This is a genomic window from Microbacterium sp. DMC48 (assembly GCF_056313825.1).
This window is the reverse complement of the sequence record NZ_JBQUZN010000007.1, coordinates 1-97,066: the sequence shown is the minus strand read 5'-3', so window position 1 is coordinate 97,066 and position 97,066 is coordinate 1. Positions and strand designations below refer to the sequence as shown.

86 protein-coding genes and 3 tRNA genes are annotated in these 97,066 nt (G+C 70.4%); 57 read left to right on the top strand and 32 right to left on the bottom strand.

Annotated features, from left to right (window positions below; genetic code table 11):
- The 4 genes from ACT53O_RS14905 to ACT53O_RS14890 all read left to right on the top strand — a co-directional run.
- A partial coding sequence (locus ACT53O_RS14905; RefSeq protein ID WP_476153285.1) for an immunoglobulin-like domain-containing protein occupies positions 1-2,782 on the top strand: 2,782 nt, incomplete at its 5' end.
- 110 nt (positions 2,783-2,892) lie between these two features.
- The gene (locus ACT53O_RS14900; protein ID WP_083867979.1) at positions 2,893-4,359 is read left to right on the top strand and encodes an MFS transporter; all 1,467 of its coding nucleotides are present in this window, start codon (positions 2,893-2,895) and stop codon (positions 4,357-4,359) included.
- A gap of 53 nt (positions 4,360-4,412) precedes the next feature.
- Positions 4,413-5,561 carry an exonuclease SbcCD subunit D gene (locus tag ACT53O_RS14895; protein WP_112931775.1) on the top strand — a complete coding sequence of 383 codons (1,149 nt, stop codon included), beginning with the start codon at positions 4,413-4,415 and terminating at the stop codon, positions 5,559-5,561.
- Positions 5,558-8,644, top strand: a complete 3,087-nt coding sequence (locus tag ACT53O_RS14890; protein WP_135949859.1) for an AAA family ATPase — start codon at positions 5,558-5,560, stop codon at positions 8,642-8,644. The genes ACT53O_RS14895 and ACT53O_RS14890 overlap by 4 nt, the downstream gene beginning before the upstream one ends.
- A 1-nt stretch (position 8,645) precedes the next feature.
- Here ACT53O_RS14890 and ACT53O_RS14885 read toward each other — a convergent pair whose 3' ends face one another.
- Complete coding sequence (locus tag ACT53O_RS14885; protein ID WP_476153282.1) at positions 8,646-9,635, bottom strand: hypothetical protein; 990 nt, start codon at positions 9,633-9,635, stop codon at positions 8,646-8,648.
- Positions 9,636-9,867: 232 nt separating this feature from the next.
- On the opposite strand from ACT53O_RS14885, the gene ACT53O_RS14880 reads away from it, so the two are divergent.
- Positions 9,868-10,455 (top strand): 4'-phosphopantetheinyl transferase family protein, encoded by a 588-nt coding sequence (locus tag ACT53O_RS14880; protein ID WP_036318500.1) that lies wholly within the window; start codon positions 9,868-9,870, stop codon positions 10,453-10,455.
- A 14-nt stretch (positions 10,456-10,469) separates the two neighbouring features.
- On the opposite strand, the gene ACT53O_RS14875 is transcribed toward ACT53O_RS14880, so the two are convergent.
- On the bottom strand, positions 10,470-12,539 hold the full coding sequence (locus tag ACT53O_RS14875; RefSeq protein ID WP_476153279.1) for an NAD(+) synthase: 2,070 nt from the start codon (positions 12,537-12,539) through the stop codon (positions 10,470-10,472).
- Between the two features lie 75 nt (positions 12,540-12,614).
- Here ACT53O_RS14875 and ACT53O_RS14870 point away from each other — a divergent pair, with 75 nt between their 5' ends.
- The 3 genes from ACT53O_RS14870 to ACT53O_RS14860 all read left to right on the top strand — a co-directional run bounded on the left by ACT53O_RS14870 (position 12,615) and on the right by ACT53O_RS14860 (position 17,860).
- Complete coding sequence (locus tag ACT53O_RS14870; RefSeq protein ID WP_476153277.1) at positions 12,615-16,178, top strand: TM0106 family RecB-like putative nuclease; 3,564 nt, start codon at positions 12,615-12,617, stop codon at positions 16,176-16,178.
- 78 nt (positions 16,179-16,256) lie between these two features.
- Positions 16,257-16,556, top strand: a complete 300-nt coding sequence (locus ACT53O_RS14865) for a DUF3467 domain-containing protein (protein ID WP_036322021.1) — start codon at positions 16,257-16,259, stop codon at positions 16,554-16,556.
- Positions 16,557-16,858: 302 nt separating this feature from the next.
- On the top strand, positions 16,859-17,860 hold the full coding sequence (locus ACT53O_RS14860; protein WP_036287510.1) for a magnesium and cobalt transport protein CorA: 1,002 nt from the start codon (positions 16,859-16,861) through the stop codon (positions 17,858-17,860).
- Positions 17,861-17,873: 13 nt separating this feature from the next.
- Here ACT53O_RS14860 and upp read toward each other — a convergent pair whose 3' ends face one another.
- Positions 17,874-18,506 carry a uracil phosphoribosyltransferase gene (gene upp / locus ACT53O_RS14855; protein WP_294945074.1) on the bottom strand — a complete coding sequence of 211 codons (633 nt, stop codon included), beginning with the start codon at positions 18,504-18,506 and terminating at the stop codon, positions 17,874-17,876.
- 22 nt (positions 18,507-18,528) lie between these two features.
- Between upp and ACT53O_RS14850 the strand changes: the two genes are divergently transcribed.
- On the top strand, positions 18,529-18,996 hold the full coding sequence (locus ACT53O_RS14850) for a nucleoside deaminase (protein WP_061682450.1): 468 nt from the start codon (positions 18,529-18,531) through the stop codon (positions 18,994-18,996).
- A gap of 14 nt (positions 18,997-19,010) precedes the next feature.
- Here ACT53O_RS14850 and ACT53O_RS14845 read toward each other — a convergent pair whose 3' ends face one another.
- The 8 genes from ACT53O_RS14845 to ACT53O_RS14810 all read right to left on the bottom strand — a co-directional run bounded on the left by ACT53O_RS14845 (position 19,011) and on the right by ACT53O_RS14810 (position 27,461).
- Positions 19,011-20,123, bottom strand: coding sequence for an alpha/beta fold hydrolase (locus ACT53O_RS14845; protein WP_036321998.1), 1,113 nt, complete (start codon positions 20,121-20,123; stop codon positions 19,011-19,013).
- Between the two features lie 42 nt (positions 20,124-20,165).
- The gene (locus ACT53O_RS14840) at positions 20,166-20,909 is read right to left on the bottom strand and encodes an aspartate/glutamate racemase family protein (RefSeq protein WP_476153274.1); all 744 of its coding nucleotides are present in this window, start codon (positions 20,907-20,909) and stop codon (positions 20,166-20,168) included.
- On the bottom strand, positions 20,906-22,138 hold the full coding sequence (locus tag ACT53O_RS14835; protein WP_476153272.1) for an amidohydrolase family protein: 1,233 nt from the start codon (positions 22,136-22,138) through the stop codon (positions 20,906-20,908). Before ACT53O_RS14835 ends, ACT53O_RS14840 begins: the two co-directional genes overlap by 4 nt.
- A 74-nt stretch (positions 22,139-22,212) precedes the next feature.
- Positions 22,213-23,745, bottom strand: coding sequence for an ABC transporter substrate-binding protein (locus ACT53O_RS14830; protein WP_476153270.1), 1,533 nt, complete (start codon positions 23,743-23,745; stop codon positions 22,213-22,215).
- Entirely contained in the window at positions 23,742-24,590 is an 849-nt protein-coding gene (locus ACT53O_RS14825) for an ATP-binding cassette domain-containing protein (protein WP_476153268.1), read from the bottom strand. The genes ACT53O_RS14830 and ACT53O_RS14825 overlap by 4 nt, the downstream gene beginning before the upstream one ends.
- Positions 24,587-25,621, bottom strand: a complete 1,035-nt coding sequence (locus tag ACT53O_RS14820) for an ABC transporter ATP-binding protein (protein WP_476153266.1) — start codon at positions 25,619-25,621, stop codon at positions 24,587-24,589. The genes ACT53O_RS14825 and ACT53O_RS14820 overlap by 4 nt, the downstream gene beginning before the upstream one ends.
- A complete protein-coding gene (locus tag ACT53O_RS14815) occupies positions 25,618-26,538 on the bottom strand; it encodes an ABC transporter permease (protein ID WP_112931764.1) in 921 nt (306 codons plus the stop codon). Before ACT53O_RS14815 ends, ACT53O_RS14820 begins: the two co-directional genes overlap by 4 nt.
- Entirely contained in the window at positions 26,535-27,461 is a 927-nt protein-coding gene (locus ACT53O_RS14810; RefSeq protein ID WP_112931763.1) for an ABC transporter permease, read from the bottom strand. Before ACT53O_RS14810 ends, ACT53O_RS14815 begins: the two co-directional genes overlap by 4 nt.
- 244 nt (positions 27,462-27,705) lie before the next feature.
- Here ACT53O_RS14810 and ACT53O_RS14805 point away from each other — a divergent pair, with 244 nt between their 5' ends.
- From ACT53O_RS14805 to proC, 3 genes are all read left to right on the top strand, one after another.
- Entirely contained in the window at positions 27,706-28,701 is a 996-nt protein-coding gene (locus tag ACT53O_RS14805; protein ID WP_476153263.1) for an ornithine cyclodeaminase family protein, read from the top strand.
- Positions 28,702-28,711: 10 nt separating this feature from the next.
- Positions 28,712-29,392: a GntR family transcriptional regulator gene (locus tag ACT53O_RS14800; RefSeq protein ID WP_112931762.1), complete on the top strand. Its 681-nt coding sequence runs from the start codon at positions 28,712-28,714 to the stop codon at positions 29,390-29,392.
- 76 nt (positions 29,393-29,468) lie between these two features.
- Complete coding sequence (gene proC / locus ACT53O_RS14795) at positions 29,469-30,302, top strand: pyrroline-5-carboxylate reductase (protein WP_476153261.1); 834 nt, start codon at positions 29,469-29,471, stop codon at positions 30,300-30,302.
- Between the two features lie 99 nt (positions 30,303-30,401).
- Here the strand turns inward: proC and ACT53O_RS14790 are convergent, their stop codons facing one another.
- The 3 genes from ACT53O_RS14790 to ACT53O_RS14780 all read right to left on the bottom strand — a co-directional run bounded on the left by ACT53O_RS14790 (position 30,402) and on the right by ACT53O_RS14780 (position 33,732).
- Positions 30,402-31,397: a hypothetical protein gene (locus ACT53O_RS14790; protein ID WP_112931761.1), complete on the bottom strand. Its 996-nt coding sequence runs from the start codon at positions 31,395-31,397 to the stop codon at positions 30,402-30,404.
- A gap of 228 nt (positions 31,398-31,625) precedes the next feature.
- Positions 31,626-32,297 (bottom strand): potassium channel family protein, encoded by a 672-nt coding sequence (locus tag ACT53O_RS14785; RefSeq protein WP_036321973.1) that lies wholly within the window; start codon positions 32,295-32,297, stop codon positions 31,626-31,628.
- Positions 32,290-33,732, bottom strand: coding sequence for a TrkH family potassium uptake protein (locus ACT53O_RS14780; protein ID WP_476153258.1), 1,443 nt, complete (start codon positions 33,730-33,732; stop codon positions 32,290-32,292). Before ACT53O_RS14780 ends, ACT53O_RS14785 begins: the two co-directional genes overlap by 8 nt.
- 70 nt (positions 33,733-33,802) lie before the next feature.
- On the opposite strand from ACT53O_RS14780, the gene ACT53O_RS14775 reads away from it, so the two are divergent.
- From ACT53O_RS14775 to ACT53O_RS14755, 5 genes are all read left to right on the top strand, one after another.
- Entirely contained in the window at positions 33,803-34,210 is a 408-nt protein-coding gene (locus ACT53O_RS14775; RefSeq protein ID WP_112931760.1) for an ArsR/SmtB family transcription factor, read from the top strand.
- A 108-nt stretch (positions 34,211-34,318) separates the two neighbouring features.
- A complete protein-coding gene (locus ACT53O_RS14770) occupies positions 34,319-34,510 on the top strand; it encodes a helix-turn-helix domain-containing protein (protein ID WP_005049784.1) in 192 nt (63 codons plus the stop codon).
- Positions 34,511-34,592: 82 nt separating this feature from the next.
- The gene (locus ACT53O_RS14765; protein WP_003792170.1) at positions 34,593-34,691 is read left to right on the top strand and encodes a 30S ribosomal protein bS22; all 99 of its coding nucleotides are present in this window, start codon (positions 34,593-34,595) and stop codon (positions 34,689-34,691) included.
- A gap of 94 nt (positions 34,692-34,785) precedes the next feature.
- Entirely contained in the window at positions 34,786-35,055 is a 270-nt protein-coding gene (locus ACT53O_RS14760) for a glutaredoxin family protein (RefSeq protein WP_476153255.1), read from the top strand.
- Entirely contained in the window at positions 35,052-35,354 is a 303-nt protein-coding gene (locus ACT53O_RS14755; protein ID WP_036321684.1) for a Dabb family protein, read from the top strand. Before ACT53O_RS14760 ends, ACT53O_RS14755 begins: the two co-directional genes overlap by 4 nt.
- A gap of 24 nt (positions 35,355-35,378) precedes the next feature.
- Here the strand turns inward: ACT53O_RS14755 and ACT53O_RS14750 are convergent, their stop codons facing one another.
- The 3 genes from ACT53O_RS14750 to aspS all read right to left on the bottom strand — a co-directional run bounded on the left by ACT53O_RS14750 (position 35,379) and on the right by aspS (position 39,794).
- Complete coding sequence (locus ACT53O_RS14750; protein WP_476153253.1) at positions 35,379-37,097, bottom strand: AMP-binding protein; 1,719 nt, start codon at positions 37,095-37,097, stop codon at positions 35,379-35,381.
- Between the two features lie 87 nt (positions 37,098-37,184).
- Entirely contained in the window at positions 37,185-38,375 is a 1,191-nt protein-coding gene (locus ACT53O_RS14745; protein ID WP_476153251.1) for a mechanosensitive ion channel family protein, read from the bottom strand.
- A gap of 78 nt (positions 38,376-38,453) precedes the next feature.
- A complete protein-coding gene (gene aspS, locus ACT53O_RS14740) occupies positions 38,454-39,794 on the bottom strand; it encodes an aspartate--tRNA(Asn) ligase (RefSeq protein ID WP_476153249.1) in 1,341 nt (446 codons plus the stop codon).
- Between the two features lie 77 nt (positions 39,795-39,871).
- Between aspS and ACT53O_RS14735 the strand changes: the two genes are divergently transcribed.
- From ACT53O_RS14735 to ccsB, 6 genes are all read left to right on the top strand, one after another.
- Complete coding sequence (locus ACT53O_RS14735) at positions 39,872-40,528, top strand: DedA family protein (protein ID WP_039416486.1); 657 nt, start codon at positions 39,872-39,874, stop codon at positions 40,526-40,528.
- A gap of 66 nt (positions 40,529-40,594) precedes the next feature.
- Positions 40,595-41,224, top strand: coding sequence for a histidine phosphatase family protein (locus ACT53O_RS14730; protein WP_135949872.1), 630 nt, complete (start codon positions 40,595-40,597; stop codon positions 41,222-41,224).
- A complete protein-coding gene (locus tag ACT53O_RS14725; RefSeq protein ID WP_036317445.1) occupies positions 41,221-41,832 on the top strand; it encodes a TlpA family protein disulfide reductase in 612 nt (203 codons plus the stop codon). The genes ACT53O_RS14730 and ACT53O_RS14725 overlap by 4 nt, the downstream gene beginning before the upstream one ends.
- Positions 41,829-42,581, top strand: a complete 753-nt coding sequence (locus ACT53O_RS14720) for a cytochrome c biogenesis CcdA family protein (RefSeq protein WP_347417706.1) — start codon at positions 41,829-41,831, stop codon at positions 42,579-42,581. The genes ACT53O_RS14725 and ACT53O_RS14720 overlap by 4 nt, the downstream gene beginning before the upstream one ends.
- On the top strand, positions 42,562-44,331 hold the full coding sequence (resB, locus tag ACT53O_RS14715; RefSeq protein WP_347417705.1) for a cytochrome c biogenesis protein ResB: 1,770 nt from the start codon (positions 42,562-42,564) through the stop codon (positions 44,329-44,331). The genes ACT53O_RS14720 and resB overlap by 20 nt, the downstream gene beginning before the upstream one ends.
- Positions 44,332-44,370: 39 nt before the next feature.
- Entirely contained in the window at positions 44,371-45,447 is a 1,077-nt protein-coding gene (ccsB, locus tag ACT53O_RS14710; RefSeq protein ID WP_036317441.1) for a c-type cytochrome biogenesis protein CcsB, read from the top strand.
- Between the two features lie 124 nt (positions 45,448-45,571).
- Here the strand turns inward: ccsB and ACT53O_RS14705 are convergent, their stop codons facing one another.
- Both ACT53O_RS14705 and ACT53O_RS14700 read right to left on the bottom strand, forming a co-directional pair.
- Positions 45,572-47,545: a YhgE/Pip family protein gene (locus ACT53O_RS14705; protein ID WP_476153245.1), complete on the bottom strand. Its 1,974-nt coding sequence runs from the start codon at positions 47,543-47,545 to the stop codon at positions 45,572-45,574.
- Positions 47,542-50,433: an MMPL family transporter gene (locus ACT53O_RS14700; protein ID WP_476153243.1), complete on the bottom strand. Its 2,892-nt coding sequence runs from the start codon at positions 50,431-50,433 to the stop codon at positions 47,542-47,544. The genes ACT53O_RS14705 and ACT53O_RS14700 overlap by 4 nt, the downstream gene beginning before the upstream one ends.
- 169 nt (positions 50,434-50,602) lie before the next feature.
- On the opposite strand from ACT53O_RS14700, the gene ACT53O_RS14695 reads away from it, so the two are divergent.
- A complete protein-coding gene (locus tag ACT53O_RS14695) occupies positions 50,603-51,262 on the top strand; it encodes a TetR/AcrR family transcriptional regulator (RefSeq protein WP_036317438.1) in 660 nt (219 codons plus the stop codon).
- A gap of 15 nt (positions 51,263-51,277) precedes the next feature.
- Here ACT53O_RS14695 and ACT53O_RS14690 read toward each other — a convergent pair whose 3' ends face one another.
- Entirely contained in the window at positions 51,278-52,255 is a 978-nt protein-coding gene (locus ACT53O_RS14690; protein WP_476153241.1) for an o-succinylbenzoate synthase, read from the bottom strand.
- 54 nt (positions 52,256-52,309) lie between these two features.
- Here ACT53O_RS14690 and metH point away from each other — a divergent pair, with 54 nt between their 5' ends.
- Complete coding sequence (gene metH, locus ACT53O_RS14685) at positions 52,310-56,044, top strand: methionine synthase (RefSeq protein ID WP_476153239.1); 3,735 nt, start codon at positions 52,310-52,312, stop codon at positions 56,042-56,044.
- Positions 56,045-56,068: 24 nt separating this feature from the next.
- Here metH and ACT53O_RS14680 read toward each other — a convergent pair whose 3' ends face one another.
- The 6 genes from ACT53O_RS14680 to ACT53O_RS14655 all read right to left on the bottom strand — a co-directional run bounded on the left by ACT53O_RS14680 (position 56,069) and on the right by ACT53O_RS14655 (position 61,571).
- A complete protein-coding gene (locus ACT53O_RS14680) occupies positions 56,069-56,632 on the bottom strand; it encodes a hypothetical protein (RefSeq protein ID WP_294945018.1) in 564 nt (187 codons plus the stop codon).
- Between the two features lie 74 nt (positions 56,633-56,706).
- Entirely contained in the window at positions 56,707-57,114 is a 408-nt protein-coding gene (locus tag ACT53O_RS14675; RefSeq protein WP_083867937.1) for a glucose-6-phosphate dehydrogenase, read from the bottom strand.
- A gap of 79 nt (positions 57,115-57,193) precedes the next feature.
- Positions 57,194-57,547, bottom strand: coding sequence for a VOC family protein (locus ACT53O_RS14670; protein ID WP_112931744.1), 354 nt, complete (start codon positions 57,545-57,547; stop codon positions 57,194-57,196).
- Positions 57,547-58,035, bottom strand: a complete 489-nt coding sequence (locus tag ACT53O_RS14665) for a GNAT family N-acetyltransferase (protein WP_476153236.1) — start codon at positions 58,033-58,035, stop codon at positions 57,547-57,549. Before ACT53O_RS14665 ends, ACT53O_RS14670 begins: the two co-directional genes overlap by 1 nt.
- A 9-nt stretch (positions 58,036-58,044) precedes the next feature.
- Positions 58,045-60,975 (bottom strand): ATP-binding cassette domain-containing protein, encoded by a 2,931-nt coding sequence (locus ACT53O_RS14660; protein ID WP_476153234.1) that lies wholly within the window; start codon positions 60,973-60,975, stop codon positions 58,045-58,047.
- 44 nt (positions 60,976-61,019) lie between these two features.
- Positions 61,020-61,571, bottom strand: coding sequence for a hypothetical protein (locus tag ACT53O_RS14655; protein WP_476153232.1), 552 nt, complete (start codon positions 61,569-61,571; stop codon positions 61,020-61,022).
- Positions 61,572-61,640: 69 nt separating this feature from the next.
- On the opposite strand from ACT53O_RS14655, the gene ACT53O_RS14650 reads away from it, so the two are divergent.
- Genes ACT53O_RS14650 through ACT53O_RS14640 form a run of 3 tightly spaced genes read left to right on the top strand, consistent with a single transcriptional unit; the run spans position 61,641 to position 64,774 of the window.
- Positions 61,641-62,552: a 1,4-dihydroxy-2-naphthoyl-CoA synthase gene (locus tag ACT53O_RS14650; RefSeq protein WP_039416508.1), complete on the top strand. Its 912-nt coding sequence runs from the start codon at positions 61,641-61,643 to the stop codon at positions 62,550-62,552.
- A gap of 17 nt (positions 62,553-62,569) precedes the next feature.
- On the top strand, positions 62,570-63,736 hold the full coding sequence (locus ACT53O_RS14645) for an AMP-binding protein (RefSeq protein WP_476153230.1): 1,167 nt from the start codon (positions 62,570-62,572) through the stop codon (positions 63,734-63,736).
- Between the two features lie 54 nt (positions 63,737-63,790).
- On the top strand, positions 63,791-64,774 hold the full coding sequence (locus tag ACT53O_RS14640) for a 1,4-dihydroxy-2-naphthoate polyprenyltransferase (RefSeq protein ID WP_036317470.1): 984 nt from the start codon (positions 63,791-63,793) through the stop codon (positions 64,772-64,774).
- Positions 64,775-64,804: 30 nt separating this feature from the next.
- Here the strand turns inward: ACT53O_RS14640 and ACT53O_RS14635 are convergent, their stop codons facing one another.
- The gene (locus tag ACT53O_RS14635) at positions 64,805-65,083 is read right to left on the bottom strand and encodes a DUF4229 domain-containing protein (protein WP_036317471.1); all 279 of its coding nucleotides are present in this window, start codon (positions 65,081-65,083) and stop codon (positions 64,805-64,807) included.
- Between the two features lie 75 nt (positions 65,084-65,158).
- Between ACT53O_RS14635 and ACT53O_RS14630 the strand changes: the two genes are divergently transcribed.
- From ACT53O_RS14630 to ACT53O_RS14620, 3 genes are read left to right on the top strand one after another with little or no spacing between them, the layout of a single operon-like run.
- Positions 65,159-65,566 (top strand): PLD nuclease N-terminal domain-containing protein, encoded by a 408-nt coding sequence (locus ACT53O_RS14630; RefSeq protein WP_039416518.1) that lies wholly within the window; start codon positions 65,159-65,161, stop codon positions 65,564-65,566.
- Position 65,567: 1 nt separating this feature from the next.
- Positions 65,568-67,373 (top strand): 2-succinyl-5-enolpyruvyl-6-hydroxy-3-cyclohexene-1-carboxylic-acid synthase, encoded by a 1,806-nt coding sequence (gene menD / locus ACT53O_RS14625; RefSeq protein ID WP_476153227.1) that lies wholly within the window; start codon positions 65,568-65,570, stop codon positions 67,371-67,373.
- Positions 67,374-67,414: 41 nt separating this feature from the next.
- Positions 67,415-68,278: a polyphosphate kinase 2 family protein gene (locus ACT53O_RS14620; RefSeq protein WP_476153225.1), complete on the top strand. Its 864-nt coding sequence runs from the start codon at positions 67,415-67,417 to the stop codon at positions 68,276-68,278.
- 13 nt (positions 68,279-68,291) lie between these two features.
- On the opposite strand, the gene ACT53O_RS14615 is transcribed toward ACT53O_RS14620, so the two are convergent.
- Positions 68,292-69,554 (bottom strand): isochorismate synthase, encoded by a 1,263-nt coding sequence (locus tag ACT53O_RS14615; protein WP_476153223.1) that lies wholly within the window; start codon positions 69,552-69,554, stop codon positions 68,292-68,294.
- A gap of 71 nt (positions 69,555-69,625) precedes the next feature.
- On the opposite strand from ACT53O_RS14615, the gene ACT53O_RS14610 reads away from it, so the two are divergent.
- The 6 genes from ACT53O_RS14610 to ACT53O_RS14585 all read left to right on the top strand — a co-directional run bounded on the left by ACT53O_RS14610 (position 69,626) and on the right by ACT53O_RS14585 (position 75,689).
- Positions 69,626-70,183 (top strand): DUF402 domain-containing protein, encoded by a 558-nt coding sequence (locus tag ACT53O_RS14610; protein WP_476153221.1) that lies wholly within the window; start codon positions 69,626-69,628, stop codon positions 70,181-70,183.
- Positions 70,184-70,238: 55 nt separating this feature from the next.
- Positions 70,239-70,952, top strand: a complete 714-nt coding sequence (locus ACT53O_RS14605; protein ID WP_112931732.1) for a demethylmenaquinone methyltransferase — start codon at positions 70,239-70,241, stop codon at positions 70,950-70,952.
- Between the two features lie 137 nt (positions 70,953-71,089).
- Positions 71,090-72,151: a polyprenyl synthetase family protein gene (locus ACT53O_RS14600; protein ID WP_036317481.1), complete on the top strand. Its 1,062-nt coding sequence runs from the start codon at positions 71,090-71,092 to the stop codon at positions 72,149-72,151.
- A 64-nt stretch (positions 72,152-72,215) separates the two neighbouring features.
- The gene (locus tag ACT53O_RS14595; RefSeq protein ID WP_476153218.1) at positions 72,216-73,589 is read left to right on the top strand and encodes an FAD-dependent oxidoreductase; all 1,374 of its coding nucleotides are present in this window, start codon (positions 72,216-72,218) and stop codon (positions 73,587-73,589) included.
- Positions 73,590-73,784: 195 nt separating this feature from the next.
- Positions 73,785-74,612 (top strand): endonuclease domain-containing protein, encoded by an 828-nt coding sequence (locus ACT53O_RS14590; RefSeq protein ID WP_476153216.1) that lies wholly within the window; start codon positions 73,785-73,787, stop codon positions 74,610-74,612.
- A 120-nt stretch (positions 74,613-74,732) separates the two neighbouring features.
- On the top strand, positions 74,733-75,689 hold the full coding sequence (locus ACT53O_RS14585; RefSeq protein WP_476153215.1) for an alpha/beta hydrolase: 957 nt from the start codon (positions 74,733-74,735) through the stop codon (positions 75,687-75,689).
- A 10-nt stretch (positions 75,690-75,699) separates the two neighbouring features.
- Here the strand turns inward: ACT53O_RS14585 and ACT53O_RS14580 are convergent, their stop codons facing one another.
- Entirely contained in the window at positions 75,700-77,121 is a 1,422-nt protein-coding gene (locus tag ACT53O_RS14580) for a D-alanyl-D-alanine carboxypeptidase family protein (RefSeq protein WP_476153213.1), read from the bottom strand.
- Between the two features lie 244 nt (positions 77,122-77,365).
- Between ACT53O_RS14580 and ACT53O_RS14575 the strand changes: the two genes are divergently transcribed.
- The gene (locus tag ACT53O_RS14575; RefSeq protein WP_476153211.1) at positions 77,366-79,120 is read left to right on the top strand and encodes an AMP-dependent synthetase/ligase; all 1,755 of its coding nucleotides are present in this window, start codon (positions 77,366-77,368) and stop codon (positions 79,118-79,120) included.
- Positions 79,121-79,155: 35 nt separating this feature from the next.
- Positions 79,156-80,031, top strand: a complete 876-nt coding sequence (locus tag ACT53O_RS14570; RefSeq protein ID WP_476153209.1) for a DUF1295 domain-containing protein — start codon at positions 79,156-79,158, stop codon at positions 80,029-80,031.
- Between the two features lie 17 nt (positions 80,032-80,048).
- Here the strand turns inward: ACT53O_RS14570 and ACT53O_RS14565 are convergent, their stop codons facing one another.
- A complete protein-coding gene (locus ACT53O_RS14565) occupies positions 80,049-80,438 on the bottom strand; it encodes a L,D-transpeptidase (RefSeq protein ID WP_476153207.1) in 390 nt (129 codons plus the stop codon).
- 31 nt (positions 80,439-80,469) lie between these two features.
- On the opposite strand from ACT53O_RS14565, the gene ACT53O_RS14560 reads away from it, so the two are divergent.
- Entirely contained in the window at positions 80,470-80,745 is a 276-nt protein-coding gene (locus ACT53O_RS14560; protein WP_476153205.1) for a hypothetical protein, read from the top strand.
- A gap of 32 nt (positions 80,746-80,777) precedes the next feature.
- On the opposite strand, the gene ACT53O_RS14555 is transcribed toward ACT53O_RS14560, so the two are convergent.
- Positions 80,778-81,266 (bottom strand): YajQ family cyclic di-GMP-binding protein, encoded by a 489-nt coding sequence (locus ACT53O_RS14555; RefSeq protein ID WP_005049876.1) that lies wholly within the window; start codon positions 81,264-81,266, stop codon positions 80,778-80,780.
- 47 nt (positions 81,267-81,313) lie between these two features.
- Between ACT53O_RS14555 and ACT53O_RS14550 the strand changes: the two genes are divergently transcribed.
- The 4 genes from ACT53O_RS14550 (at position 81,314) to ACT53O_RS14535 (ending at position 84,043) form a co-directional block, all read left to right on the top strand.
- Complete coding sequence (locus ACT53O_RS14550; protein WP_476153203.1) at positions 81,314-82,180, top strand: phosphotransferase family protein; 867 nt, start codon at positions 81,314-81,316, stop codon at positions 82,178-82,180.
- Between the two features lie 38 nt (positions 82,181-82,218).
- Complete coding sequence (locus tag ACT53O_RS14545; protein WP_294978487.1) at positions 82,219-82,704, top strand: FBP domain-containing protein; 486 nt, start codon at positions 82,219-82,221, stop codon at positions 82,702-82,704.
- A gap of 100 nt (positions 82,705-82,804) precedes the next feature.
- Positions 82,805-82,886, top strand: a tRNA-Tyr gene (locus ACT53O_RS14540).
- Positions 82,887-83,011: 125 nt separating this feature from the next.
- The gene (locus ACT53O_RS14535) at positions 83,012-84,043 is read left to right on the top strand and encodes a hypothetical protein (RefSeq protein ID WP_476153201.1); all 1,032 of its coding nucleotides are present in this window, start codon (positions 83,012-83,014) and stop codon (positions 84,041-84,043) included.
- Between the two features lie 3 nt (positions 84,044-84,046).
- Here the strand turns inward: ACT53O_RS14535 and ACT53O_RS14530 are convergent, their stop codons facing one another.
- Positions 84,047-85,612 (bottom strand): phytoene desaturase family protein, encoded by a 1,566-nt coding sequence (locus ACT53O_RS14530; protein WP_476153199.1) that lies wholly within the window; start codon positions 85,610-85,612, stop codon positions 84,047-84,049.
- Positions 85,613-85,643: 31 nt separating this feature from the next.
- On the opposite strand from ACT53O_RS14530, the gene ACT53O_RS14525 reads away from it, so the two are divergent.
- The 13 genes from ACT53O_RS14525 to ACT53O_RS14465 all read left to right on the top strand — a co-directional run.
- Positions 85,644-86,435, top strand: coding sequence for an inositol monophosphatase family protein (locus ACT53O_RS14525; protein WP_476153197.1), 792 nt, complete (start codon positions 85,644-85,646; stop codon positions 86,433-86,435).
- Between the two features lie 178 nt (positions 86,436-86,613).
- Entirely contained in the window at positions 86,614-88,080 is a 1,467-nt protein-coding gene (locus ACT53O_RS14520; RefSeq protein ID WP_476153195.1) for a M23 family metallopeptidase, read from the top strand.
- A 63-nt stretch (positions 88,081-88,143) separates the two neighbouring features.
- Positions 88,144-88,215, top strand: a tRNA-Thr gene (locus tag ACT53O_RS14515).
- Positions 88,216-88,250: 35 nt separating this feature from the next.
- Positions 88,251-88,324: transfer RNA gene (locus ACT53O_RS14510), tRNA-Met, on the top strand.
- A 289-nt stretch (positions 88,325-88,613) separates the two neighbouring features.
- The gene (locus ACT53O_RS14505) at positions 88,614-89,117 is read left to right on the top strand and encodes a hypothetical protein (RefSeq protein ID WP_476153193.1); all 504 of its coding nucleotides are present in this window, start codon (positions 88,614-88,616) and stop codon (positions 89,115-89,117) included.
- Positions 89,118-89,837: 720 nt separating this feature from the next.
- On the top strand, positions 89,838-90,314 hold the full coding sequence (locus ACT53O_RS14500) for a hypothetical protein (protein ID WP_476153191.1): 477 nt from the start codon (positions 89,838-89,840) through the stop codon (positions 90,312-90,314).
- Positions 90,315-90,715: 401 nt separating this feature from the next.
- Positions 90,716-90,919 (top strand): hypothetical protein, encoded by a 204-nt coding sequence (locus ACT53O_RS14495; RefSeq protein WP_476153189.1) that lies wholly within the window; start codon positions 90,716-90,718, stop codon positions 90,917-90,919.
- Between the two features lie 101 nt (positions 90,920-91,020).
- Positions 91,021-92,748 carry an ABC transporter ATP-binding protein gene (locus ACT53O_RS14490; protein ID WP_476153187.1) on the top strand — a complete coding sequence of 576 codons (1,728 nt, stop codon included), beginning with the start codon at positions 91,021-91,023 and terminating at the stop codon, positions 92,746-92,748.
- A complete protein-coding gene (locus tag ACT53O_RS14485) occupies positions 92,745-94,781 on the top strand; it encodes an ABC transporter ATP-binding protein (RefSeq protein ID WP_476153186.1) in 2,037 nt (678 codons plus the stop codon). Before ACT53O_RS14490 ends, ACT53O_RS14485 begins: the two co-directional genes overlap by 4 nt.
- Positions 94,778-95,587 (top strand): sulfite exporter TauE/SafE family protein, encoded by an 810-nt coding sequence (locus ACT53O_RS14480; RefSeq protein ID WP_295775609.1) that lies wholly within the window; start codon positions 94,778-94,780, stop codon positions 95,585-95,587. Before ACT53O_RS14485 ends, ACT53O_RS14480 begins: the two co-directional genes overlap by 4 nt.
- 91 nt (positions 95,588-95,678) lie before the next feature.
- Positions 95,679-96,128: a MaoC family dehydratase N-terminal domain-containing protein gene (locus tag ACT53O_RS14475; RefSeq protein ID WP_112930795.1), complete on the top strand. Its 450-nt coding sequence runs from the start codon at positions 95,679-95,681 to the stop codon at positions 96,126-96,128.
- Positions 96,125-96,538 (top strand): MaoC/PaaZ C-terminal domain-containing protein, encoded by a 414-nt coding sequence (locus ACT53O_RS14470; protein WP_476153183.1) that lies wholly within the window; start codon positions 96,125-96,127, stop codon positions 96,536-96,538. The genes ACT53O_RS14475 and ACT53O_RS14470 overlap by 4 nt, the downstream gene beginning before the upstream one ends.
- On the top strand, positions 96,538-97,066 hold a 529-nt coding region (locus tag ACT53O_RS14465), incomplete at its 3' end, for an FAD-binding protein (protein WP_476153181.1). The genes ACT53O_RS14470 and ACT53O_RS14465, both read left to right, overlap by 1 nt.

The following is a 97,066-nucleotide window of genomic DNA, read 5'->3' as shown; positions in this document are numbered from 1 at the left end:
GACGCTGCTCGACGTGTCGGGCAACGGTCGCAATGCCACGCTCACCGGACTGACCGACGCCTCCTTCGCGGATGCCGCGGGCGACGCCGTGCTGCGCTTCCGCGCCGACGGCTACGCGTCGTTGCCGTCCGGCCTGATCACCGGATCGGACAACAACTTCACCGTCGAGTACACGGTGTCCACCCAGACCTCCGCCAACCACTTCGGATGGGTCATCGGCGACGGCGTCGGCCCGTGGAACACCACGCAGCTCGGCAACCACATCTTCCTCAGCCCGCGCTCGGCGCAGGGCGGCTACACCGACCAGGTGCTGGCGGCGATCCGCGTCAAGAACGGCAACAGCAACGGCGAGACGCGCATGCCGGCCGGCGGCGGCCTGAACCCGGGCTTCACGACCCTCACGATGGTCGGTTCCGGCAACACGCTGACGCTGTACCGCGACGGGCAGCAGATCTCGACCCTCACCCACTCGCTCTCGCTGAGCTCGATCATCCCGACGGGTGCGGTGATGGGTTACCTGGGCCGCTCGCTGTACCAGGGCGACCCGCTGCTGCGCGCGGACGTGTCGGACGTCAAGTTCTGGGACGTCGCGCTGACGTCCGGCGAGGTGTCGGCGAGCATGCCGACCGCCGAGCAGAAGAAGGCGACCACCGCGGCCCTGCTGCGCGGAGACGTGTTGGCACAGATGCTCGGCGCGAACTCCGCGCTGACGAACGTCACGTCGAATCTGACCCTGCCGGCGACGGTCAACGGCGTCGGCCTGACGTGGTCGTCGTCTGCGCCCTCGGTCGTCTCGACCTCGGGCGTGGTCTCGCGGGCGATCTCGTCCGACACGCCCGTGACGCTGACCGCGGTCAGCACGCTCGGCTCGACCATCACGTTCGACGTGACCGTCATCGCACCGACCGTCTCGGCCGACCTCGACGCGATCGTCCTCGCGAACCGCACCACCGAGAACCTGCCGCTGGCGACCACGGGTTCCGTCAACGGCGCGGCCATCACCTGGACCTCCTCCGACCCGTCTCTGGTGACGGCGACCGACGCGGGGTACACTGCGCCCGCCGTCGGGCTCGCCGACCCGTACCGCGGTGGTGGCATCGTCACCCGACCGGCGTACGGCGCCGGTGACCGTGAGGTGACCCTCACGGCGCACGCCGTCCTCAACGGCATGCACGATGAGCGCACCTTCACCGTCACGGTGGCCGAGCACGGTCGCACCGCGCCCGACGCGGGCTACGCCGCGGCCTACTTCAAGTCCGACAGCGACGAGAAGATCTACCAGGCGGCGACCAGCGGCAACGATTTCTTCACGTTCTCGCCGGTCAACGGCGGCAACCCGGTCATCACCTCGACGACCGACACGAAGGGCCTGCGCGACCCGTACATCCTGCGCTCGAAGGACGGCGACAAGTACTACATGGTCGCGACCGATCTGTGCATCGGGTGCGGCACCGGCTGGGGCCCCGCCCAATCCGCCGGCAGCCTCAAGATCGAGGTGTGGGAGTCGACGGACCTCGTGAACTGGAAGCGCACCAACGGCGAGGACAGCGGCATCACGGTCAACCAGCCCGCTGCGGGAATGACCTGGGCGCCGGAGGCGTACTGGGACGACGCGCTCCAGTCGTACGTCGTGTTCTTCGCGTCGCGGCTGTACTCCGACGCGAGCCACACGAACAACGACAAGCTGTATGCGCGGATGTTCGCTGTGCTCACGCGTGACTTCCGCACCTTCACGGCACCGCCGGCGAGCTGGCAGGACACGGGATACGCCCGTATCGACTCGACCGTCACCAAGATCGGGGACTACTACTACCGCTTCACGAAGAACGAGGAGGGTGGCGCTGCCGGCCCGCTCGAAGCAGGGAAGGACATCTTCCTCGAGCGCTCGAAGGTGCTGACGGCTCCGACCACGGTATCCAGCTGGACGGCCGACCCGTCGACCACCTGGCAGCTGCTGGACACGCACATGACCTCGCTCGAGACGGGTCAGGCCGGTGAAGGCCCTGAGATCGTCAAGCTCAACGCGGGCGACCCGAACAACGCCGGCGACGGCTACGTCTTCCTCGTGGACAACTACGGCGCCGGCGGCTACCGCGCGTTCGTGACCACCGGAGACGCGATCGCCTCCAGCACGCAGAGCGACCGCCTGTCGCAGCGTTCCGACTGGAACGTCCGCGCTCCGGGAGGTCTGCCGGAAAGCCCTCGTCACGGCGCCTTCGTGAGCGTTCCGCAGACGGTGCTGACCGCCATGCACGACTGGACCGGCGTGAGCGCGGTCGCATCGACCACGTCGCTGAGCGCGCAGGAGCGCACGGTCACCGCGCGCGTCGTCGCCGCCGATGGCGGAGACGTCGCCGGAACGGTCACGTTCACCGGCGAGACCGGCACCTCCTCGCTGGCGCGCGCCAGCGCGTGGTCGGCGCAGGTGCCCGTGTCGGGTGGTGTGGCGAGCGTGGTCGTCCCGGCCGGAATCCGCACCGTCACGGCACAGTACGACGGTTACCGCGATCAGCTCGTGCAGGTGTCGAGCTCTGACGCGGTGACGCTGGCCGACGTCGTCGTGACGCCGGACCCGGAGCCGTCGCCGGTTCCCACCGATGGGACGGGTCAGAGCGGCACGGGTCAGAGCGGTGCGGGTCAGAGCGACCCGGGCGCGGCTTCGCTGGCCACGACCGGACAGAGCCCGGCACTGGTCACGGCAGCAGGCATGCTCGCAGCGCTGCTGCTGGCGGCCGGAGCGGTTCTGCTGATCGCGCGCCGTCGTCGCACCCGCAACGGCTGAGTCCGCACTCCCCCCCCAGAACGGGCGGCTCGGAGATCGTCTCCGAGCCGCCCGTCCTCTGCGTCAGCTGTCGAGGACGGCCACGCGCCGGGGAGCGATAGCGTGGACGGATGACCAGTCCGGGTACCGCGAGCATCTCCCTCAACGGCGGGCAGCGCTGGCGCGCGTTCTGGGTCTGCGTGTCCGTCGCGGCGCTGACGATCCTCGATCTGAGCAAGGTGAACGTCGCGCTGCCCTCGATCGAGAAGGCGCTGGGTGCCGGGTCGACACAGCTGCAGATCGTCGTCTCCGGCTACGTGCTGATGTTCGGCCTCGCCCTCGTGCCCTTCGGGCGCCTCGGCGACCAGCGATCGCGCAAGGCCCTCTTCCTCGTCGGTCTGAGCCTGTTCCTCATCACCAGCGTCGTGTGCGCCCTCGCACCCACGATCGAGGTGCTGATCGCCGCCCGGCTCGTGCAGGGCCTCGCCGCCGGAATCCAGATGCCACAGGTGCTGGGGACCATTCAGCAGATCTTCGTCGGCAAGGAGCGCGGACGCGCGTTCGGACTGTTCGGAGCCACGATCGGCGTCGCCACCGCCATCGGCCCGACATTCGGGGGCCTCATGATCGCCGTCGGCGGGGTGCAGGACGGCTGGCGATGGATCTTCTGGATCAACGTGCCGCTGTGTGCGCTCGTGATCGCCGGAGTGCTCGGCCTGCTGCCGCGAACGCGCCGCGCGACCCCCGGGCGTCTGCAGCTGGACCCGGTGGGTCTCGTGCTGCTCGCGTTCACGATCGTGACCCTCATGTGGCCCTTCCTCTTCACGACGGGCGCGCCCACCGACGATCCCCGCCGGTGGTGGAGCCTCGTGCTCTTCGTCGTCTTCGTGACCGCGTTCACGTGGTGGGAGCGGCGGTACGCGGCATCCGGTCGTTCACCTCTCGTGCCGTTCTCCCTCTTCTCGATCTCGTCGTTCCGCAACGGCACCCTCGTCGTCACCACCTACTTCACCGCGATCCCGGCGATGTTCCTGCTGACCACGCTTTTCCTGCAGATCGGCATCGGCACCGAACCCGTCTTCGCCGGGATGGTCTCCATCGGCTTCGCCGTGGCCAGCGCCATCACCGCGTGGTTCGGCGGCTCGCTCGTCGGCAAACTCGGCCGCCCGCTCGTGGTGGGCGGACTGATCGTGGTGCTCGTCAGCGTCGTCGCGCTCGCCGTCGTCGCGTACACGGTGCCGGCCGGTGTCGTGGAGTACGCGATGGCGGGGGTCATGGTTCTCGCCGGCGCCGGCGCCGGCCTCGTGGTCGCACCGAACCAGACGCTCACGCTCGCCGAGATCCCCACGCGCGAGGGAGGGCTCGCCGGCTCGGTCGGCCAGCTGGGCCAGCGCGTCGGGACGGCGGTGGGCACCGCGATCGGGCTTTCGCTCTTCTACTCGACGGTCTACCGCGAGAAGGACGGCGCGACAGACTCCCTCGCGGTCTTCCACGACGCATACGCGTACGGAATGGTGGCCGTCGGCGTCTTCCTGGGCATCGCACTGCTGATTGGAGTCATCGACCTCGGCGCACGGCGCAGAGCCGCCCAGGACTGAGCCGGCCCGCGGGCCTTCCCCGCGATGTCGGCGGCTGCGCTTAGCGTGGTGCCATGCGCATCCTGCATACCTCCGACTGGCACATCGGGCGGACCTTCCACGGTCATTCGACGCTCGAGGCGCTCAGTGGCGTGCTCGAGACGCTCACCGATCAGGTCCGCGCCCACGCGGTCGACGTGGTCGTCGTGGCGGGCGACGTCTTCGATTCCGCGACGCCCGCGGCCGCCTGCTACACGCTGCTGTCCGAGACGCTGCGGGCCCTCGCCGATACCGGTGCGCAGGTGATCGTGACCAGCGGCAATCACGACTCCGCGGCGCGGCTCGGCTTCCAGGCGGCTCTGCTGCGCGACGGCATCCACGTGCGCACCGACCCGACGGCGATCGGCGAGCCGATCACTGTGTCGGACGAGCACGGGCCGGTGCACTTCTACGGCATCCCCTTCCTCGAACCCGCCCTCGTGCGTGCAGTGTGGCCCGGGGTGCGTACGCAGGCCGATGCGGTCGGCCGCGCGATGGACCTCGTCCGCGCTGATCATGCCTCCCGTGGGGGACGGACGGTGGCGATCGCGCACTGCTTCGCCGCCGGCGTGGAGCCGACTCCCCACCTCGAGCGCGACATCCAGCAGGGCGGACTCGACGTCGTCCCGCTGTCGGCCTTCGACGGTGTCGACTACGTCGCCCTCGGGCACATCCACGGCCGTCAGAAGCTCGCGGCGCATGTGCGCTACGCCGGTGCGCCGCTGCACTACAGCTTCGGTGAAGGGCACAAGCCCCGCGGGTCGTGGCTCCTCGATCTGGATGCCGAGGGAGCCGCCGCGGCGGTCTGGCTCGAGCTGCCGGTGCCTCGACGCCTCGTCACCCTGCGCGGACCCTTCGAGGAGATCTTGGCCGACCCCGGCTCCGACGACGCCCGCGACGCATGGGTCAGCGTCGAGTACACCGATGATCTTCCGGTGCGCGATCCGCTGCGTCGGCTGCAGCAGCGCTTTCCGCACTGCGCAAAGGTCGTGCACGTGCCGGACGTCGCACGCCACAGCGATGGGCGGGGCTACACCGATCGTGTCCGGGCCGCACGCAGCGACCTCGAGCTGTTCGATGCGTTCCTGTCACATGTGCGTGACGGCGAGGGGCTGACGGAGCGAGAGCGCGAGGTGCTGCGTGACGTCCTCGAGGAGCGCGTCGTCGTCGAGGCGTTGGCATGAAGCTCCACCGTTTGGAGCTCACCGGCTTCGGGCCCTTCCGTGACACGCAGGTCGTCGACTTCGACGCGTTCGATGCCGACGGACTCTTCCTGATCTCCGGGCGCACCGGCACCGGCAAATCGAGCATTCTCGACGGGGTCAGCTTCGCCCTGTATGGCAGCGTGCCTCGCTATGACGGCGGGGAGAAGCGTCTGCGCAGCGACCACGCGGATCTCTCCGACCCGACCGAGGTGCGATTGGAGTTCACCGTCGGCGCGCGACGCTGGCGCGTGACGCGGGCGCCGGAATACGACCGCCCCGCCAAGCGCGGGGGCGGATTGACGACGGAGCCGCCGCGGGCGGAGCTGGAGGAGCTGGTCGAGGGAAGATGGGTCGGGCGCGCGGCGAAACCGCGCACGGTCGGCGAGGCTCTCGGCGAGATCCTCGGTCTGAACGCGCAGCAGTTCCAGCAGGTGATCCTTCTGGCGCAGAACAAGTTCTCGCGGTTTCTGCTCGCCTCCGGTGAGGAGCGCCAGGGCCTGCTGCGCACGCTCTTCGGTACGCGTCGATTCGAGCAGTACCGTGATGAGCTCGATAGCCGGCGCCGAGAGGCGGAGACGGCTCTGGCCGCTGTCGACTCGCGTGCGCGCACGCTCGTCGAGGAGGGCGAGAGGCTGGCCCGAGCTCACGATCTCGACACCCGCGAGGCGCAGGACGGCGCCGACGACCTCGCCGACGAGCACGCGGGCGGATCAGAGCTTGCGGCGCGCCCCGACCCGCGGCGCGCGGATCCCGCGCCGGCGCCCGTGGCGACCCGTCGCGAGGATCTCGCGCGGGCGCACCGCCGCGCGCGGTACCGCGTCGAACAGGCGGAGTTCGCGCGCACGGCGACCGAGGAGCGTTTCGCCGCCGCGGCCGCCGCGCACGCCGCGGTCGTGGCCGCCGCGGCGCGCGCGCAGGAGCGACAGACGCTGCGCCACCGCCTCGGTGAACTCGAGGCCCGCGCCGACGAGATCGCACGTGCGCGCCGCCGGCTGGATGGCGGGCGTGCCGCCGCGGTGCTGCGCGCCCCTCTCGACTCTCTCGAGCGTGCCGAGCGCGCTGCGGCGGCGGCGGCGCACGACGCCGACACGGCTCGGGATCGGTGGCGTGCGGGCCGCACGGACGCTTCAGCCGATGCCGCTCGCGCGGTCGAGCAGCTCACCGGTGATCTCGCCCGGTGGGAGATCGCAGCCGCTCAGGAGCGGGACCTCGTCGCGCGTCGGGTCGAGCACGAGGCTGCGATCGCCGCGATCGTGGCGCGCGAGCACGACCTCGCGGACATCGATGACCGCCGCGCCGCCCGTCCCGCCGAGCGTGCCCAGATCGACGCCGAGATCGCCGCCGTGTCGGTCGCCGCGGCGCGTCTCGACGATCTGCGTGCCGAGCACCTGCGTCTGCGCGAGGTCGTCGCTGCGGCCCATCGTGCCGACGACCTCGCGGCCGCGCTCGCCGCGGCCGAGGCTGCGTACGCGACCGCGCTGACGGACTCCGAGGCCGCCTCGGCTGCGCTCGGTGCGCTGCTGCGTCGACGTGTCGCCGGCGTCGCGGCGGACCTTGCGGCCGCGCTCGTTCCCGGGGAGCCGTGCCCGGTCTGTGGCTCCACCGAGCATCCCCACCCCTCGCCGCCCGCCGACGAGCCCGTCACCGATGACCTGCTGGTGGCGGCCGAGCGCGCGCGAGACGAGGCGTCCGTCGCCGAGGCCGACGCGCGCGAGCGTGCCGGCCTCGCACGGGAAGCTGTCGCTGCGGCCCGCATCGCCGCCGGCGGCCTCGACGGAGCCGAGGCCGAGGAGAGGCTCGCCGCCACGTCCGCGGCGCAGGCCGAGGCCGAGCGTGCGGCCGCGGAACTCGCCGGCCTCTCGCAGCGCCGCGCGCGTGCCGAGCAGGCCGCCGCGGCCGACGACGAGCGGCGCGCGGCGTGCGTCGAACACCTCGCGACGGCGCGCGAGCGTGCCCGCGCGGCCGAGTCCGACATCTCCCGCCTCGACGCGGTCGTCACCGCGGCGCGCGGGTCGTTCGCGACGGTGGCGGCGAGAATCGACGCCGTCGCCGAGGAGCGCGATCGGGCGCGCGCGGTCGTCGTGGCTGATGCCGCACGTGATGAGCGTGCTCGTGCGCACCTCGACGCCCGACAGGAACTCGACGCGCTGCTCGCGGCCTCCGGTTTCGACGATCTCGACGCGGCCCGGGCGGCGCTCATCTCCGACGAGGAGATCGAGGGGATCGACATCGCGATCGCCGACCACGCGGCGCAGCTGTCGGCGACGCGCTCTCGACTTCTCGAACTCGAACTCGACGCCGGCGGCGATGACCCCTCGGCCCACGACGTCGACGTTTCTCGCGATGCCGTCGAGCTCGCCGATGCCGCGCGCACCGATGCGATCTCCGCCCACGCCGGCGCCGTCCGCACGGCCGAGGCGCTCCAGGATCTGCTGCAGCAGGTCGACCGTGCCCTGGCGGAGGTGCAGGAGAGCGCCGACGAGGCCGCCGCCGTGATCCGTCTGGCCGACAGTGTGGCCGGGCGGGCGCCGAACACGATGCGGATGGACCTCGAGACCTTCGTGCTGGCCGCCGAACTGGAGGAGATCGTCGCGGCTGCCAACGTGCGTCTGGCGGAGATGTCGTCGGGACGCTACACCCTGCACCACTCCGACGCCCGTGCCGCGCGCGGGCGCGCGTCGGGCCTGGGCCTCGACGTGCTCGACGCGCACACCGGCCGGCGGCGTCCGCCGCAGTCGCTGTCCGGCGGCGAGACCTTTCTCGCCTCGCTCGCCCTCGCGCTCGGTCTTGGAGAGGTCGTCACGGCCCGGGCCGGCGGCATCCGTCTGGACACGCTCTTCGTCGACGAAGGCTTCGGATCGCTCGACCCCGAGACACTCGAACTCGCGCTGCGGACTCTCGACGACCTGCGCGCGGGCGGGCGTACCGTCGGTGTCATCAGCCACGTCGAGGCGATGAAGGAGCAGCTGCCGGCCCAGCTGCTGGTCGCATCGACGCCGGAGGGCCCGAGCGTCATCCATCAGGATGCCGCTCGGGCCCTCGGCGTCGAACGCGCGCGGTGACCTACTGCAGGTAGGTGCGGGCAGAGGTCAGGATCTCACCGTAGAGGGTTCGCAGCATGTCGGCGGAGCTCTCGTCGGCTCCGACGCTGGTGATCGTCTGCTGCACGAGCTCGTCGATTCCCGCCTCACCGGTCGTGAGCAGCGTCTCGCCGATGAGGATCAGCGATTCGTCGGGGAGGACCTGCTCGATGATCTCCGGCGTCGCCGTCGGATCGACCTCTCCGAGGATCTGGTTGACCTTCGGGCGGACATCGGCGATGAACTCCTGCTGCGCGGCCGACTCCGTGGCCGGCGCGGAACCGTCGCCCTCTCCGGGCAGGATGCCGCCGGAGTCGACCTCGACGGAAGGCACGGGCGAGGGGGTGCTCATCATCTCGCTGATCGACGAGCCCGCCGACGAGACACCGACGAGGATGATCGACCAGATGAGCGCGAACGAGCCGATCGTCGCGCCCACCAGCGACAGCACGAGAGCCGTGATGCTGAGGGGCTTTCCGCCGTAGCGCTTTCCGGCGAGCCCGACGATGGAGAAGATGAAGCCCGCCAGCAGCAGCAGGCCGCCGATCAGGACGGCCACCAGGCCCACCCAGGGCACCGGCACGATGCCGATGATGCTGAGCAGCGTGCCTCCGGCGGCGAGCCCGAGTGCCGTCCACGCGATGGCCTTCGACCGCGTGTCGGGCGTCGGCGGTCCCGAGGGGGCGACAGACGAAGGCGTGGGTGCGCCGTAGGCGACCGTGGGTGCGCCATAGGGGACGGTGGGTGCGCCGTAGGGCGCGGTGGGCTGCCCGGGATCCGGCGGCAGCGGAGGCGCCGTCGGTGCGACGTACGCGTCTCCGTATCCGCCGGTGGGCGCGGACGGGACAGGCGGGGCCGCGGGAAGCGAGACCTCGGTCGCAGCGGAGTCGACGGCGTCGGGGGTGACCGCGTCCGGCCCGTCGGCGGCCGAGCCGTCCGGATCCTGAGGATTCGTGGGCGGGGGTGTCGACATCTGCTCTTCCTTCGTCGTCTCGGGACGTCGCGCGGCCCCGTCCGAGGGACGGCGGGCGCGGCGGCGGTATGTCGACCCTATCGACTCACTGTGACTTTGTTCACGGTCAGCTGTCCGCGGCCTTTCTCACGTCGCATCCGGCGACCGCGACGTGCCATCCTGGGCCAGGATGGGAGCACGCGGCATCCCGCCGGTGCACCCACGCGGCGGGACGCGCGATGAAAGGGACGCCATGACACTCACTTCGGTTCTGCTCGACACTCCGCCCTCGGTTGCCGCGCGACTCGGCTGGGACCCGGCCACGACCGTCCACGATCGTCGCCGTCTTCTCGCCAAGGAGCTCATCGCCGCCCGCCTCGGCTGCGACATGAACGACATCCGTATCGAGCGCGAGGCGCCGCGCGGCTTCGGCTACCACACGCGGTTGATCGCCTCGCGGGACGGCGAGGACCTGCCGATCGCCATCGTCACGGCGAGCTTCCGCGCCGCCACGGTCGTCGCCATCTGCGACCCGGGTCTGCCGCTGGGCATCGACATCCGCGACATGACCCCGGAGCCGGCCGACATCCGTCTCATGCAGAAGCACTCGCACCTGTTCGACCCGAACAACATCCCCGACCTGCTCCAGCACTGGGTCCGGGTTCAGGCGGTGCTCGAAGCCGACGGTCGCGGGGTGCGCGTCGCACCCGAGAACGTGCGGTTGGACATGGGCCGGCTCAAGGGCTGGATCCCGGACCGCAACATGAAGTACACGCTCGTCGACGCCTCACGCGACAGCTGGGTGATCACGATCGCGATCGGGACGCTCCCCGCGGCGTGAGTTCCCGCGGGCACTCAGGCGGGCGGGAAGACGCGATCGAGCTCGGCCAGCCACACCGCGGCGTTCCCGTCGCTGGGAGCACGCCAGTCGCCGCGCGGTGAAAGCGAACCCGACGCCAGCACCTTCGGGCCGTTGGGAATCGCGGTGCGCTTGAACTGCGCGAAGCCGAAGTAGCGCGTCAGGAACACGCGCAGCCAGCGCACGATCGTCTCGCGGTCGTAACCGTAGCGGTCGGATGCCGGGAAGCCCGGCGGCCATGCACCGGCATCCGCATCGCGCCAGGCATGCTCTGCGAGGAAGACGATCTTCGACGGGCGCAGGCCGTAACGCAGCACGTGGAACAGCGCGAAATCGTGCAGCGCATAGGGGCCGATGGTGTCCTCGGTCGATTGGACCTTGCCGTCCTGGCCCGCGGGCACCAGCTCGGGGCTGATCTCGGTGTCCAGCACCGCCTGCAGCACGTCCTTCGCCGCCGGCGACAGGCTCATGCCGTCGTCGGCGGCGTGGGCGATGACCCACCGGATGAGGTGCTGGATGAGCGTCTTGGGCACCCCGGCGTTCACCGCGTAGTGGCTCATCTGGTCGCCCACGCCGTAGGTCGCCCACCCCAGGGCGAGCTCCGACAGGTCGGAGGTGCCCACGACGAAGCCGCCCTTCTGATTCGCGAGGCGGAACAGGAAGTCGGTGCGCGCCCCGGCCTGCACGTTCTCGAAGGTCACGTCGTACACGGGCTCGCCGTTCGCGAAGGGGTGTCCGATGCCCGTCAGCAGCTCGGTGGCCATCGGCCGGATGTCGATCGTCTCGATGGAGGCGCCGATGGCCTCGGCCAGGGCGATGGCGTTCGACTTCGTGTGGTCACTCGTGGCGAAGCCGGGCATCGTGTAGGCGAGGATGTCGCTGCGCGCTCGCCCCATCCGGTCCATCGCCCGCGCGACGACGAGGAGGGCGTGCGTCGAATCGAGGCCGCCGGAGACGCCGATCACGGGCTTCGGTGACCCGATCGCGCGCATCCGCTGCTCGAGCGCGGACACCTGGATGTTGAACGCCTCGTAGCAGTCCTGGTCGAGTCGTGCCGGGTCGTCGGGCACGAAGGGGAAGCGGTCGAGCGGGCGACGCAGGCCGATGTCGGCTGCCGGCGGATCGACCGTGAACGCCACCGTGCGCATCGGACCCGTCGCCGGTGCGACCGCGCGGCGGTTGTCGTCGAACGTGCCCTGGCGAAGGCGGTCCTGGCGGATGCGGTCGAGGTCGATGTCGGCGACGGCGCTGCGCGGGCCGTCCGGGAAACGATCGGTCTCGGCCAGGAGGGCGCCCGACTCGTAGATCATCGTCTGTCCGTCCCACGACACGTCGTTGGTCGACTCGCCCAGGCCCGCGGCCGCGTAGACGTAGGCGGCGATGCAGCGGAACGACTGAGACTTCGCGAGAAGGTGACGATCATCGGCCCGCGCGACGGTGATCGGGCTGCCGGAGAGGTTCAGGAGCACGGTCGCACCGGCGAGAGCGGCGGTGGACGACGGCGGCACGGGCACCCACATGTCCTCGCACACCTCCGCGTGGACCACCAGGCCCGGCACGTCGTCCGCGGCGAACAGCAGGTCGGTGCCGACGGGCACCTCCTGGCCGACCAGCACGGTGGATGCCGGGGCATCCGTTCCGGCCGCGTACCAGCGGGCCTCGTAGAACTCGCGATAGGTCGGCAGATAGCTCTTCGGTGCGACGCCGAGCACGCGGCCGCCGTGGATGATCACCGCGCAGTTGTAGAGGCGTGGCCCCAGCCGCAGCGGTGCGCCGACGACCAGCAGCGGACGCAGCTGCTGCGAGGCCGAGACGAGGGTGGCGATGGCGGCGTGGACGGCGTCGAGCACGGCATCCTGCATCACCAGGTCGTCGATGGCGTACCCGGTCAGGCAGAGCTCCGGGAAGACGGCGACGGCGACGGCATCGTCGCTGAGCGCGCGGGCCGCGTCGATGACCGCCTCGGCGTTTCGCGCCGGGTCGGCGATCGCGACGGGGATCGTACAGGCGGCGACCCGGGCGAACCCGTGCCGATAGACGCTCTCGAACGGCAGGTTCTCGCTCACCCCTCCAGTCTGGCAGGTGCGCCGGCGCTGGGCGATGTCGGCGGCGCCGACTAGCGTCGAAGGCGGAAGGGTGACATGCGATACATCGAGGACACCGGCGACGGTGCGCGCATCGTCTGGAGCGCGAGCGATCTGAAAGCAGCCGCCGAGTGCGAGTTCGCGTGGCTGCGTGCGATCGACGCCAAGCTCGGACGGGTGCCGGCGGTCGTCGAACCCGAAGACCTCACTCTCGAGCGCGCCGGTCGGCTCGGCACCCAGCACGAGCTGCGCCAGCTGGAGGCCTACCGCGCGCAGTATCCCGGACGTGTCGTGGAACTGCCCGAGACGCGATCGTCGGATGCCGCGGCCGTCGCGGCTGCGGTGGCCGCGACGACGGCGGCGCTGGCCGACCCCGCCGTCGTGGTCATCTATCAGGCGGTGTTCGCCACCGAGGAGTTCGTCGGATTCGCCGACTTCCTCGTGCGCGACGACCCCGCTCGCCCCGCGGATGCCGCCGCCAATCCGTGGGTCGTGCAGGACACCAAACTCGCGCGTCACGCACGCGTGACGGCGTTGATGCAGCTTGCGGCATATGCCGACCAGCTCGACCGGCAGGGAGTGCCGCGCAGCAGCCGTGTGGAGTTGCTGCTCGGCGACGGCACGACCTCGACGCACGCCGTCAGCGACCTCCTGCCCGTCTTCCGGTTGCGCAGGCAGAGACTGCGGGCGCTCGTCGCCGACCGCGACATCGCGGCGGGCGCCACGGGCGCTCCGATCGTGTGGGGAGACGACCGGGGTGAGCTCAGGATCGTGGCGTGCGGCCGATGCGCGACCTGCGATGCGGAGGTCGTCGCCCATCGCGACCTGCTGCTCGTCGCGGGGATGCGACCCGTGCAGCGTGACCGGCTGCGCGCCGCCGGCATCCATACCATCGACGACCTGGCCGCCGCGAGCGCGCCTCCCGAGCGGATGTCGGGTGACACCTTCGCCGGCCTGCGCACGCAGGCGCGCCTGCAGCTGGACAGCCCGGCGGGCGGCGTGGGGGAGACGGCAACCGCGGCCGCGCCGCCGGTGCCGACCTTCGAGGTGGTCTTTCCGAAGGCGATCGGAGCGCTGCCCCGGCCCGACCGCGGCGACCTCTTCTTCGACTTCGAGGGAGACCCGCTCTACACCGAAGCCGCCGACGGGGTGGGAGCGATGTGGGGCATCGACTACCTCTTCGGCTGGGTCGACGACGACGAGCAATACGCGGCGCTGTGGGCGCATTCCTTTGCCGACGAGAAGCGGGCGCTCGAGGATTTCCTGGACGTGGTGGCGCTGCGCCGGCGCGCCCACCCCGGAATGCACATCTACCACTACGCGCCGTACGAACCGACGCATCTGCTGGCGATGGCCGCCCGCTACGGTGTGCGCGAGGCCGAGGTCGACACTCTGTTGCGTGAGGGCGTCTTCGTCGACCTCTACCCGATCGTCCGGCGTGCCCTTCGCGTGGGATCGCGCTCGTACTCGATCAAGAAGCTCGAGCCGCTCTACATGGGCGCCGAGGTGCGCACCAGCGACGTGCAGCGCGGCGACGACTCGATCGTCAAGTATGTCGAGGCGCGCGAGCTGATCGACGCGGGGGCGGATGCCGCGGGAGCGGCGATTCTCGACGATCTCGCCGACTACAACCGCTACGACTGCGTCTCGACTCGGCGCTTGCGCAACTGGCTGGTCGAGCGGGCCCGGGAGTCCAAGCTCCTGCCCTCGGCAGACGTCGACGCCGCAGAGCGTCCCTACGAACCCTCCCCGCGTGCGGATGCGCTCACGCGGATGGCGGGCGCCGCCGAGAGGGACGATGCCCCCGATGTGGCCGCGGTCACCGCGCTCAAGCTCGCCGCCGCGGCGATCGACTACTACCCCCGCGAGGCGAAGACCTTCTGGGCGACGCACTTCCTGCGGCTGCGTGAGCCCGTCTCGATCTGGGAGGACACCCGCGACGTCGTCGTCTTCGATCACGATCGGTGCCGAGTCTTGAGCGACTGGCACGTACCGGAGGGCGGACGCGTCCAGCGTCGCGTGATCGAGCTGCGCGGCGATCTCGCGCCGGGCACGAAGCTGTCCGCGGGGGGTGCGGTCTTCCTGCTGTACGAGCTGCCGACACCGTTCCCGGTCGACACCAGCCCGCGATGGATCCACGCTGCACGTTCGGTCCGCGTCGTCGACGTCCTCGATGACGGCATGGTCGTGGAGGAGAACTCCATTCAGGGGTTCACCTGGCAGGAGCTGCCGATCGCCTCCACACCGCCCGCGCCGCCGCAGGCCGGGTCGCAACAGGCGGCCATCGACCAGTGGGCCGACGCGATCATCCAGGCTGCGCCCCTGCACTCCGCAGCGTTCCCGTCCGACGCCGCGACCGATCTGCTGCTGCGCAGGGTTCCGCGCACGCGCTCGGGCGCGCTCGCCCGCGGTGAGGGCCTCGGCGATGCGGTCGACGAGATCGCCCGTGCCGTCGACGACCTCGACCGCAGCTATCTGGCAGTGCAGGGTCCGCCAGGCACCGGCAAGACCTATGTCGGCTCGCACGTGGTTGCACGGCTCGTCCGCGAGAAGGGATACCGCGTCGGTGTCGTGGCGCAGTCGCACGCGGTCGTGGAGAACATGCTCGCGCGCATCGTCGATGCGGGCGTGCCGGGTGAGCGCGTCGCGAAGGCGACGAAGGGCACGGCATCCGGCGCCGAGAGCTTCACCGTCATCGCGAAGGACGGCTACGCGGCGTTCGCCGCAGCCCACCCGGAGGGTTTCGTCATCGGGGGCACGGCGTGGGACCTGAGTCACGCCGGGCGCGTGCCCCGCGCGAGCCTGGACCTGCTCGTCATCGACGAAGCAGGACAGTTCTCGCTCGCCTCCACCATTGCGGTGTCGGTCGCGGCACCGCGTCTGCTGCTGCTCGGCGATCCGCAGCAGTTGCCGCAGGTGAGCCAGGGAACCCACCCCGAGCCGGTCGACACCTCCGCGCTCGGATGGGTGATGGACGGCGCCGCCGTCGTCCCCGACGACCGGGGTTTCTTCCTCGCGCAGACCCGGCGCATGCGCCCCGAGGTCGCCGGTCCCGTCTCCCAGCTCTCCTACGAGGGGCGACTCGCTGCCCACCCCTCCACCTCGGCTCGTCGCCTCGAGGGGGTCGCGGCCGGCGTCGTTCCGGTGGCGCTGACGCATGCGGGCAACGCCACGCAGTCGCCGGAGGAGGCCGACGCCGTCCTCGCCCTCGCCCGCGATCTGCTCGGTCGGGCGTGGACACCGTCCGCACATGTGCCGCCGCGACCGCTCACGGCAGCGGATCTGATCGTCGTCACGCCGTACAACGCGCAGCAGGTGCTCGTCGAGTCCGTTCTGGCGGACGCCGGGCTCGGAGAGATCCCGGTCGGAACCGTCGACAAGTTCCAGGGCCAGGAGGCGGCCGTCGCGATCGTGTCGCTCGCGGCATCCAGCGGTCGTGATGCACCCCGAGGACTCGAGTTCCTGCTGCTGCAGAACCGTCTGAACGTGGCCGTCTCGCGAGCCGAGCACACCGCGTTCGTGGTGTACGGCACGGGCTTGCTCGACGACCTGCCCCGCACCCCCGACGGTGTCGCCCGGCTCAGCGCCTTCGCCCGTCTCGTCGGCGCGGACGCGCCGTAGACTCGGCGTACCGCTCGAGGCTCACCGGTCGTGTCCCGCCGGACGATGCCTCCGCGACGCGGCGAACAGGAGCGCGACATGAGCGATGAGATGCCCCGGCAGTTCGAGATCGATCTGCCGCCGGAGGCGATCGCCGGCAGCTTCGCCGACTTCGCCAACGTCTGGCACACGCCCGACGTCTTCGTGATGGATTTCGTCTCCCTCGTGCGGCCCCCGCAAGCCGGGGTGGATGCCGACGGCGCTCCCGTCACCGTCGTTCCCGGGCGGGTGGTGCAGCGGGTGCGCATCCCGCCGCAGCAGGTGTTCGAGCTCGCGAAGGCGCTCACCCAGCAGCTGGAGTTCTGGGAACAGGAGACCGGACGACGCGCCGAAGGGTGACGCAGCCCGTCTCCGCGGCCGCGCACGGTCGTGCCCGGTGCGCGTCATCTTGGGGGGATATACTCCCGGAGGCTCGTCCCCGTGCATCCGATCACGACGAGCCGTGATCAGAGGCGGTGAGACACTATGGCAGACGATAGTAGGCGCGCCGCGGTGCTCGCCGCCGGCATCCTCTCGCTCTGAGGCCGGCGCACCCGCGGCGCTCTCGTGCGTGCCGCTCCGCCACGCACGAACGTGCGCGCGATCCTTCGCGCGTGCCCGTTCGCGGCGCCCGGCGACCGCGTGTCCTCGAGGAGAGACCCATGACCCTGATCGACAACGCCGTCTACAAGGACGGCGTGCGCGTCGCCACCCCCGCCTCGCTCGACGAGGCCTATGCCCTCCAGGAGGCGCACGCGGGTTTCGCGTGGATCGGCCTGTACCGTCCGTCGGACGAAGAGTTGGCATCGGTCGCGACGGAGTTCGAACTGCATCCCCTCGCCATCGAGGACGCGGCTCTGGGTCACCAGCGTTCGAAGGTCGAGCGCTACGGCGACACGCTGTTCGTCGTGCTGCGTCCCGCGCGCTACGACGACGAGCGCGAAGAGCTCGACATCGGCGAGCTGCATCTGTTCGTCGGCCCCGACTTCGTCATCACCATCCGTCACGCCGAATCGCCCGATCTCGGGGCCGTGCGGCGGCGCCTCGAACAGCAGCCGGAACTGCTGGCGCTGGGATCGGAAGCGGTGCTGTACGCCGTGCTCGACCGTGTCGTCGACGAGTACGAGCCTCTGGTGGCCGGCATCGAGAACGACATCGACGAGATCGAGGACGACCTGTTCGGCGACGCGGACGACGATGCGCTGTCGCGCCGCATCTACGAGCTGTCGGGCGAGCTGAACCGCTTCGCGCGGGCCACGCACCCGCTCGTCCCGATCATCGAGTGGCTGCAACGCGGCCACGACGCCTACCACGTCGACATCGAGTTGCAGCGGCGGCTGCGCGATGTCCGCGACCATGCCCTCCGCGTCACCGAGCGCATCGACGGCTTCCGTGCCGTGCTCGACAAGGCGCTCATCGTGCATTCCGCGCTCGTCTCGCGGCGCCAGACCGAGGTGAATCTGGCCCAGAACGAACAGGTGAAGAAGATCTCCTCGTGGGCGGCGATCATCTTCGCCCCGACGCTGATCGGCACGGTCTACGGCATGAACTTCGACGTCATGCCCGAACTGCACTGGGAGTACGGCTATCCCGTCGCCCTCGGTGTGATGGTGGCTTTCCCCACCGTGCTCTACCTGATCTTCAAGCGGCGTCGGTGGTTGTGACCCTCGAGGGGGCTCAGACGGTGCCGTAGAGGCGGTCGCCGGCGTCCCCGAGGCCGGGAACGATGTAGCCCTTCTCGTTCAGGCGCTCGTCGAGCGCACCGAGCACGAGGGTCACGTCGCGCTCGCCCACGAGCTCCTCGATCTTCGCGACGCCCTCGGGTGCGCCGAGGATGCAGATCGCGGTCACGTCCTGCGCGCCGCGGGCGAAGAGGAAGTCGATCGCCGCGCCGAGCGATCCACCGGTCGCGAGCATCGGGTCGAGAACGAAGCACTGGCGGTCGCTGAGGTCGTCGGGAAGGCGCTCGGCGTACGTGTAGGGCTGCAGGGTCTGCTCGTTGCGCGCCATGCCGAGGAAGCCGATCTCGGCGGTGGGCAGCAGCTTCACCATTCCGTCGAGCATGCCGAGGCCGGCGCGCAGGATCGGCACCACGAGGGGTCGCGGCTCGGAGATGCGCACCCCGGTCGTCGTCGTGACGGGCGTCTGGATCTCGACCTCTTCGACGCGCACGCTGCGGGTCGCCTCGTAGGCGAGAAGCGTCAGCAGCTCCTCGGTGAGCTGACGGAACACCGGCGACGGTGTGCGCTCGTCGCGCAGCACGGTCAGCTTGTGGGTGATGAGGGGGTGATCGGCAACGTGCACGCGCATGATCTCAGCCTACGCTGAAGGCATGAGCCTGCCCGTGCGTGCCGACGACGAGAACGCGCTGCGTCGCGCGCTCGCGCTCGCCGCCGAGGCCGCTGCCGCGGGCGAGATCCCGGTGGGTGCCGTCGTGCGGGATGCCGCGGGCACCGTGATCGGCGTCGGACGCAATCGGCGCGAAGCCACGGCCGATCCCACCGCCCACGCGGAGATCGTGGCGCTGCGCGAGGCCGCGGCATCCCTCGGCACCTGGAATCTGGAGGGGTGCACGCTCACGGTCACCCTCGAGCCCTGCCTGATGTGCGCGGGCGCCATTCTGCAGGCGCACATCACACGCGTCGTGTTCGGCGCGTGGGACGAGAAGGCGGGAGCTGCCGGATCGGTGTACGACGTGCTGCGCGACCGGCGGCTTCCGGTGCGGGCCGAGGTGGTCGGCGGCATCCTCGAGGACGACGCGCGCGCTCTGCTGCGCACCTTCTTCGACGCCCGTCGCTGACGAGGTGCCCCGGCTCAGTCGGAGGAGCTGAGGATGATCGCCTCGGTGGGCGGGGCGGGATCGGCCGGCCGGCCGATGTAGCCGATGTTCTCCAGCAGGGCGCGGCGGAACTGTGCGGGCCGCTCCAGGTGCGGCGCGTGGCCGACGCCCTCGAAGACCACTTCGGTGACGGTGCCTCCCGCCGCGCGGTAGGCGTCGAGCACGTCGCGGGTCTGCGACACCATCTCCTGCGCGGGGGCGAGCTCAGCGCCCGGCCACCCCGGGATCACGCCGAGCGCGCCGAGGTGGTTGATGTCGAAGAACGAGGCGTCCGAGACGATCGCGTCGGCGGAGCCGCGCACCCAGAGGACGGGCGGCTTGGGACTGATCTCCACGATCGCCGACGTGTCGAAGTACTGCGGCGCCATGGTGTTCAGCACGCCCAGCCGTCCGGCGGCGAATCCCGGCCAGTTCTCGCTGGCGACGCTGTCGCCGGGGTAGTTGCCCGTCGCGGTGGAGGTGGTGTTCATCGACTCGACCCAGATGTCCTCGTGCGCGCTCGCGTAGCCGGGCGCGACGTAACCCGAGCGGAAGACGCTGCGCGGCGACGTGGGGGCCTCGTCGGTCGTGTCGCGGTCGGTGAGGCGCTGGACGAAGTCGGGGTTGGCGCCGCCCGCACCGCAACCCGCATCGTCGGCGGTCACGCGCGATCCGTCGCGGCGGGTGCCGCCAAAGCCGTAGGGCGAGACCGGAGCCTGCAGCGTGAGGGAGCGTGCGGGGTGGTCGATCGCGTACTGCATGACCACGCCGCCGCCCATCGACCAGCCGACGAGGTGGGCCGTCTCGATGCCCAGCGCCTGCAGCGTGGCGAACACGTCGTCGCTGAAGTCACGGACGCCGCGCGTCGCGTCGACGGGCGCGCTCTCGGTCTCGCCGAAGCCGCGGAGGTCGATGGCGACGACCCGCAGATCGCTGGGCAGATCCTGCATGAGCTCCTGCCAGAACAGGCTGGACGACACGTTGCCGTGCACCAGGATCACCGTCTGATCCGCGGTCGCGGCCGGGTTGTCGCCGCGGCGTTCGAGGATGCCGACGCGCAGGCGATCGGTGTCGATGATCCGGGAGGTGATGCCGTCGAGGAGCGTCATGACCGCATCCTACTCCGACGACCTGACGTCATGAATGAACTTTCAGGTCAACAGGCGGAGAGCTCCCAGGGGCGGTCCTGACCACACCTTCTCGCGGTCGCGCGGCGCGTACGGACCGGCCGTACTGGTGCGCTTGCCGAGGGCGACCAGGCTCTCGGCCCAGCGCACGGCGGCGGCGACGCCGTCGACCACGGGCACCCCCAGCCGGCGTTCCAGCTCGGCATCCAGTCCGGCGAAACCGGCGCAGCCGAGCACGAGCACGTCGGCGCCGTCGGCGAGCACGGCGCGTCCCGTGCCCTCGAGCGCGTCGGCGGTGCGGGCGACATCATCGCCGATGCTCGAGACGTGCACGTCGGCCGCGCGCATGGAGCAGCAGCGGCCGGCCATGCCCATCGTCGTGATGCTGTCGTGGATGCCGGCGAGCGCCGAGGCCACCGTCGTGACGACGCCGACGCGATGACCCAGCAGGCAGGCGGTGAACACCGCCGCCTCCGTGATGTCGACGACGGGCTGGGTGATGAGCTGGCGCATCCCCTCCCGACCGTGCTCGCCGAAGCCCGCCATCACGACGGCGTCGAAGGCGTCGGTGCGGCGGGCGACGGCATCCATCACCGCCGTCGCGGTCACCAGGCTCTCGACATACCCTTCGGCCGACGCGGGACCCCACGCCGGGGTCACGCCGACGACCGTCGTTCCCGGTGAGGCCGCCGCCTGGCCGATCGCCGCGATCGCCGCGGTCATGGCCGTATCGGTGTTGCAGTTGACCGCGAGGATCTTCGTGGTCATGTCAGCTCGTCGTCCTGGGCGACCACGCGACCGCGGTGGATGACGATGCGCCGCGGGTCACGGTCCATGACGGCGGCGGTGGGCGTGTCGCCGCGGACGACGACGAGATCCGCCGGGTCACCGACGGCGAGGCCGGGGCGGACGCCGGGAGCGAGTCGGGGCAGCGCGGCGTCGATGACCGAAGCGCCGCCCCAGGTGCCGATCGCCAGGCAGTCCTCGATGAGATCGTCGCGGGAGAAGCCCTGCGTGAACGCGAGCATCCAGGTGCGCTCCAGCATGTCGCCGTCACCCCACGGCGACCAGTAGTCGCGCTGTCCGTCCATCCCGAGCCCCACACGGATGCCCATCTGGAGCAGGCGCTCGACGGGGAGGTCGAGGGGGACCGACAGCGAGCCCTTGGGGGCGATCGTCGTGAGGGCGACGTCGAGCTCCGCGATCTGCTCCAGGGCGCGATCGACGCCGGGGGAGCGATCGGCCAGCGAGAACGCGTGCGAGACGCTCACGCGCCCGGTCATGCCGAGTGCACGGGTGCGCTCGAGGACCAGGTCGAGGGAGAACAGCCCGAGCGATCCGCCCTCGTGCAGGTGGATGTCCACGCCGACGCCGTGGCGGTCGGCGAGGTCGAAGACCGTGTCGAGGTGGCGCACCGGATCGCGATCGATCTCGCACGGGTCGATGCCGCCGATGAGGTCGGCTCCCGAACGCAGGGCGGCATCCAACAGATCGGGAACGCCGTCTTCGAGATGGATGCCGACCTGCGGGAACGCGACGATCTCGACCGCCGCACGCTGCCGATGCGCCTCGCGCGCGGCGAGCACGCCCTCGAACTTCTCCAATCCCGAATCGGCATCCACCTGCGCGTGACTGCGCACGCGAGTGGCGCCCTGGGCGATCATGCGGCCGAGCGTGTACGTCGCCCGTTCGGCGACCGGGCGCTCGGCGAAGCGCCAGTTCTCCCGGTCGTTCATGATGTGCGACCAACGCGTCTCTCCGGCGGTGTTCGGTCGGAACGGCAGACCCATGCGCGTCGAGTCGAGGTGCACGTGCACGTCGCTGAACGAGGGGATCAGGATGCCGCCGTCGCCGTGGATCGTCACGGCATCCGCGGTGGTGATCGCGGGGTCGATCGTGCCGGGGGCGGCGATCTCGCGGATGCCGTCGGCGTCCACCAGCACGTCGGCGGGCGCACCTCCCCAGGGGCGGACGTCGTGCAGCAGAGTGAGGGTCACGGGAATGGGCCTTTCGAGAGAGGTCGGAACGGGGAGGAGCGCGCGGGTGCGTCGCTCCTCCCCGTCGGGCGGGATCAGCCGGCGAAGCTCACATCGGCGAGGTCGTACTCGCCGTCGACGCGCGGCGTCCAGGTGACCTTCGGCGATACCGCGTAGTCGGCCTCGGGCGTGAACAGCGGCACGATGTAGGCGGCCTGGAAGTTGGCCTCGGCCAGGTCGCGGAAGACGCCGATCCGGTCATCGCCGGCGACGCTGCGTTGCTTCGCGACGAGAGCCGACGTCTGCGGGCTCTTCGCGTAGTCGTTCTGTCCTCCGGCGAACAGGTTCGTCGCGGGCATGTCGCCGTCCATCGTCGAGGGCGCCCACGTGTTGAGGTAGAGCCCCTTCATGTCGACGGTGCTGTAGATGCGGTTGGAGAGCGTGGCCTGGTCCATTCCGGAGAGGGTCACCGTGAAGCCGACCGCCTCCAGGTAGCCCGCGATCGCCTGCGCGATCTCGGCGCTCATCGGGATGCGGCCGCTGGTCGCGTACTCCAGGGGGATCGCCTCGCCGTTGTAGCCGGCCGCGGCGAGCAGCGCCTTCGCGGCGGCGGGGTCGTAGGCCGGACCCTTCGCATCGGCCGCGTAGCCGGTGACGTTGGCGGCCACGATCTGATCGTTGGCCACCGCGCGACCGCTCAGCACGGTCTTCACCAGGGCGTCGCGGTCGATCGCGTGCCAGACGGCCTGGCGCACGCGCTCATCGGCCAACGGGCCGGACGTCGAGTTGATGCCGAGGAAGGTGGTGCCGTTGGCGGCGCGGGAGCGCACGTCCACGCCGCTGCCCTCGGCCGAGGAGACCTGGTTCGGCGAGATCAGGGCGACATCGAGGCTGCCGGAGATGACGCCGTTGAGGCGTGCCTCCTCGTCGGAGACGGTCTGGAAGGTGAGCGTGTCGATCTTCGGCGCCCCGCCCCAGTAGGCGTCGTTGCGCTTGAGCACGTAGTCGACGCCGCGCTTCCAGCTGACGAAGGAGAAGGGGCCGCTGCCGACGGGCGCGGCGGCGAAGCCCTCCGAGCCGAGCGCGGTGTAGACCTTCTCGGGAACGATCGACTGCGCCGTCGTGATCGACGGCCAGGGCGAGAACGACGAGTTGAGGTCGAAGACGACCGTGTGGTCATCGGGCGCCGACACCGACTGCAGCATGCCCATGTAGCCGAGGTTGTCCGAGTCGGGCGTGTGCAGCACGGTCTCGTACGTGAAGACCACGTCCGACGCCTTCAACGGCTCGCCGTCCTGGAACTTCACGTCGTCGCGGAGCGTGAACGTCCACTGGGTGAAGTCCGCGTTCGGCGTCCACGACGTGGCCAGCGACGGCTGGATCTTGCCGTCGGCATCGAGCACCGTCAGCTGGTCGAACAGGTTGTAGTAGATGTTGTAGCCCGCCAGCGACCCGTCGATGATCGGGTCGGGCGACTTCTCCGGCTCCGCGACGACGCCGATCGTCAGGTTGTGGGTCTCGGCGGTCGACGCCGAGCCGCCGGCGCAGGCAGACAGGACGAGCGCGGCGCCGGTGAGCGCGGCCGCGGCGGCGAGCGCGCGACGGACGCGGGATGTGCGGTGGGTCATGGCGTTCCTCTGTTCGTTCGGGTGAGGGCAGGTGCTGGTGCGGGTGGTGCATCCGCCCGCAGGTGCGGGTCGGGGATCGGGATCGCGGCCAGGAGCGTCCGCGTGTACGCGTGCTGGGGCCGTTCGAAGATCTCGTCGCGGGCGCCGATCTCGACGATGCGACCGGCGCGCATGACGGCGACGCGGTCGGAGAGATGGCGGACGACGGACAGGTCGTGTGCGATGAAGAGGTAGGAGAGCTGACGATCGCGCTGCAGGTCCTGCAGGAGGTTGATCACCTGCGCCTGGACCGACACGTCCAGTGCCGAGACGGGCTCGTCGAGGACGAGCACCTCCGGCTCGAGAGCGAGCGCGCGGGCAATGCCGATGCGCTGCCGCTGGCCCCCCGAGAACTGTGCGGGGGTGCGGCGCAGGCTCTCCGACCCGATGCCGACGCTCTCCAGCAACTCGACGACACGGTCTTTGGAGTAGCGCCCGACGATCGTGAGCGGCTCGGCGACGATGTCGTGGACGCTGAGGCGCGGATCCAGCGACGAGTAGGGGTCTTGGAACACCAGCTGCACGCGGTTGCGCAGGCGTCGCCGCTGCAGCGGCGGCAAGTCGTCGATGCGCTGGCCGAGGATGCGGATCTCGCCGGATGCCGGGGTGTTCAGCCCGAACACCGTGCGCACGAGCGTCGACTTGCCGCATCCGGACTCGCCGACCAGGCCCAGCGTCTCGCCGCGATGCAGGGTGAGGGAGACGCCGTCCACGGCATCGACGACGTGGCGGCGGCGCCACCCGGTGCGTCGGGTGAATCGCACGTGCAGGTCGTCGATCTGCAGGACGGGTTCTGCGGCGCTCATCCGGCGACCTCCTGGGCGAAGCGGGAGACGGATTCGGCGTGATGGCACGCGCTGTCGTGCGCCGGCGACACGACGCGCAGCGGCGGCAGGTCGGTCCGGCATCGCGCCGACTTCGCGGGCAGCTCGCATCGCGGGGCGAACGGGCACCCCGCCGGTCGGGCGGCCGGCTGCGGAGGCGAACCCGGAATCGCGTAGGCGCGCCCCGAGGAGCTCTCGGCGGTCAGCAGGCTCGCCAACAGGCCGGCCGTGTAGGGATGGCGAGGCGCGTCGAAGAGGTCCCAGACCGTGCCCGATTCGACGACGCGGCCCGAGTACATGATGACGATGCGATCGGCGGTCTGCGCCACGAGTCCGAGATCGTGCGTGATCAGCGCCATCGCCGCGCCGGTGCGACGACGCGCCTGCGCCAGCAGATCCATGATCTGTGCCTGGATCGTCACATCGAGCGCGGTGGTCGGCTCATCCGCCACGAGCAGGTCCGGGTCGTGCGCGATGGCCGCGGCGATCACGGCGCGCTGGCGCATACCCCCCGACCACTGGTGGGGATACGCGCGGGCGCGCGCCGCGGCATCCGGCACCCCGACCGCGGCGAGGAGCTCGGCCGCGCGCCGATCGGCCTGGGCGCGGGTGACGCCGTCGCCGTGGAGTCGCACGGCGCGCGCGATCTGAGCGCCGACGCGAGCGACGGGGTTGAGCGCGGTCATCGGATCCTGGAAGACCATCGCCAGGCGACGGCCGCGCAGTTCGCGCAGCCTCTTCTCGCTGGCGGCCAGGAGGTCCTCGCCGCGGTACTCGACCCGGCCGGACAGCACGTCGACGCCGGGAGGCAGCAGGCCCAGCACGGCCGCCATGGTGATGCTCTTGCCCGAGCCCGACTCGCCCACGATGCACAGCACCTCGCCCTCGGCGATCTCGAAAGACACGCCGTCGACCAGGCGGATCTCGCGGCCCTGATCGTCGCGGGTTCCGACGACGAGACCCTCGACCTTCAGCAGGATGGCGGGTGTCGGGGGGTGCGTGTCCGGGGTCATGCGCGGGCCTTCTTCCGACGACGGAGCGCGGACAGCTCGCGCTCGGCGGTGAATCGCTGGCTGAGGAGGTTGGTTCCGATCACCACGAGGAAGATCGCGATACCGGGGATGAGGGCGAGGTACGGCGCTTCGCGCACGTACTTCTGCCCCTCGCTGATGAGCAGCCCCCACGACGGCGTGGGCGCCTGGACGCCCAGTCCGAGGTAGTCGAACGAGGATGTCAGCAGCAGGACGCCGCCGATGTCGGCCGAGGCGAGGATGAGCACCTGCACGCCGACGTGCGGGGCGATGTGCGTGGACACGATCCACTGCGGGCTCGCTCCCTGGATGCGCGGGGCGATGACGAAGTCCCGTCCCTTCAGCGACATCGCCGTGCTGCGGGCGACGCGTGCATACCCCACCCAATAGGTGGCCGCAAGCGTGAGGATCATGAGCCACACGTTGGGTCCGAGTGCCGCGGACAGAGCGATCAGCACGAGGATGATCGGCATCGCCAACTGCACGTCGGCCCACCCCATGAGGAGGTTATCCAGGCGTCCGCCCGCATACCCGGCGATCATGCCGGTCACCATCCCGATGAAGGCGTTGATCGCGACCACGAACAGGACGATGCCCAGGGACACCTGACCGCCGACGGCGAGCCTGCTCGCCAGGTCGCGGCCCAGCATGTCGGTGCCGAGCAGGTGGGCCGGGTCGGTGAACGGGCGGATGAACGACGCGGAAAGGTCTTGGCCGTACGGATCGCTGCCGGGCAGCAGCGGGACGATCAGGATGAACGCCGCGACGACGACGAGGATGCCGACGCCGACCCACTCCGTGGCGCGCAGCCGCGGCCACGCGATGCGTGCGGCGGTGTCGGCAGCGGGAGCCGGCGGCAGCGTGTCCGTCGTCGTGATCGTGGGGGAGGGCGTGCTCATGCGAGGTGCCTCACTCTCGGGTCGACGAGTGCGCTCATCACATCGACGAGCGCATTGGAGAGGATGAAGAGGGCCGCGACGACGATGAGGCCCGACTGGACGACCGGGAAGTCGCGGGCGTAGACGGCGCTGAGCATGAGCTGTCCGAGACCCGGCCAGGCGAAGACGTTCTCGACGATCACGAGGCCGCCGAGGAACGAGCCGAGACTGATGCCGGCGATGGTCATCACGGGCAGGACGGCGTTGGGAAGCAGCTCGGCGACGACGACCCGGAATCGGCTCTCGCCGCGGGCGTACGCGGTGCGCGCGTAGTCCAGGCGGGACTGCTCCGCCAGCGCGTTGTCGAGCAGTCTCAGGTAGACGACGAACTGCGCCGTCGCGATGGTGGCCGCCGGCATGATGATCGCGAGGGGATCGCGATTGCCCAGCGACGGCAGCAGCCCCAGCGCCACGGAGAACACCAGGACGAGGAGCAACCCGAAGAAGAAGTCGGGGACGGCCTGTCGGGCCGAGCCGACCGTGAGCAACACCGTCCGCAGGCCGGTACTGCGCGTGAGGTGCACAGCTACGGCGGCGACGACGGCGACCAGCACACCGGCGACGAGACCGACGGCGCCCAGTTGCAGCGAGGCGGGCACCCTTTCGAGCACCAGCTCCATCGACGACACGCCGCGCTGACGGTAGGAGTCGCCGAAGTCCCCGCGGGTCACGATTCCCACGAGGTAGTCGAGGTACTGCTTCCACAGCGGCTGATCGAAACCCAGGCTCGCGTTGAGTGCATCGATCTGTGCGCGGGATGCGTTGTCGCCGAGCAGGAGGGCGGCGGGACTGCCACTCAGACGCCCCAGCGCGAAGGCGATGGTGACGACGGCGAAGATCGTCGCCAGCGCCTGGAGCAGTCGTCGTGCGACCAGTCGCGCCATGCTCGTCTCCTTCCGGTTTGCGAATCTGGGATACAGAATCGGGCATCTCTGTTACGACGATGTGTCGCGCGATTTCCGCGCAGTGAACTTTCTGAGCGCGATCGGCCGATGCATGGGCGCGTTTTGTCGCGGAATTATGCGGGACTCCTTGGTGTCATGCAGAACGAGCCGCGCGGCACCCGCATGCGGTGGTGTTGCGGCCGCAACGTGGAGATCTAGATTTGGGATACCAAAAGGAGATCCGATGACCACACTCACCCTGACCTCCGCTGACGTCGAAGTTCTCGCGGATGCCGACGAGATGCGGCGTGCGATGGCGGCCGCTCACAGAGCGCTGCAGGCTCATCGCGCCGTGCAGCCCCGCCCTCACCCGCTGCCGTTCGTCGGGGCGGCCGGTCCCGACGCTCCGACCGTCGTGCCCATGAGCGCCCTGTCGGAGGAGCTCGGCCTGTTCGCGGTCAAGGTGCTCGCCGATGCCCCGCGCAACCGCGCGGTCGGGCTGCCCGCCCAGCGATCGACCGTGGCGGTGTTCGACGCGGCCACGGCGGAGTGCGTCGCCATGATCGACGGGCGTGCGCTGACGCGCCTGCGCACGGCGGCCGTGACGGCGCTGGCCACCGACGTCCTCGCCCGCACGGACGCGCAGGTGGCCACGCTCATCGGCGCCGGACCGCTCGCCGCCGAACACGCCCGGGCGCTCGTGCGGGTGCGGGATCTCGCGCAGATCCGGGTCTGGTCGCGCAGCGCGGCGCGCGCGGAGGCATGCGTTCAGCAGCTGCGCGCCGAGGGGATCCCGGCTCTGGTCGCCGTGACGACGGAGTCGGCTCTCGAGGGAGCCGACGTCGTCTGCACCCTGACGCCGGCGCAGGAGCCGTTCCTCTCTCGGGCGCTTCTCGGATCGGATGTCCACGTGAACGCCGTCGGCTCCCCGCCGCGGCCCATGTTCAGCGAAGTGCACGCCGACGTCTTCGCCGCCGCCCGCGCCGTCGTCGTCGACGATCCGGCTGTCGCGCTCGCCGAGTCGGGCAACGTCCGCGACGCGTGCGCGGCGGGAGCCCTCGTCCCGGAGCAGCTCATCCCCCTCGGCGACGTGGTCGCCGCGGAGCCCGGCGCCGCCCCGGGTGGGCTCACGATCTTCAACTCGGTGGGTATCGGCATCCAAGACCTCTACGCGACGCACGTCCTCTGCGCGCGCGCGAGCGCGGTGGGCGCTGGCACAATGGTCGCCATCCGAGCGTGAAGGGGACCGTATGACCGACGTGGAGGAGTCGGCCGACGATTCCCTGGCCGCAACCGCCTATCGGCGCATCCGGACGGCGATCATCCTCGGTCGCTACGCCGACGGTGCGGCGATCACCGAGGGACGCCTGGCCGACGAGCTGGAGATGTCGCGCATCCCCATCCGCGCCGCCATCCTGCAGCTGGGCGTCGACGGCTTCCTCGCGACGTCCCCGCGGCGCAGCGCCCGGGTCGTGGGGTGGGATCGCCGCGCGATCGACGAGCTGTTCGACGTGCGGCTGAGTCTCGAGTCGTTGGCCGCCCGCCTCGCCGCCCAGAATGCAGGTCGGGGCGCGTCCGTCGCGGCGCTCGAGCGCGCACTCGACGCGGCGCACGATGCCGTCACCAGCGGAGACCGCCTGACGATCGCCGAGGCCCACGCCGCCTTCCATGCGGGCATCGTGGAGATGGCCGACAGCACCCTTCTCACCTCGCTCACGCGCGTGGTGAGCGGACGTCTCGTGTGGCTGTTCTACCTCACGGGCGTGGACCGCGACGCGCGTGAGCAGTCCCACGAGCACGACGAGCTGCTGGCCGCCATCGCTGACGGCAACGCCCGTCTCGCCGAGAGTCTGGCCTTCAGCCACATCGAGAAGGGTCGCGCCCCGTCGATGGAGATCATTCTGCCGACGACCGACCTGACCGCGTTCTGACCGCGGCGGAGTTCTTCCGGCCTCGTCGGGCAGTGCTTTCTCTGCAGGCTGCTGTTTCCTCTGCGAGGATGTCAGCATGGCTTCCCCCCTCCCTTCGATCACGATCCTCGGTGCCGGCTCGATGGGAGGCGCGATCCTGCAGGGCCTCGTCCGCTCGGGTGAGGCCCCCGCGATCACGGTGACCAACCGCACGGCTGCGCGCGCGGATGCGCTGGCGGGACTCGACGGCGTCACGAGCCTCTCGCTCGAGACCGATGGCGACGCGAACACGAGTGCCGCCGCATCCGCCGACATCGTGCTCATCGGCGTGAAGCCCGTCATGGTCCCCGACCTGCTGCGCGAGATCGCGCCCGTGCTGCGACCGGGGGCGATCGTCGTGAGCCTCGCCGCCGGTGTCACGATCGCGACGTTCGCGTCCATCGTCGGTGAGGAGGTGTCGGTGATCCGGTCGATGCCGAACACCCCGGCGGTGGTCGGCAAAGCCGTGACCGGCCTCTCGGCGGGCCCCACGGCATCCGCGGACGAGCTCGCACTCGTGCGTCGCCTCTTCGAGACGTGCGGCGCGGTCATCGAGGTTCCGGAATCGCAGATCGATGCCCTGTCGACGATCTCGGGATCGGGTCCGGCCTACTTCTTCCTGCTGGTCGAGGAGCTCACCGAAGCCGCGCGCGGCAAGGGCTTCTCCGACGCCGACGCGCGCCTGATGGCCGAGCAGACGTTCATCGGCGCGGCGGCGCTGCTCGACGCCTCGGGCGAAGACCCCGCCGAGCTGCGCCGACGCGTCACCAGCCCGAAGGGCACCACCGAGCGTGCGATCGCGGTGCTGCAGGGCGCGCGTCTGGACGGTGTGTTCGCCGAGGCCACCGACGCCGCGCTCGCGCGCGCCAAGGAGATGGCCGCCGGCGCCTGACCCCCGCCCCCGCCCCACGCGCCGCGTCACGCCCGCGAGAAACCACCTTCGGCACGAGAAACCACCACCGCAGGTGTGTGTCGTCTCCCTTGTGGTTTCTCACCGCGCTCGGTGGGGGAGCGCGCGGGGCGTGTGGCGCAGGGTCGCCAGTCCAGCGCGGTCGCGCGGGCGGACGAGCCGCACGTACGCGCGCTGCAGGGCGGTGGCCAACGGTTCGACCCGCACCGCATCCGCCATTTCCCAGCGCGCGACCGGATGCCCCGCGCGGCGCAGACGGTCTTCGCGGCGCTTCTCGTCACGAAAGCGCAGCGCGGCTCCCTCGAGCGCGTCGTTGTCGCCGATCCCGTACTTGCCCCAGCCGTCGCTCTCGCCGACCGTGCGGCTGGTCGGGAACAGGAAATCCGTGCGGTCCGTCACCCCCTCGTAGCGGAACTCGGCCTGCAGCACCGGGTCTTCGAAGCCGCACCAGCGGATGACGGCGCGGCTGACGCTTTCGCCGGGCGATTCGGCGCGCGTATCCGCGTGTGCCCAGACCCACGCGAGTCGAGCGACGCCCCGACGGGAGACCTGCGACGCGGCCCGCTCCCGGAGATCGTCGACGACGAGCATGCCGCTCTGTCGGGGCGAGATCGCGGCATCCACGACGGCGAGCGCCTGCGCGGGCGGAAGCACGCGGGCGAGATCGACGACGGCATCCGCCGGCGAGGTGCACAGGATGCCGTCGACGCGCACGATCTCCCGCGCGTCCGTGCTGGTGTGCACACACACGTCGCCGAACCGTCGGGACGCCGTGCGGTCGGGATCGAACACGTGGATATCGCGCGTCTCGCCGAACAGCGGCAGGCCGAGCAGCACCGCGGCAGACTCCAGGCACAGCACGGCGTCCGGGTGGGCGAGCGCGAACGCGTGCACCCGCAGCGCGTACCGCTGCCACGGCGCCAGCCGCGCCGCCGCGGCGGCATCCACGTACACGCCGCGGCGCACCCGCGCGAAGCCGGGTCCGCTCACCCCCAGCCGCAGCACGCGGGCCTCGGCGGCGGTGACGAGCGGAAGCGGTGACCGGGTGGTGGCACGGTGCGTCGGCAGGTGCGGCATCCGCAGATCATGCCCCGGCGCCCGCGCCCGCGCGCCCGCATCCCCACCCTCCCCGCGGCGGCCACGCCGCGAACCGCCTGGGGAGGAGCCCCCGTGCGGCGGCGAGAAACCACCGGCGCGTCGAGAAACCACGCGCGGCAGGGTTTCTCGCACCGCAGATGGTTTCTCGCGGGCGCGGCGGGCCGGCCGGCGGGCGGCGGGCGCGGCGGGCGGGCGCGGATGCCGAGGTCAGCGGTCGAGCGAGGCGAAACGCTCGATGTCGCTGTTGGTGCCCGACACGATGATGAGGTCATGGTTGGTGACGACGGTGTCGGCCTCCGCGTAGCGGAACGGCTTGCCCGGGCTCTTCACACCGACCACGGTGACGCTGTATTTGGTGCGAACGCCCGATTCGTTCAGACCGATGCCGCGGATGAACTTCGGCGGATACATCTTGGCGAGCACGAAGTCGTCGTCGAAGCGGATGAAGTCGAGCATCCGGCCGCTGACCAGGTGCGCGACGCGCTCGCCCGCCTCGCGCTCGGGGTAGATGACGTGATTCGCGCCGACGCGGGCGAGGATCTTGCCGTGGCTCTGCGAGACGGCCTTGGCCCAGATCTGCGGCACCTTCAGATCGACGAGGTTCGCCGTGATGAGCACCGAAGCCTCGATCGACGAGCCGACGGCGACGACGGCCACCTGGAAGTCCTGGGCGCCGATCTGCTTGAGTGCTTCGATGTTGCGCGCGTCGGCCTGCACCGTGTGGGTGACGCGCTCGGACCACTTCTGCACGAGCTCGAGGTTGTCGTCGATCGCGAGCACCTCGCGGTCGAGGCGGTCGAGTTCGCCGGCGCACGCGGCTCCGAAACGGCCGAGGCCGATCACCAGGACGGGAGCATCGCTCCGGATCTGCTCAACCAACGATCGGCCTTTCGACGGGCAGCGAGTAGTGCTGCGATCGGCTCGTCGCGGCGACGGCCGCGGCGAGAGTGACGGTACCCACACGGCCCATGAACATCGTCGCCGCCATGACGTAGACGGCGAGATCGGGCAGGTCCTGCGTGATCCCGGTGGACAGTCCGACGGTCGCGAAGCCCGAGACGACGTCGAAGAGCACGTACTCCACGGGGTATCTCGTGATCTGCGCGATCGTGATGGTCGACACCGCGACGATGGTCGAGCCCCAGGCCACGACCGAGAGGGCGACGCGCTGCACGTCGCTGGGGATGCGGCGGCCGAACGCCTGCACGCTGGGCCGGCCCTTGGCCTCGGACCAGACGGCGAGGGCGAGGACGGCGAGGGTGGTCACCTTGATGCCGCCGGCGGTGGATGCCGAGCCGCCGCCGATGAACATGAGCATCGAGCCCACGACGAGAGACGATCCGTGCAGCTGCCCGATGTCGACGATGGAGAAGCCCCCCGAGCGCGTCATCGCGGACAGGAAGAACGCCTGGAAGGTCGTGTCCCAGGCATCCATCCCGCCGAACGTCTTCGGGTTGTCGTACTCGAGCAGCAGGAAGACCGCGGCGCCGGCGAAGAAGAGGATGACCGTGGTGATGAGGGTGAGCTTGGCGTGCAGCGACCAGCGACGGACATGGAAGTGGTGGCGCCACAGCGCGAAGATCACGGGGAAGCCGATGGATCCCAGGAACACTCCCGCCATCAGGAGCGTGAGGAACAGGTAGTTGTGCGCGAACGGGGCGATGCCCTCGGCATTCGGGGCGAACCCGGTGTTGGTGAACGACATCGCCGCGTAATACGGCGCCTCCCACAGCGCGCTCCACGGGTCGACACCGCTCGCGAGCAGCGACGGGTACAGCAGCAGGGCGAGCCCGGCCTCGATCACGAGCGTCGACAGCGCCACGGTGGCCAGAAGCTGGCCGACCTCGCCCAGTCGCACCGCCTGACCTTCGTTCACCGGTCCGCCGTGGGCGCGCAGCGGATTCGTGTCGCCCGCGGCGATCAGCTTCGCGCGCAGACCCAGGCGTTTGGAGATGACCAGGCCGAGAATGGATGCCAGGGTCAGCACGCCCATCGCGCCCACGTTCACGCCGATGTAGACGATCAGGTGACCGAACGCACTCCAGTGCGTCCCCATGTTCACGGTCGACAGCCCCGTCACGCAGATCGTCGACACCGCGGTGAAGAGGGCGTCGGCGAACGGCGTGACCCGACCGTCGGCGGATGCCGCGGGCAGCGAGAACAGTGCGGTGAACAGCAGGATCAGCGCGAGGAAGATGCCCACCGCGAACCGCGACGGCGAGGCCGTGGTCGCGTCGCGCAGGCGATCGCGGGTCACGTCGAGTGAGCTGCGCAGAGAGCGCCATGCGCGGGCACCCGCGGTGTCGCCCGTCATGGTCCGCCCCTCTCTGACGAAGAACCGTTGACATGGTACTCCGGGCCGCGACGCGGGCTAACCTATCGTCATGGCGGACATCTTCGACGTGATCGCCGACGGTACCCGTCGGGACATTCTGCAGCTTCTGCGCGAGCGCGCGTCGGCGGGCGAGCACGGCACAAGCGTGTCCCACATCGTCACCGAGCTGGGTGTCAGCCAGCCCACGGTCTCCAAGCACCTCAAGGTGCTTCGCGAGGCAGAGCTGGTGACGGTGCGCGAAGAGGGTCAGCACCGCTACTACAGCCTGTCGCCGGCGCCGCTGGACGCGGTCGATGACTGGCTCGTCCCCTTCCTGGACGAAGATCTCGTTCCCGCTCCGGCAGGAGCGTCGACGCTTCCCGAGCCCGCGGTCGCGGCCGCCGATCTGGTCGGGCGCGCGGCGGCGTCCGCGAAGCACGCGTGGGACACCGCGTTCAAGCGCTTCCCCGGTCGCTGAGCACACGAGTCACACCGATCACACGGGTTTACACGCGGCGCACAGAGACCCTAATGTTGGTTCACAGCAATGCGGAGGCACCGCATCGGGTATCGGTGGGGGAATGGGATGCCGGACCTTTCTGACGTGCGTTTTCTGACGGTCGCGGAAGTGGCCGAGATCATGCGCGTGTCGAAGATGACCGTGTACCGTCTGGTGCACGCCGGCGAGCTCCCCGCCGTACGGTTCGGTCGCAGCTACCGCGTGCCCGAGACGGCCGTCACCGAGGCCGTGCAACGTCCTATCGCCGACGTCGGCTAGACTGATCCGAGGGCATTTTTCGAGATGCCCGTTCCCGGACGCGGCCACCCGCGTCCAGACCCCTGACATAGTGAGGTTTTCCGTGGGTTCTGTCATCAAGAAGCGCCGCAAGCGCATGGCGAAGAAGAAGCACCGCAAGCTGCTTCGCAAGACTCGCCACCAGCGCCGCAACAAGAAGTAATTCGTCGCGGCACGCTGCAAACGACACCGAGCGCCTGTCCCCGAGATCACCGATCCGGGACGGGCGCTTCGTGTTCTCCGGCAGAATGGATTGCGTGACCACCCTCACGATCATCTCCAAACCGGATTGCCATCTGTGCGACGTCGCACGGGAGATCGTCGAGACCGTGGTCGCCGACCTGCCGGAGAATGCCGTCGACGTCCGGGAGCTGTCGATCCTGGACGATCCCGCCCTCTACGCGCAGTGGTGGGAGAAGATCCCCGTCGTGCTCATCGACGATCGCCTGCACGCCCATTGGCGTCTGTCGCCGGAGCGCCTTCGGGCTGCGCTGTCGACCCCTGACCGAGAGGACACCATCCGATGACCCTTCGCCACGTGGTCGCCTTCCGCATGGCCGCCGCCGATCCCGCCGACCGCGCCGCGCACGCCGCGGAAGCGGCTCGCCGGCTCAACGCCCTCGTCGGCGTCGTTCCGACGCTACGCGCGATGAGCGCCGGGGCGAACGTCCTCTTCCCCGATCAGAACTGGGACCTCGTGCTCGTCGCCGACTTCGAGGACGTCGCGGGCCTGGACGCCTACCAGGTGCACCCCGCCCACGAGGAGGTCGCGGCTTACATCGGCACGATCCGTGCCGATCGGGTTGCGGTCGACATCGAGATCTGAGCCGTCGAGATCTGAGCCGTCGCCTCAGCGGAAGTCGCGGTCGCTGAACTCGCCCGCAGGCCGTTCGCGCGTTGCGGCTTCCGCCGCACGCAGCTCGACGCGGCGGATCTTTCCCGAGATCGTCTTCGGAAGCTCCTCCACGAACTCGAGCCGGCGCACGCGCTGGTAGGCGGAGAGGCGGGCGCGGGCGTGCGCGAAGATCTCGCCCGCCGCCGCGCGCGGGTCCGCGGCCGCCGCCGCACTCAGGCGCACGAAGGCCTTCGGCACCGCGAGGCGGAGCGGGTCGGGACTCGGCACCACGGCGGCCTCTGCCACCGCCGGGTGCTCGAGCAGCACCGACTCGAGCTCGAACGGCGAGATCTTGTAGTCGGAGGCCTTGAACACATCGTCGCTGCGCCCGACGTACGAGAGATAGCCGTCCTGGTCGCGGGACGCGATGTCGCCCGTGTGGTAGAGCCCGTCGTGCAGGGCCCGGGCGGTGCGCTCCGGTGCGTCGTGGTAGCCGTCCATCAGGCCCAGGATCGGCGTGGACACGTCGAGGCAGATCTCCCCCTCCTCCACGCCGCGCTCGCCCGTCTCCGGGTCGACGAGCACGACGGGGTAGCCGGGCAGAGGGCGCCCCATCGAACCGTCCTTCACCACCTGGCCCGGAGAGTTCCCGATCGCGCAGGTCATCTCGGTCTGGCCGTATCCGTCGCGGATCGTCGGGCCCCAGGCCGCGCGCACGCGCGAGATCACCTCGGGGTTCAGTGGCTCTCCCGCCCCCAGCAGTTCGCGCGGCGGCTTCGTGAGCAGGCTGAGGTCGGCCTGGATCAGCATGCGCCAGACCGTCGGCGGGGCGCAGAACGTGGTGACGTCGTGGGTGTCCATCACGTGCATGAGGGTCGCGGCGTCGAAGCGGTCGTACGTGTAGACGAACACCGTCGCCTGGGCGAGGAAGGGGGCGAAGAAATTGCTCCACGCGTGCTTGCCCCAGCCCGGCGAGGAGATGTTCATGTGGACGTCTCCGGGGCGCAGCCCCAGCCACCAGAGGGTCGACAGGTGGCCCACCGGGTAGGAGACGTGGGTGTGGCGCACGAGCTTCGGCGTCGCCGAGGTGGTGCCCGAGGTGAAGTACAGCAGATTGAGGTCGTCGGCCGGTGTGGGTCCCGACGGGACGAACGTCGCCGTGACCTCGTGCGACTCGTCGAACGAGAGCCAGCCCTCCGGCGCGTCGGCGCCGACGGCGATGCGCAGGATGCCGGTGGTCGCGGCATCCACCGCGCTCGCCGTCTCGGCCGGGGCGATGACCGCGCGGGCGCCGCTGTGCGCGATGCGGTAGGCGAGATCGTCGGGCGAGAGGAGGGTCGTGGTGGGGATGGCGACGGCGCCGAGCTTGGTGAGGCCGAGCATGACCTCCCAGAGCTCGATCGTGTTGCCGAGCATCACGATGACGCGGTCGCCGCGCTGCAGTCCCTGCTGGCTCAGCCAGACGGCGACGGCATCGGAGCGGCGCGAGAGTTCGCCGTAGCTCCACGACCGCGCCGTGAGGTCGGCGTCGACGATCGTGACGGCGGCCCGGTCGGGATGCTCACCGGCGACCACGTCGAACCACTCCAGCGCGAAGTTGAACGCGGACAGCTCCGGCCAGGCGAACCCCGATACAGCGCCGTCGTAGTCGTCGCGATGCGCGAACAGGTGATCGCGTGCGGCGCGCACCTTCTCGGTGGCGTCGGTGGCGGGTCGGATGGGGGAAGTCGTCATGTCATCCGCGTGAGGCACTCGGTCAGGCTACGCCCTGCCGCATCCGTCGCGCGGCATGCGACACCCGCGGCGCGCTGTCGACGATCGTCACCCAGGGTGCTCGGAATCGTCGCCGGTGCCGGAGACGATGGGGATCGCCTGCGTGAACGCCCGGGCGCGCTCCTCCGCCTCGGGGGAGCCGGTGAACAGTCCGGTCGATCCCGTGTCGACGGCGGCGTCGTCGTGTACCGATGCGGGTCGCAGGGCCTCGGCATCCTGGATCAGCACGCGCTGCACGGGGATGGCTCCGGGTGTTTCGCGGTGCACCCAGTCGACGAGGTGCTCGCGCACGTAGCAGCGCAGGTCGAACAGCGTCGGCGCGTCGACCGCCGTGACGAGCACCCGCACCCGGACGAATCCGTTCGTCGCATCGGTGACCTGCAGAACCGAGGCGCGCCGGTCCCACAGCGGGGTCTGCTCGAGAACCCGCGCGAGTTCCTCGCGCATGCGCCCCGGCGATACGCGCCAGTCGAGGTCGAGCTCGACCGAGCCGAGCAGTTCGCTGCCGGTGCGCGTCCAGTTCTGGAATGGCTTGGTGGTGAAGTACGTGCAGGGCAGGACGAGGCGGCGGTCGTCCCAGATGTCGACGACGACGTAGCTGAGCGTGATCTCCCCGATCCGACCCCACTCGCCCTCCACCACGACGACGTCGTCCACGCGCAGGGCGTCGCTGAAGACGAGCTGCACGCCGGCGAAGATGTTGGCCAGCACCGACTGCGCGGCCAGGCCCGCGACGACGGACGCGATGCCGGCCGAGGCGAGCAGGCTCGCCCCGACGGTGCGGACGGCGGGGAAGGTGAGGAGCATCGCACCGATCGCGATGATGACGATCAACGCGATCGCCAGCCGGCGAAGGATGAGCACCTGGGTTCTGATCCGGCGGGCGACCCGGTTGTTCGGGACGTCGATGCGGTAGCGGCCCAGCGCCAGGTCGCCGGCGAAGGCGACCAGTCCGGCGAGCAGCCAGGCGCTGGCGAGGATCGCGGCGATCGTGAACAGCTGGCTGAGCAGCGGCATCCACGGGGCGTCTCCCGGAACGACCACCGCGACCGCGATCCACACTGCGACCACCAGGATGAGCACGCGGAACGGTCGCCGCCCGTGACGGATGAGGCGCGTCGGCCAGTCGGCGCGCCGCGCCATGAGGCGAACGATCAGCGTGGTCGCGACGGTGAACAGCAACGCCGCGACCACCGCGATGGCCACCGCGATGGCGAGTTCGAGCCAGTTGTCCCACATGGCGGTCTCCTTCGGCGGGGGAGCATCCAGGCTAGGCGCGGCCCCCGGGTACGAAGCAACTCCGGCTCGGACTCCCGGTCAGGGAGCCAGTCGCGTCGGCCCGCGGAAGAGGAAGGTGACCTCACGGATGGAATCCTGGCCGAGCATGAGCATCAGCACGCGCGCGAGACCCATGCCGAAGCCGCCGTGGGGCGGGATGCCGTAGCGGAAGAAGTCGAGGTAGTGCTCGAGCCCTTCCAGCGACAGGCCCTTCTCGAGCGCCTGCGCCTCCAGCACGTCGATGCGGTGCTCGCGCTGCGCGCCGGTCGTGATCTCGGTGCCCTGGAACAGCAGGTCGTAGCTGTTGGTGAGCCCGGTCTCGGGGTTGCGCATGTGGTAGAACGGGCGGATCTCGGGGTGGTAGTCGGTGATGAACACGAACTGGTGCCCGAAGGTCTCCCGCACATGCGCCGAGATCTGGCGCTCGCCCTCGGGGTCGAGGTCGCCGTCGGTGCGGGGGATGTCGTAGCCGCGGGCCTTCACGATCTCGCGGGCTTCGGCCAGCGGGATGCGCGGGAAGGGGAGCGTCGGCACGACGACGTCGATGCCGAACAGCTCGGCGATCTCGTCGCCGTGCTTGTCCTTGACGGCCTGGAAGGCGGCGGCAAGGAGCTCCTCCTGCATCGCCGCGACGTCCTCGTACGAGTCGATCCAGCTGATCTCGGCGTCGATCGAGGTGAACTCGGTCGCGTGGCGGCTGGTGAAGCTGGGGTCGGCGCGGAAGACGTCGCCGATCTCGAACACCTTGCCGAAGCCGGCGGCCTGTGCCATCTGCTTGAAGTGCTGCGGGCTCTGCGCGAGGTAGGCGGTCTGCTCTCCGAAGTACTCCAGGGCGAACAGCTCGGCGTTGCCCTCGGCGGGAGTCGACATGAGCTTGGGGGAGTGGATCTCGACGTAGTCGCGCTCGATCCAGTACGAGCGCATCGCGTGCTCGAGCGTCGTCTGGATACGGAAGACGAGGTTGTTGCGACGCTGGCGCAGGTCGATGAAACGCCAGTCCATGCGCTTGTCGAGGCCGCTGTCGGCGGCGATCGGCGTCTCGGGCAGGGCCGCGGCGGCGATGTCGAGGGTGGCGATCTTGATCTCGACGCCGCCGAGTTTGACGCGCTCGTCGTGCTTGAGCTCGCCGGTGACGGTGAGGAAGGTGCCGGTCGACAACTCGGAGATGAGGGCCGTGAGCGCGAGGGCCGCGGCATCCTGTTCGGCGCCATCGGGGTCGGGGCGCGTCGCCGGGTTGACGAGCTGGACCGCGCCGGTCTCGTCGCGCAGGATGACGAACTGCACCTTCTTCTGATCGCGGACGGTCTCCACCCATCCGGACACCGTGACGGTGCCGTCTTCGCGGGACTGCAGCTGGCTGACGAGGGTGCGTTCACTCACGAGGCACAAGTCTACGTGGAGCCCCGCACCCGGCATCCGTCCAGGCAACGGTCACCACTGCTCGCTACCGTCGAGCTATGGCGATGGCATCCGACGGCTCCTGGCTCACCGCGCTCGTCGATGCCGTCGTCGGCCTCATGAACCTCATCGGCGCGCCGGGCGCAGGGCTGGCGATCGCGCTCGAGAACCTGTTCCCGCCGCTGCCCAGCGAGGTCATCCTGCCGATGGCGGGCCTGGCCGCCGCCCGCGGCTCGTTCTCACTGTTCGAGGCGCTGGCGTGGACCACCGCCGGCTCGGTCGCGGGCGCCTTCGCGCTCTACGCTCTGGGCGCGTGGCTCGGCATCGATCGCCTCCGCGCGCTCGTGCGACGGATGCCGCTGCTCAAGGTCGAGGACGTCGACCGCACCGTCGCCTGGTTCCAGCGGCACGGGGGCAAGGCCGTCTTCTTCGGGCGCATGCTGCCGATCTTCCGGAGCCTCATCTCGATCCCTGCGGGCGTCACGCGCATGCCGCTGTGGCGCTTCGGCCTGCTGACCTTGGCGGGATCGTTCATCTGGAACGCCGTCTTCGTCCTCTCCGGCTATCTGCTGGGCGATCAGTGGCACATCGTCGAGGAGTACGCGGGTGTGCTGCAGTACGCGGTGATCGCGGTCGCGGCGACGGCCCTCGTCTGGTTCACCGTGAACCGCGTGCGCCAGCTGCGCGGCGCATCGGCCGACAGCGACCCGGCCTGACACGGAGCCCCCGGGGCGGTTCCGCTCTCAGCCCGGCCACAGATGTGCCCCGCGTAGACTGGCGGGGTGCCCGCTGACCGCCTCCACCTCGTGCGCCACGGCGAGGTCCACAATCCCGGGCGGGTGCTGTATGGGCGACTTCCGAACTTCCGGTTGAGTGCCGCCGGGCGTGAGATGGCTCGCAGCGCCGCCGCCCACCTGCAGGGATCGGGCCGGCCGGTGAGCGCCCTCTACGCCTCGCCGCTGCAGCGCACCCAGGAGTCGGCGGAGCCTTTCGCCGAGGCCTTCGCGCTCGATCCGATCATCGACGAGCGCGTCATCGAGCCGACCAACGTCTTCGAGGGCAAGCGCATGACGCGCGCGGTGCTCAACCCCCTCAACTGGCGGTATCTCGCGCGTCCCGAGATCCCCAGCTGGGGCGAGCCGTATGCGCAGGTCGTCGCCCGCATGGATGCCGCGATGAGCGAAGCCTGGAACGACGCCGACGGTGGCGACGTCGTCATCGTCTCCCATCAGCTGCCGATCTGGGTCACGCATCTCTCGGTGGCCGCTCAGCCGCTGCGTCACGATCCGCGCAAGCGCCGCTGCGCCCTGTCGAGCATCACGAGTTTCGAACGCGCCGGCGGCCGCTGGCGCGAAGTCGACTACGTCGAGCCGGCCACGACGGCTCACGCGGTGGATGTGGGAGCGGTATGAAGCATCGGACGACCGCGCGGCTGGCGGCATCCCTTCTCGCCCTGGCGCTCGGCGCGGGCTTGGCGGGATGCAGCAGCGCTAATGACGACCTCGCGAACCAGTACAAGCAGGGCGACGGCAAGGGCTACATCTCCGGCGACGGCAGTGTGCAGGAGATCGCGCCCGGCGACCGCGGCGGTGCGGTCTCGTTCAGCGGCACCGCGGTCGACGGGGCCACGGTGACGAACGCCGACTACGCCGACAAGGTGCTGGTCCTCAACTTCTGGTACGCCAACTGCGGCCCCTGCCGCGCGGAGGCGCCGACGCTCGAGAGCACCTACCAGGCGGTACAGCCGGCTGGCGCCGAGTTCCTCGGCGTGAACATCTACGACGGCCCCGAGGGCGCGAAGGCGTTCGACGAGAAGTACAACATCACCTACCCGTCGCTGCTCGCCAAGGACGACGCCGACCTCAAGCTCGCGTTCGCGTCGTGGACCCCGCTGCAGTCCGTGCCGATCACCCTCGTGCTCGATCGGCAAGGCCGCGTCGCGGCGCGATTCATCGGCCGCGTCGAGAGCGAGTCGATCCTCAAGACGATCATCAACGACGTCGTCGCGGAGACCACGTGAGCGACGTCGTCTTCAGCGGCGCGCTCTGGCTCGCGATCCCCATCGCGATGCTCGCGGGTCTCGTGTCGTTCCTGTCGCCGTGCGTGCTGCCGCTCGTGCCCGGCTACCTCGGGTTCCTCGGCGGCGCCTCCGCGGGAGCCGGCAGCCGCAGCGGTCGTCCGACGCGCACCGGCCGCGGCCGGTTGCTGCTGGGGGTGGCGCTGTTCATCGCCGGATTCACGGTCGTCTTCGTCGCGATGGGGGTGCTCGCTGGAACCCTCGGCCGCTTCTTCCTGCAGTACGGCGAGGTGCTCACGCGCGTGCTGGGCGTCGTCGTGATCATCATGGGCCTCGTCTTCCTCGGGCTGTTCGGCTTCGCGCAGCGCACGATGAAGCCGCAGGTGCGCAGCGGTCTGGGACTGGTCGGCGCGCCGCTGCTGGGCGTGGCGATGGGCATCGGCTGGGCGCCGTGCATCGGCCCGACCTACGCGGCGATCCTCTCGATCTCCCTCACCCAGGCCGACCCGACCCGCGCGGTGCTGCTCGCCGTCGCGTACTCGCTGGGACTCGGCATCCCGTTCCTGCTGCTCGCGGTGGGCTTCGGCTGGGCGACCCGCTCGGTGGCGTTCCTGCGTCGCCACATCCGCGTCGTCAACATCATCGGCGGCGTGCTTCTGATCGTGCTCGGGCTGCTCATGGTCACCGGGCTCTGGACCGCGGCGATGTCGCAGCTCACGGGGGTGATCGGCGGTGTCGAACTCCCGCTCTGACGGCACGGGCACCAGCGATCCGCTGCGTCCGGCCGACCACGCGGATGCCGCGACGCCCGCCGCCGCCATCGCCCAGCCGCAGCTGGGCCTGATCGGCTGGCTGCGGTGGGGCTGGCGGCAGCTGACGAGCATGCGCACGGCGCTCGTGCTGCTGCTGCTGCTCGCGATCGCGGCGATTCCGGGTTCGATCGTGCCCCAGCGCACCGCCGACCCCAACGGCGTGCTGCAGTACAAGACCGACAACCCGGGCCTGTTCCCGATCCTCGACGGTCTGCAGCTGTTCGACGTGTACTCGTCGGTGTGGTTCTCGGCGATCTACATCCTGCTGTTCATCTCGCTGATCGGCTGCGTGATCCCGCGCACCAAGCACCACTTCAACGCGCTGCGTGCCCGCCCGCCGCGCACGCCCGCGCGCCTCTCGCGCCTGGACGATCACGCCGAGGCGGAGCGCATCGTCGCTCCGGGGCAGGATGCCGAGGCGGCCGCCGTCGCCGCGGTCGAGCTCGCCCAGGCCCAGCTGCGCAAGGCCGGCTACCGCGTCGAGCGCTATGACACCGCCGCGACGGCGAAGCGGCCCGCGACGGCATCCGTGTCGGCCGAACGCGGCTACGCCCGTGAGACCGGCAACCTCGTCTTCCATGCCGCGCTCGTCGGCGTGCTCATCTCGGTCGGTGTCGGCGGGGGGCTCACCTATACGGGCCAGACCGTCATCGTCGAAGGCGACAGCTTCGTCAACTCCCTCGGGCTCGGCTACACCTCGTTCAACCCCGGTCGCTTCGTCGACACGAACGCGCTGCCGCCGTATTCGCTCACCCTCGACAGCTTCGACGTGAATTACGTGCCCATCGGGCAGGCCGGTCAGGGGCAGGCCGGGGACTTCGCCGCGAACCTCACCACCCGCGAGCCGGGACACGACCCGCAGCAGCAGACCGTGCGGGTCAACCACCCGATCGACATGGCCGGCGACCGCGTCTACCTCATGGGCAACGGCTACGCGCCGACCATCACGGTGCGAAACCCGGCGGGCGACGTCGTGCTGCACGAGGACGTCGAGTTCCTGCCGCAGGGCGCGACGATGACCTCGCTCGGGGTCATCAAGGTTCCCGACGGGCTGTCGCAGCAGGTCGGTCTCGTCGGGTTCTTCTATCCGACGGCGGTCAAGATGGACACCGGTGCGCTGACGTCGTACTATCCGTCGCTGGCGAACCCCGTGCTCACCCTCGACGTGTACACGGGCGACCTCGGCATCGACGACGGCACGCCCCGCAACGTCTACGCGCTGGATGTCAGCGGCATGACGCAGCTGACGGGCCGCAAGATCGACGTCCCCTCGCTCGAGCTCGCACCGGGGCAGACCGTCGATCTGCCGAACGGTCTCGGCACGATCACGTTCGACGACGCGACCGCCAGTGGAGCCCGCGAGCAGGTCAAGCGCTACGTGTCGCTGTCGATCCACCGCGACGTCGGCGCGCCGTGGGTGCTCGGATTCGCGATCGTCGCCCTGACGGGACTGCTCGCGGCGCTGTTCATCCCGCGCCGGCGCATGTGGGTGAAGGCCACACCGGGTGACGGTGTGGTGCACCTCGAGTACGCCGGTCTCGCCCGCGGCGAGGACCCCGCGATCGCGGTCGCCGTCGCCGACCTCGTCCGCGACCACGGCACGGCAATGGACGCCGCGGGCACGGCCGGGTCGGCGGGCGACGCGGTCGCGGCATCCGAGGGTCGGGCTGGCGGCCCCGGCCGGTCGTGACCGGTCCGGCCCACAGCACGCCGACGTAGACTGATCGTCATGCCCGACGGCCTCCCTCTCGACGAAATCTCCCGGCTCCTCGTCTGGACCGCGGTCGCGATCTACGCGCTCGCGTTCATCGCCTACGCGATCGACCTCGGACGCCGCTCCGACATCGCCATCCAGCAGAAGGATGCCGCGAAGCAGCGCGAGCTGGTCGGCGCGGTCGCGGGCGTCTCGGCATCCGGGTCGACCGCGCTCGGCGGGTCTCTCGATGAGATGCGGGCCGAGCAGCAGGCGGCCAAGGCGGAGCTGGAGGCGCCGCTGGCTCGTCGCACGCGATACCTGTGGGCGCGCATCGGCACGTCGCTGACGGTGCTCGGCTTCCTCTTCCACGTCGCCGGCGACGTGCTGCGCGGCGTCGCCTCGGGCCGCGTGCCGTGGTCGAACATGTACGAGTTCGCCCTCACCGGCACGATGCTGATCGTCGCCGTCTACCTGGTCGTGCTGTTCAAGTACGACCTGCGCTTCCTCGGCACCTTCATCACCGGGCTCGTCGTCGTGCTGCTCGGCGGCACCGTGATCTGGTTCTACACGGCGGTCGTTCCCCTCTCGGATCCGCTGAAGAGCGTGTGGCTCGTGATCCACGTGTTCGTGGCGTCACTCGCGACGGCCCTGTTCGCGCTTGCCTTCGCGCTGTCGGTGCTGCAGCTGATGCAGACACGCCGGGAGCGGCTGGCGATCGCGGCGTTGTCCGCATCGGACGAGGCCGTCGCCGCCGCGCCGCGCCGCCGCGGCCTGCGCTTCCTGCGGACGCTGCCGGCCGGCGACGTCCTGGAGGCGCTGGCCTACCGCTTCACGATCATCGGCTTCATCTTCTGGACCTTTACCCTCATCGCCGGATCGATCTGGGCCAACGACGCGTGGGGACGCTACTGGGGCTTCGACACGAAGGAAGTGTGGACCTTCGTCATCTGGGTGCTCTACGCCGGTTACATCCACGCGCGGGCGACCCGCGGCTGGCGAGGCACCCGTTCGGCGTGGCTGTCCATCGTCGGCTTCGCCGCGGTGATGTTCAACTTCACGATCGTGAACCTGTTCTTCAAGGGCCTGCACGTCTACAGCGGCCTCAACTGAGCCCGCGCCGCGGGCGCCCGGACGGAGACGTCCGCCCGGTCGCCGGGCCGGTGTGAGCTGCAGAAAACGGCTCGCGCTGCGGATGTTGTCGCAGCGCGAGCCGTTTTGTGGCGCGCGGGCGGGGTCAGGCCAGGGCGGGGGATGCCGCGAACAGCGCCCGGGTGTTCGCCGTCCGGCGGCGGGTCACCGCGATCGTCGTGGCGACGAACGCCAGTGCCGCCCACGCGATCATGCCGGCGAGTCCCGCACCGAGGCCGCCGGCGGGAGTGATCGCCGCCAGCAGTGCGGTGTAGGCAGGGGCGGTGGGCATGACTCCCGCAATGGAGGCGAGCACGCCGGGGATCGTCGAAACGATCCCGGTCGCCACCGCGAGCACCCCGACGAGCGTCGAGATCCAGCGGCCGGCGCCCCCGAAGACCGCGACCAGCGCCTGGTTGACCGCCGCGAACGAGACACCGGCGACGACGGCGAGGCCGGCGAACGCGAACCAGGTGCCGGCGTCGTAGTTCGCCGCGATCTGGGCGACCCCCGCGACGAGCAGGCCCTGGGCTGCTCCGATGCCGGCGGCCGGGGCGAGGCTGCGCAGCGCCAGGAGCACTGACGGCCGCCGCGAGCTCAGCGCGTGCCGCGGCACGGCCTGAAGCGCGATGAACGACCCGAGGCCTCCGAACCACAGCGCGAGCATCGCCAGGAGCGGGATCGCGGAGGCACCGAAGAGGTTGGTGCCGATGCCGTCCGCGCTCACCGGGTTCGCGACGACCTTGGCGGTCGCATCGGCCTGCTGCTGCGAGTACGTCGGGATCTGCGACACCGCCGAGTCCAGACCCTGCGCCAGCGAGCTGGACCCGGCGGCGAGCTGGTTCACGCCGGTGCTGAGCTGGCTCGCACCGTCGGCGAGCTGCGTGGCGCCGTCGGCGAGCTGCGAGGCGCCCGTGGACAGTCCGGTGGCGCCGGTGGCCGCCTGGCCGATGCCGCCCGCGAGCTGGCTGAGGCCGGACTGCAAGGACTGCGCACCGCCGGCGAGCTGGTTCACTCCCTTGACCGTCTCGGGGACGGCTTCGTTCTTCAGGCCGTTCGCGTACCCCGCCGCGTAGCCCGCGTTGGTTGCCGATTGCGTGACACCGTCGGTCAATGAGCTCAGCGCGACGCAGACGGCACCCTGTTCCGGCGTCGTCGGCGTCTGCGGTGGGATGCAGTGGTTCGCGACGAGCAGCTCCTGGTAGGTGCCCGCGAGCTTCTGGGTCGCGGACGCTGCCGCCGACGCGTACTGCGCCGTGGTCGACACCGTGCCGCCGAAAGTGTTCGGAGCCGTGGAGGTGAACTGCGCGGACAGCTGTGTCAGCCCATCGGCGAGCTGGCCGGCTCCCGCCGCGGAATCGTTGGCGCCGGTCGTCAGCTTGTCGAGCCCCGACGACAGCTCGCTCGCCCCGGTGCCGAGCTGCCCCGCGCCCGAGGCGAGCGCGGTGGCACCGCCGGGCAGCTGTGCGGCGCCGGTGGCCGCCTGCTGCGCGCCGCTCGCGAGCTGGTCGGCGCCGCTGGCGGCCTGGCCGAGCTGGTCGTGCAGGTTCGTGAACCCCATGAGCACATTCGTCAGGTACTGCTCGGAGACGGCGCTGCCGAACACGGATGCCGCCGTCTGCGTGATCGTCGCGGTGATCGCTGCGTCGACGACGCGGCCGTCCGGCGCGGTCTGCACCTGGATGGTGGCCTTCTCGGGCGTCTTGCCCGGTGCGGTCGAGGTCGCCGCGGCGGAGAAGTTCTCCGGAATCGTGATCACGGCGTCATAGCTGCCGTCGGCGAGGCCCGTGGCCGCATCGTCGGTGTTCGAGATCACCCAGTCGAGGTTGCTGGGCACATCGGGGGAGCCCTCCACCAGGCCGGCGGTGAGCTGGCGCCCCAACGGCGCGGTCTGCCCGTTGATCGTGACCGGCTTGTCGTTGTTGACGATCGCGGCGCGGACATTGTCGAGACGCTCGGTGGGGTTGTAGAGCGCCGCGAGCAGGATGCCGCCGATCAGCACGGGCAGCAGGAGCACCCCGAGCAGGGTGAGCCAGGTGACGGGGCGACGGGAGCGGGCGCGTTCGAGGGAGAGAGTCATGCGGAGATCACCTGCGTGGGAGAGTCGGCGGTGCCGGTGGTGAGCGCCAGTGCGGTCACGCTCTGGCGATGGGCGTCGGCGAGCACGTCGAGGGCGGGGCCCTCGCGACGGGCGGAGGCGACGATGGTGAGCGGATGGGTCGGAGCGCCGCCACGGGCGGTGCGGGCTGCGGCGCGCTCCTGCGCATCGCGCAGCAGCGCGGCGGCCTGATCGCGATCGGCTCCGGTCAGGGTGTCGAGACCGTCGATGGCGACCATGGTGGTTCCGCCGGCGAGCGCTCGCCGCAGCTCCGTGAGGGGCGCGGCGGCACCGTCGAGCAGCGCGACGCCGACGTGCGCGCGCACCCAGGCGCCGCGTCCGGGCAGCAGGTGGCCCGCGACACGCAGGCGCCCCTCGCTGGGATCGACCCGACCGGCGACGGTGAGGACGAAGGCGCGACCGGCGCGCGGGTCGGCCGCGGTCGCCAGGAGCGTGCCGCCCTGCTCGAGCCGGATGGACTCGGCGTGGAAGAGCGTGATGTCACCGACGCCCGAGCCGCCCTCGACGCGCACGGACAGCTCGTCCGCTGCCAGCGCGCCGGTGTAGCCGGGCTCCGGCCACGCGGTCAGGGCGAGCTCGCGCTCGACGGCCTCGCCCTCGATGTCGAAGTGCGGCAGTGCGCGGTCGAGCCACCTCGGCATCCACCAGGCCTTCTCGCCCAGCAGCGCCATGATGGCCGGCCCGAGCGTCATGCGCACCAGGAAGGCGTCGACGGCGATGCCGACGGCGAGCCCGAGCGCGATCGGTTTGATCGACGTATCGCCTTCGGGAATGAAGGCGGCGAAGACCGCGAACATGATGACCGCGGCGGCCGTCACCACGCGCGCCGACGCCGTGAACCCGCTGCGCACGGCGCCGACGGCCGTCTGCCGATCGGCTCGTCCGCCGCGAGCGCGGCGGGTGTGCACGTAGTCCTCACGCATGCGCGAGACGAGGAACACTTCGTAGTCCATGGCGAGCCCGAACAGCACGCCCATGAGGATGATCGGCATGAAGCTGATCACCGGCCCGGTCCGCGTGACGTGCAGCGCGTCGGCCAGCCAGCCCCACTCGAACACCGCCGCGACGGCGCCGAAGGCGGCGAGGATCGACAGCAGGTAGCCGAGGGTCGCCTTCAGCGGCACCCAGATCGAGCGGAACACGATCATCAGCAGGATGAACGACAGGCCGACCACGAACAGGCCGAACGGCACCAGGGCGGCGCCCAGACGGTCGGAGATGTCGATCGCGATCGCCGTGAAGCCGGTGACCTTGAGGTCGATGCCGTACTTCTGCAGCCATTCGTCGTGGTGGGCACGCAGCTCTCGCACGAGGTCGGCCGTCTGCGGGGCATCCGGTGCCGTGGTCGGCACGATCTGGACGAGTCCGGTGTCGGCGGTCTGGTTCGGGGTCGCGAGGGCGACCGTCTTCACGCCCGGGATCTTCTCGACGTCGGCCTTCAGGTCGGCCATGAGCGTCAACGGGTCGGTCGAGGTGACGATCGTGCCGGTGAGGATGAGCGGCCCGTTGGCACCCGGGCCGAAGTGCTCGGCGGTCAGGTCGTAGGCCTGTCGCGCCTCGCTCGACGGCGGCTGCATGCCGGCGTTCGGCAGCGCGAGCTGCAGGCTCGATGCGGGAATCGCCGCGACGCCGAGCACCACGATCACCGACAGGGCGCTGACCACCGGATGCCGGGTGACGAGCGCCACCCACGGGTTCGTCTTCTTCGGCGCTGCCGAGGCCACCGGTGCGGCGCTGTCCTCGGCATCCTCGCGCGTACGCGCCGCGCGGCGACTCCGTCCGAGCGGGATGCCGCGCCCCAGACCCCGCGGCCACCCGGCGACACGGCCCTTGGCGAAGCCGAGGAGGGCGGGCGTGAGGGTGACCGCGACCGCGACGGCGACGGCGACGGCGCCCGCGGCCGCCAGGCCCATCGTGGTGAGGAAGGGGATGCCGGCAAAACCCAGACCGACGAGGGCGATCAGCACCGTGACGCCGGCGAACATGACGGCGGAACCGGCGGTGCCGGTCGCGCGTGCGGCGGACTCCTCCGGGTCGATTCCGGCGCGCACCTGGTCCTGATGTCGCGCCACGATGAACAGCGCGTAGTCGATGCCGACGGCCAATCCGAGCATGATCGCGAGCATCGGAGTGGTGGAGGAGACCGTCGCAAAGGCCGTCGAGGCGAAGATCAGTACGACGGAGAGGATCACGCCGATGATCGCGCTGACGAGGGGGAACCAGGCGACGGCGAGGGATCGGAACGTGACGATGAGGACGAACAGCGCCACGAGCACGCCGATGATCTCCGTCACCGACAGGCTGGGCAGCGAGGTCGAGAACAGGTCACCACCGACCACGACCGTCGACCCCGCGGGGAGGGCTGCGCCGAGACTCGTGGCCATGTCCTGCAAGGCGGTCTTCGTGGCGGCGGGGACGTTGGTGACGGTGCCCTCGAACTGCAGGCGGATGAGCGCGGCCTGGCCGTCGTCGCTGACCATGCCGGTCACGTTCTTGTTGAACGGATCGGTGACCGCCAGCACCCCGTCGAGCTTTCCGAGATCCGTGACGGCGGTCGCGATCTGGCCGCTGTAGGGCTCGTCGTCGACGTGTTGACCGGGCGCCGCCACGATCACGTACTGCGCGCTGGTGCCGGCTGCCTGGGGGAAGGTGCGGTTGAGGAGCTCCAGGCCTTCCTGGCCCTCCGTCCCCGGAATGGAGAAGGAGTTGTCGAACCCCTTCACGGCGCCCGTGGCGACACCCACCCCGACGGCACCGCCGATCACGCCGAGCAGCAGCAGCCACGACACGAGGACGCGCCAGGAGTGGCGGTACGACCAGCGGCCGAGCGAAAACAGAAGTGTGGACACGGGGTGCTCCGGTTCAGACGTTCGGGACAGTGACGGACAGGGAATGTTCGATACACCGCTGTATCCGATACACAGATGTATCCTAAGAGCAGGGATTCGCGCAATCCTGAGCACTCGATGTGAACTGAGACGCGACAACGGCGGCGGCGCCGTTGTCGAGGGAGGGACCGTGACCGACATCGCCGACCGCACGGATGCCGCCCGCCCGCCCAGCCAGCGCCGGGAGCAGACTCGCGCTCGACTGCTGGATGCCGCTCACGAGGTCTTCTCGGAGGTGGGCATGGATGCCGCTTCGGTGGAGGCGATCTGCGAGCGGGCCGGCTTCACGCGCGGCGCGTTCTACTCCAACTTCGAGACGAAGGACGAGCTGTTCCTGGCGCTCGTCACGCGACTGTCGGACGCCAAGCTGGACGCGGTGGAGAGTCGCGTGCAGCGCCTCTCCGCGGATGGCCAGATCGACATCTCCGATCTCGTCGGTCATCTCGGAGCCCCGTTCGGCGAGGAGATGGATCCGCACCTGCTGACCGAGATCCGCGCGCAGGCTCTGCGTGACCAGCGTCTGGCCGAGGCCTTCCTCACCCTGCAGCGCCGCGTGCTCGAACGCATCGAGGGCTTTCTGCAGCACATCGTCGCGACCTACGGTCTCACCCTGCGGATGCCGGTGCGCGACGCGGCGCGCGTGCTCCTCGATGTCTCGAACGAGACCTGCACGACGGCGACGCTGGAGGGCAAGTCCTCCGACAGCATCACGGACGACCTGCGTCGCCGGATCGAAGCCCTGGTGCCGGCGCTCGTCTCCGACGGCGGCGCGGCCGCGTTCCGCTCCTAGCGGCTCCTCGACCTCCTAGAGCTGTGCGGCGCAGCGCTCGAGCCGCTCGAGCCACCAGGCGCGACGGTCGGCGGATGCCGCGTGGCGGGCCAGAAGCGCGGCATCCGGTGTCACCCGCCCGACCGGCAGGCTGCCGTCGACGGGCCGCAGGGGCGCGCGCGTGACGTCGGCCGCGAGCAGAGATGCCGTGCCGAGGCCGCAGTCGTAGGGGAGATCCGGCAGGGCGGCGGCGAGGGCTGCCCCCATCGCGAGTCCGACGCTCGTATCGAGGGCGCTGGAGACCACGGCGGCAAGCCCCGCCTCGTCGACGATCGACAGGGCGCGGGCGACGCCGCCGAGCGGCTGCGCCTTGACGACGAGGAGGTCGGCTGCCCCGGCGCGCGCGACGGCCAGCGGATCGGCGGCCTTGCGTACGGATTCGTCGGCGGCGATGGGCAGGTCCCAGTCGGCGAGGCGTTCGCGCAGCTCGGCGAGGTCGTCCACGGACGGGCACGGCTGCTCGAGGTACTCAAGATCGAACTCCGCCAAGGCGTGGGCCGCGTGTTCGGCTTCATCGACGTTCCAGCCCCCGTTCGCGTCGATCCTCACCCGACCCTCGGGCCCCATGGCCGCCCGCACCGCGCGGACCCGCGCGACATCGTCGGCGAGCGTCTGTCCGGTCTCTGCGACCTTGACCTTCGCCGTGCGGCACCCGTCGAAGCGGGCGAGAACACTCGGCACGTCATCGGCGGCCACGGCAGGCACGGTCGCGTTCACCGGCACGCGATCGCGCACCGGCGCGGGCTGGCGATGCCAGCCGTAGTCGATCGCGGCCGCCAGCCAGACGGCGGCCTCCGCGTCGTCGTACTCGAGGAACGGTGAGAACTCCGTCCAGCCTTCGGGGCCTTCGAACAGCACCGCCTCGCGGTGCTCGACGCCACGGAAGCGTGTGACGAGGGGCAGCGAGACGACGTGCGCCGTGGCGAGGAGATCGGCGACGCGGGGCAGACTCATGCCCCTATCCTGCCGCGCCGCGCCGGTGCCGGACAGCCGTGGGACAATCGGGCGGTGACCGCCTCCCTCGCGCCCACCGGCCGCTTCGCGCTCGACATCGACGGAGTGCCCCGCACCGCTCGCGCGCAGGCGCTGCTGGGCGCCCTGTCGGAGCGGGTGGTCATCGCCGACGGTGCGATGGGAACCATGCTGCAGCGCCACGAGTTGCAGGTCGACACCGACTTCCAGGGGCTCGAGGGCTGCAACGAGATCCTCAACGTCACGCGGCCCGACGTGGTCGGCGAGATCCACGACGCCTACTTCGCCGTCGGCGTGGATGCCGTGGAGACGAACACGTTCGGTGCGAACTGGTCGAACCTGTCCGACTACGGCATCGACGACCGCATCGCGGAGCTCGCTGCCGCCGGCGCGCGGATCGCGCGGGAACGCGCCGAGGCTGCCGAGAGCGCCGACGGTCGCATGCGCTGGGTGCTCGGGTCGATGGGCCCGGGCACGAAGCTGCCGAGCCTCGGGCACACGACCTACGCACACCTCAAGGAGACCTTTGCGCTGCAGGCGGAGGGCCTCATCGACGGGGGAGCCGATGCCTTCCTCGTCGAGACCAGCCAGGACCTCCTGCAGACGAAGGCGGCGATCAACGGCTGCAAGCAGGCGATCGTGGGCCGCGGCATCCGTCTGCCGATCTTCGTCGAGGTGACGGTCGAGACCACCGGCACCATGCTCATGGGTTCGGAGATCGGTGCGGCGCTCACCGCACTGGAGCCGCTCGGCGTCGATGCGATCGGCCTGAACTGTGCGACGGGCCCCGCCGAGATGAGCGAGCACCTGCGCCACCTGTCGAAGTACTCGTCGGTGACGATCGCGTGCATGCCCAACGCGGGGCTCCCGGTGCTCACCGCCGACGGCGCCCACTATCCCCTGACGCCCGCGGAACTCGCGAGCGCGCACGAGCAGTTCGTCCGCGAGTTCGGCATCGGCCTCATCGGTGGCTGCTGCGGCACCACGCCCGAGCACCTGGCCGCGGTCGTGGAGCGGGTGGGCCGGCTCTCCGTGGCGACCCGCCGCCCTGACCGCGAGACACCGCCCGGGCACCGAGACACCGCCCGGGCACCGGTGTCTCGGCGCGAGAACGGTGTCTCGCTGACACCGGCGATCGAGACGGAGCCCGGCGTCGCGTCGCTGTATCAGCACGTGCCGTTCCGGCAGGATGCCAGCTACCTCGCGATCGGGGAGCGGACCAACGCGAACGGGTCGAAGGCTTTCCGCGAAGCGATGCTCGAGGCTCGGTGGGACGACTGCGTCGAGATCGCACGCGGGCAGATCCGCGTCGGTGCGCACCTGCTCGACGTGTGCGTCGACTACGTCGGCCGCGACGGCGTTGCGGACATCCGCGAGGTCGTGTCGCGGTTCGCCTCGGCATCCACTCTTCCTCTCGTGATCGACTCGACCGAGCCGGCCGTCATCCAGGCGGGCCTCGAGCTGATCGGCGGCCGGCCCGTCGTCAATTCCGTGAACTACGAGGACGGCGACGGCCCGGCATCCCGCTTCGGGCGCATCATGCCGCTCGTCAAGGAGCACGGCACCGCCGTGATCGCGCTGACCATCGACGAGCAGGGTCAGGCGCGCACGGCCGAAGACAAGCTGCGCATCGCGTCGCGCCTCGTCGACGAGCTCGTCGGCGAGTGGGGCATGCGGGTCGAAGACATCATCGTCGACTGCCTCACCTTTCCCATCGCGACCGGTCAGGAGGAGACCCGCCGCGACGCCATCGAGACGATCGAGGCGATCCGGGCCCTCGTCGCGAAGTACCCCGGCATCAACACGACGCTCGGCGTCTCGAACGTCTCGTTCGGTCTCAACCCCGCCGCCCGCTCTGTGCTGAACTCGGTGTTCCTGCACGAGGCGACGCAGGCGGGGCTGACCAGCGGCATCATCGACGCCGCGAAGATCGTGCCGCTGGCCTCGCTCCCCGACGAGCAGCGCGCGGTCGCGCTGGACCTCGTCTGGGATCGGCGCGAATGGGATGCCGACGGCACCCTCACCTACGATCCGCTCGCGACGATGCTCGACCTGTTCGCCGGGGTCGACACCGCGGCCCTGCGCGACCAGCGCGCCGCCGAGCTGGCCGCCCTGCCGGTGGGCGCGCGGCTGGAGCGCCGCATCATCGACGGCGAGTTGAAAGGGCTCGAGGCCGACCTCGATCTGGCGCGCGCGGGCGGTCCGGAGGCGCCCGCCCTCACGCCGCTGCAGATCATCAACGACCACCTGCTGGAGGGCATGAAGGTCGTCGGCGAACGGTTCGGGTCGGGGCAGATGCAGCTGCCGTTCGTGCTGCAGTCCGCCGAGGTCATGAAGACCGCGGTCGCCCTGCTCGAGCCGCACATGGAGAAGACCGACGAGGCCGGCAAGGGCACGATCGTGCTGGCGACCGTGCGCGGCGACGTGCACGACATCGGCAAGAACCTCGTCGACATCATCCTCACCAACAACGGCTACACCGTCATCAACCTCGGCATCAAGCAGCCGATCGCCGACATCATCGCCGCCGCCGAGGAGCACGACGCCGACGTCATCGGCATGAGCGGCCTGCTCGTGAAGTCCACCGTCGTGATGAAGGAGAACCTCGAGGAGCTCATGGCCCGAGGCCTCGGCACGAGGTGGCCGGTGATCCTCGGCGGCGCGGCTCTCACCCGCGCATACGTCGAGCAGGACCTCGCCGAACTGTTCGAGGGCGAAGTGCGCTACGCGAAGGATGCGTTCGAGGGGCTCGCCCTCATGGAGCCGCTCGTGCGCGTCGCGCGCGGCGAGGCTCCGGATGCCGTCGGCCTGCCGCCGCTGAAGAAGCGCATCCACGCCGCGGGGTCACGACTGACCCTCACCGAGCCCGAGGCGATGCCGGCGCGGTCGGACGTGGCATCTGACAACCCGGTGCCCGCACCGCCCTTCTGGGGCACGCGCATCGTCCGCGGTATCGCGCTCGCCGACTACGCCGCGTTCCTCGACGAGCGGGCGACCTTCATGGGGCAGTGGGGGCTCAGGCCCGGACGCGGCGAGGGCGCACTGTCGTACGAGCAGCTCGTCGAGACCGAGGGGCGCCCGCGGCTGCGGTACTGGCTCGACCGGATCCTCGCCGAGCGCATGCTCGACGCCTCGGTTGCCTACGGGTATTTCCCCGTCGTGTCGGAGGGTGATGACATCGTGGTGCTCCACCACGGCGACGACCCGTCGGGTGTGCTGGGGAGAGCGGGGCTGCTCGCACCCGACGGCGGCTCGGGCGGCATACTCGGAACCGACCGCCTGCGCTTCCACTTCCCGCGGCAGCGGCGCGACCGCCACCTGAACCTCGCTGACTTCGTGCGCGCGCGCGAGTCGGGCCAGGTCGACGTCCTGCCCGTGCAGCTCGTGACCGCCGGCGGGGCGATCGACGCCGTGACCGCGAAGCTGTTCGCCGAAGACCGCTATCGCGACTACTACGAGCTCAACGGCTTGGTCATGCAGCTGACCGAGGCGCTCGCCGAGTTCTGGCACGCCCGCATCCGCGCCGAGCTCGGCTTCGCCGCGGAGGACCCCACCGACACCGCCGGCCTCTTCGCGCTCGACTACCGCGGCGCGCGGTTCTCGCTCGGCTACCCGGCGTGCCCCGACATGGAGGATCGCCGCAAGGTCGTGGAACTGCTGCGTCCGGAGCGCATGGGCGTCGAACTCAGCGACGAGCTGCAGCTGCACCCCGAGCAGTCCACCGACGCGTTCGTCTTCCACCACCCCGAAGCGAAGTATTTCTCGGTCTGAGGCGGCCGCGGCATCCGTCGATGCTCAGGTCGGCGGTAGGGCGGCGACGTGGGCCGAGATGCGGCCGAAAACCGCCTGATGAGCGGCGTACGAGGCACGCCAATCGCCCGGGATCAGCAGGCCGTGGTCGGCGTCGGCGATCTCGGTGACGGCAGCTCGTGTGCCGGCGATGAGGTCTCGGCGCCACGCGGTATCCGCGGTTCCCGCCACGACGAGATGATCCTCGGATGCCGCACCCAGCGCATCCGCGACGACGTCGTGACGCACCAGCGGCGTCAGCCAGATGCCCGGGATGCCGGCGGCGATCGTCAGGGGCGCGGCGAAAGTGCCGAGCGACTTGGCGACGACGAGGTCGGGGACGCCCTCGAGCACTGCCGTCACCTCTGCCCAGGCTCCGTGGAGGCACACCGCCGGATCTTCGGCCGCGGCATCCGTCCACTCGACGGCGTAGACGTCCCACCCCTCCTCGGCGAGCAGCAATCCGCTCCAGGACAGCAGGGGCGCCTGCGCCGTGTATCCGCGCCCGGGCAGCAGGGCGGCTCTGCGCGCGCCATCCATGGCCGGGGTGAGGCGGTGCAGGACGACCATGCCGCGATGCTAGCGGCTGGCGCCGGCGACGCGTTGCCGGCTCCGACGGCGAAGCAGGGGATGGTCGCCAGGCGTCAGCTGACGCGAGCGCCGCACATGCCACAGACTCCTGTGGCGGGAACCTGCACGAAGCAGTCGGGGCAGAGTACGGCCTCGCGCTCGGGGATGATCGGGGCGGGTGCCTTGCGCGGCGCAGCAGAACCGGCGGCAGCCCGCGTGCGGCGAGCGCGTTCGGGCGCCGCCGCGGCGGCCGGCGCCATCTTCGCGGCCGGCTTGTGATCGGCGCAGTAGAAGCGCACGAAACCGGCCGGGTTGGTCGGATGCCGGTGCTTCACCACCCACAGCGCCTCGCGCGGCCACGGCTCGCTCGTGGGACCGCAGCCGGAGCACCGCGTGGCATCGCCGGGCACGGCCTCCGCTGCGGAAACCGGCAGCTCGAAGGGGAGGGCATCGCGCCAGTCCGAGGAGTTCCTGATCTGCACGATTCGTCCTTCCGGCGGCATCCTCGGGTGGATCACGCCGTGCCCCATTCTCCCACGCCGCGTGGATGCCCGTCCCCGCCTAACCGGCCGCGACGACGCAGAAGCGGTTGCCTTCGGGGTCCTCCATGATGACGTAGTCGGCATCCGGCGGTTGCTTGTCCCAGTGCACCCGACGGGCCCCGAGCGCTTCGAGTCGGCGCACCTCGGCATCCTGATCATCCGCGTAGAGATCGAGATGAATGCGCGGCGGCAGCACGCGCGGAGCCGCGACGGCGTCGAGCGACACGTTGACGCCGGCGCCGTCGCGCGGATGCAGCAGTGCGAAGTCGTCGCCGACGGGCTCGCGCGCCGCGTAGTCGAGTGCCGCCGTCCAGAAGGCGATCTCTCGCGCCAGATCATCGACGCGGATCACCACCGACCCGACGGTGAGCATCAGTCGCGGCCTCCGTTGCGCGCCGTGGTCGTCAAAGCCTCGGCCGGGTCGCCCAGGGGTTCCAGGAGGCAGTCGTAGCGCTGCCGCGTCGGCCAGCGCGGGTCGCCGGGCGCGTCGGAGACGACGAAGCCGAGGCGACGGTAGAAGTCGACGGCGTCGTCATCGGTGCTCGCATAGAGGGGTCGCGTCGGGTCGGCGCGGCGCGCGGCATCCACGAGACGAGAGCCGAGCCCGGTTCCGCGTGCCTCGTGTGCGACGGCGATGTAGTGCAGCTCCGCGCGATCTGCGCCGTGCGCGTCGGCGCCGAACGCGGCGAAGCCGAGCACCCGGCCGTCCTCGACCGTCCCGACCACGGTCATCGTGGGCAGTTCGACGTCGCGAATGCGGATGAGGGCGTCGGTGTCGACTCCTGCGGCCTCCCAGAGCAGGGCGAGGAATGCGTCGGCGGCGATCTCGTCGGCCGTCAAAGGGCGCATCGTTGCGGTCATGATTCGACTCTAGCGAGCGCACTCCGAGGGCTCGCGCCGGTGGGGGGGCGGCGATGGTGCGGCGGCCACCGGCTTGGCCCGGCGTAGGGATCGCAGCACGGCGCGACCGACGAGACAGATGCCGATGATGGTGGTGAGCGCGCGCACCGTGTCCCAACTGAGAGTCGAGGTCACGAGCGAGTAGACGAGGAAGGCGCCCATGTTCTGCGGCAGCGGCGCCCCGGGAACATACGAGATCGATGTTCCACCACCGACGGCGAACGGCCAGAACCACATGTTCATGATGAGTCCGAACGCGTACGCGGCGGCGACGCCGTATCCCATGAGCATCGCGATCTCCGCCCCGCCGCGCACCCGGCGCGGCAGGAGGCCCGCGCCAGCCGCAACCCACGCGCACGCGAACATCTGGAACGGCAGCCATGGTCCGACGCCTCCCCACAGCAACGCCGACAGCCCCACGGATGCCGCACCCAGCAGCAGCCCGAAACGGGCGCCGTACGCGCGCCCGGCGAGGATGAGAAGCACGAACAGCGCCTCCACGCCGCCGACACCGGTGCTCGCGATGCGCACGGCTGCCCCGATGGCGGCGAGCACTGCCAGCAGTGCCAGCGTCTGGGCGGAGCGGACCGTCGTGTCGAGCGCCGCGAGGGTGGCGAGCGCGGCCAGGGGCGCGAGAGCCAGCGCGATCGGCCCGACGGCAGCCTGCGCCTGTGCGGGGAGGGCGGTCGCGGCGAGCGGCCACAGGAACGCGGCGGCGGCGAGAACGTTCGCCGCGACCAGCGCGACGGTCAGCGCGGGGCGTGGCCGCGGTGCCCGGGCGGTGGTCTGCGCTCGTGTGTTCCGAACTCCTCCGATCTCGTCCGGTTCGGCGGCTGTGGCCGCCTCCGTGGGCTGCGTGCGCGCGGAGTGGAGGAGTTCGGCACGCGGCTGATGCGTCGCGCCGCGGTCTGCGCCCGGCGCGGCGGCGGGGGCCGCGGCGGCGGTGGCGGGGGTGGCGGGGGCGGTGGTGGTGCCCGCGGCGGATAGGCGACCGGCGTCCATGCCGAGCGCCACGTCGGCGCGGGAGATCACCGCGGCGTCATGGGTCGCGACGAGCACGGCGGTCCCGGCCGCCGCGATGCGCGTGACGGCAGCATCGACCATCCGCCGGGCGTCGGGGTCGAGTCCGCGCGTCGGTTCGTCGACCAGCAGCACCCGGGGGCGCGTCGCCGTCTGGATCGCGAGCGCCAGGCACCGCCGCTGGCCCGCGGACAGGTCGCGCGGATGCCGAGGCCCCAGCAGTCGGGCCTGCTCGTCGCGTCCGAGCAGCGCGGCGACGCGGGCGACGGTGGTCCCGACCGGCAGGTGCGCCCGCCGGTCGGCGCGGCGACATTCCGCGGCCACCGTGTCGCGCACGAACAGCGCGTCGGCGTCGTCGGGCACCAGCCGCACGTCGCGAGCGTGCTCGCCGGTCGCGAGGGCGACCAGAAGGCTCGACTTGCCGGCTCCGTTGGGCCCGACCAGCGCCACCACCTCGCCCGGGTGCAGCGTCACGGCGACATCGTCGACGGCCAGGCGCTGCCCGTAGCGGACGGTCACCCGCGTCGAGAGCGCCGGTTCACAACTCCGGAGATCCGCTGCGGTCGCTGCCCGCGACGGCTCTTCGGTGGGGAGGGGAGGCGGAAACTCCGGAGTTGTGAACGGCGAGGGTCGGGTGGTGACGGTCGCGGGTGCCGCCTCGGCTGCCGCCGCGACGTGCAACCACGTGTCGGCAACGCCGGCGAGCTCGGCGCCGCGGTGCTCGGCGACGATGACGCACATGCCGGCCTCGTGCGCCAGCGCGCCCAACAGCGTCACGATCCGGGCACGCGCGGAGCGGTCGAGGTCGGCGAGCGGCTCGTCCACGAGCAGCAGCACCGGCTGCTCGACGATGGCGGCGGCGATGGCGACGAGGCTCGCCTGGCCGGCGGAGAGCTCCCGCAGCCGCCGATCGAGCAGCGCCGCGATGCCGAGACGGTCGGCGACGTCGCGAACACGCTCGTCGACGAGCACGCGGGCGAGCCCGCGCAGCTCCAGCGCCAGCCCGATCTCATCGCGTACGTTCGTCGTCACGAACCCGGCGCGGGCGTTCTGCAGCACCACGCCGACGAGCCGCGACAGGTCCCGCGGCGGGGTGTCGGCGCGATCGTGCCCCGCGATCGACAGGCCGCCGTCGAGCCACCCGCCGTCGAGATGGGTGTGCAGCCCGCTCAGGGCGCGCAGCAGGGTGGTCTTGCCCGAGCCGGTGGCGCCGGTGAGCACCGTCAGCGAGCCGGTGCGGATGCCGTCGCTCACCGCATCCGCCCCGACGCTCGACCCGTCGATCGTCACGACGGTGTCGTCACCGAACCCGAGCGCGAGAGGTCCGTGCGCGATCGGAGATCGGCAGTCGCCCTCGAGCCCGCGCCCGGCGTAACCGCGAAGCTCCAGAGACGCACCGACCGCGGTGGCGCGCTCCATCGTCACCTCGAGCGCCGGCGCGAGCGTGCGCAGACCGGCGCCGAACCCGCGCTCGCCGCGCAGACGCTGCGCCCTCCGCGCCGTGCGTGCCGCATCGGCGAGCGACGGAAGCGCGGCCCACGCGATCGACAGTGCCCGCGCGAGTCCCTGGAAGGGACCACGTCGCGCGCCGCGCGCGAGCAGTCGCGGCAGGTCGAGCAGCGCACTGAGCATCCCGAAGGCGAGGATGGTCAGTGCGATCGGGAGTGCGCCGACGACAGCCGCCGTCAGCCCGTCGGCCGTCACCGGGCCGAACATACGAACGTGGGCGAGCGGCGGTGCCAGGGGCCACACCGGCAGCGGCAGCAGCACCGCGCCGGTGCCGTCCACGCCGTGGAAGAGCACCCGGTACACGACCCGGACCGCCACGAAGCCGACCGCCAGAGCGAGGGCGGCGCGCAGGGGACCGGGGCGGAAGCTCACGCGCCGAGATTACGCGCGTCGGCAGCGATCAGCGGCAGTGGTGCTCACGCCGCCGGTGCCGCGGGGGCGCCGTCGAGGGTGAACAGCAACTCGACGCTCTCACCCGGCTGTGCCGTCAGCGTCGACAGGCCCTCCTGCGCATAGTCCCAGGCTCCGCCGGCCGGCTTGGTCCACAGCGCCCAGTAGGCGAACGCCGCGGGCATGGCGTCGCACTTCTCGATGTACGCCGGGTCCTGCGCCGATCCCACCGGCTCGGATGCCGAGGGCAGCCCGTTGACGCGGCAGACGACCTGATCGCCGTACTGCTTCGTTCCGTCGATGGTCAGCCCCGCGGCGGCGAGGACGTCGGCGACCGCGACCTTCTCGGTGGTGACGTAGCACCAGGCCTGCGAGGACCCGCCCTTCAGCGCGGAGGAGTCGACGGCGAGCGTGACGCCCGCTCCCGCCGCGCAGTCGCCCGCCATGGTCAGCGACGCGACGGTGTCGTCGGTCGGCGTCGGCGATGCGCTCGTGCCGTCGGTCGACGCACAGGCGGACAGGCCGAGCGCGAGGGTGCCGGCGGCGAGCAGGGTCAGGATGCGGTGGGGCGACGTCACCGCTCCAGCGTAGGGGGAGCGGCAGGTACGGCCGGGCCGGATCGCGGCGCCCGCGCGTAGGCTGGGCGGGTGACCGAGTCCTTCGTCTCTGAGCTGTTCGATCCCGCGGAATGGCTGCCCGCCCCGGGTGCGGATGCCTACACCGATGTCACCGCGCACGTCTCGCGCGACGGTCGCATCGCGCGTATCGCGTTCGACCGTCCCGAGGTGCGAAACGCTTTCCGCCCGCACACCGTCGACGAGCTGTACCGCGCTCTCGACATCGCCCGTCAGGACCCGCGCATCGGGGTCGTGCTCCTGACGGGGAACGGCCCGAGCCCGAAGGACGGCGGTTGGGCGTTCTGCTCGGGCGGTGATCAGCGCATTCGCGGACGTGACGGCTACACCTACGCCGCCGATGACGCGACGGCGCCCGATCCTGCCCGTGCGGGTCGTCTGCACATCCTCGAGGTGCAGCGCCTCATCCGCTTCATGCCGAAGGTCGTCATCGCGGTGATCCCCGGGTGGGCGGCGGGCGGAGGGCACTCGCTGCACATCGTGTGCGACCTGTCGATCGCGAGCGCCGAGCACGGCCGTTTCAAGCAGACGGATGCCGATGTCGGATCGTTCGACGCGGGCTACGGCTCGGCGTACATGGCTCGCCAGGTCGGCCAGAAGATCGCCCGCGAGGTCTTCTTCCTCGCCGAGGAGTACTCGGCCGCCCGTGCCTATGAGATGGGCGCGGTCAATCGCGTCGTGGCGCACGCCGAGCTCGAGCGCGAAGCGATCGCGATGGCGCGGACGATCCTCGGCAAGTCGCCGACGGCGATCCGCATGCTGAAGTTCGCGTTCAACGCGATCGATGACGGAATGGTCGGTCAGCAGGTGTTCGCGGGCGAGGCGACCCGTCTCGCGTACGGCACCGACGAAGCCGTCGAAGGCCGCGACGCGTTCTTGCAGAAGCGCGACCCCGACTGGTCGCCGTACCCGTACCACTACTGACCTTCCCGGAGACGAACGTGCGGCTGGAGAGGATCGACGCAGCGGATGCCCGCGCGGTGCTGCGGGGTCTGCGTTCGGCGGTGCTCGGGGCGGGGCCGGCGATCGCGCTCGGCGGGGGAGACGAGCTGCCCCGGGACGTGCCGGCCGGAACAGCGGTGGTCGTCACGACCTCCGGCTCCAGCGGCTACCCGAAGGCCGTCGCACTCAGTCGGGCAGCCCTGACGTCATCGGCGATGGCGACGGCCGCTCGTCTCGGCAGCGGCTCATGGCTGCTCGCTCTGGCTCCGGGCTACATCGCGGGTGTGCAGGTTCTGGTGCGCGCGCTGGTCGCCGGCAACGAGCCCGCCGTCCTGGCGGGTTCGTTCCGCGCCGCCTCGTTCGTCGCCGCGGCATCGTCGATGGCGTCCAGTCGCGGGGGCGAGCGGGTGCCGACCTACACGTCGCTCGTTCCTGCTCAGTTGCAGACGCTTCTCGACGACCCTGCCGGATGCCGCGCCCTCGCCGGCTTCGCCGCGGTCCTCGTCGGGGGGCAGGCGCTGCCGCCGGCGCTCGCCGCGCGCGCGAACGAGGCCGGCATCCGTGTCGTGCGCACGTACGGATCGAGTGAGACGGCCGGCGGCTGCGTGTACGACGGCATCCCGCTCGACGGCGTGGGCGTGCGCATCGTCGACGGGGAGGTGCACGTGTCGGGGCCGACACTTGCGGACGGCTACCTCGGCGAGCCGGAGCGCACCGCCGCCGCGTTCGTGCGCGACGACGCGGGTGTGCGCTGGTACCGCACCGGCGACGCCGGGCGGTTCGACGGTCGGTTGACCGTCACGGGTCGCCGTGACAACGTCATCGTCTCGGGCGGGATCAATATCTCGCTCGATCGCGTCGAGCGCATCGTCCGCACCGTCCCCGGATTCGTCGATGCGGTCGTCGTGCCGGTCGCCGACGAGCGCTGGGGTGAGGCGTCGATCGTCGTGGCTGCGGGGATGACGTCGGATGCCGCGGAAGCAGAGGCCGATCCCGACCTTCCGACCCTCCGCGGGCTCGTCGGTGATGAGCTCGGTGCGCCGGCTCGGCCGCGTGCCGTCCTGCGGGTGCCGCGACTGCCGATGCTCGCCAGTGGCAAGCCCGACCGGCCGGCCCTGGCGGCCCTCGCGCGCGCGTGGGCCGAGCGGATCGCTCCCGAGCGCTGAGGTCCGCGACGCCGTCACAGCGGATCCATGCCCATCCGGGCATAGGATTCTGGCGTGGCAGGCAGCACCCGGAAGAAGAAGTCGCGCGCGGCACATCACGCGAAGCAGAAGCCGCGCGGCAATCCGCAGCGCGCGCGTGTGTCGGGCGATCCCGCGCACGTGACACGGGCCACCGCGCGCGACTGGATCGGCGCCGCGCGCCTACGGACGCTCCCGCTCGCCGTCGCGCCCGTGGTCATCGGCACGGGGGCGGCTCGTCTCGACGGGACGCCGCTGCGCTGGGTGCTGGCCCTGTGCTGCCTGGTCGTGGCGGTGGCGATTCAGATCGGCGTCAACTACGCGAACGACTACAGCGACGGCATCCGCGGCACCGACGACCATCGGGTCGGTCCCGCCCGCCTCACCGCCTCGCGCCGGGCGAAGCCGCGCACGGTGCTCACGGTCGCCCTCGTCTTCTTCGCGATCGCCGCGGCGGCGGGTCTGGCCATCATCGTCCGCACCGGCTACTGGTGGATGGCGCTCATCGGCGCCGCCTGCCTGGTCGCCGCGTGGTTCTACACCGGCGGCAAGCGTCCCTACGGCTACGCGGGACTGGGCGAGCTGTTCGTCTTCGTGTTCTTCGGTCTCGTCGCCACGGTGGGCACCACGTTCGTGCAGATCGGCACGGTGCCGCAGGAGAGCTGGTTCGGCGCCGTGATCGCCGGCCTGCTGGCCTGCGCCGTGCTGCTGGCGAACAACCTCCGGGACATCGATCAGGACCGTCTCGCCGGCAAGCGCACCCTCACCGTGCGCATCGGTCGGCGCGCCACGCAGGTGCTGTTCACCGCGCTCGTCGTCATCGCCTTCGCCCTCGTCGCCATCCTCGCGGTGTTCTACCCGCTGGCATGGCTGGCGATGCTCGCGCTGATCCCCGCGGCGTGCGCCGTGCTGATCGTCTGGACGTACCGCGCACCGCGCGAGCTGGTCGTCGCGCTGGGGCTGACCTCGCTGACCTCGCTGGCCCTGTCGCTGCTGCTCTACTGGGCTTTCACCGGCTGAGCGCGCCCGCTCGAGGAGCCGCCGACGGGCTCACTCCGACGGCGTCGAGGCGACCTGGTCGGCCGCGGCATCCTCGGCGTCTTCGTCGGTGTCGCGACGGGCACGCCGGCGCGCGGCGAGACCGGCGGTCAGATCGTCGAGCGGGCGGCGCAGGAAGAGCACCGAGAGGCTGAGCCCGATGAGCGCGGCGAAGATCGCCGACAGCCAGTAGTACTCGCGCATGATCTGGAAGAGCATCATGATCGCGAACGGCACGACGAACACCAGAAGACGAAGGACGGTGTAGACGAGGGCCGAACGGACACGCATGTGTCCAGCCTACGCGCGTGGCGTTGGTGCGCCGTCCTCGGATCTCGCACGGCGCGCGCCGCCTAGGATGGAGGGGTGGTGCGCATCCTGCTGCCTCTGGCGCTGTTGCTGATCGCCTTCTGGGTGTACAGCATCGTCGACTGCGCCCTGCAGCCGCCCACTCGTCACCGCGGCGTCAGCAAGCCGCTGTGGATCGTCATCGTCGTGCTGCTTCCGGTCATCGGCGGCGTGATGTGGTTCGTGGTCGGTCGCGGCCGAGCGCGGCCCCAGAACGCTTTCCGCGCACCCGACGACAACCCCGACTTCCTCGGGAGCCTGCGCAGCGTCTCGATCGCCGATCAGGACGAGCGCATCCGTCGCCTCGAAGAGGAGCTCGCCGCCCTCGATGCCGAGGGGCCCGATCCCGACCGCGGCCCGCAGCCGCATCCGCCGGTGAGCGGCGACGACGACCCGGACGAGCACCGTCGCGGCAGCGTCGCCTGACATGGACGACAGCGCTCTCGCCGGTCGTGCACCGGCGACGGATGCCGCGGCCGCCCTGCTCGGACGCCTGGCGGAACTCGGGGTCGCCCACATCGTCGTCAGCCCCGGCTCGCGCTCTCAGGCGCTCGCCCTGGTCGCCGCCGAGCTGGAGAGTCGCGGCGACGTACGCGTGCACGTGCGCATCGACGAACGCGTCGCCGGTTTCACCGCGCTCGGCATCGGCCGCGAGTCCGGCATGCCCGCCGCCGTCGTGTGCACCTCCGGCACCGCGGTCGCGAATCTGCTGCCCGCGGCTCTCGAAGCGCATCACGCCGGCGTGCCCCTGCTGCTGCTCACGGCCGACCGTCCCCCCGAGCTGCGCGGCGTCGGCGCCAACCAGACGACCCGCCAGCCCGGAATGTTCGCGCCGAACATGCGTCTGGAAGAAGACCTGCCCGTGCCCGACGCGCTCGATGCGGACGGCACCGGCGAGCAGTCGATGATGCTCCGCCGGGTCGCGGAGGACGCGGTCGCGGCCGCCCTCGGCACGGGCACGAGGCAGGCCGGACCGGTGCACCTCAACCTGCCGCTGCGTGAGCCCCTGGCTGGTGTGCTTCCGTCGTGGCTGGGCACGACCGAGCTCGACCTTCCCGCGCCCGCACTCGGCCCCGACGTCGCCGGCGACGAGCTGAGCGCGACCGAGCCGTCGGGAGCGCTCTACCAGGGCGGCGGCGGCATCGGCGAGGCGAACCATCCCGCCGACCCGGAGGTCGATCCGCACGTGCTGGTGCGTGGCCCCCGCACTGTGGTGATCGCCGGGGCCGATGCCGGCCCTGCTGCCGAGGCGCTCGCGCACGCGGGCGGCTGGCCGCTGATCGCCGAGATCGTCAGCGGCGCCCGCTTCGGCCGCAACCTCGTCCACGGCTACCGCGGACTGCTGCGCGAGGCGGACCTGGGCGGCCGCATCGAGCGCGCCGTCGTCTTCGGTCATCCGACGCTCACCCGCGAGGTCACCGCGCTGCTGTCGCGTGACGACGTCGAGGTGCTCGCCGTGCGCGGGCCGGGAGAGCCGCTCAACCTCAACGGCACCTCGGTCTCCGTCGACGCCGTCGTGGCCGCCGTGGGCGAGATGGACCGTGAGTGGTTCGGCGCCTGGATGCGGGCGTCCCGCGCGGCATCCGTCGATCTTGCGCCGCCGGCGCCGGATGCCGCCGCGCTGTCGTCAGCGGTACCCGCCGAACGCCTCGGCGCCATCGCGTCCGAGCTCGCCGTCGCGCGCGCCCCGATCGACCGGGTGGGACTCGTCGATGCCGTGTGGCGGGCGACCTGGCCCCACGACCGGCTGTTCTTCGCCTCGTCGCGCCTCGTGCGTGTCGCGGACGGCGTGCTCGGCGGCAAGAAGGTGCCGGTCCACGCCAACCGCGGACTCGCCGGCATCGACGGCACCATCGCGACGGGCATGGGGATCGCGATCGCGAGCCAGACCGGCGCCGACGTCGGCGTGACCCGTGTGCTGACCGGCGATCTCGCCTTCCTCTACGACGTGGGGGCGCTTCTGCTGCCGGTCGGTGAGACGGCGCCGCGGCTGCAGGTCGTCGTCGGCAACGACGGCGGGGGAACGATCTTCGACGGGCTCGAGGTCGCCGAGATCGCCGGGCCCGACGCCATGCAGCGGGTGCTCTACACGCCGCAGGACGTGGATCTGGCGCCGCTGGCCGCCGCGTACGGCTGGGAGTACGTCCGCGTCGCCACGCGCGCCGAGCTCGACCAGGCGCTCACCGCCCGCGTCGTCGGGCGGCAGATCATCGAGGTCGCCCTCGCGCGCTGAACGCCCTGGCCGTATCCGGCTGCCCGCGCCATGATGTGGAGATGACCGCGAGAAGCCAGAAGAACTGGAACGCCGATCCCGCCGACCTCCTGCGCGTCGGCCCGGGGTTCCGACTCGCCGATCTCGATCCGGCATCCACTCCGTGCTACGACGGCGACAAAGACCAGGGGCAGAGCGACCTCGAGGCGGGTGCGGACGAGCTCGATGAGCTGCAGGAGCGCCTCTACGCGCAGAGCCGTGTCGAAGAGGGCGCTCCGGCGGTGCTGCTGGTGCTGCAGGCGATGGACTCCGCGGGCAAGGGCGGCATCGTCCGCCACGTGGTCGGATCGGTCGATCCGCAGGGCGTCGCGCTCGCCGCGTTCAAGAAGCCGACGCCCGAGGAGCTCGCGCACGACTTCCTGTGGCGCATCGAGAAGCGTGTGCCCGCACCCGGCTTCATCGGGGTGTTCGACCGGTCGCACTACGAGGACGTCCTCATCGGCCGGGTGCGGGCGCTCGCGCCTGCCGACGAGATCGAGCGCCGCTACGACGCCATCGTCGCCTTCGAGAAGGGGCTCGTCGATCGCGGCATCCGCATCGTCAAAGTGATGCTGCACATCTCCGCCGACGAGCAGAAGAGTCGGCTGGGGGAGCGGCTGGACCGACCCGACAAGCACTGGAAGTACAACCCCGGCGACATCGACGAACGCCGCCTCTGGGACGAGTACATGGCGGCCTACCAGACGGTGTTCGCGCGCACCTCGACCCCCGAGGCGCCGTGGTTCGTCGTGCCCGCCAACCGCAAGTGGTACGCACGTCTGGCCGTCCAGGCGCTCCTGCTGGATGTGCTCGAAGACATCGATCCGCACTGGCCCGCCGCCGACTTCGACGTCGCGGCCGAGAAGAAGCGCCTCGCCGACAGCTGACCCCGGGCGCGCCCTACGCCAGGGCGTCGACGATCGGGCGGAACTTCACGCGGGTCTCGAGCATCTCGGCCTCGGGGTCGCTGCCGGCGACGATCCCGGCGCCGGCGTGCGCGCGGAACGGGATGCCGTCGGCATCCGCCGCCGCGAGATCGAACTGAGCCCCGCGCAGCGCGATCGCCCACTCGCCATCGCCGTTCGCGTCGACCCACCCGACGGGTCCGGCGTAGCGGCCGCGGTCGAACGGTTCGATGCGACGGATCGCGGCCAGAGCGGCCGCCGTCGGTGTTCCCGCGACGGCCGCCGTCGGGTGCAGCACCCCCAGCAGGTCGAGGGCGGAGGTCTCGGCGGCGGTCGTGGCCTCCACATCGGTCGCGAGGTGCCACACGTTCGGCAGCGCGAGAGTGAACGGCTGCTCCGCGGCCGCCAGCGCGCTCGCGTGCGGCGAGAGGGCGTCGACGAGACTGCGCACGGCGTACTGGTGCTCGGCGAGGTCCTTGGCGCTCGTCGCCAGGCGCAGCGCCGCCTCGCGATCGGCGTCCGGGCCGGCGCCCCGAGCGACCGTGCCGGCGAGCACCCGCGCGGTCACCTGGCCCCCCGAGACGGTGACGAGCGTCTCGGGGCTCGCGCCGATGAGCCCGTGCACGGCGTAGACCCACGTGTCGGGGTACGACGAGGCGAGCGAGCGCGCGAGTCGCCGGAGGTCGGCGCCGGCCGGAACCGTGCCGGCCAGCTCCCGAGCGAGCACGACTTTGCTGACCTCTCCGGAAGCGATCGCGGCAAGTCCCGCACGGACCGCATCCTGATAGCCCTCCGGAGTCAGCGCGCCGGGTCCCACCGCGGCCGACCAGTGCGGGCCGTAGCCGATCGCGCGGGGCTCATCGGGCTCGGGGGCGCCGTCGTCGGGCAGCACCCAGCTCACCCAGGTGCGGCCGTCGCGCGTGCCGATCGTCATCCGCGGCACCGTCAGCACCGCGGTCGCGGCCGACTGCACGTCGAACGGCAACGCGCCGAAGGCGATCAGGCCGCTGCCGGAAACGCCGACGTGGTCGTCCACCGTCGCCGCCGCCGCAACCGCGCGCCAGCGGTCGGCGAGGGTCGCGGCATCCGCCGCCGGCACCTCCATGCGCAGCGCCGAGCCGACGCCCACGAGCCACGATCCCCGTCGCGCCCACACCAGGGGGTCGGCCGGATCGGCGTATTCGAGCAGGTCGTCGATCGCGGCGATCTCCCGGCTCACGATGCGCAGGCGGGGTGGCAGGAGCGGCGCGGAACTCACCCGATCAGCCTAATCCGCCGGGGGCACGCCGCAGCCGGGCGCCGGAGGTCAGGGCGGGTTAGGCTCCCGCCATGACCGATCGACCCGCGCCCGGCACCCCGCTCGTCTTCCGCTGGCGCAAGTGGGACGGCGGACCGCACTGGGAGCACGAGTGCGTGTATCTCGGCAGTGACGTCCACGGCGACTGGGTCGGTCAGCGCGACGGCTGGCGCAGTGCCCGACCGGGCGTCGACACGGTCAGCGACGGCGACAACGTCACCCTGATCCCGCCGAGCGGCGAATACGCCGCCACCCTCAACGCGACCCACCCGCGCATCGCGATCTACATCGATGTGGCGTGGGATCTGCGATGGGATGCCGCGGCGGACCCCGCCGGCATCCCGAGCCCCACGGGCATCGACATGGACCTCGACGTCGTACGTGCCCGTGACGGCCGCGGCATCTGGATCGACGACCGCGACGAGTGGGACGAGCATCGCGTGCAGTACGGCTACCCGAGGGATATCGTCGAGCGCCTCGAGACCGTGGCGGTCGAGCTCGAAGCGGAGGTCCGTGCCGAGCGGGCGCCCTACGACCAGGCGACGGCGGCGCACTGGCTCGCCGTGCTCGCGGCGCTGCCTCATCGCTGAGAGCCGCCGCGCTGCCGCGCTGCCGCGCCGCCGCGAGCGCGCCTAGGATCGAAGGGTGAGTGAACACCGCGCCGACCTGGGCAAGGATCCGTCCCGCGTGAGCGGCATGTTCGACGAGGTCGCCGCCGGTTACGACCGCACGAACACCGTGTTGAGCCTCGGCAACGATCGGCTGTGGCGCATCGCCACGACGCGTGCCATCGCTCCGCGGCCCGGTCAGCGCATCCTCGACCTCGCCGCCGGGACGGGCGCGAGCTCGGTCGCCCTGGCGCGCAGTGGCGCAGAGGTGGTGGCCGGCGACTTCTCGCCGGGCATGATCGCCGAGGGCCGCCGTCGTCACGGGCATGTGCCCAACGTCACCTTCGTCGAGGCCGATGCGATGGCGCTGCCGTTCGCCGACGGCGAGTTCGACGTGGTCACCATCTCGTTCGGCCTGCGCAACGTCAACGATCCGAAGAAGGCGCTCACCGAGATGCTGCGGGTCACCGCGCCCGGCGGCATGCTGCTGGTGTGCGAGTTCTCGCACCCGCAGAACCCCGCGTTCGCGAGCCTCTACCGGTTCTACAACGACCGGATCCTGCCGACGGTGGCGCGCAGCGTGAGCTCGAACGCCGACGCGTACGACTACCTCAACGAGTCGATCAAGGACTGGCCCGACCAGGTGACGCTCTCGTCGTGGATCCGCGACGCCGGCTGGACCCGCGTCGCCCACCGCGACCTCACCTTCGGCATCGTCGCGCTGCACCGCGCGGTCAAGCCGCTCGTCTGAGCCCCGTTTCGACTCGCTGCCCTCGCTCACCGAGCGGGCGAGACAGCGACTCCCGGTCGTTGAGCGAGGGCGCGCAGCGCCCGAGTCGAAACGGCCCCCGCGACCGCGGGTGCGACGGCCGCGGGTAGGCTGGGAGGGTGACTGCGAGCTCCTCCGCTGCCGGTGCGCGATTGACGGCCAACCTCGGTCTGACCGAGCGTGTGCTCGCTGGTCCCCGGATGCGCAAGCTGCTCGCCGTCGTCGAGGACGGCCTCGACCGCGTCGAGGACACCCTCGCCCGCGAGCTGCGGGTCAGTGACGCGCTCGCCGACGCCACGACGCGCTATCTCTACGAGGCCGGCGGCAAGCGGGTGCGTCCCATGCTCACGCTCCTGACCGCGCAGCTGGGCGAAGGCACCACCGAGCACGTCATCACCGGTGCCACGGCCCTGGAGATGACGCACCTGGGTTCGCTCTATCACGACGACGTCATGGACGGCGCGGACGTGCGTCGCGGGGTCCCCAGCGCCCACGCCGTGTGGGGCAACAACGTCGCCATCCTCACCGGCGACCTCATGTTCTCGCGCGCCAGCCAGCTGATGGCCCAGATCGGCGAACGCGCGATCCGTCTGCAGGCCGACACGTTCGAGCGACTCGTCCTCGGGCAGATGCACGAGACGGTGGGCGCTCAGGCCGGCGAGGACCCCGTCGACTTCTACCTGCAGGTGCTGGCCGACAAGACCGGATCGCTGATCGCGGCATCCGCTCAGGCCGGCATCCTCTTCTCGGACGCGCCCTCCGAGTACCGTCAGCCCGCGCTGGAGTACGGCGAGAAGGTCGGCGTGGCCTTCCAGCTGCTCGATGACGTCATCGACCTCTCCGACGACCCCGCCGAGACCGGCAAGGTCCCCGGCACCGACCTGCGCGCCGGCGTGCCGACCATGCCTTATCTGCTTCTCGCCCGGGCCGCCGACCCGGCCTCGCGCGCGCTGAAGGCCACGATCGACGACGGCGTGGCGCGCATCGCCGACGGAGCCGATCCTGCGATCCTCGACGAGGCGATGCAGCAGCTGCGTGCACACGCCGTGACCGCCGAGACCCGCGCCAAGGCGTACGAGTGGGCGGATGCCGCGATCGCGGCGATCGATCCGCTTCCGGCCGGTCCCGTGCGCGATGCGCTGGTCAAACTCGCCCACGTCATCGTCGACCGCTCGAGCTGATCGCGTCTCGACCCGGGCCTGCCGGCCCTCGCCCCACGACCGGATGAACACGAAGGACACACCCATGACCAAGCTGAGGCTGGCCATCGTCGGCGCGGGCCCCGCCGGCATCTACGCGGCGGACATCCTGTTGAAGGCCGAGCGCAAGTTCGACGTCTCGATCGATCTGTTCGATCACCTTCCCGCCCCCTACGGACTCGTGCGCTACGGCGTCGCCCCCGACCACCCCCGCATCAAGGGGATCATCACCGCCCTTCGCGACGTGCTCGATCGCGGTGACATCCGCATCTTCGGCAACGTCCGCTTCGGTCAGGACCTCACCCTCGACGACCTGAAGCAGCACTACAACGCCGTCATCTTCGCCACCGGTGCGATCAAGGATGCCGACCTCGACATCCCCGGCATCGATGCGGCCGGCTCGTTCGGCGCGGCCGACTTCGTCAGCTGGTACGACGGCCACCCGGACTTCCCGCGCGAGTGGCCGCTGGATGCGGCATCCGTCGCCGTGATCGGAAACGGCAACGTCGCGCTCGACGTCGCGCGTGTGCTCGCCAAGCACGCCGAAGACCTCCTCGTCACCGAGATCCCCGCGAATGTGCAGGCCGGGCTGGAGGCTTCGCAGGTGACCGACGTGCACGTGTTCGGTCGCCGCGGTCCCGCCCAGGTCAAGTTCACCCCGCTGGAGCTGCGCGAGCTCGGCGAGCTGCGCGACGTCGACATGGTCGTATACGACGAGGACTTCGACTACGACGAGGCGTCGCGCGCCGCGGTCGCCAGCAACAAGCAGGTGATGGTCATCGATCGGGTGCTGCAGTCGTGGCGTCAGCGGTCGGGCGTCAACAACGCTGGAGGCGAGGCGTCGCGCCGGCTGCACCTGCACTTCTGGGCCAAGCCCGTCGAGGTGAAGACCGACGACAGCGGCCGCGTCGCCGCTCTCGTGTACGAGCGCACCCGTCCGGACGGTCAGGGCGGCGTCATCGGCACCGGCGAGCTGCGCGAGGTGCCGATCCAGCAGCTGTACCGCGCCGTCGGCTACTTCGGATCGCCGCTGCCCGGCGTGCCGTTCGACAAGAAGCACGGCGTGATCCCCAATCACGAGGGTCAGGTGCTGCACAAGGACTCCAACGAGCGCGTGCCCGGCGTCTACGCGACCGGCTGGATCAAGCGCGGCCCGGTCGGACTCATCGGGCACACGAAGTCGGACGCGATGGAGACGATCAGCCACCTCATCAACGACCAGGCGTCGTGGTGGCAGCCCGCCGACCCGTCGCCGGAGGCGATCCCCGCCCTGCTGGCCGAGCGCGGCGTCGCCTGGACGGACCTCGACGGGTGGCATCGTCTCGACGAGCACGAGGTCGCTCTCGGCGCCCCGCACGAGCGTGCGCGCATCAAGGTCGTCGACCGCGACGAGATGGTCCGAGTCTCGCGCGGCGAGTAAGCCGTCGGTTCGGGAGGAGATGTCGCGTCGGGAGGTCGCTGTCGCGGCATCCGTCCTCCCGAACGGAAATCTCCTCCGCTGGCGCGCACGGGTGGGCCTGCGTCGACTCCTCCCCAGCGGGGCGAGGTGACAGGTTGTGCACGGATACTGCGGCGGGCGGGGTCGCCGGATGTGGCTCGGGTCACGATGTCGCACATGGATGCCGCGACGTGGGCCCGTGCACGCGGAGGCGTGGTCCGCAGCGATCGGATCGCTCGAGCCGGATACGGGCGCGGTGCGCTCGACCGCGCGGTGGCGCGGCGGGAGCTGGTGTGCGTGGCTCGCGGCTGGCTGGCCGTACCGGATGCCGACCCGCACCTGACCGCGGCGGCACGGTCGGGCGTGGTGATCTCGTGCGTGACGCAGGCGCGCCGGCGCGGCTGGTGGGTGCACGACGACGACGCGCGCGTTCACGTCGCCGCTCACGCTCACGCCGGGAGGGCGCCGACGGCCACCGCGGTCGTGCACTGGGCGCGGCCGGTGGTGCCGCGGCATCCGGATGCACTGGTCGATGCTCCCGAGAACGTGCTCGCTGCGGTCGCCGCGTGCCAACCGTTCGAGGTCGCGTTGGCGGTGTGGGAGTCGGCTCTGCGGAAGGAAGAGGTCAGCGCCCCGGCGCTGGCACGGCTTCGCCTTCCGGCCTGTGCGCGCCGTGTGCTCGCGGCGGCGGAGGTCTGGTCCGACTCGGGATTGGAGACGATCGTCGTGCCCCGGTTGCGGTGGATGCGTCTGTCGCTGCGGCGCCAGATCTGGATCGCCGGCCACCGCGTCGACCTGCTCATCGGCGAGCGGCTCGTCCTGCAGATCGACGGCGGCCACCATGTCGGAGCGCAGCGCGATGCCGACAACGCGCACGATGCCGCCCTCATGCTGCTCGGGTATCACGTGATCCGCGTCGGCTCTCGACACGTGATCCATCAGTGGGAGCAGGTGCAGGACGTGCTCATGCGTGCGGTCGCCCAGGGACTCCACCTCGCGCGCTGAACCGCCCGGGAGGAGATGTCGCGTCGGGAGGTCGCTGCCGCGGCATCCGTCCTCCCGAACGGAAATCTCCTCCGCTATCCCCGTCGCCCCGCACAGAGGGGCCGCGGATAGGCTGGCGAGATGGTGGGCGAGTGGGTCGCAGACATCCTCGGGCCGGGCTTCGAACAGCTCACGCTCGAGCTCGGCGCGGACGCCGATCCCGCCACCCTCGTGCGCTCCCTCCCGCGGATGCCGTGGCTGCGACCGTTGAACGGTGTGGACGTGCTGTACGTGCACGGGTGGTCGGACTACTTCTTCCAGACGGAGCTGGCGCGCTTCTGGACGGGCCTCGGTGCCCGGTTCTACGCCCTGGACCTGCACGGATACGGCCGGAGCCTGCGCCCGGGGCAGATCCCGGGATACGTCACGACGCTCGACGACTACGATCCCGACATCGCCGCCGCCCTCGCCGCGATGGGCACGCACGATCGCGGCCGGCGGCTCGTGCTGCTGGGGCACTCGACGGGAGGACTCACCCTGAGCCTCTGGGCGGCACGGCATCGCGGCGCGGCCTCCGCCGTCGTGCTCAACAGTCCGTGGCTGGAGCTGCAGACGGGTGCGATCGGGCGTCAGGCCATCGCCCCGATCATCGCGATGCGGGCACGCTTCGACCCTCTCGGCGCGCACCCGGTCGTCGATCTCGGCTTCTACACGCGCGCGCAGAGCGAACTGGGGACCCTGCCCGACAGTCCCGAAGGCTGGCGTCCCGAGCGGGGCTTTCCCACCCATCCGGGCTGGCTCGCCGCCGTGATGCGTGGTCATGCCGCGGTCGCCGGCGGCCTGACGATCGACGCCCCGGTGCTCACGCTGCTCTCCGCCGCGTCGACGACGCCGCTGCAGTGGGCGCCGGAGATGACCTCCACCGACAGCGTGCTGGTGGTCGCCGACATCGCCCGTGCGGCGACGCGGATCAGTCCTCTCGTGACCGTCGCGCACATCGACGGCGCGATCCACGACGTGTTCCTGTCGGCGCCGGAGCCGAGGGATGCCGCGTACGGCGTACTGCGCCGCTGGCTCGTCTCGGGCGCGCTGGGATGATCCGCGCCGCTCAGCCGCCGGGGGTGGGAGTCGGGGACGGGCTCACGCTCGGCGACGGCGACGGCGACGGTGCCGGGCCGCCGAGCAGCGAGGGGTGGGTCAGCTTCCACCAGTCGTCGGGAGGGGCGATCGTTCCGCGCACGGCCACCGCGACGCTGGCACTGCGGCCGCCGGAGGTCCACGTCGCGATGCCGATCTGCTGGCCGTCCTGGCCGGTCGGCGCAATCGTCAGCGTGATCGATGCGGTGATCGGCGTATCGGACCACGTGAGCAGGCTCTCGTCGCGCGACAGCACCAACTGCGCCTCCCCGCCCCAGGGGCTCGTCACCGTGCCGACCGGTGTTCCCGCTTTCGCGACCGGCACCAGGTGCACGCCGGCGGCGACGCTGCGCAGCGCGGTGGTGACATCGGCATCCACCTGCTCCCGCGACTGCCCATCGAGCGAGACGCCGACGATCTTCAGCGGTTCGCCCAGTCCGGGGTTGCTCGTCGCGGTGTAGAGCAGTGCGAACGTCCCGGCGCCGAGGTTGCCCGTCTTCAGGCCGGTCACACCGTCGCTGCCGAGCAGATCGTTGGTGTTGTCCACCTCTCCGACCGTCGGGACGGTGGCCGACGGCATCGACGTGATCCGGGCGAGAGCGGGGTTGGCCGCGGCGAGCTGTCCGACGGCGAGCAGATCACTCGGCGCGCTCGTGTTGCGCTCATCGATGCCGGTGGGCTCGACGATCGTCGTTCCGTTCAGCTGGTGAGCCTGGAGCCACGTGCGCGTGGCGGAGACGTAGCCCGAACGGGAGCCAAAGGCCCACATCGCCACCGCGTCGGCGTAGTTGCTCGCCGACGGCAGCAGCATGGTGGTCAGGGCGTCGCGCAGCGACATGGAGCTGCCGGTCGGCATGGCGGCCACCGTCGCGCCGAGCACGTAGTACTGGTCGTACAGGTCGTGGTCGGCCTTGTCGAACGTGATCGTCGGACCGGGGTCGTCGGTGCTCTGCAGCGGATGAGCGTCGAGCACGACGAGCGCGGTGATCAGCTTGCTGATGCTCGCGATCGGTCGGGGCTGGTCGTCACCGCTCACCGCGTGCAGTCCCGCCGCCCCCAGATCGCCCGCGGCGCCGACCACCGAGATCGCGGCGGCCCGTCCGGAGGGCATCGCCAGCGCTGCCGGGGCGCCCGGCGCCACGGTCGGAACGCGTGTCGTCGTCTCGAGCGCCGGCAACGGCGCCGACAGAGCCCACGCCGTGTAGCCGCCGGCGCCGGCGACGATCGCGAGCACGACACCTGCGGCGATCAGCCAGCCACGGCGGCGCCGACGCCGGCGCAGGCGCAGGCGCTCGGCATCCTCGGCGGACAACGACACGTGCGACGCGCCGCTGGGGGCCGAGGCCATCAGGTCGGCGAAGTCCTCGAGCCCGTCGTCGTGCGGCATGGTCATCGGCCTCCCCGTGTGGTGACGGCGCGCGCCGGGAGCCGCGGCATGACAGCGGAGGAGCTCACTCTGCGAGCGTATCCGGTCGCCCACGCGGCGAGAGCCTCCATACCGTGTCGGCGGGCGCTTCGGCAACCCATCCGGGCGCCGGGCACGAACGTGGCAGGATTTTGGAGCGGACACCCGATCCGATCGGGCCGCGGCTCCGAACAAGAGGCAGCTACGCCCATTCCGAAGGAGAGCTCCGTCCGTGAGAGAAGTCTCGACTGCGCCGCTTGCCGACCTGTCGGCGTACCGCAATGTCACCGACCTGCTGACGCGTCGGGTCGACGAGGCTCCCGACCACGTCGCCTTCGACGTGCGCGAAGGAGAACGGTGGCGGCCGGTGACCACAGCGGCCTTTGCCGCCGAAGTGCGCGCGGTCGCCAAGGGGCTGCTGGCCGACGGCCTGCGACCCGGCGACGCCGTGGCGATCATGGCCCCGACGCGCTACGAGTGGGCCGTCGCCGACCTGGCCGTCTGGTTCGCGGGAGGCGTCGTCGTGCCCGTGTACGACTCCTCCGCGCCGAGCCAGGTCGCGGCGATCGTCGCCGACGCCGGCGTGCGCGTCGCCTTCTTCGGTGACGAGCGCTCCCGGTCCGCGTTGACGGCGGCCGGGGTACCGACCGTCCTCTCCCTGACACGTGGCCTGGCCGACCTCGCCGCTCGCGGCGGCCTCGTCGACGACGCCGTGCTCGAGCGTGCCCGCACGGATGCCGGCCCCACCTCGCCCGCAACGATCGTCTACACCTCGGGCACGAGCGGCACGCCCAAGGGCGTCGTGCTCAGTCACGAGAACTTCCTCGGGCAGGTGCTCAACATCGCCGCTGCATACTCCGACATCGTGCGGGCGGACGGCAGCACGGTGATCTTCCTTCCCCTGGCGCACGTGCTGGCCCGGGGGCTGCAGCTGATCTGTCTCGCCAGCGGCATGCGCATCGCTCATCTCTCGGAGCCGTCGGAAGTCGTCGCCTCGCTCGCGGAGCTGCGCCCGACCTTCCTCGTGGTCGTGCCCCGCATTCTCGAGAAGATCGCCGCGGCGGCCGCGGCGAAGGCCGCCGACAAGCACCTCGGGCGGGTCTGGGATGCCGCGGTTCGCACCGCCACAGAGCTCGCACGGCGTGAGGAGCAGATCGACGACGGCGAGCGGCCCGCGTCGTCGTGGAGCCTGGAGCTGCGTCGCCGCGTGTTCGACGCCCTCTTCTACCGTCGCATCCGCGGCCTCATGGGCGGGCGCATCGGCTACGTGCTCTCGGGCGGCGCGACGTTGCCGTCGCGGCTGTCTTTGCTTTTTCGCGGCATGGGTGTTCCGGTGATCGAGGGGTACGGGCTGACCGAGACGACCGCGCCTCTCACCGGCAACCTTCCCGGTCGCATCCGCTCGGGCACCGTCGGGGTGCCGCTTCCCGGCTCGACCGTGCGCATCGCCGATGACGGCGAGGTGCTCGCGAAGGGCGTCGGTGTGTTCGCCGGCTATCGCAACGCGGACGACGACCGTGACGCCTTCGTCGACGGCTTCTTCCGCACCGGTGATCTCGGCAGGCTCGACGAGCGCGGCCGTCTCGTGCTGGAGGGGCGCGTCAAGGACGTCGTGACGACGTCGGGTGGCAAGACCGTCGCCCCCGCGCGGTGGGAAGCGGCGATCGAAGAGCACCCCGTCATCTCCTCGGCGGTGACCGTGGGGGAGGGGCGGCCGTATCTGACCGCACTCATCGTGCTCGACCAGGATGCGGTCACGGCCGCACGCGGCAGCGCCGTGGCGCTGGATGACCCCGACCTCCGCGCAGAGGTGCAGCGGGCCGTCGACGAAGCCAACGCGCTGGTCTCGCGCAGCGAGCAGGTGCGACGGTTCGCGCTCGTCTTCGCGGATGCCGAGGATCGCGAGATCGTGACGCCGACGCTGAAGATCCGGCGTCGTCAGCTGCTCGATCGCGAGTCGGGCACCATCGACGCCCTCTACCTCTGACCCGCCCTTCTACGCCCCTCAACCGGAGAACCCTCATGTCACAGCGCCCGGGCGCCATCCTCGTCACCATCCTCGTCGCGCTCGGCATCGGCGCAGCGCTCGCCGTCGCCGGCGGAAGCGCCGGCGCATCGTGGGGCGGCATCCCGCTGTTCGCGCTCGCGGTCGTCGCGGCATTCGCGATCCAGGTCGTCGCCTACATTCCGGCGGCGCTACTGCGTACCGAGAAGTTCTTCGATCTCACGGGAGGCCTGACGTTCGCACTGGTCGCGATCGTCTTGCTCGCGGCCGTCGCGCCGGCCTCGGTGCGGGCGTGGGTGCTGGCCGTCATGATCGTCGTGTGGGGAGTGCGGCTGTCCGTATTCCTGTACGTGCGGGTGCACGCGCAGGGCGCGGACGGCCGCTTCGATGACATCAAGATCAACCCATTGGCGTTCCTGCGGGTCTGGATCATCCAGGGCCTGTGGGTCGCCGTCACGTCGTCGGCCGCGTGGGTCGGCATCACCGCTACCACCGCGGGTGGGCTCGACGTCTGGATCGTCATCGGTGCCGTGGTGTGGCTCGTGGGCCTGGTCATCGAGGTCATCGCCGACGGGCAGAAGGCGGCGTTCCGCAAGGATGCCGCCAACAAGGGGCGCTTCATCGATTCGGGCGTCTGGGCGTGGTCGCGGCATCCGAACTACTTCGGCGAGATCCTCGTCTGGGTCGGCGTCGCGATCGTCGCGCTGCCGGCGGCCGTGGGCTGGCAGTGGGTCACCGTGATCTCGCCGCTGTTCGTGATCCTTCTGCTGACGCGGGTGAGCGGCATCCCGATGCTGGAGAAGCGCGCCGACGCGCGCTGGGGTGACGAGCCGGCCTATCAGGAGTACAAGAAGCGCACCCCGGTGCTGGTGCCCGGTCTCGGTCGCGGCTGAGCGGCTGGCGCCGCGGGTCAGCGCACCGTGACGCGCGTGCCGACCTCGACATCCTTGTAGAGGTGCGCGATCGCGTCGGTGGGCATGTGGACGCAGCCGTGCGAGCCGTTCTGCAGGTAGCCGTCGGTGCCGAAGGGGAAGGTCTGCCACGAGGCGTCGTGGAAGCCGACGTCGCCGTCGTCGAAGGGCATCCAGTACGCGACGTGGTCGTCCCACGAGCCGTGGCGGTCGTGGCCGACCAGCTCGGTGTCGCGGGTCATGCGACTGATCGCGAACGTTCCGGTCGGCGTCGCGTATTCCGGGTCGAAACCGGAGGCGCCGGTGGTCACCGCCGAGTCCATCAGCAGATTCTCGCCCGAGCACTCCCAGAGGTGCTGCGCCGCGATGCTGACGTACACGTGCAGCACGCCGTCACGTGCCGCTTCGCGGCCGGGCCCCGTGCAGTTCGCATCCGGTGAGGGCGTCGTATGGACCGTCCACACGGCTGGCGTGGGCGTCGGCGTCGGCGCCGGAGTGGGTGTCGGTGTCGACGAGGGCGTCGCGGTCGGGGTGGCTGCTGCGGTCGGGGTGGATGCCGCGGGCGCCGCGGATGCTGCGGGTGTGCTGCAGCCCGCAAGGCACAACAAGGCCGCTGCGGCGGAGGCCGTCGCAGCGGCGACGAGGGGCGGCCGACGATGGGGCGCGATCATCCCCGGAATCTATGCGAAGCGGTGATGAATCCGGTGAGTGCCGCCCGCCCGCGTGCCTTACCGGTAGTTGACGAACTGGAGGTCGACGTCGAGGTCGGCGGCCTTGAGCATGCGCTGAACCTCCTGCAGGTCGTCGCGCGACTTCGACTGCACGCGCAGCTCGTCGCCCTGGATCTGCGCCTTGACCGACTTGGGGCCTTCGTCGCGGATGAGCTTGGTGATCTTCTTCGCGTTCTCGGAGGAGATCCCCTCTTTGAGCGTCGACGTGATGCGGTACTCCTTGCCCGAGGCCTGCGGCTCACCCGACTCGAGCGACTTCAGCGAGATGCCGCGCTTGATCAGCTTCGACTGGAACACGTCGAGCACCGCCTTCGCTCGCTCTTCGCTGTTGGCCTTGATGAGGATCGCCTCGCCGCTCCAGTCGATCGACGCGTCGGTCCCCTTGAAGTCGTAGCGCTGCTCGACCTCCTTGCGGGCCTGGTTGAGCGCGTTGTCCGCTTCCTGGCGGTCGATCTTGGAGACGATGTCGAAAGAGGAGTCAGCCATGCGTGGCAGTCTAATCGCGCGCGCTCGCGAGCCCGTAGGGACGAACCGTGTACACCGGCTTCGTCGCTCCCGCCGATGAGGTCGTCGACGACGCCGTCGCCCGCGCGCTGGGCGCCGCAGGGGAGCGGGGGCCGCGCGGTGGCTGGCGGCGTGTGGAGCACGGTTCGGCGAACCTCGTCGTGCTCGCGGGGCGCGTGGCGGTGCGAGTGGCGCGCAGCGCGGATGCGGCATCCGAGGCCCTCCGGGCCCAGCGGCTCGTCGACGCGTTGCCGGCACTGCCTTTCGCGGTGCCGCGCTCCGCGGGCCCGGCGATCGATGACCGTGCCGCGGGTGGCGTGGTCGCGATCGCGCAGGAGCGCGTCGACGGCGAGCCGCATCCGAGCGGCAGCGGCGACCCCGTCGAGCTTCGACGCCTCCTCGACGCCCTTCGCGAGTCCGACCTCGCCCCGCTGCGAAGGCACCTGGCCCATCGACACACCTTCTTCGGCGGCGAGGAGGGTCTGCGTCTCATGACCGGCGAGGCCGTCACGATGCTCGCTCCGACGGCCCGTGAGCGCGCTCGCCGCGCGGCCGAGGCGTTCGTCGGGCTCGCGCCGCAGGGCGACGTGCTGACGCATGGCGACCTGGCCGGCAGCAACGTGCTGTGGACCGGTGGCGTCGCCTCCACCGTCTCGGGTCTGATCGACTGGGATCTCGCTGCCGCCGACGACGAGGCGAAAGATGTGGCGGCGCTCGCGACGTGGCACGGGTGGGATCTCGTGGCGCAGATCGTGCCGCCCGAAGTCACCCACCGCGCACGTGTCACGGCGGCGACCTACCCTCTGCAGCTGCTGTGCTTCGCGATCGCGGGATGCCGACCCGCTGAGGAGATCGAGCGCGCCCTCACGCGGGCCAACGACGCGTACACGGGCTGACCGGCCCGGCGCGGCGGACCGGTTCGTAGACTGGACGGATGCAGCCGCTCACGGAGAACCAGGTGCGCGCCGCCCTCGTCAACGCGACACCCGACGAGCTGGACCGCGTGGGGGTTCCGCTCTCCCTCGTGCTCGCCGACTGGGATCACCTCGATTTCCTCGCGTGGTCCGATCCGGACTTCCGAGGTCGGGGCTACATGATCGTCGAGCGCGACGGTGTGCCCACCGGGATCGTGCTGCGCGCGGCATCCGGGTCCCGTCCGCGCGCCGCGATGTGCAACCTCTGCCACACGATGCAGCCCGGCAACCAGGTGGCGCTGTTCACCGCGCGACGGGCGGGGGATGCCGGGCAGCGCGGCGACAGCGTCGGCACCTACATCTGCGCAGATCTGGGCTGTCACGAGAACGTCCGCCTCGCGGCACCGCTCGCGCCGAGCGAAGTGCGTGCCAGCGTCGATCGCCGTATCGACGGGACGCGCCACCGCGTGGAGGCCTTCGTGGAGCGGGTCGTGGCCCCGCTCTGACGCGCGCGATGCGGCCCGTGGTTTTTCGGAACGCGTGCGGCCGGGTAAGATAGTTGATCGCGCCTCCGGTCGACTGCAAAAGCCGGGCGGGTGCGCACTTGGCGAGTTACCCAAGCGGCCAAAGGGATCTGACTGTAAATCAGCCGTCTTCGACTTCGGGGGTTCGAATCCCTCACTCGCCACACACCGAGAGGCCCCGCACGCGCGGGGCCTTTCGCTTTCCCGCGTGCGGAGCGAGACCTCTCGCGCCGTCGCACCCGCGTGACAGGATGGGTGCACGGCTGGATGCCCGACGAAGGGGAGAGACATGACCGAACCGACGAGTTCACCGCAGTCGAACAAGATCCTGCGAGCGACGATCTGGGTCGCGATCGGCGCCCTGATCGCCGCCGCCCTCGTGTGCGTGGTGTGGGTACTGATCGGCGACTCGAACGGCATCGTGGGTAAGGCGTTCCTGACGATCCTCCTGCTGGCCGGCTTCGCCGGCGTCTCGATCGCCGAGTCGAACATGGCGCAGAACCGGCCCACCTGGCTCGCGCTGACGAGCATGATCTCTTGGGTGCTCATCCTGCTGGTGGGAGCGTTCCTCATCTGGATGCCGACCAGTGGCTACTTCGGCGCCGGCGCCGAGCGCGTGTTCAAGTTCATCGTCATCGCGCTCATCATCCAGGGGGCTCTCCTGCACGCACGCCTCTTCCTCAAAGCGTTCCAGCGGCACCAGACGACCTTCACCTCGATCGTCACCTACGTGACCATCGGGCTCGTCGTCATCCTCATGGTCATGCTCGTGCTGCCGCTGATGACCGATGAGTTCGTCACCTACCGTCCTCTCTACTGGCGCGTGGTCGTTGCCCTCGCGATCCTGTCCGCCGTCGGCACCGCGCTCCTGCCGCTCGTGAATGCGCTGTTCGCGCCGAAGCGTCCGCGTCCGCACATCGCGGCCCCTTACGGCGCGGCACCCTACACAGCGGCTCCCTACGGTTCGGCCCCTTACGGCGCGGCGCCCTACGGTTCGGCTCCGCTTTCGGCAGCACCGCCCGCGGCGCCTGCTGCCGCGCCCGCCGCGCACGCGCAGCCCGCCGCCGCTCCCGTACGGCCGGCCGCACCGACTCCGACCCCCGCCCCGGCGGCATCCGTGCCGTGGCCCACCTTCGCCGACGGCGTCACCCCGCTGCCGGTGTTTCCCGACGGCTCGCCGGACTGGAATGCGTACTACACGGGTCAGCCCTCGGCCGGAGCGCGCTTCTGGTTCACCGACGCGCCGAGCGCGCCGGCGGCTCCGGCCCCGCACGGACACGACGGTTACCCGCCCGCCCCGCCGCTGCCGCCGCACAGCTGAGCGTCAGTCGAGAAGCTCCAGCGCCGCCATAGCGGCGTTGTGGCCGCCGATCCCGCTGACGGCGCCGCCGCGACGCGCGCCCGACCCGCACAGCAGTACCCGTTCGTGTGCCGTCGCCACGCCCCAACGCTCGGCGGCCGATTCGAGCGGCTCGTCGTCGCCCGCCCACGGCCACGACAGCGGCCCGTGGAAGATGTCGCCGGCTGTCATGCCGAGCGACCCCTCCAGGTCGGTCGTGGTCCGTGCTTCGATGCACGGCGAGCCGTCGGGCGCGATGAACAGGCAGTCGGCGAGTGGTTCGGCTAGAACCGCATCGAGCGAGCGGGTCGCGGCATCCACGAGCGTCGACCGGTAGTCGGCGCTCGTGACACCGGCAGCCAATCGGTGTGGAACCTGCAGTCCGAACAGGGTGAGCGTCTGCGCGCCCGACTGCTGCAGAGCCGGTCCGAGAATCGACGGATCGGTGAGGGAGTGGCAGTAGATCTCGGCGGGAAGAGGCTGCGGGATGCCGCCGGCCACCGCGGCCGCGTACGCGTCGTCGAGCTGGGTCATCGTCTCGTTGACGTGGAACGTCCCGGCGAACGCCGCTTCGGGTGACACCGTCGTGTCGCGCAGCCGCGGCAGCCGTGACAGCAGCATATTGACCTTGAGCTGTGCGCCCTCCGGGGCCGTGTCCGCGTCGGGCGCGGGCGCCGCCGAGATCAGGCGATCGAGCACGCTCGGGCCGACGCCGCTCAGCACGAGACGCGCGGTGATCTGCTCGCCCGTCCTCAGCGTCACGGTTCCGCTGGGGTCGATCGCGGTCACCGTCGCGTTGACGCGAACCTCGGCACCCGCCCGACGGGCCGCGTTCTCGAGTGCGGCGCTCACCCGGCCCATGCCGCCCACCGGAACATCCCAGTCGCCGGTGCCGCCGCCGATCACGTGGTAGAGGAAACAGCGGTTCTGGCGCAGTGAGGGATCGTCGGCCCAGGAGAACGTGCCGATGAGACCGTCGGTGAGGGCGATGCCGCGCGCGATGTCGGTGCCCAGCCCCTCGCGCAGCAGGTCACCCAGAGGCCGTGCGGTCAGCGCATCCCAGAGCGCCGTGTCCGCCATATCCGCCCGCATCTCGCTGGCGCGGCGCAGGGGTGCCGTGACCGAGGGGAAGACCGTCGCGGCGAGGGGGAGGAGACGGTCGGTGAACGTCTCGAAGCGCTCCGCCTCGCGCAGGTCACCGGTCGTGCGGATGAAGCTCGCGGTGGTGGCCGCGGCATCCGCATTGTCGACGAGGATGCCGCGGGAGGGGTCGGCGGGGTCGGGGGTGTACGACGAGTAACGGCGCCGCCGGAGGTCGAGCCGCAGATCGAGGTCGTCGATGATCGTGCGGGGAAGCAGACTCACGAGGTACGAGTAGCGCGACAGGCGCGCGTCGACGCCCGCCCAGGGCTGCTCCGACACCGCCGCGCCGCCGACACGGTCCTGCCGTTCGAGCACGACGACGCGCTTGCGTGCCTGGGCCAGGTAAGCGGCGGCGGTGAGGGCATTGTGGCCACCGCCGACGATCACGACGTCGTAGTGCGCGCTCATGAGGCCACGGTAGTGCGCGTAGCGTGGAGGCATGGTGGATGCCGCGCAGTGGGAGAAGATCGCCGTCGACATCGCAGAGGAGGCGGGCGCGCTCGCGCGGCGTCGGCGGGCTGAGGGCGTCGCGGTGGCGGCGACGAAGTCGACCCTCGCCGACATCGTGACCGAGGCCGACCGCGAGGTCGAGCAGCTCATCCGCGACCGGCTGGCCGCGGCCCGCCCCGACGATGGCTTCCTCGGTGAGGAGTCCGATCCGCAGCCCGGCACGAGCGGTGTCACCTGGGTGGTCGACCCCATCGACGGCACCGTCAACTACGCCTACGGCATTCCGCAGTACGCCGTCAGCATCGCCGCGGTGACCGGCGAGGCGCGGCCCGAGACGTGGGTCGCGCAGGCGGCGGCCGTCTACAGCCCCGCCGTCGACGAGCTCTTCCACGCGCACCGTGGCGGGGGCGCCTGGCTCGGCGATCAGCCTCTGCGCGTATCAACGGTGACGGATGCCGGGGCCCTGCTCGCGACCGGCTTCGGATACGACCCCACCACCCACGACGGCGACCTGGCACGCGTGCGCCGGATGATGGTGCTCGCCCGCGACCTGCGTCGCGCCGGCGCCGCCTCCCTCGATCTGGCGTACGTCGCCGCCGGGCGGCTGGACGGGTACTTCGAGCGCGGGCTCAAGCCGTGGGATCACGCGGCGGGAGCCCTGCTGGTCACGGAGGCGGGCGGCGTCGTCGGCGGACGTCCCGGTGATGCGCCGGGGGCGGAGATGACGATCGCGGCCGGCCCGGAGCTGTTCACGCAGATGTGCGAGCTTCTGGAGATGTGAGGCGTCCACGGTTTGATAGGAACGTGGACCGTGTGTCCATGGCATTCCCAGCGACCACGATGTAGTGTTTACCCGATCGTTATCTTTGCCGGCCCGAACGGCGAAGCGATCCGAAGCCCGTAGTACGTCGTCGTGCGGAACCCCCCTTTCCGTGCGGCCCGACGAGAGCCTGTGTGATTTGACCCCCGACACCCCCGCGGCCGATGCCACGCCCTTGCGGCGAGCCAGCCGACGACCCGAGCCGGCCGCAGCGCCGACCGGGCCGGGTGCACTGACCCGCGCCGAGTACCGGCGCCTGGCGGCTCAGGCTGCCGCGGCGGAGCCGGCGGAGACTGTTCCCCTCGGCGCTCCCGCCGTCGTCGCCGAGGCGGCGCAGCCCGTGGCGCCCGTCGAGTCCGCGCCCGCTGAGCCTTCCCTCGCCGAGCCTTCCCCCGCTGAGCCTTCCCTCGCCGAGTCGGTCGTCGCCGACGTCGCCGCGGCGATCGTCGCCGAGACCGCCGTCGGAGCACAGCCCGACGAGGCCTCGCGCCGGCGTCTGCGCCGCGCTGCGCGGGCCGTGTTCGAGTCGGTGGCCACCGAGGACGCGTCGGCGCTCGACGTCACGCCCCACGCCGCGCCCGCGTCGCCCGTCGCCGTCGAGCAGGCCACGGATGCCGTGCCCGCTCCCGTTGCCGACCAGCTGCCGAACGATTCCGCGTTCGTCGCGGCATCCGAGCCGTGCGCCCTCGACGAGTTCGAGTTCGCCGCGCGGCTGTTCTCGTTCACGGGCGAGACGCCGGTGCAGCAGCCCTCCAGCGTGTCCGCCGAGCCGGCCCAGCCGGTTGCCGCCGCTGAGGCTGTCGTCCACGTCGCCGGCCGCCGCCGCCCGCGAGGTGCGGCGATCGCCAAGCGCGTCGCTGCGGCGTCGTTCTCCGTGGGAGTCATGGCGGTCGTCGGACTGCTCGCCGTGGGCACGACCACGCCGGCGGCCGCGATCGCTTCGGCATCCGAATCGTCGAACACCGCTGCGCAGCCCACCGCCGTCACCGCCAGTCAGAAGTTGACGAAGAGCTCGGATGCCGGTCAGATCCAGGCGTTCGTGGCTTCGGGAACGGATGCTCCGACGGCACTCGATCGCCCCGAGAGCTACAACGTGACGTCGATGTCGGAACTCGCCGCGGAGTCCGGCGTGCGCCTGTTCGCGAACACGTGGGTGAACGACCCGTCGTCGCCCATCCAATACCCGTTCCCCGTCGGTGTGCCGATCTCCGCGGCATTCGGTTCCATCGCCTATATGTCGGAGTTCGCCACGCCCCACAACGGAGTCGACCTGACCCCGGGCGAGGGTGCGGAGATCCACGCCGTCGCCGCGGGCACCGTGCGCATCGCGACCGAGTCCGGCGGGGACTACGGCGTGACCGTACTGATCGACCACATCATCGACGGCCAGCTCGTCTCCACCCGCTACGGCCACATGCAGTACGGCTCGCTGCAGGTCAAGGTCGGCGACAGGGTCACGGCCGGGCAGGTCATCGGGCGCGTCGGGCAGACCGGCAAGGCGACCGGGCCCCATCTGCACCTCGAGGTTCTGCTGGGGGGCACCACCCGCATCGACCCGATGCCGTGGCTGGCCGAGCACACCAAGCCCGGTCACACCGTCGGCTGATCCGATTCTGTCGGACGCTCCGGCTCTGATATTCTTTTCTGGTTGCCCCGCGAGGGGCAGCACGCCCCGATAGCTCAGTGGCAGAGCACTTCCATGGTAAGGAAGGGGTCGTCAGTTCAATCCTGACTCGGGGCTCGCAGCATCCACATCTCGCCGTGTGGGTGCGGCGCGGCGGGGTAGCTCAGTTGGTGAGAGCGCACGACTCATAATCGTGAGGTCGCGGGTTCAAGCCCCGCTCCCGCTACCGAGAGTGTTACTCGAACAAGTGGCCTTGAGATAAGGGATTTGCTTGTTCGGCAGACGAAGCGTCGGAGATTTCTCCGTCACTTTTTCGTTGGTCGTTGCAGAGCGCGGTCGCGCAGACTAGGTCCCTCGCCTGTGGCTTCATGCCCGGTTCAGTAGCAGCCTTGTGTGGTGGCGTGCGGGCGGCTCTGTACTGTAGGAAACATGTCGGGGCTCCGCTGGGGCGGCCCCGATACGCGCAACCCTTGCAGCGTCGAGCCCGACTATCGCGCCCGCTTATCGTGGGGTGCGTGGATATCGTGTTGCGTTCTGAAGACGTGGACCCAACTTCTCACGCGCTGGGCAAGGTCGGGCTACTGCCGCGTTTGCTGAGTTCGATATTTCTGGTGCTGTTCAGCCTTGCTGGCCTTGTGGGATGGGTAGCCTCCGGAGTGATTGCAGCATTCATCACGTCGTTCGCATTAGGTGTCGTGCTGGTCGGTTTCTCGTTTCGACCAAAGATATGGACGGACGCCGAGGCGGTTTTTGTGAGGTCATATTTCAGCACTCGGAGATTTGCGTTTATCGACGTGCTGACTTTCCATGACGTGCCGTACTCGGGGCTCTGGAATCGGGGGGCGGGCACGGAATCGTGGCTTAATTTCGGGATGCGTATGATCATCGTCATTCGCCTCCGCGGCTCTACGATTCCGTTCCCCGCGACCTTAAGCAGTCGGCGAACCTGCACGGCACTCGTCGCTGCGCTCAACGCGCGACTTCCCAACGAGGGCGGAGCAGATCGGACGCACGAATAGAGGGGCCTGAAGGCCGCCGTATCGGCAGATGGTCGAGGACGATCAGGGGCCCACGCTTGGCGACTGTGGCGCGAGGTGGCCCGGGGCGTCGTCGTAGGAGGCGTCGTATCTGTTCAGCAGGAGGGGTTGAGGCTCTCGGATTCTCACCGTGAGGCCAACCAGTTTCTGCACGTACACCAGAGGCGGCGGCAGGAACGCGGATGTGTTCGAGCAGTGGTGTGTTGGCTCTACTTCTCAGAGAGGTTAGCTCTGCCCTCGTCCGAGAATTCGGTCGATACGCCTGACGTTCGGCCGAGTCGGAGCGCGCGCCAGTCCGCGATCCTCGCAAGCGTGTCGGGGTCCGGTCGGTTCCTCAGTGTCGAACGCGTCGAAGGCGGCAGCCTCAACAACGACGTTCGGAACTTCGTGCCGCGTATGGCTGGGAGCATCTTCCCCGCTGTCACGGACGCAGCCTGTGCAGATGTGGGCGATGCGACCTATGCGTGCGGAGGTTCTCGCTGGGTTCACCGAACGATGCTGCCATCACAATTGGCAGCGTCATGATTTCGGCGGATGCGCTCGATCGTTTCACCAAGAATCCGTCGTCGCTGCAACACGAGTGGAATTACACTTGGCAATGGACGATGGGCGCAGGCGTCTTTCAGGTTGCATGGCTGGTAGGCGGTGGCGCGGCATGCTCGAACCCTATGGAGCAGATGGCGGGACTCGAGGGGACCAACCATGCGAACCAGTGTTGACAGGGTCTCGCGACGACCGCTCCCGGTGTTCCTGGGGATCGTTCTTACACTTGGCGTCGCCGCAGCGATCGTTGCTTGTGATCCGGTTCCCGATCCGCCGAACTGGTCCGCAAAGATCTCGGCACAAGGTGTCTCCCTAGCGTTCTGCGAGCCGCTTGTTGCCGACGAGCTGGGTGCGGACATCGAGCAAAGCTCGGGGAGTCGTTGGCGTGAGGTCTGGAGGGTGGACGGAACGATCCGGGCCGAAACGGGTGATCTCCTGCTCATGGGTGACAAGAAGCCCGGAATGACGAGCGATGAGTATCTCCGTGACGTCATTGGTCCGCGAAGCATCATCGTTGTGTTCGCATATCGCAATGGGCAACAAGTCGAGCGAGCGCTGTTCGACTTCTCTCAAGCCAGCGATGATCGTCCTTGGGTTCATTCTCAAGGTGAATCATCCCAACAGCCTTGCGGTTGAACGGTCACCGGCCTGATCCTCGTTCCTTCCTTGCAGGAACGACGGTAGACGACGAACAGGAAGTACTCTCCGCAGATGCGTGAGCGGGCGTTGTGGATGCTCGCGGAGGCGCGGGGCTGTCGGCGCCGACGAGTCGCAGGTACGCGCCCATCTCCTGGACGTACTGATCGCGCTGCGCCTCGGTGAGACGCCGAGGCGGCTCGTCGCTTTGTATCGCCGATGGGCATCGTCCGACGACTTGATGGCGGATGTGATCCGATCTCACGTCCTCGAGCCGATGACGGCACCGTCCACGGACATCCGCCGCCAGCTCATCGAGATCGCGATGTCGATCCTGCGCCTCATGCAGTCGGAGGAGGGGACCTTCGTCTTGCGAATGAGCTCTGAGCGGCAGAGGCGACTTGGCATCCGACTGCAACGCGGACCTTCTGCTGCACACGATCACGGGATCCGTGCTCGTCAGCAGCTTGATGGCGATGGCGCCCGAGGTCGCAAGCGAGACCGCGGATGCCGAGGAGTACTGCGGACGTGTCGTCGACCAGGTGCTGCGCGGCTCCGCGCCCGCACTCACACACGCTGACGGGGAGCCTTCCGCGACGGTGTGACCGGCGGACTCCGAGGCGCGGTTCGCAGCACGCGACGAGTGCATGTCCGAGCCCGGCGATAGCATGAACCGTTCCCACCCGGCCCGTAGACGGAGCTCCTCATGCTCGGAAAACTCCTCGTCCGTTATCTCTGGACGTACAAGTGGTGGCTGCTGGGCGTGCTCGTCTTCCAGTTCGCCTCGGCGATGGCTTCCCTCTACCTGCCGCGCCTGAACGCCGACATCATCGACAAAGGTGTCGCGGCGGGCGACACCGGATACATCTGGTCGCGGGGCGGTTTCATGCTGCTCATCGCGCTGGGCCAGATCGTCGCCTCGGTGATCGCGACGTTCTTCGCGGCGCGCGCGGCGATGAGCGCCGGGCGCGACATCCGCCGCGACGTCTACGACAAGGTGAGCGGCTTCTCCGAGCGCGAAGTGTCGTCGTTCGGTGCGGGAACGCTCATCACGCGCAACACCAACGACGTCCAGCAGGTGCAGATGCTCGCGATGATGGGCGCCACGATGCTGGTCACGGCGCCGCTGCTGGCCATCGGCGGCGTCATCATGGCTGTCCAGCAGGATGCCGCGCTCAGCTGGCTCATCGCCGTGGCCGTGCCGACGCTGCTGGTGATCGCCGGTTTCATCATCAGTCGCATGGTGCCGTTGTTCCGCGAGTATCAGGGCAAGCTCGACGGCGTCAACCGCGTCATGCGCGAGCAGCTCACCGGTGTGCGCGTCGTCCGCGCGTTCGTGCGTGAACGCATCGAAGAGGCCCGGTTCCGTGTCGCGAACACCGACATCATGGTGGTCGGACGCAAGGTCGGCTCGCTGTTCGTGCTCATGTTCCCGCTGGCGATGCTGGTGCTCAATCTCACCGTCGTCGGCGTCATCTGGTTCGGCGGCATCCAGGTGGATGCCGGCGACGTGCAGATCGGCACCCTCTTCGCCTTCATGCAGTACGTCGGTCAGATCCTCATGGGCGTGCTCATGGCGACGTTCATGACGATCATGATCCCGCGCGCCGCCGTCTCCGCAGATCGCATCGGAGAGGTGCTCGACTCGACCGACGCGCTGCACCGCCCGGCGCGACCGGTCACGGCGTTTCCCGACCTCGGCGCCGTCGAATTCGACGATGTCACCTTCAGCTACCCGGGTGCCGAAGCACCCGTCCTCGAGAACATCTCGTTCCGCGCCGCCCCCGGACAGACCGTCGCCATCGTGGGGTCGACCGGTTCGGGCAAGACGACGCTCGTCTCTCTCATTCCCCGACTGTTCGATGTCACCGGCGGAACCGTGCGGGTCGGCGGCGTCGACGTGCGCGAGGCCGACCTCGACGAGATGTGGCGGGGCATCGGCTACGTCCCGCAGCGCGCCTTCCTCTTCACCGGTACCGTCGCCAGCAACCTCCGATTCGGTCGTGAGGACGCCACCGACGACGAGCTCTGGGACGCGCTCGAGATCGCGCAGGGCCGTGACTTCGTATCGGAGATGGACGGCGGACTCGATGCGCGCATCGCGCAGGGCGGAACCAACGTCTCGGGTGGCCAACGCCAGCGCCTGTCGATCGCCCGCGCGATCGTGCACCGGCCGCATGTGCTCGTATTCGACGACTCCTTCTCGGCGCTCGACGTCACCACCGACGCGCGACTGCGCCAAGCCCTGTGGCGCGCGCTTCCGGACGTGACCAAGATCGTCGTCGCGCAGCGCATCTCGACCATCGCGGATGCCGATGTCATCGTGGTCCTCGACGACGGTCGCATGGTCGGCATCGGCACGCATGATGACCTCTTGGCCGGCAACGAGACGTATCGAGAGATCGTCGAATCGCAGTTGGGAGTCGACGCATGAGCGCGCCGAACACCGCCGCCCTCTCCGAAGAGGAGCGCGAAGAACTCGAGCTCGCCGAGCAGGCCCGGCTCAACTCCGGATCCTGGGATTCCGTCGCCCCCGGCAAGGCCGCCAACTTCGGTCGCAGCTTCGTGCGGATGATCGGCCTGCTCGCCCCGTACAAGTGGGCGTTCGGGTTCGTCTCGGTCCTCGGCGCGGTCGGCGTCGTCCTCGCCGTGATCGCGCCGAAGGTTCTCGGTGAAGCCACCAACATCCTCTTCGAGGGGGTCGTCTCGGCATCCCTCGCCGCCCAGTTCCCCACGGGCGCGAGTCAGGCCCAGGTCGTCGACGCCCTGCGCGCCGCCGGGCAGAACGACATCGCCAACATCGTCTCTGCGATGCACGACTTCCAGGTCGGCGCCGGAGTCGACTTCGAGCGTCTCAAGTGGGTGCTCGTCGCCGTACTCGCCATCTACGTCGTGTCGGCCGTGCTCACCTGGCTGCAGGGCTACGTCATCAACGTGATCATGGTGCGCACCATGTGGCGGCTCCGCGAGTCGGTCGAGGCGAAGATCAACCGTCTGCCGCTGTCGTACTTCGACCGGGTGCAGCGCGGCGAGCTCATCTCGCGCGTGACGAACGACATCGACAACATCACCCAGACCATGCAGCAGTCGCTGTCCACCGCGGTCACCAATGTGCTGACGGTCGTCGGTGTGCTCATCATGATGTTCTCGATCTCGTGGCAACTCGCGATCGTCGCCCTCATCGCGCTGCCGCTGATGGGCGTCATCTTCGGAGTCATCGGCCCGAAGTCGCAGAAGGCCTTCGCCACGCAGTGGCGCAAGGTCGGCCGGCTCAACGCACGCGTCGAGGAGTCGTTCTCCGGTCACGCGCTCGTGCGCGTGTACGGCCGTGAGAAGGATTCGCGGGAGAAGTTCGAGCAGGAGAACGAAGAGCTCTACCAGGCCGCGTTCAAAGCCCAGTTCCTCTCCGGGCTGATGATGCCGGCGATGATGTTCATCGGAAACCTCTCCTACGTCGGCATCGCCGTGCTCGGCGGCCTGATGGTGGCCTCCGGCCAGCTGCGGCTCGGTGACGTGCAGGCGTTCATCCAGTACTCGCAGCAGTTCACCCAGCCGCTGTCGGAGCTCGGCGGCATGGCCGCCGTCGTGCAGTCCGGAACGGCCTCGGCTGAGCGCGTCTTCGAACTCCTCGACCAGGACGAGCAGGAGCCCGATGCCGCCGACGCGCCCGCCCTGCGCGAGGGACGCGGCGTGATCGAGTTCCAGAACGTCGCGTTCTCGTACAGCGCCCACAAGCCCCTCATCCGCGACCTGTCCTTCCGCGTCGAACCGGGCCAGACCGTGGCGATCGTCGGCCCGACCGGAGCCGGTAAGACGACGCTGGTGAACCTGCTGATGCGCTTCTACGAGCTCGACGGAGGCCGCATCCTGCTCGACGGACAGGACATCTCCGAACTCACCCGCGACGATGTGCGTTCGCGCACCGGCATGGTGCTCCAGGATCCGTGGCTGTTCGCCGGAACGATCCGCGAGAACATCCGGTACGGCAACGAGCAGGCCTCCGACCTCGAGATCGTCGAAGCCGCCGTCGCGACCCGGGTCGACCGCTTCGTCCACTCCCTTCCCGACGGATACGACACCGTGCTCGACGAGGACGCCGCCAACGTCTCGGCGGGGGAGAAGCAGCTCATCACGATCGCGCGTGCGTTCGTCGCCGAGCCGAGCGTGCTCATCCTGGATGAGGCGACGAGCTCGGTCGACACCCGCACCGAGCTGCTGCTGCAGCACGCGATGTCGGCGCTGCGCGAAGGACGCACGTCCTTCGTGATCGCCCACCGTCTGTCGACCATTCGCGACGCCGACCTCATCCTCGTGATGGAGCACGGCGACATCGTCGAGAAGGGCAGCCACGACGAGTTGATCGCCGCGGAGGGCGCCTACTGGCGTCTCTACCGCTCGCAGTTCGAGCAGGCCGCCGCCGGCGCCGACGACCCTGCCGCCGAGGTCGGCACCGGGACCGACGCGTGAGCGCGGCCGCAGCCGCGACGCCCGCCCGGCGCCGCGACATCCGCTTCGTGCTGGCTTGCATCGGGGTCGGGCTCGCTGCCGGACTGCTGTCGGGGCTGTTCGGCGTCGGCGGCGGCACGGTCATCGTGCCGATGCTGGTGCTCCTGCTGCGCTTCGACCAGCGGCTGGCCGCGGGCACGTCGCTCGCGGCCATCGTGCCCACGGCATCCGTCGGTGTCGTCTCCTACGCCCTTCACGGGTCCGTCGCGTGGATCCCGGCGCTCATTCTCGCCGCCGGCGCCGTCGTCGGCGCGCAGATCGGCTCCTGGCTGCTGGCACGCATCCCGCAGAACGCGCTGCGCTGGGGGTTCGTGGGCTTCCTCGTCGTCGTGATCGTGATGCTGTTCATCGTCGTCCCCTCGCGCGACGCCGCACTCGAGCTCACGGTCGCATCCGGCATCGGCTTGGCGGTGCTGGGGCTGTTCACGGGCGTGATGGCGGGCTTGCTGGGTGTCGGCGGCGGGGTCATCGTCGTTCCCGCGCTCATCTTCCTCTTCGGTACGAGCGACCTCATCGCGAAGGGAACCTCGCTGCTCATGATGATCCCGACCGCCATCTCGGGCACCGTGGGCAACGTCAAGCGCCGCAACGTCGACCTGGTCGCCGCCGCGCTCGTCGGCGTCGCGGCCTGCACCACGACGGCTCTCGGTGCCTGGATTGCCACGCTGCTGTCGCCCCTGGTCGCCAACATCCTCTTCGCCTGCTTCCTCACCTTCATCGCCGCGCAGATGGCGGTGCGGGCCATCCGCGCTCGTCGCGCGCGCTGACGCGTTCATCCGTCCCGAATCGTCGCCACGGCGGGTTTGATGCGGCCCCTGCGGGCGGACGAGCGGGCAGCGCCGTCGATAGGATCGAGTGGTGTCAGTGAATCCTGAGCTGGTGGGTCGCGTCTTCCCGCCGACCGCTTCCTATCTCGTGGGCCGCGAAAAGGTGCGCGAGTTCGCGCGGGCCGTCTTCGCCGACGCCCCTCAGCACGTCGACCCCGCCGCCGCTCAGGCGCTGGGCTACCGCGACGTCGTCGCACCGCCCACCTTCGCGATGGTCGTCCAAGACCTCACGATGCAGCAGCTGCTGGCCGTCGAGGACTCCGGCATCGCTCTGGAACGTACCGTGCACGCCGAGCAGCGCTTCCACTACAGCCGTCCGATCGTCGCCGGAGACGAGCTCACCGCGCAGCTCAGCATCACCGGCATCCGCCCCTTCGGCGCCGGAGCGATGGTGACCAGCGAGGCGGAGATCACCGACGCCGACGGCGCCCACGTCGTCACCGCGACATCCATCCTGCTCATCGGAGGCGAGGTCTCATGACATCCGCAGCCCTGGAGGTCGGCACCGTCGTCGCCGAGCGCACCGTGCACTTGACCCGCGAGTCGCTGGTGCGCTACGCGGGCGCATCGGGTGACTTCAACCCCATTCACTATCGCGACGACGTCGCCGAACGCGTCGGTCTGCCCGGGGTCCTCGCGCACGGCATGCTGACGATGGGCCTCGCCGTCGAGACCATCGTGGAGTGGCTCGGCGACGCCGGACGCATCGTCGACTACGGCGTGCGCTTCACACGTCCCGTCGTCGTGGATGCCGAACACGGAGCCGATCTCTTCGTCTCCGCCAAGGTCGGCACGGTCGACGACGAGGCAGTGCGCATCGACCTCACCGTGACGTTCGGTGACACGACCGTGCTCGGCAAGGCGCAGGTGCGCGTGCGCCACCAGTCCTGATGGCCGAGATCACGCCGATTCCGCTCGCCGACCTGACGACGCTCCGCGTCGGGGGCACCCCCCTGCGGATGGTCGAGGCCCGCACCCGCGACGAGCTCGTCTCGGCGCTGCGAGAGGCCTGGTCGCAGGGTGAGCCGTGGCTCGTGCTCGGCGGCGGCTCCAACCTGCTCGCCGGCGACGAGCCCTTCGACGGAACCGTCGTGCTGATGCGGACCTCCGGCATCGAGCGCGTGGAGGGTGCTCGGGAGGGTCACGTCCGCCTGCGCGTCGAAGCGGGGCACAACTGGGACGACCTCGTCGAGTACACCGTCGCGGCAGGCCTAGCCGGGATCGAGGCGATGAGCGGCATCCCCGGATCGGCCGGTGCGGCCCCCATCCAGAACGTCGGGGCGTACGGCCAGGAGATCGTCGAGACGCTGGTGGAGGTCGAACTGCTCGATGAGGCGACCGGTGAGGTGGAGACCGTCTCTGCGGCCGCCCTCGAACTGGGCTTTCGCACGTCGGTGCTCAAGCAGCACTACGGTCGCG

Coding starts and splice junctions, on each gene's coding strand:
- ACT53O_RS14525 (WP_476153197.1), top strand. CDS start 85,644: ATGGTGGATGCCGCGCAGTGGGAGAAGATCGCCGTCGACATCGCAGAG.
- ACT53O_RS14690 (WP_476153241.1), bottom strand. CDS start 52,255: ATGAGTCTGCCCCGCGTCGCCGATCTCCTCGCCACGGCGCACGTCGTC.
- ccsB (WP_036317441.1), top strand. CDS start 44,371: ATGCCCGACGGCCTCCCTCTCGACGAAATCTCCCGGCTCCTCGTCTGG.
- ACT53O_RS14610 (WP_476153221.1), top strand. CDS start 69,626: ATGACCGATCGACCCGCGCCCGGCACCCCGCTCGTCTTCCGCTGGCGC.
- ACT53O_RS14900 (WP_083867979.1), top strand. CDS start 2,893: ATGACCAGTCCGGGTACCGCGAGCATCTCCCTCAACGGCGGGCAGCGC.
- ACT53O_RS14595 (WP_476153218.1), top strand. CDS start 72,216: ATGACCAAGCTGAGGCTGGCCATCGTCGGCGCGGGCCCCGCCGGCATC.
- ACT53O_RS14870 (WP_476153277.1), top strand. CDS start 12,615: ATGCGATACATCGAGGACACCGGCGACGGTGCGCGCATCGTCTGGAGC.
- ACT53O_RS14620 (WP_476153225.1), top strand. CDS start 67,415: ATGACCGCGAGAAGCCAGAAGAACTGGAACGCCGATCCCGCCGACCTC.
- ACT53O_RS14680 (WP_294945018.1), bottom strand. CDS start 56,632: ATGGTCGTCCTGCACCGCCTCACCCCGGCCATGGATGGCGCGCGCAGA.
- ACT53O_RS14800 (WP_112931762.1), top strand. CDS start 28,712: ATGACCGACGTGGAGGAGTCGGCCGACGATTCCCTGGCCGCAACCGCC.
- ACT53O_RS14535 (WP_476153201.1), top strand. CDS start 83,012: ATGACCGAACCGACGAGTTCACCGCAGTCGAACAAGATCCTGCGAGCG.
- ACT53O_RS14500 (WP_476153191.1), top strand. CDS start 89,838: ATGCGAACCAGTGTTGACAGGGTCTCGCGACGACCGCTCCCGGTGTTC.
- ACT53O_RS14750 (WP_476153253.1), bottom strand. CDS start 37,097: ATGACGACTTCCCCCATCCGACCCGCCACCGACGCCACCGAGAAGGTG.
- ACT53O_RS14590 (WP_476153216.1), top strand. CDS start 73,785: ATGGATGCCGCGACGTGGGCCCGTGCACGCGGAGGCGTGGTCCGCAGC.
- ACT53O_RS14790 (WP_112931761.1), bottom strand. CDS start 31,397: ATGCCGCACCTGCCGACGCACCGTGCCACCACCCGGTCACCGCTTCCG.
- ACT53O_RS14745 (WP_476153251.1), bottom strand. CDS start 38,375: ATGTGGGACAACTGGCTCGAACTCGCCATCGCGGTGGCCATCGCGGTG.
- proC (WP_476153261.1), top strand. CDS start 29,469: ATGGCTTCCCCCCTCCCTTCGATCACGATCCTCGGTGCCGGCTCGATG.
- ACT53O_RS14585 (WP_476153215.1), top strand. CDS start 74,733: ATGGTGGGCGAGTGGGTCGCAGACATCCTCGGGCCGGGCTTCGAACAG.
- ACT53O_RS14780 (WP_476153258.1), bottom strand. CDS start 33,732: ATGACGGGCGACACCGCGGGTGCCCGCGCATGGCGCTCTCTGCGCAGC.
- ACT53O_RS14885 (WP_476153282.1), bottom strand. CDS start 9,635: ATGTCGACACCCCCGCCCACGAATCCTCAGGATCCGGACGGCTCGGCC.
- ACT53O_RS14840 (WP_476153274.1), bottom strand. CDS start 20,909: ATGACCACGAAGATCCTCGCGGTCAACTGCAACACCGATACGGCCATG.
- ACT53O_RS14830 (WP_476153270.1), bottom strand. CDS start 23,745: ATGACCCACCGCACATCCCGCGTCCGTCGCGCGCTCGCCGCCGCGGCC.
- ACT53O_RS14810 (WP_112931763.1), bottom strand. CDS start 27,461: ATGGCGCGACTGGTCGCACGACGACTGCTCCAGGCGCTGGCGACGATC.
- ACT53O_RS14530 (WP_476153199.1), bottom strand. CDS start 85,612: ATGAGCGCGCACTACGACGTCGTGATCGTCGGCGGTGGCCACAATGCC.
- ACT53O_RS14845 (WP_036321998.1), bottom strand. CDS start 20,123: ATGACGCTCCTCGACGGCATCACCTCCCGGATCATCGACACCGATCGC.
- ACT53O_RS14895 (WP_112931775.1), top strand. CDS start 4,413: ATGCGCATCCTGCATACCTCCGACTGGCACATCGGGCGGACCTTCCAC.
- ACT53O_RS14555 (WP_005049876.1), bottom strand. CDS start 81,266: ATGGCTGACTCCTCTTTCGACATCGTCTCCAAGATCGACCGCCAGGAA.
- ACT53O_RS14570 (WP_476153209.1), top strand. CDS start 79,156: ATGTCACAGCGCCCGGGCGCCATCCTCGTCACCATCCTCGTCGCGCTC.
- ACT53O_RS14890 (WP_135949859.1), top strand. CDS start 5,558: ATGAAGCTCCACCGTTTGGAGCTCACCGGCTTCGGGCCCTTCCGTGAC.
- ACT53O_RS14755 (WP_036321684.1), top strand. CDS start 35,052: ATGACCCTTCGCCACGTGGTCGCCTTCCGCATGGCCGCCGCCGATCCC.
- ACT53O_RS14860 (WP_036287510.1), top strand. CDS start 16,859: ATGACCCTGATCGACAACGCCGTCTACAAGGACGGCGTGCGCGTCGCC.
- ACT53O_RS14485 (WP_476153186.1), top strand. CDS start 92,745: ATGAGCGCGCCGAACACCGCCGCCCTCTCCGAAGAGGAGCGCGAAGAA.
- ACT53O_RS14770 (WP_005049784.1), top strand. CDS start 34,319: ATGCCGGACCTTTCTGACGTGCGTTTTCTGACGGTCGCGGAAGTGGCC.
- ACT53O_RS14670 (WP_112931744.1), bottom strand. CDS start 57,547: ATGCTCACCGTCGGGTCGGTGGTGATCCGCGTCGATGATCTGGCGCGA.
- ACT53O_RS14805 (WP_476153263.1), top strand. CDS start 27,706: ATGACCACACTCACCCTGACCTCCGCTGACGTCGAAGTTCTCGCGGAT.
- ACT53O_RS14545 (WP_294978487.1), top strand. CDS start 82,219: ATGCAGCCGCTCACGGAGAACCAGGTGCGCGCCGCCCTCGTCAACGCG.
- ACT53O_RS14490 (WP_476153187.1), top strand. CDS start 91,021: ATGCTCGGAAAACTCCTCGTCCGTTATCTCTGGACGTACAAGTGGTGG.
- ACT53O_RS14635 (WP_036317471.1), bottom strand. CDS start 65,083: ATGCGTGTCCGTTCGGCCCTCGTCTACACCGTCCTTCGTCTTCTGGTG.
- ACT53O_RS14470 (WP_476153183.1), top strand. CDS start 96,125: ATGACATCCGCAGCCCTGGAGGTCGGCACCGTCGTCGCCGAGCGCACC.
- ACT53O_RS14820 (WP_476153266.1), bottom strand. CDS start 25,621: ATGACCCCGGACACGCACCCCCCGACACCCGCCATCCTGCTGAAGGTC.
- ACT53O_RS14580 (WP_476153213.1), bottom strand. CDS start 77,121: ATGACCATGCCGCACGACGACGGGCTCGAGGACTTCGCCGACCTGATG.
- ACT53O_RS14815 (WP_112931764.1), bottom strand. CDS start 26,538: ATGAGCACGCCCTCCCCCACGATCACGACGACGGACACGCTGCCGCCG.
- menD (WP_476153227.1), top strand. CDS start 65,568: ATGGACGACAGCGCTCTCGCCGGTCGTGCACCGGCGACGGATGCCGCG.
- ACT53O_RS14825 (WP_476153268.1), bottom strand. CDS start 24,590: ATGAGCGCCGCAGAACCCGTCCTGCAGATCGACGACCTGCACGTGCGA.
- ACT53O_RS14775 (WP_112931760.1), top strand. CDS start 33,803: ATGGCGGACATCTTCGACGTGATCGCCGACGGTACCCGTCGGGACATT.
- ACT53O_RS14865 (WP_036322021.1), top strand. CDS start 16,257: ATGAGCGATGAGATGCCCCGGCAGTTCGAGATCGATCTGCCGCCGGAG.
- ACT53O_RS14705 (WP_476153245.1), bottom strand. CDS start 47,545: ATGACTCTCTCCCTCGAACGCGCCCGCTCCCGTCGCCCCGTCACCTGG.
- upp (WP_294945074.1), bottom strand. CDS start 18,506: ATGCGCGTGCACGTTGCCGATCACCCCCTCATCACCCACAAGCTGACC.
- ACT53O_RS14665 (WP_476153236.1), bottom strand. CDS start 58,035: ATGACCGCAACGATGCGCCCTTTGACGGCCGACGAGATCGCCGCCGAC.
- ACT53O_RS14725 (WP_036317445.1), top strand. CDS start 41,221: ATGAAGCATCGGACGACCGCGCGGCTGGCGGCATCCCTTCTCGCCCTG.
- ACT53O_RS14880 (WP_036318500.1), top strand. CDS start 9,868: ATGACACTCACTTCGGTTCTGCTCGACACTCCGCCCTCGGTTGCCGCG.
- ACT53O_RS14735 (WP_039416486.1), top strand. CDS start 39,872: ATGGCGATGGCATCCGACGGCTCCTGGCTCACCGCGCTCGTCGATGCC.
- ACT53O_RS14850 (WP_061682450.1), top strand. CDS start 18,529: ATGAGCCTGCCCGTGCGTGCCGACGACGAGAACGCGCTGCGTCGCGCG.